At 54.0% G+C, this 113,750-nt stretch carries 107 protein-coding genes, 1 tRNA gene and 2 pseudogenes; 39 read left to right on the forward strand and 71 right to left on the reverse strand.

What is annotated here, in order from left to right:
- Nucleotides 1-358 precede the first annotated feature (358 nt).
- From JO226_RS21770 to ruvX, 6 genes are all read left to right on the forward strand, one after another.
- Nucleotides 359-859, forward strand: coding sequence for a SprT family zinc-dependent metalloprotease (locus JO226_RS21770; RefSeq protein ID WP_296407368.1), 501 nt, complete (start codon nucleotides 359-361; stop codon nucleotides 857-859).
- A gap of 94 nt (nucleotides 860-953) precedes the next feature.
- The gene (endA, locus tag JO226_RS21775; RefSeq protein ID WP_296407370.1) at nucleotides 954-1,661 is read left to right on the forward strand and encodes a deoxyribonuclease I; all 708 of its coding nucleotides are present in this window, start codon (nucleotides 954-956) and stop codon (nucleotides 1,659-1,661) included.
- 44 nt (nucleotides 1,662-1,705) lie between these two features.
- Nucleotides 1,706-2,437 carry a 16S rRNA (uracil(1498)-N(3))-methyltransferase gene (gene rsmE / locus JO226_RS21780; RefSeq protein WP_296407372.1) on the forward strand — a complete coding sequence of 244 codons (732 nt, stop codon included), beginning with the start codon at nucleotides 1,706-1,708 and terminating at the stop codon, nucleotides 2,435-2,437.
- 12 nt (nucleotides 2,438-2,449) lie between these two features.
- Nucleotides 2,450-3,397 carry a glutathione synthase gene (gshB, locus tag JO226_RS21785; RefSeq protein WP_296407374.1) on the forward strand — a complete coding sequence of 316 codons (948 nt, stop codon included), beginning with the start codon at nucleotides 2,450-2,452 and terminating at the stop codon, nucleotides 3,395-3,397.
- A gap of 85 nt (nucleotides 3,398-3,482) precedes the next feature.
- Nucleotides 3,483-4,046, forward strand: coding sequence for a YqgE/AlgH family protein (locus JO226_RS21790; protein ID WP_296407375.1), 564 nt, complete (start codon nucleotides 3,483-3,485; stop codon nucleotides 4,044-4,046).
- Nucleotides 4,046-4,462, forward strand: a complete 417-nt coding sequence (gene ruvX / locus JO226_RS21795; RefSeq protein ID WP_296407377.1) for a Holliday junction resolvase RuvX — start codon at nucleotides 4,046-4,048, stop codon at nucleotides 4,460-4,462. Before JO226_RS21790 ends, ruvX begins: the two co-directional genes overlap by 1 nt.
- Before the next feature lie 42 nt (nucleotides 4,463-4,504).
- On the opposite strand, the gene JO226_RS21800 is transcribed toward ruvX, so the two are convergent.
- Together JO226_RS21800 and JO226_RS21805 are read right to left on the reverse strand one after the other, a co-directional pair.
- On the reverse strand, nucleotides 4,505-5,158 hold the full coding sequence (locus tag JO226_RS21800) for a LuxR C-terminal-related transcriptional regulator (RefSeq protein ID WP_296407379.1): 654 nt from the start codon (nucleotides 5,156-5,158) through the stop codon (nucleotides 4,505-4,507).
- A 409-nt stretch (nucleotides 5,159-5,567) separates the two neighbouring features.
- Nucleotides 5,568-6,548, reverse strand: coding sequence for a type IV pilus twitching motility protein PilT (locus tag JO226_RS21805; protein WP_296407381.1), 981 nt, complete (start codon nucleotides 6,546-6,548; stop codon nucleotides 5,568-5,570).
- Nucleotides 6,549-6,563: 15 nt separating this feature from the next.
- Here JO226_RS21805 and JO226_RS21810 point away from each other — a divergent pair, with 15 nt between their 5' ends.
- From JO226_RS21810 to hemW, 5 genes are all read left to right on the forward strand, one after another.
- Nucleotides 6,564-7,268 (forward strand): YggS family pyridoxal phosphate-dependent enzyme, encoded by a 705-nt coding sequence (locus JO226_RS21810; protein WP_296407570.1) that lies wholly within the window; start codon nucleotides 6,564-6,566, stop codon nucleotides 7,266-7,268.
- A gap of 18 nt (nucleotides 7,269-7,286) precedes the next feature.
- Nucleotides 7,287-7,853, forward strand: coding sequence for a YggT family protein (locus tag JO226_RS21815; RefSeq protein WP_296407384.1), 567 nt, complete (start codon nucleotides 7,287-7,289; stop codon nucleotides 7,851-7,853).
- Nucleotides 7,850-8,140, forward strand: a complete 291-nt coding sequence (gene yggU / locus JO226_RS21820) for a DUF167 family protein YggU (protein ID WP_296407387.1) — start codon at nucleotides 7,850-7,852, stop codon at nucleotides 8,138-8,140. The genes JO226_RS21815 and yggU overlap by 4 nt, the downstream gene beginning before the upstream one ends.
- Before the next feature lie 8 nt (nucleotides 8,141-8,148).
- A complete protein-coding gene (locus tag JO226_RS21825) occupies nucleotides 8,149-8,742 on the forward strand; it encodes an XTP/dITP diphosphatase (protein WP_296407388.1) in 594 nt (197 codons plus the stop codon).
- Between the two features lie 117 nt (nucleotides 8,743-8,859).
- Entirely contained in the window at nucleotides 8,860-9,996 is a 1,137-nt protein-coding gene (gene hemW, locus JO226_RS21830) for a radical SAM family heme chaperone HemW (protein WP_296407393.1), read from the forward strand.
- A 47-nt stretch (nucleotides 9,997-10,043) separates the two neighbouring features.
- On the opposite strand, the gene ansB is transcribed toward hemW, so the two are convergent.
- Nucleotides 10,044-11,090, reverse strand: a complete 1,047-nt coding sequence (ansB, locus tag JO226_RS21835; protein WP_296407396.1) for an L-asparaginase 2 — start codon at nucleotides 11,088-11,090, stop codon at nucleotides 10,044-10,046.
- Between the two features lie 471 nt (nucleotides 11,091-11,561).
- On the opposite strand from ansB, the gene JO226_RS21840 reads away from it, so the two are divergent.
- Genes JO226_RS21840 through JO226_RS21850 form a run of 3 tightly spaced genes read left to right on the forward strand, consistent with a single transcriptional unit; the run spans nucleotide 11,562 to nucleotide 14,402 of the window.
- Entirely contained in the window at nucleotides 11,562-12,548 is a 987-nt protein-coding gene (locus JO226_RS21840) for a TRAP transporter substrate-binding protein (RefSeq protein ID WP_296407399.1), read from the forward strand.
- A 49-nt stretch (nucleotides 12,549-12,597) separates the two neighbouring features.
- Nucleotides 12,598-13,101, forward strand: a complete 504-nt coding sequence (locus JO226_RS21845) for a TRAP transporter small permease (protein WP_296407572.1) — start codon at nucleotides 12,598-12,600, stop codon at nucleotides 13,099-13,101.
- Complete coding sequence (locus tag JO226_RS21850) at nucleotides 13,101-14,402, forward strand: TRAP transporter large permease (RefSeq protein ID WP_296407401.1); 1,302 nt, start codon at nucleotides 13,101-13,103, stop codon at nucleotides 14,400-14,402. The genes JO226_RS21845 and JO226_RS21850 overlap by 1 nt, the downstream gene beginning before the upstream one ends.
- 41 nt (nucleotides 14,403-14,443) lie before the next feature.
- On the opposite strand, the gene JO226_RS21855 is transcribed toward JO226_RS21850, so the two are convergent.
- The 3 genes from JO226_RS21855 to trmB are packed head-to-tail and all read right to left on the reverse strand — an operon-like array spanning nucleotide 14,444 to nucleotide 16,263.
- Complete coding sequence (locus JO226_RS21855) at nucleotides 14,444-15,163, reverse strand: DUF2884 domain-containing protein (RefSeq protein WP_296407404.1); 720 nt, start codon at nucleotides 15,161-15,163, stop codon at nucleotides 14,444-14,446.
- Between the two features lie 54 nt (nucleotides 15,164-15,217).
- Nucleotides 15,218-15,544 (reverse strand): YggL family protein, encoded by a 327-nt coding sequence (locus JO226_RS21860; RefSeq protein ID WP_296407405.1) that lies wholly within the window; start codon nucleotides 15,542-15,544, stop codon nucleotides 15,218-15,220.
- Nucleotides 15,544-16,263: a tRNA (guanosine(46)-N7)-methyltransferase TrmB gene (gene trmB / locus JO226_RS21865; protein ID WP_296407407.1), complete on the reverse strand. Its 720-nt coding sequence runs from the start codon at nucleotides 16,261-16,263 to the stop codon at nucleotides 15,544-15,546. Before trmB ends, JO226_RS21860 begins: the two co-directional genes overlap by 1 nt.
- A gap of 145 nt (nucleotides 16,264-16,408) precedes the next feature.
- Here trmB and mutY point away from each other — a divergent pair, with 145 nt between their 5' ends.
- The 4 genes from mutY to JO226_RS21885 all read left to right on the forward strand — a co-directional run bounded on the left by mutY (nucleotide 16,409) and on the right by JO226_RS21885 (nucleotide 20,386).
- Complete coding sequence (gene mutY, locus JO226_RS21870) at nucleotides 16,409-17,461, forward strand: A/G-specific adenine glycosylase (RefSeq protein ID WP_296407409.1); 1,053 nt, start codon at nucleotides 16,409-16,411, stop codon at nucleotides 17,459-17,461.
- Nucleotides 17,462-17,489: 28 nt separating this feature from the next.
- Nucleotides 17,490-17,765, forward strand: coding sequence for an oxidative damage protection protein (locus JO226_RS21875; protein WP_296407411.1), 276 nt, complete (start codon nucleotides 17,490-17,492; stop codon nucleotides 17,763-17,765).
- 46 nt (nucleotides 17,766-17,811) lie between these two features.
- A complete protein-coding gene (gene mltC / locus JO226_RS21880; protein ID WP_296407413.1) occupies nucleotides 17,812-18,894 on the forward strand; it encodes a membrane-bound lytic murein transglycosylase MltC in 1,083 nt (360 codons plus the stop codon).
- 235 nt (nucleotides 18,895-19,129) lie between these two features.
- Complete coding sequence (locus JO226_RS21885; RefSeq protein ID WP_296407415.1) at nucleotides 19,130-20,386, forward strand: nucleoside permease; 1,257 nt, start codon at nucleotides 19,130-19,132, stop codon at nucleotides 20,384-20,386.
- 40 nt (nucleotides 20,387-20,426) lie between these two features.
- Here JO226_RS21885 and citG read toward each other — a convergent pair whose 3' ends face one another.
- From citG to JO226_RS21915, 6 genes are all read right to left on the reverse strand, one after another.
- Nucleotides 20,427-21,227: a triphosphoribosyl-dephospho-CoA synthase CitG gene (gene citG / locus JO226_RS21890; RefSeq protein WP_296407417.1), complete on the reverse strand. Its 801-nt coding sequence runs from the start codon at nucleotides 21,225-21,227 to the stop codon at nucleotides 20,427-20,429.
- Nucleotides 21,205-21,744: a citrate lyase holo-[acyl-carrier protein] synthase gene (gene citX, locus JO226_RS21895; RefSeq protein ID WP_296407418.1), complete on the reverse strand. Its 540-nt coding sequence runs from the start codon at nucleotides 21,742-21,744 to the stop codon at nucleotides 21,205-21,207. Before citX ends, citG begins: the two co-directional genes overlap by 23 nt.
- A 5-nt stretch (nucleotides 21,745-21,749) precedes the next feature.
- Nucleotides 21,750-23,267: a citrate lyase subunit alpha gene (gene citF, locus JO226_RS21900; RefSeq protein ID WP_296407419.1), complete on the reverse strand. Its 1,518-nt coding sequence runs from the start codon at nucleotides 23,265-23,267 to the stop codon at nucleotides 21,750-21,752.
- Between the two features lie 10 nt (nucleotides 23,268-23,277).
- Nucleotides 23,278-24,153, reverse strand: a complete 876-nt coding sequence (gene citE / locus JO226_RS21905) for a citrate (pro-3S)-lyase subunit beta (RefSeq protein WP_296407420.1) — start codon at nucleotides 24,151-24,153, stop codon at nucleotides 23,278-23,280.
- The gene (gene citD / locus JO226_RS21910) at nucleotides 24,150-24,443 is read right to left on the reverse strand and encodes a citrate lyase acyl carrier protein (RefSeq protein ID WP_296407422.1); all 294 of its coding nucleotides are present in this window, start codon (nucleotides 24,441-24,443) and stop codon (nucleotides 24,150-24,152) included. Before citD ends, citE begins: the two co-directional genes overlap by 4 nt.
- An 84-nt stretch (nucleotides 24,444-24,527) precedes the next feature.
- Nucleotides 24,528-25,892, reverse strand: coding sequence for a 2-hydroxycarboxylate transporter family protein (locus tag JO226_RS21915; RefSeq protein ID WP_296407424.1), 1,365 nt, complete (start codon nucleotides 25,890-25,892; stop codon nucleotides 24,528-24,530).
- A gap of 292 nt (nucleotides 25,893-26,184) precedes the next feature.
- Here JO226_RS21915 and JO226_RS21920 point away from each other — a divergent pair, with 292 nt between their 5' ends.
- Entirely contained in the window at nucleotides 26,185-27,804 is a 1,620-nt protein-coding gene (locus JO226_RS21920) for a sensor histidine kinase (RefSeq protein WP_296407574.1), read from the forward strand.
- Nucleotides 27,789-28,475, forward strand: a complete 687-nt coding sequence (locus JO226_RS21925) for a response regulator (protein ID WP_296407425.1) — start codon at nucleotides 27,789-27,791, stop codon at nucleotides 28,473-28,475. The genes JO226_RS21920 and JO226_RS21925 overlap by 16 nt, the downstream gene beginning before the upstream one ends.
- Before the next feature lie 35 nt (nucleotides 28,476-28,510).
- Here the strand turns inward: JO226_RS21925 and JO226_RS21930 are convergent, their stop codons facing one another.
- Nucleotides 28,511-30,646 carry an ornithine decarboxylase gene (locus JO226_RS21930; RefSeq protein ID WP_296407426.1) on the reverse strand — a complete coding sequence of 712 codons (2,136 nt, stop codon included), beginning with the start codon at nucleotides 30,644-30,646 and terminating at the stop codon, nucleotides 28,511-28,513.
- Nucleotides 30,647-31,227: 581 nt separating this feature from the next.
- Here JO226_RS21930 and JO226_RS21935 point away from each other — a divergent pair.
- Together JO226_RS21935 and JO226_RS21940 are read left to right on the forward strand one after the other, a co-directional pair.
- Nucleotides 31,228-31,303, forward strand: a tRNA-Phe gene (locus JO226_RS21935).
- Between the two features lie 117 nt (nucleotides 31,304-31,420).
- On the forward strand, nucleotides 31,421-32,110 hold the full coding sequence (locus tag JO226_RS21940; protein WP_296407427.1) for a DUF6538 domain-containing protein: 690 nt from the start codon (nucleotides 31,421-31,423) through the stop codon (nucleotides 32,108-32,110).
- A 15-nt stretch (nucleotides 32,111-32,125) separates the two neighbouring features.
- On the opposite strand, the gene JO226_RS21945 is transcribed toward JO226_RS21940, so the two are convergent.
- From JO226_RS21945 to tssB, 25 genes are all read right to left on the reverse strand, one after another.
- Nucleotides 32,126-33,508: a VasL domain-containing protein gene (locus tag JO226_RS21945; protein ID WP_296407428.1), complete on the reverse strand. Its 1,383-nt coding sequence runs from the start codon at nucleotides 33,506-33,508 to the stop codon at nucleotides 32,126-32,128.
- Between the two features lie 46 nt (nucleotides 33,509-33,554).
- Nucleotides 33,555-34,799 carry a GIY-YIG nuclease family protein gene (locus tag JO226_RS21950; RefSeq protein WP_296407432.1) on the reverse strand — a complete coding sequence of 415 codons (1,245 nt, stop codon included), beginning with the start codon at nucleotides 34,797-34,799 and terminating at the stop codon, nucleotides 33,555-33,557.
- Nucleotides 34,800-34,877: 78 nt separating this feature from the next.
- Nucleotides 34,878-35,276 (reverse strand): hypothetical protein, encoded by a 399-nt coding sequence (locus tag JO226_RS21955; protein ID WP_296407434.1) that lies wholly within the window; start codon nucleotides 35,274-35,276, stop codon nucleotides 34,878-34,880.
- Between the two features lie 49 nt (nucleotides 35,277-35,325).
- A complete protein-coding gene (tssE, locus tag JO226_RS21960) occupies nucleotides 35,326-35,778 on the reverse strand; it encodes a type VI secretion system baseplate subunit TssE (protein ID WP_296407436.1) in 453 nt (150 codons plus the stop codon).
- On the reverse strand, nucleotides 35,771-36,307 hold the full coding sequence (gene tssJ, locus JO226_RS21965; RefSeq protein ID WP_296407576.1) for a type VI secretion system lipoprotein TssJ: 537 nt from the start codon (nucleotides 36,305-36,307) through the stop codon (nucleotides 35,771-35,773). The genes tssE and tssJ overlap by 8 nt, the downstream gene beginning before the upstream one ends.
- Complete coding sequence (gene tssG, locus JO226_RS21970) at nucleotides 36,288-37,391, reverse strand: type VI secretion system baseplate subunit TssG (protein ID WP_296407438.1); 1,104 nt, start codon at nucleotides 37,389-37,391, stop codon at nucleotides 36,288-36,290. Before tssG ends, tssJ begins: the two co-directional genes overlap by 20 nt.
- A complete protein-coding gene (gene tssF / locus JO226_RS21975) occupies nucleotides 37,346-39,109 on the reverse strand; it encodes a type VI secretion system baseplate subunit TssF (protein WP_296407441.1) in 1,764 nt (587 codons plus the stop codon). The genes tssG and tssF overlap by 46 nt, the downstream gene beginning before the upstream one ends.
- 20 nt (nucleotides 39,110-39,129) lie before the next feature.
- Nucleotides 39,130-40,725, reverse strand: a complete 1,596-nt coding sequence (gene tssA / locus JO226_RS21980) for a type VI secretion system protein TssA (protein WP_296407443.1) — start codon at nucleotides 40,723-40,725, stop codon at nucleotides 39,130-39,132.
- Nucleotides 40,725-44,138 carry an ImcF-related family protein gene (locus JO226_RS21985; RefSeq protein WP_296407445.1) on the reverse strand — a complete coding sequence of 1,138 codons (3,414 nt, stop codon included), beginning with the start codon at nucleotides 44,136-44,138 and terminating at the stop codon, nucleotides 40,725-40,727. Before JO226_RS21985 ends, tssA begins: the two co-directional genes overlap by 1 nt.
- Nucleotides 44,125-45,285: a hypothetical protein gene (locus tag JO226_RS21990; protein ID WP_296407447.1), complete on the reverse strand. Its 1,161-nt coding sequence runs from the start codon at nucleotides 45,283-45,285 to the stop codon at nucleotides 44,125-44,127. Before JO226_RS21990 ends, JO226_RS21985 begins: the two co-directional genes overlap by 14 nt.
- A gap of 3 nt (nucleotides 45,286-45,288) precedes the next feature.
- Nucleotides 45,289-45,555, reverse strand: a complete 267-nt coding sequence (locus JO226_RS21995; protein ID WP_296407448.1) for a PAAR domain-containing protein — start codon at nucleotides 45,553-45,555, stop codon at nucleotides 45,289-45,291.
- Between the two features lie 160 nt (nucleotides 45,556-45,715).
- A complete protein-coding gene (locus JO226_RS22000) occupies nucleotides 45,716-46,483 on the reverse strand; it encodes a hypothetical protein (protein WP_296407450.1) in 768 nt (255 codons plus the stop codon).
- A gap of 129 nt (nucleotides 46,484-46,612) precedes the next feature.
- Nucleotides 46,613-47,371 (reverse strand): hypothetical protein, encoded by a 759-nt coding sequence (locus JO226_RS22005; protein WP_296407452.1) that lies wholly within the window; start codon nucleotides 47,369-47,371, stop codon nucleotides 46,613-46,615.
- The gene (locus JO226_RS22010; protein WP_296407454.1) at nucleotides 47,364-49,301 is read right to left on the reverse strand and encodes a lipase family protein; all 1,938 of its coding nucleotides are present in this window, start codon (nucleotides 49,299-49,301) and stop codon (nucleotides 47,364-47,366) included. The genes JO226_RS22005 and JO226_RS22010 overlap by 8 nt, the downstream gene beginning before the upstream one ends.
- The gene (locus JO226_RS22015) at nucleotides 49,302-51,842 is read right to left on the reverse strand and encodes a type VI secretion system Vgr family protein (RefSeq protein ID WP_296407457.1); all 2,541 of its coding nucleotides are present in this window, start codon (nucleotides 51,840-51,842) and stop codon (nucleotides 49,302-49,304) included. It lies immediately after the preceding gene.
- 78 nt (nucleotides 51,843-51,920) lie between these two features.
- Nucleotides 51,921-52,130: a hypothetical protein gene (locus JO226_RS22020; RefSeq protein ID WP_296407458.1), complete on the reverse strand. Its 210-nt coding sequence runs from the start codon at nucleotides 52,128-52,130 to the stop codon at nucleotides 51,921-51,923.
- A 16-nt stretch (nucleotides 52,131-52,146) separates the two neighbouring features.
- Nucleotides 52,147-52,611 carry a putative T6SS immunity periplasmic lipoprotein gene (locus JO226_RS22025; protein ID WP_296407461.1) on the reverse strand — a complete coding sequence of 155 codons (465 nt, stop codon included), beginning with the start codon at nucleotides 52,609-52,611 and terminating at the stop codon, nucleotides 52,147-52,149.
- Nucleotides 52,605-53,159 carry a type IV secretion protein Rhs gene (locus JO226_RS22030; RefSeq protein ID WP_296407464.1) on the reverse strand — a complete coding sequence of 185 codons (555 nt, stop codon included), beginning with the start codon at nucleotides 53,157-53,159 and terminating at the stop codon, nucleotides 52,605-52,607. The genes JO226_RS22025 and JO226_RS22030 overlap by 7 nt, the downstream gene beginning before the upstream one ends.
- On the reverse strand, nucleotides 53,152-55,791 hold the full coding sequence (gene tssH / locus JO226_RS22035) for a type VI secretion system ATPase TssH (protein ID WP_296407466.1): 2,640 nt from the start codon (nucleotides 55,789-55,791) through the stop codon (nucleotides 53,152-53,154). Before tssH ends, JO226_RS22030 begins: the two co-directional genes overlap by 8 nt.
- Nucleotides 55,792-55,952: 161 nt before the next feature.
- Entirely contained in the window at nucleotides 55,953-56,444 is a 492-nt protein-coding gene (gene hcp, locus JO226_RS22040; protein ID WP_126356469.1) for a type VI secretion system effector Hcp, read from the reverse strand.
- 4 nt (nucleotides 56,445-56,448) lie between these two features.
- The gene (locus JO226_RS22045) at nucleotides 56,449-58,173 is read right to left on the reverse strand and encodes an OmpA family protein (protein ID WP_296407474.1); all 1,725 of its coding nucleotides are present in this window, start codon (nucleotides 58,171-58,173) and stop codon (nucleotides 56,449-56,451) included.
- A gap of 3 nt (nucleotides 58,174-58,176) precedes the next feature.
- Nucleotides 58,177-58,830, reverse strand: a complete 654-nt coding sequence (gene tssL, locus JO226_RS22050) for a type VI secretion system protein TssL, short form (protein WP_296407476.1) — start codon at nucleotides 58,828-58,830, stop codon at nucleotides 58,177-58,179.
- Nucleotides 58,827-60,164: a type VI secretion system baseplate subunit TssK gene (gene tssK, locus JO226_RS22055; protein ID WP_296407477.1), complete on the reverse strand. Its 1,338-nt coding sequence runs from the start codon at nucleotides 60,162-60,164 to the stop codon at nucleotides 58,827-58,829. Before tssK ends, tssL begins: the two co-directional genes overlap by 4 nt.
- An 18-nt stretch (nucleotides 60,165-60,182) precedes the next feature.
- Entirely contained in the window at nucleotides 60,183-61,730 is a 1,548-nt protein-coding gene (gene tssC, locus JO226_RS22060) for a type VI secretion system contractile sheath large subunit (protein WP_296407479.1), read from the reverse strand.
- A gap of 33 nt (nucleotides 61,731-61,763) precedes the next feature.
- On the reverse strand, nucleotides 61,764-62,264 hold the full coding sequence (tssB, locus tag JO226_RS22065; RefSeq protein ID WP_296407481.1) for a type VI secretion system contractile sheath small subunit: 501 nt from the start codon (nucleotides 62,262-62,264) through the stop codon (nucleotides 61,764-61,766).
- Nucleotides 62,265-62,922: 658 nt separating this feature from the next.
- On the opposite strand from tssB, the gene JO226_RS22070 reads away from it, so the two are divergent.
- Complete coding sequence (locus JO226_RS22070) at nucleotides 62,923-63,600, forward strand: isoprenylcysteine carboxylmethyltransferase family protein (RefSeq protein WP_296407484.1); 678 nt, start codon at nucleotides 62,923-62,925, stop codon at nucleotides 63,598-63,600.
- Between the two features lie 224 nt (nucleotides 63,601-63,824).
- On the opposite strand, the gene JO226_RS22075 is transcribed toward JO226_RS22070, so the two are convergent.
- The 4 genes and pseudogenes from JO226_RS22075 to JO226_RS22090 form a co-directional block, all read right to left on the reverse strand.
- Nucleotides 63,825-64,784: a hypothetical protein gene (locus JO226_RS22075; protein ID WP_296407486.1), complete on the reverse strand. Its 960-nt coding sequence runs from the start codon at nucleotides 64,782-64,784 to the stop codon at nucleotides 63,825-63,827.
- Between the two features lie 86 nt (nucleotides 64,785-64,870).
- Nucleotides 64,871-65,251, reverse strand: coding sequence for a hypothetical protein (locus JO226_RS22080; RefSeq protein ID WP_296407488.1), 381 nt, complete (start codon nucleotides 65,249-65,251; stop codon nucleotides 64,871-64,873).
- Nucleotides 65,252-65,475: 224 nt separating this feature from the next.
- Nucleotides 65,476-65,930 (reverse strand): annotated as a pseudogene (locus JO226_RS22085) (IS1 family transposase); the annotation flags it as partial.
- 493 nt (nucleotides 65,931-66,423) lie between these two features.
- Nucleotides 66,424-67,080 (reverse strand): hypothetical protein, encoded by a 657-nt coding sequence (locus tag JO226_RS22090; RefSeq protein ID WP_296407490.1) that lies wholly within the window; start codon nucleotides 67,078-67,080, stop codon nucleotides 66,424-66,426.
- 1,305 nt (nucleotides 67,081-68,385) lie between these two features.
- On the opposite strand from JO226_RS22090, the gene JO226_RS22095 reads away from it, so the two are divergent.
- Entirely contained in the window at nucleotides 68,386-70,080 is a 1,695-nt protein-coding gene (locus tag JO226_RS22095) for a HilA/EilA family virulence transcriptional regulator (RefSeq protein WP_296407578.1), read from the forward strand.
- A complete protein-coding gene (gene iagB / locus JO226_RS22100) occupies nucleotides 70,077-70,523 on the forward strand; it encodes a type III secretion system invasion protein IagB (RefSeq protein WP_296407492.1) in 447 nt (148 codons plus the stop codon). Before JO226_RS22095 ends, iagB begins: the two co-directional genes overlap by 4 nt.
- A gap of 81 nt (nucleotides 70,524-70,604) precedes the next feature.
- Here the strand turns inward: iagB and ispG are convergent, their stop codons facing one another.
- The 3 genes from ispG to JO226_RS22115 form a co-directional block, all read right to left on the reverse strand.
- Complete coding sequence (gene ispG, locus JO226_RS22105) at nucleotides 70,605-71,702, reverse strand: flavodoxin-dependent (E)-4-hydroxy-3-methylbut-2-enyl-diphosphate synthase (RefSeq protein WP_296407580.1); 1,098 nt, start codon at nucleotides 71,700-71,702, stop codon at nucleotides 70,605-70,607.
- Between the two features lie 195 nt (nucleotides 71,703-71,897).
- Nucleotides 71,898-72,248, reverse strand: a complete 351-nt coding sequence (locus JO226_RS22110; protein WP_296407493.1) for a CesT family type III secretion system chaperone — start codon at nucleotides 72,246-72,248, stop codon at nucleotides 71,898-71,900.
- Nucleotides 72,249-72,260: 12 nt separating this feature from the next.
- Nucleotides 72,261-72,563 (reverse strand): hypothetical protein, encoded by a 303-nt coding sequence (locus JO226_RS22115; protein WP_296407495.1) that lies wholly within the window; start codon nucleotides 72,561-72,563, stop codon nucleotides 72,261-72,263.
- 269 nt (nucleotides 72,564-72,832) lie between these two features.
- Here JO226_RS22115 and JO226_RS22120 point away from each other — a divergent pair, with 269 nt between their 5' ends.
- The 8 genes from JO226_RS22120 (at nucleotide 72,833) to JO226_RS22155 (ending at nucleotide 77,689) form a co-directional block, all read left to right on the forward strand.
- On the forward strand, nucleotides 72,833-73,195 hold the full coding sequence (locus tag JO226_RS22120; protein ID WP_296407497.1) for a hypothetical protein: 363 nt from the start codon (nucleotides 72,833-72,835) through the stop codon (nucleotides 73,193-73,195).
- 271 nt (nucleotides 73,196-73,466) lie between these two features.
- Nucleotides 73,467-74,648 carry a PrgH/EprH family type III secretion inner membrane ring protein gene (locus JO226_RS22125; RefSeq protein ID WP_296407498.1) on the forward strand — a complete coding sequence of 394 codons (1,182 nt, stop codon included), beginning with the start codon at nucleotides 73,467-73,469 and terminating at the stop codon, nucleotides 74,646-74,648.
- 14 nt (nucleotides 74,649-74,662) lie between these two features.
- Nucleotides 74,663-74,905, forward strand: a complete 243-nt coding sequence (locus JO226_RS22130) for a type III secretion system needle complex protein (protein ID WP_296407583.1) — start codon at nucleotides 74,663-74,665, stop codon at nucleotides 74,903-74,905.
- Between the two features lie 47 nt (nucleotides 74,906-74,952).
- Nucleotides 74,953-75,258 (forward strand): type III secretion system inner rod subunit SctI, encoded by a 306-nt coding sequence (sctI, locus tag JO226_RS22135; RefSeq protein ID WP_296407500.1) that lies wholly within the window; start codon nucleotides 74,953-74,955, stop codon nucleotides 75,256-75,258.
- Nucleotides 75,255-76,004, forward strand: a complete 750-nt coding sequence (locus JO226_RS22140) for an EscJ/YscJ/HrcJ family type III secretion inner membrane ring protein (RefSeq protein ID WP_296407502.1) — start codon at nucleotides 75,255-75,257, stop codon at nucleotides 76,002-76,004. The genes sctI and JO226_RS22140 overlap by 4 nt, the downstream gene beginning before the upstream one ends.
- Nucleotides 75,997-76,569 carry a type III secretion apparatus protein OrgA/MxiK gene (locus JO226_RS22145; RefSeq protein ID WP_296407504.1) on the forward strand — a complete coding sequence of 191 codons (573 nt, stop codon included), beginning with the start codon at nucleotides 75,997-75,999 and terminating at the stop codon, nucleotides 76,567-76,569. Before JO226_RS22140 ends, JO226_RS22145 begins: the two co-directional genes overlap by 8 nt.
- A complete protein-coding gene (locus JO226_RS22150; RefSeq protein ID WP_296407506.1) occupies nucleotides 76,526-77,203 on the forward strand; it encodes an oxygen-regulated invasion protein OrgB in 678 nt (225 codons plus the stop codon). The genes JO226_RS22145 and JO226_RS22150 overlap by 44 nt, the downstream gene beginning before the upstream one ends.
- A gap of 12 nt (nucleotides 77,204-77,215) precedes the next feature.
- Nucleotides 77,216-77,689, forward strand: a complete 474-nt coding sequence (locus JO226_RS22155; protein WP_296407508.1) for a type III secretion system effector protein OrgC — start codon at nucleotides 77,216-77,218, stop codon at nucleotides 77,687-77,689.
- A 72-nt stretch (nucleotides 77,690-77,761) separates the two neighbouring features.
- Here the strand turns inward: JO226_RS22155 and JO226_RS22160 are convergent, their stop codons facing one another.
- The 21 genes from JO226_RS22160 to invF form a co-directional block, all read right to left on the reverse strand.
- Nucleotides 77,762-79,447, reverse strand: coding sequence for a protein-tyrosine phosphatase family protein (locus JO226_RS22160; RefSeq protein WP_296407509.1), 1,686 nt, complete (start codon nucleotides 79,445-79,447; stop codon nucleotides 77,762-77,764).
- 9 nt (nucleotides 79,448-79,456) lie between these two features.
- Nucleotides 79,457-79,846 carry a chaperone SicP gene (gene sicP / locus JO226_RS22165; protein ID WP_296407512.1) on the reverse strand — a complete coding sequence of 130 codons (390 nt, stop codon included), beginning with the start codon at nucleotides 79,844-79,846 and terminating at the stop codon, nucleotides 79,457-79,459.
- Nucleotides 79,847-80,483: 637 nt separating this feature from the next.
- Complete coding sequence (locus JO226_RS22170) at nucleotides 80,484-80,747, reverse strand: acyl carrier protein (protein ID WP_296407514.1); 264 nt, start codon at nucleotides 80,745-80,747, stop codon at nucleotides 80,484-80,486.
- Entirely contained in the window at nucleotides 80,737-82,941 is a 2,205-nt protein-coding gene (locus JO226_RS22175) for a hypothetical protein (RefSeq protein WP_296407516.1), read from the reverse strand. Before JO226_RS22175 ends, JO226_RS22170 begins: the two co-directional genes overlap by 11 nt.
- Nucleotides 82,942-82,958: 17 nt before the next feature.
- Complete coding sequence (sctA, locus tag JO226_RS22180) at nucleotides 82,959-83,987, reverse strand: type III secretion system needle tip protein SctA (protein ID WP_296407518.1); 1,029 nt, start codon at nucleotides 83,985-83,987, stop codon at nucleotides 82,959-82,961.
- Nucleotides 83,988-84,119: 132 nt separating this feature from the next.
- Nucleotides 84,120-85,349, reverse strand: a complete 1,230-nt coding sequence (locus tag JO226_RS22185; RefSeq protein WP_296407520.1) for an IpaC/SipC family type III secretion system effector — start codon at nucleotides 85,347-85,349, stop codon at nucleotides 84,120-84,122.
- A gap of 15 nt (nucleotides 85,350-85,364) precedes the next feature.
- Entirely contained in the window at nucleotides 85,365-87,107 is a 1,743-nt protein-coding gene (sctE, locus tag JO226_RS22190; RefSeq protein WP_296407522.1) for a type III secretion system translocon subunit SctE, read from the reverse strand.
- Nucleotides 87,104-87,607 (reverse strand): type III secretion system translocator chaperone SicA, encoded by a 504-nt coding sequence (sicA, locus tag JO226_RS22195; RefSeq protein WP_296407524.1) that lies wholly within the window; start codon nucleotides 87,605-87,607, stop codon nucleotides 87,104-87,106. Before sicA ends, sctE begins: the two co-directional genes overlap by 4 nt.
- 147 nt (nucleotides 87,608-87,754) lie before the next feature.
- Nucleotides 87,755-88,831 (reverse strand): EscU/YscU/HrcU family type III secretion system export apparatus switch protein, encoded by a 1,077-nt coding sequence (locus JO226_RS22200; RefSeq protein ID WP_296407525.1) that lies wholly within the window; start codon nucleotides 88,829-88,831, stop codon nucleotides 87,755-87,757.
- Nucleotides 88,821-89,609 (reverse strand): type III secretion system export apparatus subunit SctT, encoded by a 789-nt coding sequence (gene sctT, locus JO226_RS22205; RefSeq protein ID WP_296407527.1) that lies wholly within the window; start codon nucleotides 89,607-89,609, stop codon nucleotides 88,821-88,823. Before sctT ends, JO226_RS22200 begins: the two co-directional genes overlap by 11 nt.
- Nucleotides 89,610-89,612: 3 nt before the next feature.
- On the reverse strand, nucleotides 89,613-89,873 hold the full coding sequence (locus JO226_RS22210; RefSeq protein WP_296407529.1) for an EscS/YscS/HrcS family type III secretion system export apparatus protein: 261 nt from the start codon (nucleotides 89,871-89,873) through the stop codon (nucleotides 89,613-89,615).
- Between the two features lie 25 nt (nucleotides 89,874-89,898).
- Nucleotides 89,899-90,564 carry an EscR/YscR/HrcR family type III secretion system export apparatus protein gene (locus tag JO226_RS22215; protein ID WP_296407531.1) on the reverse strand — a complete coding sequence of 222 codons (666 nt, stop codon included), beginning with the start codon at nucleotides 90,562-90,564 and terminating at the stop codon, nucleotides 89,899-89,901.
- Complete coding sequence (locus tag JO226_RS22220; RefSeq protein WP_296407533.1) at nucleotides 90,554-91,450, reverse strand: YscQ/HrcQ family type III secretion apparatus protein; 897 nt, start codon at nucleotides 91,448-91,450, stop codon at nucleotides 90,554-90,556. Before JO226_RS22220 ends, JO226_RS22215 begins: the two co-directional genes overlap by 11 nt.
- Nucleotides 91,450-92,373, reverse strand: a complete 924-nt coding sequence (locus JO226_RS22225) for a type III secretion system needle length determinant, SpaN/EivJ family (RefSeq protein ID WP_296407535.1) — start codon at nucleotides 92,371-92,373, stop codon at nucleotides 91,450-91,452. The genes JO226_RS22220 and JO226_RS22225 overlap by 1 nt, the downstream gene beginning before the upstream one ends.
- Nucleotides 92,361-92,816, reverse strand: a complete 456-nt coding sequence (locus JO226_RS22230) for a hypothetical protein (RefSeq protein ID WP_296407537.1) — start codon at nucleotides 92,814-92,816, stop codon at nucleotides 92,361-92,363. The genes JO226_RS22225 and JO226_RS22230 overlap by 13 nt, the downstream gene beginning before the upstream one ends.
- The gene (gene sctN, locus JO226_RS22235) at nucleotides 92,800-94,089 is read right to left on the reverse strand and encodes a type III secretion system ATPase SctN (RefSeq protein ID WP_296407539.1); all 1,290 of its coding nucleotides are present in this window, start codon (nucleotides 94,087-94,089) and stop codon (nucleotides 92,800-92,802) included. The genes JO226_RS22230 and sctN overlap by 17 nt, the downstream gene beginning before the upstream one ends.
- Nucleotides 94,086-94,496, reverse strand: a complete 411-nt coding sequence (gene spaK / locus JO226_RS22240) for an SPI-1 type III secretion system chaperone SpaK (RefSeq protein WP_296407541.1) — start codon at nucleotides 94,494-94,496, stop codon at nucleotides 94,086-94,088. Before spaK ends, sctN begins: the two co-directional genes overlap by 4 nt.
- A 25-nt stretch (nucleotides 94,497-94,521) precedes the next feature.
- On the reverse strand, nucleotides 94,522-96,591 hold the full coding sequence (locus JO226_RS22245; protein ID WP_296407543.1) for an EscV/YscV/HrcV family type III secretion system export apparatus protein: 2,070 nt from the start codon (nucleotides 96,589-96,591) through the stop codon (nucleotides 94,522-94,524).
- Nucleotides 96,592-96,593: 2 nt separating this feature from the next.
- Nucleotides 96,594-97,745, reverse strand: a complete 1,152-nt coding sequence (locus JO226_RS22250) for a YopN/LcrE/InvE/MxiC type III secretion system gatekeeper (RefSeq protein WP_296407544.1) — start codon at nucleotides 97,743-97,745, stop codon at nucleotides 96,594-96,596.
- Nucleotides 97,735-99,465, reverse strand: a complete 1,731-nt coding sequence (gene sctC, locus JO226_RS22255; protein WP_296407546.1) for a type III secretion system outer membrane ring subunit SctC — start codon at nucleotides 99,463-99,465, stop codon at nucleotides 97,735-97,737. The genes JO226_RS22250 and sctC overlap by 11 nt, the downstream gene beginning before the upstream one ends.
- Nucleotides 99,462-100,226, reverse strand: coding sequence for an AraC family transcriptional regulator InvF (gene invF / locus JO226_RS22260; RefSeq protein WP_296407548.1), 765 nt, complete (start codon nucleotides 100,224-100,226; stop codon nucleotides 99,462-99,464). Before invF ends, sctC begins: the two co-directional genes overlap by 4 nt.
- A 220-nt stretch (nucleotides 100,227-100,446) precedes the next feature.
- On the opposite strand from invF, the gene JO226_RS22265 reads away from it, so the two are divergent.
- The gene (locus tag JO226_RS22265) at nucleotides 100,447-100,896 is read left to right on the forward strand and encodes a hypothetical protein (protein WP_296407550.1); all 450 of its coding nucleotides are present in this window, start codon (nucleotides 100,447-100,449) and stop codon (nucleotides 100,894-100,896) included.
- Nucleotides 100,897-101,234: 338 nt separating this feature from the next.
- Complete coding sequence (locus JO226_RS22270) at nucleotides 101,235-102,689, forward strand: DASS family sodium-coupled anion symporter (protein WP_296407552.1); 1,455 nt, start codon at nucleotides 101,235-101,237, stop codon at nucleotides 102,687-102,689.
- A 12-nt stretch (nucleotides 102,690-102,701) separates the two neighbouring features.
- Here the strand turns inward: JO226_RS22270 and prpR are convergent, their stop codons facing one another.
- Nucleotides 102,702-104,321, reverse strand: coding sequence for a propionate catabolism operon regulatory protein PrpR (gene prpR, locus JO226_RS22275; protein ID WP_296407554.1), 1,620 nt, complete (start codon nucleotides 104,319-104,321; stop codon nucleotides 102,702-102,704).
- 264 nt (nucleotides 104,322-104,585) lie between these two features.
- Here prpR and prpB point away from each other — a divergent pair, with 264 nt between their 5' ends.
- The 4 genes from prpB to prpE are packed head-to-tail and all read left to right on the forward strand — an operon-like array spanning nucleotide 104,586 to nucleotide 110,098.
- Nucleotides 104,586-105,470 carry a methylisocitrate lyase gene (prpB, locus tag JO226_RS22280; protein ID WP_296407556.1) on the forward strand — a complete coding sequence of 295 codons (885 nt, stop codon included), beginning with the start codon at nucleotides 104,586-104,588 and terminating at the stop codon, nucleotides 105,468-105,470.
- A gap of 56 nt (nucleotides 105,471-105,526) precedes the next feature.
- On the forward strand, nucleotides 105,527-106,696 hold the full coding sequence (gene prpC, locus JO226_RS22285) for a 2-methylcitrate synthase (protein WP_296407558.1): 1,170 nt from the start codon (nucleotides 105,527-105,529) through the stop codon (nucleotides 106,694-106,696).
- A gap of 17 nt (nucleotides 106,697-106,713) precedes the next feature.
- Nucleotides 106,714-108,165, forward strand: coding sequence for a bifunctional 2-methylcitrate dehydratase/aconitate hydratase (locus tag JO226_RS22290; protein WP_296407560.1), 1,452 nt, complete (start codon nucleotides 106,714-106,716; stop codon nucleotides 108,163-108,165).
- Between the two features lie 40 nt (nucleotides 108,166-108,205).
- Nucleotides 108,206-110,098 carry a propionate--CoA ligase gene (gene prpE / locus JO226_RS22295; protein ID WP_296407562.1) on the forward strand — a complete coding sequence of 631 codons (1,893 nt, stop codon included), beginning with the start codon at nucleotides 108,206-108,208 and terminating at the stop codon, nucleotides 110,096-110,098.
- Nucleotides 110,099-110,197: 99 nt separating this feature from the next.
- On the opposite strand, the gene JO226_RS22300 is transcribed toward prpE, so the two are convergent.
- The 4 genes and pseudogenes from JO226_RS22300 to JO226_RS22315 form a co-directional block, all read right to left on the reverse strand.
- The gene (locus JO226_RS22300) at nucleotides 110,198-110,758 is read right to left on the reverse strand and encodes a DJ-1/PfpI family protein (RefSeq protein WP_296407564.1); all 561 of its coding nucleotides are present in this window, start codon (nucleotides 110,756-110,758) and stop codon (nucleotides 110,198-110,200) included.
- 11 nt (nucleotides 110,759-110,769) lie between these two features.
- The gene (locus JO226_RS22305; RefSeq protein ID WP_296407566.1) at nucleotides 110,770-111,960 is read right to left on the reverse strand and encodes a glycoside hydrolase family 88 protein; all 1,191 of its coding nucleotides are present in this window, start codon (nucleotides 111,958-111,960) and stop codon (nucleotides 110,770-110,772) included.
- Nucleotides 111,961-111,973: 13 nt separating this feature from the next.
- Nucleotides 111,974-113,245: an oligosaccharide MFS transporter gene (locus JO226_RS22310; protein WP_296407568.1), complete on the reverse strand. Its 1,272-nt coding sequence runs from the start codon at nucleotides 113,243-113,245 to the stop codon at nucleotides 111,974-111,976.
- 16 nt (nucleotides 113,246-113,261) lie between these two features.
- Nucleotides 113,262-113,750 (reverse strand): annotated as a pseudogene (locus JO226_RS22315) (hypothetical protein); the annotation flags it as partial.

Raw genomic sequence — 113,750 nt, forward strand, 5'->3', positions numbered from 1 at the left:
CAGGACAAAATTGCCTGGAGCAATTTTGAACAGCGCTTGCGCTGGCCCCGAAGGGGCGAGTCCCATGGATGGGACGAGTAATCACGAATGGAGCCGACCGCAGGCAGACGGTCGGGAGGTGAGCGCAGTGCGAAGCACCGATTTCGCTGCGGGGCCACGGGGATCGATAAGGGGGCCGTGGCGGCCCCCTTATCCCGTTCACAGGATGTGAAGTGACAGAATCAGCAGGTCATACAGTGAACGGAATTACCCGCAGTGCTTAACTGACAAGCATTACAGCATTCGCTGGCCTTCTTTATTTTCGCACCCGATAGCTTCCCCTTGCGCTCCCCTGTCTGCCGCTCTATGCTCTGCCCCTATGAAAACCCCCCGTGTTCCTATCGCTATTCAACAGGCCGTTATGCGCAGCCTGCGGGAAAAGCTTGCCCAGGCGAACCTCAAACTTGGCCGCAGCTATCCGGAACCTGCGCTGAGCTGGAAACAGCGCGGTACTTCCGCCGGGACGGCGTGGCTGCAGGAGTATGAAATTCGCCTTAATCCGGTGCTGCTGCTGGAAAATCAGCAGGCGTTTATTGAAGAAGTCGTTCCCCACGAACTGGCGCATCTGCTGGTGTGGAAACACTTTGGCCGCGTCGCACCCCACGGCAGGGAGTGGAAATGGATGATGGAGAGCGTGCTCGGCGTCCCCGCCCAACGCACTCACCAGTTTGAGCTGGACTCCGTGCGCAAAAATACCTTTCCCTACCGCTGTCGCTGCCAGCAGCATCAGTTGACCGTCCGCCGCCATAACCGCGTTGTCCGCGGCGAAGCCGTATACCGCTGCGTTCGCTGCGGCGATCCGCTGGTGGCGGAAAAGTAACCTTCGGAAATAACTGGAAGTTTTCTGATCTGACTGATTGCATCTGACAACGGCATTCGTTACGTTGCGAACTCGTTTTGACACGGAGTTCGTGATGTCCCGTTTACCCATTTTCGCGATAGCATTTGTCGCTACCGCCCTCTCCGGCCAAGCCCTGGCCGATGGAATCAACAGCTTCTCCCAGGCAAAAGCCGCGGGAGTGAAAGTGAATGCCGACGTCCCCGGCGATTTCTACTGCGGCTGCAAAATCAACTGGCAGGGTAAGAAAGGCGTTATCGACCTGGAATCCTGTGGCTATAAAGTGCGTAAAAATGAGGATCGCGCCAGCCGGGTAGAATGGGAGCACGTGGTGCCCGCCTGGCAGTTTGGCCACCAGCGCCAGTGCTGGCAGGACGGCGGGCGTAAGAACTGCGCGCAAGACCCGGTTTATCGCCAGATGGAAAGCGATATGCACAATCTGCAGCCTGCCGTCGGCGAAGTGAACGGCGATCGCGGCAACTTCATGTACGGTCAGTGGAACGGCGGCGAAGGCCAGTACGGCCAGTGCACCATGAAGGTCGATTTTAAAGACAAGGTCGCCGAGCCGCCCGAGCGCGCCCGCGGCGCTATCGCCCGCACCTACTTCTATATGCGCGACCGCTATGACCTGACGCTCTCCCGCCAGCAGACGCAGCTCTTCAACGCCTGGGATAAACAATACCCGGTCACTGACTGGGAGTGCCAGCGTGACGTGCGCATAGCCGCAGTCCAGGGCAACCACAATCCATATGTCCAGCGCGCTTGCCAGGCGCAAAAGAGCTAACCTACACTAGCGGCAATTGTTAATTACACCGGATACGACGAGCTATGCGCATTCCCCGCATCTATCACCCTGAACCTGTCACCGTGGGCCAGCAGATGGCCCTTTCCGACGATGCCGCCAACCATGTAGGCCGCGTGTTGCGCATGGGCGTCGGTCAGGCTATTCAGCTATTCGACGGCAGCAATCAGCTGTTTGACGCTGAAATTGTCCATGCCGATAAAAAAAGCGTGCGGGTTGCGGTGCTGGCAGGGGAAACCGACGATCGCGAATCGCCGCTGCATATCCACCTGGGCCAGGTGATGTCCCGCGGCGAAAAAATGGAATTCACTATCCAGAAATCGATCGAACTGGGTGTAAGCCTCATTACGCCACTTTTTTCCGAGCGCTGCGGCGTTAAACTGGATGCCGAACGTCTGAACAAAAAGATCCAACAGTGGCAAAAGATCGCCATTGCCGCGTGCGAGCAGTGCGGCCGCAACCGGATCCCGGAGATCCGCCCGGCCATGGATCTGGAGCAATGGTGCGCCGAGCAGGATGATGCCTTAAAGCTCAATCTGCATCCCCGCGCCAGCGCCAGTATCAACACGCTGCCGCAGCCAGTCGAGCGCGTACGTCTGCTGATCGGCCCGGAAGGCGGACTGTCGGCGGATGAAATCGCCATGACCACGCGCTACCAGTTTACTGATATCCTGTTAGGACCCCGCGTTCTGCGTACTGAGACCACTGCGCTCACCGCCATTACCGCACTTCAGGTGCGCTTCGGCGACCTGGGCTAAAGGAGAAGAACAATGATTAAGCTCGGCATCGTGATGGACCCCATCGCGAAGATCAACATCAAGAAAGATTCCAGCTTCGCGATGCTGCTGGAAGCGCAGCGTCGCGGCTATGAGCTCCACTATATGGAGATGAACTCCCTCTACCTCATCAACGGTGAGGCACGCGCCCATACCCGCACCCTGAGCGTCGAGCAAAATTACGATAGCTGGTACAGCTTTACCGGCGAGCAGGATCTGGCGCTGGCCGATCTCGACGTTATCCTGATGCGTAAAGATCCGCCGTTCGACACCGAGTATATCTACGCCACCTATATCCTTGAGCGCGCCGAAGAGAAAGGCACGCTTATCGTCAACAAACCTCAGAGCCTGCGCGACTGCAACGAAAAGCTGTTTACCGCCTGGTTTGCCGACCTGACGCCGGAAACGCTGGTGACCCGCAATAAGGCGCAGCTGAAAGCGTTCTGGGAAAAACACGGCGATATCATCCTGAAACCGCTGGACGGCATGGGCGGCGCGTCAATTTTCCGCGTGAAACAGGGCGACCCGAACCTGTCGGTGATTGCCGAGACGCTGACGGAGCTCGGCAGCCGCTACTGCATGGCGCAGAACTACCTGCCTGCCATCAAAGACGGCGACAAACGCGTATTAGTGGTCGACGGCGAGCCAGTGCCATACTGCCTGGCGCGTATTCCGCAGGGCGGCGAAACCCGCGGCAACCTGGCCGCTGGCGGTCGCGGCGAACCTCGTCCGCTTTCCGAAAGCGACTGGGAGATAGCCCGTAAAGTGGCGCCGACGCTGAAAGAAAAGGGTCTGATTTTCGTCGGCCTCGACATCATTGGCGATCGCCTGACGGAAATTAACGTCACCAGCCCAACCTGCATCCGCGAAATCGAAGCAGAATTCCCAATTTCCATCACCGGTATGCTGATGGACGCTATCGAGCAGCGTCTGCAAAAGTAACCGTCAGCCCTCTGAACTCGACAGCACCCAGGTTTCCCCGCATACTGGGTGCTGCTTTTTAAACCAGGAAACAGAACCTCTGACAATGAATTTACAGCACCACTTTCTTATTGCCATGCCTGCTCTCCAGGATCCGATGTTCCGCCGCTCCGTCGTCTACATTTGTGAATACAACGACGATGGCGCCATGGGGATCATCATCAATAAACCAATGGAAAATCTGAAGGTTGAAGGGATTCTGGAAAAATTGAAAATCGCGCCCGAGTCGCGCGATCCGGCAATTAAACTGGATAAACCGGTGATGCTTGGCGGCCCACTGGCGGAGGATCGCGGCTTTATTTTGCATACGCCTCCGGCGATGTTTTCCTCCAGCATCCGTATTTCCGATAACACCGTTATCACCACCTCCCGCGACGTGCTGGAAACGCTCGGTACCGCTGAGCAGCCATCTGAAGTGCTGGTCGCCCTCGGCTATGCCTCCTGGGAAAAGGGCCAGTTGGAGCAGGAAATCCTCGACAACGCCTGGCTCACCGCGCCTGCGGACATGAATATTCTGTTTAAAACACCGATCGCCGACCGCTGGCGGGATGCGGCAAGGCTTATTGGTATTGATATCCAGACGATGCCCGGCGTCGCGGGGCACGCCTGATGAGCGGTACGCTGATAGCCTTCGATTTTGGCACCAAAAGCATTGGCGTTGCCGTCGGGCAGCGCATTACCGGTACCGCGCGCCCGCTCAGCGCGCTGAAAGCCCAGGACGGCACACCCGACTGGAACGCCGTTGAGAAACTACTAAAAGAGTGGCAACCGGACGCAGTTATCGTAGGCCTGCCGCTGAATATGGACGGCACCGAACAGCCGCTGACGGCGCGCGCACGGAAATTCGCCAATAAGCTGCACGGCCGCTTTGGCGTCAAAATTGAGCTGCACGACGAACGACTAAGTACGGTCGAGGCCCGTGCCGGACTGTTTGAACACGGCGGCTACCGGGCGCTGAATAAAGGCCGCGTGGATTCAGCGTCGGCGGTGATTATTCTCGAAAGCTACTTCGAGCAGGGTCACTAAAGATTCCCTCTCAGCCACAGGGCTGAGAGGGAAAAACACGGATCAGTGACGCAAGTGTTCGTTGGCCCAGCTGACCGCCTGAGTACGGTTTTTAACGCTTAACTTACGAAAAACATTATAAAGATGCGTACGCACTGTATTCTCGCTAATGAACAACGCGCGCGCTATATCCATATTTGTTGCACCACAGCGTAATTCGTTCAGGATCTCGCATTCTCGCTCCGTCAGCGGGACATTCTCAGACTCGCCTGATGATTGTTCCACGGCATACATCGCCGGGTGCATCACGCTCAATTCAGCGGTCTGTTCGCCGTTCAGCACAGCTTTGACCCCCTCAATTAAGCGCGATCCATCATCGTCATGACGGAATACGCCATACAGCGCAGGCCATTTCGCCATTTCGTATAGCTCATACTTTTGCTCACTATTAATAATAAGCAAACGTGGGTTTTCTACTTGCGATTGAATAATATCTCGCCAGATCCCGTTCAGCTTTTTATTCGACACCGCAATATCAAACAAGATCACCGCCCCACGGACGACGCCCTGCGCCAGGGGCTTATTGATATTGTGAACATCAACAGAAACTGAAAGGAGATCAGACAGATAGCCAGCAAATGCATTCGCCTGAACGGAAGGGTGAGTGATAAGAATTAGCTGCCGCGACTCGCCTACACTCTCTAAAGCATCAAACATTTAAAAACTCTCCGTAGTTGAATTTCACCATCATGGCAATTAAATGATTCAAAAAATTAAAAGCAATTCACATTAATATTTTAAAATGCAATTTACAAAATGAAACGTTATTTCATGAGAAACATCCTATTTCCACAAACAGGATAGAACGAATGCCCGAGGGGTGTCAAAAGAGAATCAACCTTTTTTCTACCCTTCAGCAAGATTATCTCATGTGTAACACAAACATTCATGACAGTTGTACCATGGAGGTTATTTATTCGACAACTATTATAGAACTGAGTAATTCGTCGTAAATATCCAATTGCATTAGCCCACCTTAATATCAACATCGATATAACACTAACGTTAATTAAGTATAAAGCTTACCGATAGCATCTCTTATTTTTCACACCTCAGAAAATTGACGTTACACTTTCCCCTCTGCAAGCCGCTGCTGGTGGCTTTGGGCCCAGGTTTGCATCCCCGCCTGCTGCCCCGTTTGCATTACGCCTGCTAACTGGTGCGTTTTTCCTTCCCGAATCAAACTGCCGGTCGCTGCGGTGTTGATCAGCAGCTCATACAGCGCCACCCTGCCACCTTGCCTGCCGGGCAGCAACTTTTGCGCCAGCACTGCGCACAGGCTACCGGCAAGCTGGCTGCGAACAGTCTCCTTCTCCCCAGTCGGGAAACTGTCGATGAGCCGTTCTACGGCCTGCGCCGCGCCACGGGTATGCAACGTCGCCAGCACCAGATGACCGGTTTCCGCCGCCGTCAGCGCCAGACGGATAGTTTCGGCATCGCGCAGCTCGCCCAGCAGCAGGACATCCGGATCCTGACGCAGCGCGCTTCGCAGCGCGGCGACATAGGACGCGCAGTGCTGCCCTACCTCTCTTTGCTCAATCAGACAACGCGCGCTGTGGTGGATAAACTCCACCGGATCCTCAAGCGTAAGGATATGCCCGTCGCGCTGCTGGTTGAGGTGATCCACCATCGCCGCGAGCGTAGTGGATTTACCGCTGCCAGTCGCGCCGGTCACCAGGATAATCCCGCTCTCGGCGTCAAGCAGCGAGGGGATCGCCGCGGGCGCCCCAAGCGTCGAAAGCTGCGGGCAAGAGACCGGCAGCAGACGCAGCACCACCGAGACACCCCGGCAGTGCATAAACGCATTGCCGCGAAGGCGCTGCCCGCCGCCTGCCTCTACGGCAAAATCAATCTGTTGCTCCTCCCGCCACTGCCGCTGCTGCGCCGCATTCAGCCAGCCGCCGAGCAGAGCATGAATATCCGGCGCGGGAAAAGGCGCGGGTTCAAGGCGCCCTTCGCGTCGCCAGCGAGCCTCCCTGCAACTGCACAGGTGTAGATCCGAAACGTTATGCTTTACACTAAGGGACACGATTTCCTGCATATCCATATGATCATCCTGAAAATGAACGACATTGCGCATAACCTGGCACAGGTCCGGGATAAAATCTCAGCCGCCGCAGCACAATGCGGCCGTGCTCCAGAAGAAGTGACGTTGCTTGCAGTCAGTAAAACGAAACCTGTAAGCGCCGTCGAAGAAGCCATCGCCGCCGGTCAGCGCGCGTTCGGCGAAAACTATGTTCAGGAAGGGGTGGAGAAAATCCGCCATTTCCAGCAGGTCGGCGCGACAGACCTGCAGTGGCACTTTATCGGCCCGTTGCAGTCCAACAAGAGCCGTCTGGTCGCCGAGCACTTTGACTGGTGCCACACCGTCGACAGGCTGCGTATCGCCAGTCGCCTGAGTGAACAGCGTCCGGCAGGAATGCCGCCGCTTAACGTGCTGATTCAGGTCAATATCAGCGATGAGGACAGCAAGTCCGGCATTTCCCCTGACGCCGTCGATGAACTGGCCGCTGCAGTCGCGGCGCTGCCCGGCCTTGTGCTTCGCGGATTAATGGCTATCCCGGCGCCAGAGTCAGAATATGTAAGGCAGTTTGCGGTCGCCCAACAAATGGCTGTAGCATTCGGGCGGCTAAAAGCGCAATACACCACGGTAGATACGCTCTCTCTGGGCATGTCTGACGATATGGAAGCCGCCATTGCGGCGGGTAGCACGATGGTTCGCATTGGCACCGCCATTTTCGGTGCCCGCGATTACACAAAACAATAAGGAAAACTGAGGAACGCCATGAAGACGTTGACTTTCCTGCTCTCAACGGTCATTGAGCTGTACACAATGGTGATGCTGCTGCGCGTCTGGCTGCAGTGGGCACGCTGTGATTTTTACAACCCCTTCTCCCAGTTTGTGGTGAAGGCGACCCAGCCCGTTGTCGGGCCGCTGCGCCGCATTATTCCCTCTATGGGGCCGATTGACAGCTCCTCGCTGCTGGTCGCGTTCGTCCTCTGCGTGCTCAAGGCTATCGTGCTGTTTATGGTCATCACCTTCCAGCCTATTATCTGGATTGCCGCGATTCTGATCCTGCTGAAAACCATCGGCCTGCTGATTTTCTGGGTGCTGCTGGTGATGGCGGTGATGAGCTGGGTAAGCCAGGGCCGCAGCCCGGTAGAGTTTGTGCTGATGCAGCTTGCCGATCCGCTGCTGCGCCCCATTCGCAACCTGCTGCCGTCCATGGGCGGTATCGATTTCTCGCCGATGATCCTTGTTCTGCTGCTGTACGTGATTAACATGGGTATCGCCGAACTGTTGCAGGCCACGGGCAATATGCTGCTGCCGGGGCTGTGGATGGCGCTATGAGTGCCGTTGAAACCTGTAGCGACGGGCTTATCTTACGGCTGTACATCCAGCCGAAAGCCAGCCGCGACAGCCTGGTGGGGCTGCATGGCGATGAACTGAAAGTCGCCATTACCGCCCCGCCGGTAGACGGGCAGGCCAATGCGCATCTGGTCAAATTCCTCGCTAAACAGTTTCGCGTGGCGAAAAGCCAGGTGATAATCGAGAAAGGCGAGCTCGGTCGCCATAAGCAGGTCAGAATTATTCATCCGCAACAGATCCCGACGAACGTCGCGGCGCTAACGAATTAGGGTATCCCATGCAAAAAGTTGTCCTCGCCACCGGTAACGCCGGTAAAGTGCGTGAGCTCGCCTCGCTGCTGAGCGATTTTGGTCTGGACGTCGTTGCCCAGACCGAGCTTAACGTTGAATCCGCTGAAGAAACCGGCCTGACATTTATCGAAAACGCCATTCTGAAAGCACGTCATGCCGCGCAGATTACCGGCTTGCCCGCTATTGCCGACGACTCGGGACTGGCGGTCGATGCGCTGGGCGGCGCGCCGGGGATCTACTCCGCGCGTTACTCCGGCGTTGACGCCACCGACCAGCAGAACCTTGAGAAGCTGCTGGTCGCGCTGAAAGACGTTCCTGACGCGCAGCGCCAGGCGCAGTTCCACTGTGCGCTGGTCTACCTGCGTCACGCGGAAGATCCGACGCCGATCGTCTGCCTCGGACGCTGGCCGGGCGTTATCACCCACGCGCCTTCCGGCAGCGGCGGCTTTGGTTACGACCCCATTTTCTACGTACCGGGCGAAGGTAAAACCGCCGCCGAGTTAACCCGTGAAGAAAAGGTCGCTATCTCCCATCGCGGGCAGGCGCTGAAACAGTTACTGGAAGCATTACGTAATGGCTGATTTAGACACAAAATCATTCAAGTTGCATCAAGGCGGCAAGGGAGTGAATCCCCGGGAGCTTACTCAAGTAAGTGACTGGGGTGAGCGAGTGCGGCCAACGCAGAGGCAGATTGAAGGATGACGTGTATACCGCCTCTGAGTCTCTACATTCATATACCCTGGTGCGTGCAGAAATGCCCGTACTGCGACTTCAACTCGCACGCGCTGAAAGGCGAAGTGCCGCACGACGACTACGTCCAGCATCTGCTTGCCGATCTGGATGGCGAGACGGCGTACGCGCAGGGACGTGACGTGAAGAGCATTTTCATCGGCGGAGGAACGCCAAGCCTGCTGTCGGGCGCTGCTATGCAGTCGCTGCTCGACGGCGTGCGTGCGCGCCTGAACCTGGCGGCGGATGCTGAAATCACCATGGAGGCCAACCCGGGCACTGTGGAGGCCGATCGCTTTGTCGACTACCAGCGCGCTGGCGTGAACCGTATTTCGATTGGCGTGCAAAGCTTCAGCGAACTTAAGCTACAGCGCCTGGGGCGCATTCACGGGCCGCAGGAAGCCGAACGTGCGGCGAATCTGGCAAGCGGTCTTGGGCTTCGCAGTTTTAACCTGGATTTAATGCACGGTCTGCCGGACCAGTCGCTGGAAGAGGCGCTGGATGATTTACGTCAGGCCATTGCGCTTAACCCGCCGCACCTGTCGTGGTATCAGTTGACCATCGAACCGAACACGCTGTTTGGCTCGCGTCCGCCCGCGCTACCGGATGACGACGCGCTTTGGGACATCTTCGAGCAGGGCCACCAGTTGCTGACGGCGGCAGGCTACCAGCAGTATGAAACCTCGGCCTATGCGAAACCGGGTTTTCAGTGCCAGCATAACCTGAACTACTGGCGCTTCGGCGACTACCTCGGCATTGGCTGCGGCGCGCATGGCAAAATCACCTTCCCAGACGGGCGAATCCTGCGCACCACCAAAACGCGCCATCCGCGCGGCTATATGCAGGGGCGGTATCTGGAAAATCAGCGCGACGTCGACGATGCCGACAAGCCTTTCGAATTCTTTATGAACCGCTTTCGTTTGCTGGAACCCGCGCCGCGCGCCGAATTTGCGCACTATACCGGGCTTTCAGAAAGCGTGATTCGCGGGCAGCTTGATGAAGCCATTGCACAGGGCTATCTGACGGAGAACGCGCAGTACTGGCAAATTACCGAGCACGGTAAGCTGTTCCTGAATTCCCTCCTGGAACTGTTCCTTGCGGAGTAACCCTTTCCCGTGATGCCCTGGCCGGACGGCCAGGGCGAGCGTACGTATTAGTACTGATTAAACATTTCCTGAATTTGCTGCGGATCTTTGGTTTTGGTCAGCGCCAGCTGCAGCAGCACGCGCGCTTTTTGCGGGTTCAGCGAACCGGAGGCGACAAAGCCATACTTCGCATCATCCACTTCCGCATCGCGGGTGGTGTAACCGGTCGGCACGCGTGAGGAGCGAACGACGACGGTGCCCTTATGCGCAGCGGTCGCGAGGGTATCGAACACGGTCTTATACAGGTTGCCGTTGCCAACACCTGCGCTCACGATACCTGCATAACCGGCATCCACCAGCGCTTTTGCCGGCAGGTCGGAAGCATTGGCATAGTTATAAATGATCCCCACCTTCGGCAGCTCGCTAAGCTTAGATACGTCAAACGGCGTAGAGGTTGTGTGCTTACGCGCCGGGGTGCGCTGATAGTCAATTTTGCCGTTATGGATATACCCCAGCGGGCCAAAGTTGACGGCTTTGAACGTCGCCACGTCGGTAGTATTGGTTTTGGTGACGTCACGTCCGTCCAGCACGGTATCGTTCATCACGACCATCACCCCACGGTTGGCCGACTGCGGGTCAACCGCAGTGACCACCGCGTTATAGAGGTTAAACGGACCATCGGCGCTCATCGACGTTGACGGGCGCATGGCGCCGACCAGCACCACCGGCTTATTACATTTTACCGTCAGGTCGAGGAAATAAGCGGTTTCCTCCATGGTGTCCGTACCGTGGGTAATCACAAACCCATCGGTCTTATCGCAGTCGGCATTAATTTTCTTCGCCAGGGTCAGCCAGACCTGGTCATTCATATCCTGCGAGCCAATATTGACGACCTGTTCGCCTTTCACCACCGCCAGATCTTTTAGCTGCGGCACCGCATTGACCAAATTCTCTACGCCGACTTTACCGGCGGTATAGTTGGATTTCGTTGCCGAATCGCCTCCCCCGGCAATGGTTCCGCCAGTGGCCAGAATGGTAACGTGAGGCAAAGCGAGGGCCGCACCGCTGAACCCCATAACTACCGTGAGAAGCGCCATTTTCCCAAAAAACTCCATGTTATTTCTCCAGTTATGTGAATTCCTCGCATTATCCCAGCGTCGAAGATGAATAACGTGACGGCGACCAATTAACCAGACAAATATCTTTTTAGATTTATTATTTTTAGAGATGGATACCAAAATGACCGTCCACCGCAAAATATTCCTGAAATCATTCCTGGAACATTTTATTCGCCATTGCATATTATCCGTATAATATGGAAATAATTCGAAAAACCCGATCATAATCATCGAAATAAATGACCCATTGACTCCCCTTTATTTTCAGCACCCGCAACTCGCGCTATTTTCACCCGCATAAATTTAACCTGGCGCACAAAACAAACCGACGTTTTACCGATAGCGGTAAAAGTGTGACATAGATAATGCATAGTTGTCTGACAACCAGGATAAGATGTCATACAGAATTATGTTACTCGCAATCAGATATAAACCAATTTTTTACATTCAGCAGCATGGAGCTATTCAATGACTAAGACCTCTTTTACCCGCACATTGCTGGGCGTATCGCTGTTAGCGTTGTTTTCCACTGGCGCCTGCGCCGCTGAAAAAGTGACGTTAAAACTGGCACATAACCTTGAGCGCAGTCATGTGGTTCATCAGGCCTTTGAAGAAATGGCCAAAGAAGTCAAACAACTTTCTGACGGCAAAATGACGATTCGTATTTATCCCAGCAGCCAGATGGGCAGCGCACGCGAAACCATGGAGTTATTGCAAAATGGCGCGCTGGATATGACCAAAGGCTCCGCCAGCGACCTCGAGTCATTTGATAATACTTATGCCATTTATAATTTGCCGTATTTATTTAAAGACCAGGCGCACTTTAATAAAGTCGTCTTTGGCGATGTGGGTAAAGATATTATGGCGGCGAGCAAAGACAAAGGTTTCTTTGCTCTTTCCGCCTATGTTGCTGGCACCCGTAGTTTTTATGCCAAAAAACCCATTACCAGGCCTGAAGATTTAAAAGGATTGAAAATTCGCGTTCAGGCAAGTCCAACCACACTGAAAATGATTGAGCTGATGGGCGGGTCCCCAACACCGATTTCCTTTGGCGAAGTCTACACCGCCATGCAGCAGGGCGTGGTTGACGGCGCCGAAAATAATGTCCCGTCCTGGGTTCAGACCCGGCATATTGAAATCGCGAAAGTTTTCTCTGAGGACGAGCATGCTTCTATTCCTGACTTCCTCGTTATCTCGACCAAAACCTGGAACAAGCTGACACCTGAGCAACAACAGATTCTGGCTAAAGCGGCAAAAGATTCCGAAACCTGGCAACAAAAGGCGTGGGATAAGGTTGAAGCGGAAACGCGTGCGCAGGCGAAAGCCATGGGCGGGCAGTTTGTTGCCGTCGATAAAGCGCCATTCCGTGAAGCCGTACAACCGCTGTACGACGACTTCAAAAAAGATCCCAAGCAAGCCGCACTGCTGTCCAGGTTCGAAGAAGCTGCGCAATAACATGGTTCCCGGGCCTGCTCGCAGGCCCTTTTCACCGGGGTAATTAATGATGATTCTTAACCGCATGAAGCAGGTGGTGGATCGCACCATCGCGGCATTTTCCGTTGCGGTCATGGTGGCGCTGGTGGTCTGCGTCGTCTGGCAGGTTTTCAGCCGGTATGTTCTCAACACGCCCAGTACAATGACCGATGAGCTGGCCCGCTTCCTGATGATCTGGGTCGGACTGCTCGGCGCAGCCTATACCGTCGGCGCGCAGCGCCATCTGGCCATCGACCTGCTCGCGATGGCGCTCAACGCCCGTAAACAAGCCGCGTTGAGCATTGCTATCAACCTGTTGATTTTCCTGTTCGCCGGGCTGGTTATCGTCACCGGCGGGATGAAACTTATCGAGAAAACGCTGGCGACCAGCCAGGTTTCCGCCGCGATGCAAATTCCGATGGGCTATGTCTACCTCATTCTGCCGTTGTGCGGCGTGATCATGATGTTCTACGCGCTCTTTTTTGTTAATGCCGGAATTCAACGCCTGAAACACCCACAGGAGGCATCACGCTGATGGACGCATATATTGCTTTAACGCTGTTCGGTTGTTTCTTTGTGCTGGTGTTTATCGGTGTGCCTATCTCATTTTCCATCGGCATCGCGACATTCGCCTCAATGCTGCTGATGTTCCCCTGGGACATCGCCGTTATCACCGTCTCACAACGTCTGGCGAACGGCCTCGATAGCTTCGCGCTTCTGGCGATCCCCTTCTTTATTTTCGCGGGGACATTAATGAACAGCGGCGGCATCGCCATCCGCCTCATTAACCTGGCGCAGGTTATGGTAGGTCGCGTTCCGGGTTCGCTGGGTCACGTCAACGTGCTGGCGAACATGATGTTCGGCTCGATTTCCGGTTCTGCCGTTGCCGCCGCCGCCGCCGTTGGCGGTACTCTGAACCCTATTCAGACCAGACAAGGCTACGATCCGGCATTTTCCACAGCGGTCAACGTTTCCTCATGCATCACCGGGTTGCTGATACCGCCGTCGAATGTGCTGATTGTCTTTTCGCTCACCGCGGGCGGCGTCTCCGTTGCCTCGCTGTTTATGGCGGGGTACCTGCCGGGCATCCTGATGGGGCTTGCCATTATGGTGGTGTGCGCCATCATCGCCAAACGCCGTAACTACCCGCTGTCCGAACGCCCGACCTGCGCCCAGGCCGCCAAAGCGTTTTTCGATGCGCTGCCCAGCCTGCTGCTGGTGGTGATTGTGATGGGGGGGATTCTTGGCGGCGTGTTTACCGCGACGGAAGCCTCTGCCATTGCGGTGGTCTATACCTTCATTCTGTCGGTGCTCATTTACCGCGAAGTGAAATGGCGCGACCTACCGAAACTTATCCTCGAGTCTGTCGTAACCACCTCGATTGTCCTGCTGCTGATTGGCTTCTCCGTCGGCATGTCGTGGGCGATGACCAATGCGGACATCCCTTACATGATTAGCGATACGCTGATGGGGATTTCGGAAAACCCGCTCGTGATCCTGCTGCTTATCAACATTGTGCTGTTGATTGTCGGGATCTTCATGGATATGACGCCCGCGGTGCTTATCTTCACGCCTATCTTCCTGCCTATTGCACAGGATTTGGGCATGGACCCGGTTCACTTCGGCATCATGATGGTCGCCAACCTGTGTATTGGCCTGCTGACGCCGCCGGTGGGAAGCGCGCTGTTTGTGGGATGTTCTATCTCGGGGGTGAAAATCCAGCAACTGATTAAACCGCTGTTGCCGTTCTACGCCGCTCTGCTGGTTGCGCTGATGCTGATTACCTATGTCCCGCAGATTTCGCTGTTTATCCCGCAGGCGCTGGGTCTGATGTAATGACTCACCTTTACCCGCCCCACGGGGCGGGTAATTGCCGCTTATTTCAACCCGCTCACCAGCGCCTTGCGGCTTGCTTCGAGGGTTGTCACGCGCCCGCACACGTCTTTACCAAACTTCTGGAAATCCGCTTGCTGGTTTTTCCACTCGTCCTGAATGGCCGTCTGCAGGCCGCCGAGGCTGCCTAAAATTCCCTGCAACGGGTTACCGCCGCCTTTCAGCACGGTTTTCGCCCCCATCTCGTTGATGCTGTCCTGCAGGATGCCGCCCATCGCCTGGTTCACCAGCTGTTGCCCGTCTGCGCGGACCTGGTCGACGCCCTTGTAGTGGAACGTCAGGCCGTCGGAACGGTGTTCAATAATGCGGTTCATCTGCTCTTTAAGCTGAGCGTCGAGCTTAGTCAGGCGGCCGTGCATATTGCTGCTGGCGCCCACCTGTTCGGTGATTATCTTATCCAGCGCCACGCGCCCTTTTTCGACGCGGGAACGTGCGCCTTCGTCAATCCACGGCAGCGCGCTTCGCAGCTCGGTCTGATAATCTTTCGCCTGCTCGCGCTGGGCCGCGCTGAGTGTGTACGGTTTACCGTTATAGGTCACGTTGCCATCCGGCGTGATAACCAGGTCGCCGTTCTCCCCTTTGACCTGCACGGTTTGCGGCTTGAGGATCACATCGTCACGCGGGGTGACGCTGCACTGATAGTCCGCCTGTGCCGCGAATGCCGTTACGGAAAGAGCCGCCGCCAGCAGCGTTTTGCGCATCATAGTTACTCCTGTAAAGACAAAACGGGCCAGCAATTGCTGGCCCCTTGTGCGTACTTAGTCCCACCAGACGTCAAAAAGTTCGCTCAGGCGAACATCGTCGAATTGGCGGTCTTCGAGCCACTTGCGCACGACGGCCTGATGCTCTTCGGTGCATTTGCCGATTTCCTGCATGCAGATAAGACCTTCCCATGCCAGATAGCCGCTGCCGTCAAACGCCAACTTGTTCGGCTCAATCACCTCATTGATAAACTCATCAACGATTTTATCGATTTGCTCTTCGTTGCTACCTTCCGGGAAACGCCACGCGACCGAAAATCCTAATTCCTGGAATTCGTCGATATGCATTTTCTTACGCAGACGACGGCTACGGTTCTTCGCCATTATTTTACCCTCTCGAACATTAAGTCCCATACGCCGTGGCCAAGACGATGGCCACGCTGTTCAAATTTGGTGACCGGGCGTGAGTCCGGACGCGGTACATAGTCGTTGCTCTCAGAGCGGTTTTTATAACCGTCCAGAGTGGACATCACGTCCAGCATATGCTCCGCATACGCTTCCCAGTCAGTCGCCATGTGGAATACGCCACCCAGCTTGAGCTTGCTTCTTACCAGTTCGGCAAACGGCGCCTGAACGATACGGCGTTTATTATGACGCGCTTTGTGCCAGGGGTCAGGGAAAAAGAGTTGCACCATGTTAAGGGAATTCTCCGGGATCATCGTGTGCAGCACTTCTACCGCGTCATGGCACATCACGCGCAGGTTTTCCACGCCCTCTTCATGAGCGGAAGAAAGGCATGCGCCGACACCCGGCGAATGCACTTCAATACCGAGGAAATTCTGTTCCGGGTTCGCTTTCGCCATCGTGACCAGCGAAGCGCCCATCCCAAACCCGATCTCCAGGGTGACAGGCGCATCACGGCCGAACAGCGCCGCGAAATCCACCGGCTGCTCGCTGAACTCAACGCCCATCACCGGCCAGTAATGGTCCAGCGCGTGCTGCTGCCCTTTGGTCAGGCGGCCCTGGCGGCGGACGAAGCTACGAATACGGCGCAGCGGGCGGCCGTTTTCATCAAATTCCGGTGAGATGACGTCGTTAATCATAAAAATTCAGTCTGCTTGTGTGATTGTTCGGGAAACGGGCATTATCCAAAGTTAAGGATACTATGCAAGCATGGGAAAGATCCTGTTTACACGATGGGGTCGCTGTGCTGCAATCTGCGTCCTTAGTCAATGCGAAGCGGTGACCATGCAAGCCTCAGAATTTTCAGCCCAGGTGCTGGACTGGTACGACAAATATGGGCGTAAGACCCTCCCCTGGCAAATAGAGAAGACACCTTACAAAGTATGGCTCTCTGAGGTGATGTTGCAACAGACACAGGTCGCCACAGTTATCCCCTATTTTGAACGCTTTATGGCGCGATTCCCGACAGTGACCGACCTCGCCAACGCGCCCCTTGACGAGGTGTTGCACCTGTGGACCGGCCTTGGCTACTACGCGCGGGCGCGGAATCTGCATAAGGCGGCGCAACAGGTCGCCACGCAGCACCACGGTCAGTTCCCGGAAACGTTTGATGAAGTCGCCGCGCTGCCGGGCGTCGGACGCTCGACCGCGGGCGCCATTCTTTCGTTATCGCTCGGTAAACATTTCCCCATTCTCGACGGCAACGTGAAACGCGTACTGGCACGCTGCTATGCCGTCGACGGTTGGCCGGGAAAAAAAGAGGTGGAAAACCGCCTGTGGCAGATAAGCGAAGCGGTCACCCCGGCGAAAGGCGTTGAACGCTTTAACCAGGCGATGATGGATCTCGGCGCGATAGTCTGCACCCGTTCAAAACCCAAGTGCGAGCTCTGCCCGCTCGGCAAGGGCTGCGAAGCCAAAGCCAACAACAGCTGGGCGCAGTATCCCGGGAAAAAACCGAAGCAGACCCTGCCGGAACGCAGCGGCTATTTCCTGATCATGCAGCAGGAAAACGAGGTGCTGCTCCTCCAGCGTCCGCCCAGCGGTCTGTGGGGCGGGCTCTTTTGCTTCCCGCAGTTTGCCGATGAAGCGGCGCTGCGCGAGTGGTTGGCGCAGCGTCAGATAAAGGCCGATAATCTGACCCAGCTCACCGCCTTTCGCCATACATTCAGCCACTTCCATCTGGATATCGTGCCAATGTGGCTTACCGTGCATTCCAGCGCCACATGCATGGATGAAGGCAGCGCTCTCTGGTATAACTTAGCCCAGCCGCCGTCTGTCGGGTTGGCGGCACCCGTGGAGCGCCTGTTGCAGCAGTTACGCGCCGGAGCGCTGGCGTAAACGTTCCGGCCAAAGAAGAGGATTTATCATGAGCAGAACTATTTTTTGTACTTTCCTGCAGCGCGACGCTGAGGGCCAGGATTTCCAGCTTTACCCGGGCGAGCTCGGTAAACGCATCTTTAACGAAATCTCCAAAGAAGCCTGGGCGCAGTGGCAGCATAAGCAAACCATGCTGATCAACGAGAAAAAACTCAACATGATGAACGTTGAGCACCGTAAGCTGCTGGAGCAGGAGATGGTCAGCTTCCTGTTTGAAGGTAAAGACGTTCACATCGAAGGCTATACGCCGCCAGAAAAACAGTAAGGGTCCACGGACCCTTTATAACAACACAACACGCACTCCCGGAATGATGAAAAAATTATTAGCGCTCGCTCTGATTGCGCCGTTGCTCATTTCGTGTTCCAGCTCGAATAAAAAAGGCGCTGCCTACAACGAAGAGTGGGACAAGGACACCAACGGTTTTGATATTTTGATGGGGCAATTTGCCCATAACATTGAAAACATTTGGGGGTACAAGGAAGTTCTGGTCGCCGGACCGAAAGACTATGTGAAATATACCGACCAGTACCAGACGCGCAGCCACATCAACTTTGATGAGGGCACCATCACCGTTGAAACCATCGCCGGGACGGACCCGACGGGCCGCCTGCGTCAGACCATCATCAAAACGCTGCTGATGGGCGACGACCCGGGCTCTGTCGACCTCTACTCCGACGCCGACGACATTCAGATATCCAAAGAGCCTTTCCTGTATGGGCAGGTGGTGGATAACACCGGACAGCCCATCCGCTGGCAGGGCCGGGCGTCAAATTTTGCCGACTGGCTGCTGAAAAACCGCCTGCAAAGCCGTAACAACGGCCTGCATATCATCTATAGCGTCACCATTAATCTGGTGCCGAACCACCTCGATAAGCGTGCGCATAAATACATCGGCATGGTGCGTCAGGCATCGCACAAGTACGGCGTCGACGAGTCGCTGATCCTGGCGATTATGCAGACCGAATCGTCGTTCAACCCGTATGCGGTCAGTAACGCTGATGCGCTCGGCCTGATGCAGGTGGTCCAGCACAGCGCCGGTCGCGACGTATACCGTTCACAGGGTAAATCCGGGACGCCAAGCCGTAGCTTCCTGTTTGATCCTGCGAGCAACATCGACACCGGCACCGCTTACCTGGCGATGCTCAACAACGTCTATCTGTCCGGTATTGATAACCCGACTTCACGCCGCTATGCGGTGATCACCGCCTATAACGGCGGCGCAGGCAGCGTGCTACGCGTCTTTGCCGATGATAAAGTCCAGGCGGCGAACATCATCAACAACATGGCGCCAGGCGATGTCTACCAGACGCTGACCACCCGCCACCCGTCGTCGGAATCCCGGCGTTATCTGTACAAGGTCAACACCGCGCAGAAAGGCTATCGCCGTAAGTAGCCCTTCGCTTTCCCCTTGCTCTGCCGTCCGGGAGTGAGGGGAAAGACGCAATCCCGCCTTACCTCACAAGAAAACGTTAAGTGCGTCACTAATTAGCTCTGCAAAAAAACATAGATTGCATTTTTTTGCGGAAGGTAACAAAACGTCACGCGACTCGCCGATAGAATCGCATCAAATAACAACCATAAATGTGCTTATAGCAACATACCACCCCATCCTTTGTGAGGAAAATAACATGAACCTTAAACTGCAGCTTAAAATATTGTCGTTCCTGCAGTTCTGCTTGTGGGGGAGCTGGCTGACCACGCTGGGCTCCTATATGTTTGTGACGCTCAAATTCGACGGCGCCTCGATTGGCGCCGTGTACAGCTCTCTGGGTATCGCCGCCGTTTTCATGCCGACGCTGCTCGGGATTGTCGCCGATAAATGGATCAGCGCGAAATGGGTGTACGCTTTCTGTCACCTGGTGGGTGCCGGTACGTTGTTTATGGCGGCGGAAGTCACCACGCCCGGGGCGATGTTCATGATAATCCTGCTGAACTCGCTGGCCTATATGCCAACGCTCGGCCTGGTGAACACCATCTCCTACTATCGCCTGAAATCCGCCGGAATGGATATCGTGACGGACTTCCCGCCCATCCGTATCTGGGGCACCATCGGTTTTATCATCGCGATGTGGACCGTCAGCTTTGCCGGTTTCGAACTGAGCCACATGCAACTCTACATCGGCGCAGTGCTCTCCCTGGTGCTGGCGCTGTTCACATTGACGCTGCCGCACGTGCCGGTCTCTAACCAAAGAGAAAAACAGAGCTGGAGCGAGATGCTTGGTCTGGACGCCTTCGCGCTGTTCAAAAACAAGCGCATGGCTATCTTCTTCATTTTCTCCATGATGCTGGGCGCCGAGCTGCAAATCACCAACATGTTCGGCAACACCTTCCTGCACAGTTTCGATAAAGACCCGCTGTTCGCCAGCAGCTTTATCGTGCAGCACGCCTCGGTGATGATGTCGATTTCGCAGATTTCCGAAACCCTGTTCATCCTCACCATCCCGTTCTTCTTAAGCCGCTACGGCATCAAGAACGTGATGCTGATTAGTATCTTCGCGTGGATGCTGCGCTTCGGCCTGTTCGCCTTTGGCGACCCGACGCCGTTCGGCACCGTGCTGCTGGTTCTGTCGATGATCGTCTACGGCTGCGCCTTCGACTTCTTCAACATTTCCGGTTCGGTGTTTGTGGAAAAAGAGGTGAAACCTGAAATCCGCGCCAGCGCCCAGGGGATGTTCCTGATGATGACCAACGGCTTCGGCTGTATCCTCGGCGGTATCGTGAGCGGTAAAGTGGTTGAGATCTACACCACTAACGGCATCACCGACTGGCACTCTGTGTGGCTGATTTTTGCAGGCTACTCGCTGGCGCTGGCCGTCGCCTTCATCCCGCTGTTCAAGTACAAACATGTCCCAACGGCGACCGGCGCGCAAACCGTCGCGCACTAAGGTTTTCTCCCCACTCTCTTCCGCCCGGGAGAGAGTGCTGTCAGCACTCTCCCAACACCCACGCGACCGACAGTAAATCCGCGCTGCCGCCGGGGCTCAAATTACGTGCGATAAGCGCGCGGTCCATCACCTCCAGCGCCGCGTTGTCCCAGCCGGTAGCCAGCAGTTGATGTGCATACCGCTGCACATAGCGCAACCCGTCCATTCCGCCGCGTGAAACCAGATTGCTGTCCGGATTCGCCGCCATCAGCCGCAGCAGCGTCTCATGCAGTTGACGACGGTTCCAGTACGGCAGTACGTGCCGCACCGTGGCAAACCCGCTCTCGGCTTCGCCGCGGGCGCCGGTCAGGCCGAACTGCCGGAACTGACGTTCCCCCGCTGTTGCCGCACCGGCACGCGCCGCAAGCTCGCGCGTCACCAGCCCCTGACACATCGCGCTCACCGCCTGGCAGAGGTTATGCGCGGTCACGTCGCGCACGCGCCCGGCGGCAAAGCAGAGCAGCCCCAGCGCGAATATCCCGCCTTTGTGGGTATTCACCCCGCCCGTTGCGGCATACATCGCCTGTTCGCAGGCAATCCCCATTGGGCGCAGCAGCCGCAGCTGTTCGCTGGCGTCTTTTGCCGCATGTTCAGCGCCCAGTTCAGCGAAGCGTGAGAACCACGGCGTAATCGCCGCAATGCTGCGGGCAAAGAGCGCGTGGTCCATATCGCGATGGGCACCGTTATTCAGCTTATCCACAAGCCCCGGTTTCGGCGTCAGTTCCAGCTCCTGCCATAGCGCCTCCTGCGCCAGCGCGGAAATATCAACCCGGCGCGGTTTAGTCGCGAGCAAACCAGTCATCGACCAGCTTCTCCACGCGGGCGATCACCTGCGCCTGCGGATGGCGGCGCGAGCGGGAACAGGCGTGCGCGGGTTCATCGCACAGCAGGCAGCGGCGCTGCCGGTTGCCAAGCGACTGGCGGCCGACGGGGCCGTCCTGCGGACAAATCACATCGATATCCCACAGCCGCCCGAGCGGATGGGTCTGCTCCAGCGCCGCGCTATGGGCTTTAATTTCCGCCGCCGGGTGCGCCACGCACCACATCGCCTCCGGGCCGGTCGGCAGCCAGAGCACCTGACGGTCCAGCACCTGCCAGCGGTGTTGCCACAGCAGCTGATCGCAGGCCTGCAGCGCCACGCCCATGGTATTGCGATAGCGGATGCTGTCTTTCATTTCGCCGGGGGTGACCAGCGTCAGCGAAATCACCGGTTGCTGGTAATGTTTGAGCCAGTCAGCCTGACGCTGCGCGCGACGGTCTTTCGCCGCCAGCAGCGCGTCAAGACTGACACCCGGCCGGGCGGGTGTCTGTGTTGCCATGATGTCTATTCCTTTACCTGATGAACAACATCGATAACGCTACCGTCGCGATAGCGGATCACGCCGACGATTTTGTCAGTAAACTCAATGGGCTTAGGCACGCCGGTGAGAGAAATGGCGCGCTCGTACAGCGCGTTGATGTCCACCACGTTCAGCCCGGCGTTTTCCAGGCGCTCACGAATTTCGGGGCGCGCAGGATTAACGGCGATGCCGTGGTCGGTGACCAGCACGTCGATACTTTCCCCCGGCGTCAGACGGGTAGTGACCCGTTTGACCACCGTTGGGATACGGCTGCGCAGCAGCGGTGCCACCACGATAGTCAGGTTAGCGGCAGCGGCGACGTCGCAGTGCCCGCCGGACGCGCCGCGCATCACGCCGTCGGAGCCGGTGATGACGTTAACGTTGAAATCCACGTCTATCTCCAGCGCGCTGAGAATAACCACATCGAGGCGGTCGCAGCAGGCCGCCTTACTGCCGGGGTTAGCGTACACGTTGGTGGAGATCTCAACGTGATTCGGGTTGCGCGCCAGCGATGCCGCCGCCTCGCCGTCAAAGCACTGGGTATCGAGCAACTTTTCAATCAACCCTTTCTCATGGAGGGAGACGAGGCTTCCGGTGATGCCGCCGAGCGCAAAGCCCGCCTTCACGCCGTTGCGTTCCATTTTCTCTTCCATAAAGCGCGTACAGGCGGTGGCCGCCGCGCCGGAACCAGTCTGCATCGAAAAACCGTTGCGGAAATAGCCGGAATGCTCAATGACCTCAGCGGCGTCGCGGGCAATCATCAGCTCGCGCGGGTTGCTGGTGACGCGCGCGGCGCCGACGCTGATTTTCGCCGGGTCGCCGACGCTCTCCACCTGCACCACATAATCTACCTGATCCTGCACCAGGCTTGCGGGCATATTGGGATAAGGCACCAGCGTTTCAGTAAGCAGCACCACTTTGCGGGCAAACTGGGCATCGACCATCGCGTAGCCAAGCGAACCGCAGCTGGCGTGGCCGCCGGTGCCATTGGCGTTGCCGAACTCATCGCTGCACGGCACGCCGAGGAACGCCACATCGATGTTCAGCTCGCCGTCCTGCAGCAGCCTGACGCGCCCCCCGTGGGAGTGAATTTGCACCGGCTCGTCCATCAGCCCGTGGGAAATGGCATCCGCGAGTTTGCCACGCATGCCGGAGGTATAAATACGGCGGATCACGCCGTTGCGGATATGCTCAATCAGCGCATCGTTACAGGTCATCAGCGAGCTGGAGGCCAGCGTCAGGTTTTTAAAGCCCATCCCGGCCAGTTGCGCCACCACGCGGTTGATCACCCGGTCGCCTTCGCGAAACGCATGATGAAACGAGATGGTCATGCCGTCCTGCAACCCGCAGCGCTCAATGGCCTCCTGCAACGACGGGCACATTTTACGGTGCAGCTTGCTGTCCGGTTCGCTCAGCCACGGGGTGGCGCTGTGCGCGGTCTCAAACGGTTTGAGGTCGCGCAAATGGGAAAACTGGCGGTGAAGACGTTCTGTCTGGTTCATTGTTCTGTCCTTATCGACGTACGCCGGACGCGGCCGCACGTTCCAGCACCATCTGCGCGTGATTAATGATCGGCGCATCGACCATCTTGCCGTTGAGCGACACCACGCCCAACCCGTTACGCTCGCCCTCTTCGGCGGCTTCAATCACCCGGCGCGCGTGATCCACCTCCTGCTGCGTCGGCGCATAGGCGTTGTGCAGCAGATCGATCTGCCTTGGGTTGATAAGCGACTTGCCGTTGAAGCCCATTTTGCGGATCAGCGCGACCTCTTTGAGAAACCCGGCTTCGTCGTTGACGTCCGACCACACCACGTCAAAAGCGTCGATTCCGGCGGCGCGGGCGGCGTGTAATACGGCGCAGCGGGCGTAGAACAGCTCGGTGCCGTCGCCGCGCTCGGTTTGCATGTCCATCACGTAGTCAAAAGCCGCCAGCGCGATGCCGATCAACCGCGGCGAACTGCGGGCAATCGCCACCGCATTGATAACGCCAATCGCGGACTCAATCGCCGCCATCACTTTGGTGGAGCCTGGCTCACGTCCACACTCGGCCTCAATTCTCGCCAGATGGCTTTCCAGCTCGTAAATATCGTCCGGGGTATCGGTTTTCGGCAGACGCACGACGTCCACTCCGGCGCGCACCACCGCCTCAAGATCGGCCAGGCCAAACGGTGTATTCAGCGGGTTAATACGTACGACGGTTTCGATATCCTGGTACATCGGATGCTGAAGGGCATGGAAGACCAGCAGGCGCGCGGTGTCTTTCTCGCGCAGCGCCACGGCGTCTTCGAGGTCAAACATGATGGAGTCAGGACGGTAGATAAACGCGGTAGAGAGCATGGCGGCATTGGCGCCTGGCAGGAACAGCATACTGCGACGGAGTTTTTTCATTGCAGTTTCCCCCAGTCGATGTCGCGGACGTCGGCGGCGCGCAAAATCGCGCTCTGTAATCGGGCGCGAATAACGCAGTCCAGCGCCCCTTTGTCCTCAATCAGGATGAATCCTTCATGTACGTCCATGGCGCGTAACGTCTCCTCTACCACCCGGCGAATTTGGTCGCCAAACTGCTTAATCACTTCACTGTGGAGGGTTATTTCAAGCTCGCCGTCGGCGGGGGCAATCTTAACCATCAAGTCGCTGGACTCCATGGTGCCCGCCAGCGCTTCCTTTACAATCTTCATAAACGTGTCCTGGTGTTAAGCCGTCGTCTCACGCCTGATGTGAAAATCGATGGCCGGTTGCATAATCGTTCCTGAATACATCAATCAAACAAGGAAATTGCCAAGAAACAGCAGCGCGAGCGACACGTTAATGGCCCCGCCGATACGGGTCGCAATTTGCGCGAACGGCATCAGGCTCATACGGTTGCCCGCGGTCAAAATCGCCACATCGCCAGTCCCGCCCTGCCCGCTCTGACAGCAGGAGACGATGGCGACATCAATCGGGTGCATACCAATCTTTTTACCGACGAAAAAGCCGGTCGCGACCAGCGCAGAGACCGTGCTGACGATCACCAGCAGGTTGCTCACCGTGAAGGCGGCGACCAGCTCATTCCACGGCGTGATAGCCACGCCAACGGCGAAGAGGATCGGATAGGTCACTGACGTCTGGAAGAATTTGTACACCACCTGAGAGCCTTCCAGCAGGCGCGGAGAAACGCCGTGCGCCAGCTTGATAAACACCGCGATAAACAGCATGCCTACCGGCGCTGGCAGACCAATCAGCTTGTAGCCGAGCATACCGAGCATATACAGCAGCACCGCCAGCAGTGCCCCGGAGGCGATGGTGGTAACGTCCGCTTTGCCGGAGGCTGGCGCGTTCAGCGTGGCACTTTCGGCACCGTTGCCGCGATCCGGCATCAGTTGCCCTTCGCCGGTCAGGTGCGGGTAACGCTTGCCGAGTTGGTTCAGACAGCCGGAGATGACGATCGCCGTCAGGCTACCCAACATCACCATCGGCAGCACGCGGCCCAGCGCTACGCCCTGGTCCATATGCAGCAGCGCGGCGTAGCCAATGGACAACGGAATAGCGCCTTCGCCGACGCCCCCCGCCATGATCGGCAGAATGATAAAGAAGAAGATCTGGAACGGTTCCAGCCCCAGCGCTATGCCGACGCCCATCCCCACCAGCATGCCGACGATTTCGCCGCACAGCATCGGGAAGAAAATGCGCAAAAAGCCCTGAATCAGCGTGGCGCGGTTCATACTCATGATGCTGCCGACGATGATGCAGCAGATGTAGAGATAAAGAATGTTGGTGGATTTATAGAACGTTGTGGTGGACTTCACCACCACGTCCGGCAGCAGTCCGTAGTACACCAGCGCCGACGGGATAAAGGTGGCGCAAATCGCCGCCGCGCCAAACTTGCCAACCACCGGCAGACGCTTACCGAATTCGCCGCAGGCAAAGCCAAAAAACGCCAGCGTCGCGACCATCACCACGATATCGCTCGGCAGTTTGCCGCCCAGACAATCAATCGCAATGAGCGCCCCAGCCAGTAAGAACAACGGCAGAGGAATAATCCCGACTTTCCAGGTATCCATAATGTGCCACCACTTTTCCTTTAGCGATGTTTTCTGGATATTTATCGGATCGTGGGTAACAGAGAAAGAATCATCAGTCGTGCTCATTGAGTAAGCCCCTTCGTTATTTTGCATGGTAAGCGTAAAGGACCACCGGTGTACGTTATGTGAGGAAATCCATATTAGAACCGAAGTTTTAATGGTCCCTATGGTTTTTATGGTTTGTATTATTAATTGTGATAAACGCCTTATTTATTAGCGTGGTTTTTATGGTTTTTATTCCGTGCGACACCACACCGCAAGCGGGTGTGCAAAAGATCACAAGTTTTTGTCAAAACCCGCGTCAGGGCTGGAAACGATGGTACAGTGCGCGTTGGTCCTGGCTACGCGCGTGCTGATGATGAAGCTCTCTTTTCAGATAAAACTGTTTATATCGCTGGTTGCTTTTTTCTCGATCCTGTTTGCGTTGCTGGGAAGCTATTATTATGTCGACGTCGGCCGCCAGCTTTACCAGGAAATGAGCGCCCGGGCAAAAATACAGTCGGAACAGATTGCGCTTATTCCGACGTTACGCCAGGACGTTCAGGATAAAGATATTAATGCGATCAATACATTTATGCAAAAACTGGTAAAGCACAGCGACGCCAGTTTTATTGTCATTGGCGATGATCACGCCATGCACCTGTACCATTCAGCCTTTGCCAACCGCGTCGGCACCCGGCTTGTCGGCGGCGATAACGCCGAAGTGCTGGCGGGAAAAAGCATCATCACCATCCGCAAAGGCGGGCTCGGTATTTCGCTGCGCAGCAAAGTTCCTATTTTCAGCGATGATGGAAAGGTCATCGGCATCGTGTCAGTGGGCTACCTGACCAGTTACCTGGACACCATCACCGTCAACAAGATGGTCAATATTTTGATCGCCGCCGTACTGCTGCTGATCGCTCTGTTCGTGTTCTCGTGGTTTTTTACCCGCAGCATTAAAAAACAGATCTTCTCGCTGGAGCCGCGCGAAATCGGCCTGCTGGTGCGTCAGCAAAAGGCGATGATGGAGTCGATTTACGAAGGGGTTATCGCCATCGATAAAAACCTGAATATCGAGGTTATAAACCAGGCGGCGCGCAAGCTGTTAGGGGTAAGCCAGTCGACACGGCGGCTGCGCGGGCTGCCCATCAATGAGCTTATCGCCCCGGTGCCGTTCTTCGACCCGCAACTGATGCTGGCCAAAGACACCCACGATGAAGTGTGCCACTTCAACCAGCGTACGGTGCTCGCCAGCCGGGTGCGGATCATGCTCGAGGCGTCGCTGCAGGGATGGGTGATCACCTTCCGCGATCGCAACGAAATTGATTCGCTGAGCGCCCAGTTAAGCCAGGTTAAACGCTATGTCGATAATCTGCGCATCATGCGCCACGAGCAGCTAAACCGCATGGCCACCCTCTCCGGCCTGCTGCATATGGGGCGCTATGATGAGGCCATTCGCTACATTCAGGCGCAGTCCGAACACGCGCAGGAGCTGCTCGATTTCCTCTCCGCGCGCTTTAACTCGCCGACGCTGTGCGGCCTGCTGCTCGGCAAAACAGCGCGGGCGCGGGAAAAAGGCGTTGAGCTGGTGTTCGACCCGGCCTGCGGCATCGATAAACCGGTGCCGAACCTGACGGAGTCCGACGTCATCTCCATTATCGGCAACCTGCTGGATAACGCCATTGAGGCGACCCAGCGCGCACCGCTGCCGCACGAACCGGTCGAGGTGCTGATCCTGCTTAACGATCGCGAGCTGATTATTGAAGTGGCCGACCACGGCATCGGCATCTCGCCCGAGCTTCGCGAGCATATCTTTGAACGCGGCCTCACGACAAAAACCGATGGCGATCACGGCATTGGGCTGTATCTTATCGACAGTTATGTCACGCGGGTGGGCGGCACCATCGAGGTGGCCGATAATCCCCCGCGCGGCGCTATTTTTTCCGTATTTATACCGGTAAATGCTCCGGCGAGAGACGAACTATGCAACCAGCATTAATTGATGTCGCCATCGTTGAAGATGAGAGCGAGCTGGCGGCGCTCCATGCGGAACTTATCCAGAAACACCCGCGCCTGCGGCTGGTTGGCATTGCCTCCTCGCTTGCCCAGGCCCAGACGCTGCTCAACGACAAGCAGCCGCAGCTGGTGTTGCTGGATAACTATCTGCCCGACGGCAAAGGCATCACCATGCTCAGCACCCCGCTACTGAGCCGCGCCAACTGCTCAGTGATTTTTATCACTGCGGCAAGCGATATGGATACCTGCAGCCAGGCTATCCGCAACGGCGCGTTCGACTATATCCTCAAACCCGTCTCCTGGAAGCGGTTGAGTCAGTCGCTGGAGCGCTTCGTGCAGTTTCACGACCAGCAGCGGGTCTGGAAGATTGTTGACCAGCAAAACGTGGATTCGCTCTACCAGCTACAGGCCAAAAATTACCGTCAGGACAACGGCAGCAAAGGGATTGAGGAAAAAACCCTGACGCGGGTACAGACGCTATTTCAGGAACGCGGCGACTACTGCTTTTCGGTCGATGAGGTGGTCAGCGAAACGGGTCTGAGTAAAACCACCGCCCGCCGCTATCTGGAGCACTGCGTGGAGAGCGGTTTTTTACAGGTGGAGATGCTGTACGGCAAGATTGGCCATCCGCGACGGCTGTATAAGCGAGCCTGACCCTCTCTGACAAGAGAGGGTCGCAGAGAAAGCGATTACTTCAGCACGTAGCCGTACAGCCGCTTGATGCCGTCGGTATCCTTCTCGCTGTAGACGCCCTGTAGCTCCGGAGAGAAGCCAGGCAGCAGGTTGACGCCCTCTTCCAGCGCCAGAAAATAACGCTGCACCGCGCCGCCCCAGACCTCGCCCGGCACCACGCACAGCACGCCAGGTGGATACGGCAGCGCGCCTTCCGCGGCGATACGGCCTTCAGCATCGCTCAGGCGCACCAGCTCGACATTGCCGCGAATAAACGCCGTATTGGCATCCTGTGGGTTCATCACCACCGGCGGCAAGCTGGCCTTGCGGAACATCGCCTTTTGCAGGCTCTTCACGTCAAAGCTGACGTAGAGATCGTGCATTTCCTGGCACAGCTGACGCAGCGTGTAGTCACGATAGCGCACCGGATACTTGTGGTAGACCGTCGGCAGCACGTCGGCAAGCGGCGTGTCGTCTTCGATATGCTGTTCGAACTGTCCGAGCATCGCCACCAGTTGCGCCATCTTCTCCGCGCTTTCAGCCGGAGTCAGCAGAAAGAGAATGGAGTTCAGGTCGCACTTTTCCGGGACGATGCCGTTCTCACGCAGGTAGTGCGCGAGAATGGTCGCCGGAATACCGAAGTCGGTATACTCCCCCGTTTGCCCGTCGATCCCAGGCGTGGTGAGCAGCAGCTTGCACGGATCGACAAAATACTGATCCTGCGCGTATCCCTCAAAGCCGTGCCAACGCTCGCCCGGGCCAAAGCTGAAGAAACGGCGCTCGCGGGCGATGGTTTCCGTTGGATGCTCCTGCCACGGCCGCCCGTCAACCATTGGCGGGATAAACGGTGTGATCATCTTACAGTTAGCGACGATCGCCTTACGCGCCTCAATGCCCAGCGCCACGCACTCGGCCCACAGGCGGCGTCCGCTCTCCCCTTCGTGGATCCTGGCGTTGACGTCCAGCGCGGCAAACAGCGGATAGAACGGGCTGGTCGAGGCGTGCAGCATGTAGGCGTTGTTCAGCCGCTTATAGGGACAAAATCGCGCCTGGCCGCGGATGTGGTTATCTTTTTTGTGGATCTGCGAAGTCTGTGAGAAACCCGCCTGCTGCTTATGCACCGACTGGGTGACGAAGATCCCCGGATCGTTTTCGTTAAGATCGAGCAGCAACGGCGAGCAGTCCGCCATCATCGGAATAAACTGCTCGTAGCCCACCCACGCCGAGTCAAACAGGATGTAATCGCACAGGTGGCCGATTTTATCGACGACCTGACGCGCGTTGTACACCGTGCCGTCATAGGTGCCAAGCTGGATCACCGCCAGGCGAAATGGTCGGGGTTCATTCGCCCGCTGCGGCGCCACCTCGAGAATAAGCTCCCGCAGGTATTTTTCGTCGAAGCAGTGCTCGTCAATCCCGCCAATAAAGCCAAACGGGTTACGCGCCGCCTCCAGATACACCGGTGTCGCCCCGGCCTGAATCAGCGCCCCGTGGTGGTTGGATTTATGGTTGTTGCGATCGAACAGCACCAGGTCGCCGCGCGTCAGCAGCGCGTTGGTCACCACCTTATTCGCCGCCGAGGTGCCGTTCAGCACAAACCAGGTTTTATCGGCATTGAATACTTTGGCGGCATATTTCTGCGCATCCCTGGCTGCGCCCTCGTGGATCAGCAGATCGCCGAGCTTGACGTCGGCGTTACACATATCGGCGCGAAAAATATTCTCACCGAAAAAATCAAAAAACTGGCGCCCCGCCGGATGCTTTTTAAAGAATGCGCCATGCTGATGACCCGGACAGGCAAACGTGCTGTTACCCATCTCGACGTACCGGGTCAACGTGTCGAAAAACGGCGGCAGCAGGTGTTCTTCATAACGACATGCCGCCGCTTCTACCTCCAGCCACTGCTGGACGCTGCCGCTGATAACCGCTTCGACACCGTCCGGCGTTTCGATTTCCTCTTGCGACATGACGAAAACCGGCAGATTAAAACCGGTACGTTTCAGTAAAGCAAGAATGCCGCTGCGGCTGTCCGCTACGGTAATGACGACTGCCGCGATGTCGGTAAAATCGGTACCGTCCAGCGCCACAATCTGGCGGTGTGTGGACAGACGGGAAACCAGCTCAAGACTGGCGGCAATGTGCATTGATTTCATAAGCGCGAATACCCGATTCGGGAGAGTAAAAGGCCCGGGCCAGGTAGCTACCTTGCCCACAAACTGTCAGGGTCCGACTGGTGACCAGCTCCGACCGCGAGACATCAGTAAAAACAGAGTGCGTCTGGTTTTAGTGCTGTCCGGCAGTGAGCGTACGCGCCCCTCACCGAACGATACGCATCGCGGACGAGGGTGTGGTGATACAGGGGAACCTTCGCAAGGTTGCGAAAGCGTGCAGCGGATGTTTTGTTGAATCAAACATACTGACGGCCCCGGGTATGGATGGAAAGGAGAAAATTCGCGCAATCATGGCACCTTTCCCCACAGGGCGCAAGGTGAAATACATATGCACATTCCACACGAAAACTCCGCTAAAGATGGCAACTCACAGCAATAGTAATGCAATAAAACCGGGTAGATAGCAGAATGGCGTCATTCTCACTGACGCGATGCCGATGATGCCCCTCGCCCCCACCTGAACGCGTTTTTTTGCCTGAAATGGCGAGAGTTTGTGCAGTCCGCGACGAAAATGACAAATTTCGTTGACGGGGGGCGCTGAATCGGGTTTAATGCGCCCCGTTGCCCGGATAGCTCAGTCGGTAGAGCAGGGGATTGAAAATCCCCGTGTCCTTGGTTCGATTCCGAGTCCGGGCACCACTCATTTATAACCCTCGCTTCGGCGGGGGTTTTTGCTTTCTGAGTCAACAACTTGTTGGTTTATTGGTAGTTTACCGCCCTTATCTCTCCTCCGGCTCCGCTTCCCGGTGGTACAAAATGGGCATTATGACAAAACCTACCAAAGACCGAAACGGCACCTACTACATCCGCAAAGCGGTTCCTCAGGAACTATGTCCAGCTATCGGCAAAGGTGAACTAAAACGTTCTCTTGCAACGAAAGATCTTGAACAAGCCACACTCAAAGCCCCTGCCGCTCTGGTTGAAATTAACGCAATCATCCAGAACGCCCGAGCTGAACGCTCAGTAACACCGGATGACACAGAGGTGATCGCTTCGGTATGGATGACCAGAATTCTCCAACAACCGGAAATCATCAAAGCACGTTATGTACGGCAATACGATTACGGCTATGGCCTGACCGCTGATAACGAGCAGTTAAGTGAATGTCTGCGTAAAGGTGGACAGGCAGACGAGGCAGATTTCCAGCTTGTCACTCAACTTATGCAGTCAGAACTCGAAGCAGCCCTTCGGTGGACGCCAGCAGTACTGACTGCAGCATGGCGGCAAAAGCTCGCATGGCGTCTGGCAGAGCACAGGCTCAGTGCGGCGGAAATGTACATCATCGATGAACTTCCTGTGTACACCGCCATCACTGCTACACAGAAAAAGCATAGCCTGACCTTCGCGGGTCTGTTCGAGCATTACAAAGCACACATCAGCCGCACCGAGCCTGACAGGGAGGCATCGCGAATCCGTGATTACGATAACGAACTGAATCACTCATAGTTTTTAGCACCATTTCTACTCTGATGCATTCTGTTGTATTTCAGCATAGCGAGCTGTCAATTGTTTCAGATGCATCTCCAGTTGAGCCCGGGCAACGGCAGGTAAAGGTTCTCTCTCAGGATTTTGTGACAATGCCCGCAGTTGCTCTTCAGCCGGTATCGATTTGTTAAATGACTGCATGGTGGAAAATACCACAGATTTCAGCTCACTGACCGTCATGTATTTGCCCTTCTGCTCATCAAGCCCGTTCAGGCGGTCACTCAGTTTTTGTAACGTTGTCATTCCCTGATACCAGCCATTCAGTTGTTCTGTTGGTAATGCCGCAGCATTAAGTTGTTGCTGCCACTGTTGTACCAGGGGCTTAGCCTGTTCCGGCCACAGCACCTGAGCCTGTTCTGTAAGTTTTCTGGCGTATGTGATATTCCAGTCAGGTGGTAATTTATCCAGCCGGGCAAGCTGCTGCTGTGTCTGGGTGATAAGGTCCTTCGGTAACGGAGTCTGCTGGCGCAACATCTCCAGTTGTTCAGGTGTAAGAGGTGCAGGTAATGGTGCCATTGAGGCTGCAAGCCGGGTCTGTAGTGGATCAGGACGGTAAAGATGCTGCCAGCCCCACACAGCGACAGTGCTTATCACCAGCATGGTGCACATCCCGGCAGCGAAGGGTTTCCACTTTACCGGAGCGGGCATTGCCGCCAGTACTTCAACATTTGCCTGGTGTTCGGGCTGCGCAACGTACACCCACTTCACTGCACTGTCTGGCGTATCTTCAGCAGGACCACCAGCAAGGTCTCTCGTGGATGCTGTCGCACCATTCATCACGGTGGCAGGTAACACAATACCTGGCTGAATGTTCGGCCCTGTGCTGGTTATGCCATCGCTGTTTTCCAGCCGGACAGCACTGTTGTGCATCAGGGTACGCAACGTATCGAACTGGCTGAGATGTTTAAGTTCCAGACGCTGCAAAACCTCCCCCAGACTGGTAAGCAGTTGCTCTGCCCGATACAGCTGGCTGAGATCACTATAATTCAGCGGAAGCATACGCATCAGTTGCTGCAGACGCTGACTCAGACTGCTGAGGATTTCCATGCGGGCATGGACAGGCTGCGGCCAGAGCACGCCCCACTGATGGCTTATCAGCGCCTCCAGTATCGCCAGACCTTCATTGAGGCCGAATAAGCCGGCCAATTGCGTACGTGCCAGCGTGTACCAGGCGGCAGTCTGTAGCTCCACACCGTTCTGCTCAAACAGTGAGAGACAGAGTTTTTCGACATATCGCCAGTTCACATCCGGACGAGCCGGATGTGTCAGCTTACTCAGTTCATCGCGCAGAGCGGTATAATCTGGTAGCGTGCGCGGGTCGCCGCCAGTTTTAATTTTACATGAGGTGATGTCATTCATGACCAGTCGTCCATTTGGCGTACCAGGAGCTATTGAAAGTTATCGTTTATGCAGCTTCGCTTTCTGCACATTCGAGACTCTGTAGGTACTGTAGCGCCACCGGGTCAGCAATATATTCAACCTGCCCGTGGTGACGTTCCACTTCATCGATAATTCTGCTGAGCTCGACCCGGAAAAATTCCTTACGCAGGTTAATCCTGTTAATCCGGTAGCTTTCCAGATGGTCGTGAAGCGTCTTTTCAAGCGCAGGGGCGTCATCGCAGGAAATCATGGCGTGGACGTCAAAATCGAAAGGCACGGCTGCCCCACTTAGCTCTTTCACACGCTCCATGGGCTCCAGTCGTCGGGTCATACCAATTTTGAAAACATTTTCACCGAAAGAGCCAATATTCGAAATCACATACACATGTCCCTGTTTCGTGAGCTGTGCCATAGATTTGGCGCGTTCATACTGTTGATGTACGTCCTGAATTTTTTGCTCCAGCTCCAGACGCTGTCGTTCCAGCTCTTCCCTGTGAACACCTTCAGCAGCGAGCAGGGCCTCTTCCAGCAAACGCTGCTGCTCAGCAAGGCGTTGCTCCTCTTCTTCCGCTTCGCGCTGCTGCTGCTCCAGCTCATCCTGACGCTGTTTTTCTTCCCGCATCTGACGCTTGAGCTCAGCCTGGTATTCTTTTTCTTCCTGCGCTTTTTCCAGTAGGGCGACCTTATCCAGAAACTGCTGTTTTACGCCTTCCCAGTCGGCATTATCTTCCAGTTCCAGAAAGGTGATTTTCTCGCTTATAGCAGCATAAGCGTCTCTCTCTTTTCTGAGCTGGTCGTACTTACTTTGCCAGTTATTTACCGTGGTACCGGAAAGCAGTGTTTTAATTTTGAATTTATACGCAGAGTCCACAATACGCTGCAGTGCCCTGGAGGCTTTATTTCTGGCATTGTGAAATTCATCCCACTGACCAGAAAGCTGTTTCTTTTCCTTGTGCAGCCCACGGGACACTTCAGTACTGACCGTCTCTTCAAAAGCTTTCTCTTTCTGAACGAGGTCCGACACAGCCTGTTCATGCTCCGCTGTTTTCTTCCTGAAGCCCCGATAAATGAAAACCCGTATTATCAGCGCAACGACAATCAATAAACCAAAGAACAGAGCAATGACGCCTGCCGGATTCGATACGGATTCAATAAATCGCTCATTAAGGTTAATTAATGCTCTTACCGCAACATAAACACCCCAAGCAATTACGCCAAGAATAACCAGGATAATACCTGCAGCATTGTCATCTTTCTTTCTTCGTGCCATGTTTTATTTCATTCCTTTCTTCTTACAATCCTGATTATTTAATCTGAATAACGGTCATGGGACCTTCGCCACACCGGATTAATACTGATTTCCCGAACAAATCGGTAAATGGGTGAACCCGGGTTTGTTGGCCATATAGAGGGGAGCACATGTGGGTTGTCGGGGTTGTGTATTGACCGGTTCATTGTTTTCTGTAACGCGTTGCTGCATCGGTTTTCTCGAGGTATTCACCTTTTTTGTCTGCGCGTTGCGGACGAGGGCGGAAGACTTTTCCTGCTGGCGAGTTTCGGTGTCACCATACCCGGAACAGAATCGCTTCGACTGACTCAGGCTCCCGTCGTTACAAACAAAACGGCCATCCGATGTGCAGTGTGCAATGCCACCTTTTGAGCCTGAACAGGGCTGCCTTCCACGTGCAGCCTCAGCCTGCAGGGTGATAAATACACCAAACACCAGAAAGAGATTTATTATTTTCATCGTTGCATCCGTAAGTTATTGCGTTATTTCGAGGCTAAGCTATCTGCCCTTACAGACGGGTTGTCGTGTCGAGATACTGTTGTTGCTTAAGATGTCGCAGGAGAACCCGCCCTTCGGGCATAAACTCCGTGCCATAGCGTACGAGGCCAATGCCCCTGAGTTCAGCATCAATGGCGTAACGCAGTTCACCTGGAACGTTCTGCTCCCGCAGGACAACCGTTATTTTTTTCAGGCGTGGCTCATATTTGAGCAGGACGGCAGACAATGTGCCCATCAGCTCATGGGCCGTTCCCGGCATGCCCTGGAGGATTTTGGTCATATCCGGCAGGCCGTAGTCAGGCAGATGCGCCAGCGTACCGGCACGGCAGTTGAGGATACGCTGCATATTGTCAAGCACTGACAATATGACCTGGTTCTGCTCACTGACCTGATGCAGGTCGAGGCCACCAGTGACGTTGCCGTAAAGCATTTCATATAGTGAAGGACGGGATAACTCACTCATCTTTCAGCGCCTGGAGATTCAGGCGGTTGTTGCCTGCTTCGATGACGCGTGCCTTATCCGGATCAAGGTCATCACGGCTCAGTACCACACGCCAGGTGTTGTTCACCTGGTCCGGTGACATAAACATCCCGGCCACTGCCACATATTGGGCGCTCTCCTCCATCGGCATATTGACCATCACCGCGCCACCTGGCTGCAGGCGGATATCTTTCTCTGCCACCAGGTCTGCTTTAATGGCCTGGCTGTCGGCTTTAAACAGGGACGGGTAGTCCGTGCTGTCGAAGGTCTTGCGGTCCTTTAGCTGATAAATACGCACCACCGTCGACAGCGGCACACCACCGGCATTGCTGTTCACGGCCTCGCGGGCCCGAATATCCAGATGCAGGGTCTTTATCTGCTTATAAAATATCGATTTGGTCACAGCAACGGTGCCGTCCGTCACTTTTTGAGTCAGCCCGCACCCCGCCAGCATCAAGGTGATACCAGCGGCCAGTGCAGCCAGAGAAAATTTACCAGCGGTAATCGCCATCTTCATCGGTCTCCCTGCGGTGAATATTTTCCTGTACCCGCTCATAGCGGCCCAGATTAATGGTGATTGTTTTTGGGTGTGATGCGGTCTTGGCCGCATTCAGCGGCCGCATCACGGCGGTACGGCCCAGTTGCACTGCGCCCACTTCAGGTTTCGTGCTCATTCTCGCGTCCGGTAGTAGACTGCGGTCGACGCACAACTGCAGACGGACATCCAGCCGTGCCCCAAGATACACATGCAGCAGCGCCATCAGGTCGGCGTGAAGGTCGCCGCCCAGCAACCAGCCCTGTACTTCAGCCGGGTCTGTGGTCGTCAGGCGCATCAGCACCTGGCTGTTTACGTCGGTGGCATAGTTGCCCATCACCGGACGGTTTGTCAGGGTGACAGGCTGGCGCACACTCATGGTCAGGGGCTTCTTCAGCGGCACACGGCGTTTGTCGTGGTGCCAGATTTTCGCCTTCGTGTTGGGTGCCAGCAGGCGCACCAGCGAAGCCATTCCCTCTGAAGTCCGACCTGGCAGCAACATGACCGGCAGCAGCGCCAGAAAGCGTGAGGCCGGGGTGGCAATGTTTTGTGCACAGCCGTCAATGCCGAGCCCCGCCAGTCCCAGCAGGTACTGCGAGGTTTTGTCCTTCCCTCCTTCTTCAAAGGCCGCCGGGTACGAGTATTTACGCCAGATGCGGTAGTACTGGGCAATCAGCCGGTGGTTGAAGATATCGAGGAAATCCGCAGTGGCCTCATACCCTTCCCGCCGCTGGGTAATGTCATCGATATAGTGCGTCGGCAGCGGGGACTCCACGCCGTAGAGTCCCATAAAGGTGATGCGCACCGTCGGCGGCAGATGCGAATGCTCAGACTGCTCAATCCCTTTGATTTCAGATGCCGGGAAGCCCATGCCCGGATGGGGCCGGAAGCGTACCGGCTCTTGACGAACCTGCCAGCTGCTGCCAATGACCGGTTTATCCGGCTGGCTCTGTTCCAGTATCCGGCAGAAGCGATAAAAGTTCATGTACGGCAGGTACTGCCGCAGCTGTTCCATCAGCCGGGCAGGCGTGGACTGTGATTCTCTTTCCACCGAATGCATTTTCCTTCTGGCTGTACGATGAGGGTGAGCTGGTTGAACTGGTTCATATCGGCATACAGCGCAAAGAACCGGTTGAGCATTTCACCGAACAGGTGAATATCGCCCTCACCGGTGAAGCCGTTGCTGTCGAGGGTCACTTCGATATCCAGCCCCCGCAGCAGGTAGCCCTGTTCAAAACGTTGAAGACGGTGGTGCTCCACATGCTGAATCGACTCCAGACGCCGGGTGTTCAGTTCATCTTCCTGCCAGTTATAGAGCTCCAGCGTGCCGCGCAGCACTTCGGCGGTGCTCATCATGTTCAGGAACCCGGAGCCCAGGTGGCTCAGCACCCGCCAGTGGAAACGGTCCTCGGCAGGCGGATAGACTGGCAGCGTGGGTTTACAGAGGTTTGTCACCGACAGCGGCGTCTGTACCACCTGCTCACAGCGGTCCAGCAGCGTGCTCTGTAATGCCCGGCGTGGTAGCTGACCGTTGGTGCCTGTGATTTGCAGCGAGACAGCTTCGCGCTCAAACAGGCGGTCATCTTCCCACTGGTGCCCGCCAAGGATAAGCCATGTGTCATAGAGCCCGGTGACGCCGCGCTTTACACGGGTGTGGTAGTACCGGGACGGCGCATGACGGCGCATCATCCCGCCCTTGTGACGAAAGCTGCTGAACGGTACGTACTCTGCATCACTGGTCCGGTTTGAGCCGGTAACCGAATCCACCGAATAAATTTCAGTATGCCCGTCCTGCAGACGCTTAGGGCGTAGCAGGTACTCACTTTCAAGTCCCGTAATGATGAGCGGGTCCGCCTCCAGGGTGAACAGATTAATCACAGGTACACAGTGGAGGCGAACGGCATCATCGGTGACCGGCAGGTCAGATGGCCACTGCGTGCTGAACACAACTTCAATGTCGAAGTACTCTGCCCCGGCAGGCGGTGTAATGCCGTCCAGGCCGTTGAGGTGGACAAACATAAACTTGTCGCGGAAGGTGAAGTACTCCAGCAGCAGTTGGTAACCACTGAAGGCAGTATCACCTTTCGGCCACAGTCCGTCTTCCTCCGCAAATCCTCCCGGCGAGAAGTACCCGTCAAGGCGAATACGATCGGTCTGTCCGGGCAGCCGCATATATAGGGCGGCCTGCCGCTTAGTCAGCATCAGGTGCAACTGGCTGCTGACGGGCGCATCTGCGCCGAGATAGAGACTCAGGTGGCTGAGATCAGCATGGGACCAGTCCGCCTGGGTGCTGCAGGCAAAACGCATTCGCAGCAGCGAGCGACCGTCAGGCTCGGTGGTCATGGTCACCCCTGAGATGTTCAGCGGGTTGAGCATCACATCGCGGGTAGTGCGGTAGCGACAGACTGTATTTTTAGGTCCCACCGGACGGGAGTACACCTCCAGACCTGCGGGCATCACTTCCGCCATCTTCACGGCCTGAAGTGCAGGTGTGAACGCCACCACAGAGAGTGACGGAATGGTACGCAGGTAGTGTGGCCAGAGCATACTGACCAGCCCTTCGGTCAGCTCCGGCAGGTCGTCGTCAATCTTCTCCCGCAGTCGCCCCATCGAAAAAGCAAAGCCTTCAAACAGACGTTCAACATACGGATCGGGCGTGCCGGCCTTATCCAGATCCAGCATCGCGGCCCGGTCCGGGTGGGTCTGGGCAAATTCTTTAGCCGCCTCACGGAGGTAGCGCATTTCCGCGTCGTAATAACGCAGGGTCAAATCTTCCATTTATTTCTGTTCCTGTGGATTTAACCGCAAAGCACGGCGGCACGAGCTGGATCGACGGCGATCAACCCGGCAAGTAACTGGTCCATTACCGGTGTAAGGCGGGTCCTATCAGCCTCACTGCGGCCGGCTTTCAGGCGCAGGAGTTTCAGATGGCGGGCCTGTACCTCGAACAACAGCTCAGGCTCCCAGTCACTGAGGGTCACCTCACGAGCACGCTCACCCAGCTCTGCAAACAGGTGCACCGCCAGGTCATTTTTACCGTACTGCTCAGCAATGCGGCCCATCAACAGGCGCAAGAGCCACTTCTGACGATCGGTGGTCATACCCGGTCGGGTCTGTAACCAGCCCAGCGCGGCATCCGGGCCTTCACTGTCGGCAAACGCCACGGCTTCCGACTCCAGCGCCAGAATGTCATCGTTACCGACGGTTACCGGAGCGGATGGCGTGTCGTTGCCCCACCCGCCAACCGTATCCAGTACGCTCTGCTGGATCCAGTTCAGCGTCACTTCATCCGCAAAGGGGGTGCCATCACTGAACGCCAGCGTTTCAAGGCCGGACAGACGGGTCAGCAGTCCTTTCAGGTCGGCAGCAATGATGCCAGCCAGGGTGTCCTGGCCTGATTTCGTCAGGGCCTGGTGGATATACCACTGCAAATCCAGCCACAAATGATTAGCGCCACGGGAGAAGGTGCTGTCCGCTGTTTCCAGCATCTCAGCCCAGTTCTGCTGCAGGTACAGGCGTTTGAGTAACGCGCGTTGATCCGCCCTCGGCGGCTCGATGCGTGTACGCCCCTGCGCATCCGGTGCCGGAATGGCCCGCAGGGTGTCATGACGCAGGCTTTTCATCAGATGGTGGGCTGACAGCCAGCCATCTGGCTGCTCACGCAGGTATTCACTGAGCGTACGGGCCTGTGACAGCAAATCCTGGCCAGAGGTGATACGCCCGATTGAGGGAGCATCACTGTGGCCAGCTGTGGAACGTGCTTCGCTGGTGCTGGCATTCTGCGGTACGACCGCATCCACGCCACCCGCTTTCTGCAGACGGCTTTCCAGCGCACCATACAGCGCATTCAGCTCAGGACGGGTTTCATCCGGCTCATATTCGATAAGCTGCGCTATCAGCAACAACGCCCCGGTGGTTCGCATCGCATCGATCCTGACCACCTCAGGGTACAGGGAAAGGGAGTCAGTCATACGCGAACCGGCCAGCCATTCCAGCGCCGCCTTGCGGCTGCGGTCTCGTTGTGGGTGTAGCTGTGTACCAAAGCGCTCCAGCAGACCGGCCAGCAGTTCCAGACCTTCAGCCAGCCCCTGCTCACCTTCGCGATGCAGTTTGGCCCAGCAGTACCAGGTTGCCACACGGATATCTTTGGCAACGGTGGTTAAAATCTTTTCTGCATGCTGGCAAATAAGCTCTGTGTTTGCACCAGAGAGCTTATTAATTTCCTCGCGTATCTGCTGGAAATCATCGTCATAGCCCGGGTCTTCGCCAGCGGGCGAGGGGCCGGACAGCGGCTGCAGCCAGTTATCCCACTGCGCCACGCGCTCACGGGTAGCCGCAAGCAGTGGCACCGGCTCAGTCTGACAGGTACTCAGTAACGTGTTCAGCGTGCTCATCAGTAGACCTCCTCTGCATCACTGGTCGCGCTGGTGACCTGACCTGATGCTGTAACACCGGTCGTGCTGAAGATGGTCTCCGGCAGGCGGAAATTGCGCAACTTCAGCAGCGCCAGCGGCCCCTCACCCGCTTCGGTACGCAGGGTATAATTGAGCATGCGGCCATCCGGGGCCTTCCAGCTCAGGCTGTAACTGCTTCCCACGCCCGGATACGCTTTCACGCTGGCTTTATCGAGCAGGCGTATCAGACCCCAGCTACCAGGAATATCCGCGTACTGACGGGTGCCCGCCTGCGTGCTAATCCAGCTCAGGTTCGCGCCGGGTGCTTCGGTATCTGCAGGCCAGGTGAAGCGCTTCCACACCGGCAGCTGGTTCATATAAGTCAGCTTCTGGCTGTCGATAATCATATCGGTCTGCATCACACCATCGGCGGTGCCCGGTCGCAGCTCGAAGTTCATCCCGGCATTGCCTTCCGTGAAGGCCACATCCGAGATATGGCTCAGGGTGTTGATGGCATTGAGGAATGCCGGGTTAAACGCCAGCCCCTGCGAGTTGATGCTGTCCGGCACCCAGTGGTTGCCTTCTTTGTGCAGCACGCCTTTGAGGCGGTTTTGCAGGAACTGCGCAATACGCCCGGAGTCTGCGTTAAGGTACTTCGCCAGCAGAGGCAGAGAAACATCACTGCTGGCATTGTTAAACGGATAGCGCCCCCCAAAGGCACTGTTCCACTCGGCAACGACTGCCTGCTGCCACTGGGCATTGAGGCTGTCGGCCGCCGGGGTCAGCACCTGCTGCCAGGCCTGCTCCATCGGATTCACAAACACCGTCCGCCCAAAGCCGCTCCACTCCTGGCCCAGACCGGCGGCAATCAGGCTGCCGTAGTCACGGGTTTCGGTCAGGTCCACGGCTTTGCCCTGGAATACGGTCTGAGCGATGGTCTGGGTCATGGCCTGCGGGTCGGCAGCATTGGTCACCTGCTGCAGGCGCAAACGCACCTGCGTCACACGGGTCAGGAACGACTGCAGACTTTGCTCCTGTGCTCCCGTGCGGTTTTTGTCCATCAGCGCCAGCACCGGACCAAAGGTCGCATCCAGCGGGCCGTGAACACCGGCGCTCTGGTCAATGGCATCCTTGTTGTCACCACCGAGCAGGTTTTTGGCCGATTTCACCAGGGAGTCGGAAATCGCTTCACCAGTCTGTCCAGTGCGCCCCTGCACATTCAGGGTATTCATCAGCGCCACCAGAGGTGACTGACGCACGTCGGCCATCAGGGTCAACTGGTCAATGGAATCCGACAGCGTCGCGGCCCGGCGAAGCCGCAGGCTGTTCAAAAACTCCAGCCAGGCCCCGCCAAAGTCAGCAAAGTAACGCTCCGTCAGGCGCTTTTCCAGGGCCTCAGGGGAGGTTTCATCCTGTTTATTCACCTGACGCTTACTGTCCGTGAGCACCCAGTCGAGTTCGTCCCGGCGCGCTTTCACCACTTTCTCAATCGCGGGCTGGACCGCCTGCTCCCAGGCCTGTCGGGTAAACATCCCCGGTACGATTTCGGTGGTACTGAACAGGCGGGAAGCGTCGGTATCGCCGGTCATGTCTTCCAGACGCATATCCGCATACAGATGGGCCACCTGAGAAAGTATTTTCTGGTAGAGGGTCGATTCACTGTTGCGCACGCCCATCAGGCGGACCAGCAAAGAGCGCGCCTGGCTGACCATGCTCTCATCGGCACGTAACTTCCACTCAGGGTGCACAACCAGCTGAGCGCCATAGAACGACAGCAGTGACGGAGCAATCCCTTGCCAGACGCCGTCTTTCACGCCATCACGCTTTGGCCAGTCGTGCAGCAGCGCAGAACTGAACCAGGCCGCGTCCATGTGTTCCGGGCGGGCCAGCATCAGGTAGACTTTGAGTTGGTCATAAGTGTTTTTTGCCATCTGTTCACGCAGCGGGCTACCCGGTGGCAGCGCGTTAAAGGCGCTGACCTGCTTCTGCAGATGGTCTGCGGCGGCATCCCGCAACAACGGCTGTGCACTGTCCTGATAGCGAGGCCAGAGCGCGGCCAGCAGGGCGTTGTTCTGACTCAGCCCGGCCTGCTCATACCATGGCACACCATGCTCAGCGCGGTACTGCAGACGGGCCAGCGTTTTCTGAAGTTCAGACAGCGCATGCAGACGCTGCTCCAGCGGCTGATTCTGTCGGGCGGCAAGAGATGCCTGCGTATTCGCGCCAGCAATCTGGCTGCGGTTGGTGACATACGCGATGCTCATCCACACCGCCCAGCCCACCATCGCCAGGGCGACAACAGACGCTGTCACCTTACGCCATGGAATGCCCGGTTTGCGCGGACGCAGTCCGGCAGGAAGCGCGCGCACTGATTCAGGCAAGACATCCCAGCGCTTGTCCATGCCCCAGTGATGCGCTACGGCACGTTCAGCACCAGCAGAAGGCTGGCTGAACACCACACCCGCCAGCGGCAGCGGGCGGTACGGATTGAGCATCACCGACAATGGCACGGTCACGCTCTCCGGTTCTCGGATGAGCTGGTCGGCAAGCGTCAGCAGGAAGTTATGTTTTACTTCACCGCAGGTCTGCTGCAGGCCCTGTGAGGTCAAATCTGGTGCCAGGGCGGTGAGTTGTTCTGCCAGCCCTTCGGTACGACAACCGGCAGGCAGCAGACAGCCGGTCGCCTGCGTAATGCGACCTTCCGGCTTACCGGCGCGCGGGTGCAGGGACCAGACATACAGCGGGAGCTGCCAGCCAAGCGTTTCCATACGCGCGCTGATGGCATGAGACAGGGAATCCATAGTGCTTTCAGACGGTACCGGCATCGCCGGCTCCAGCCCAGGTGCTGAGAGCTGATCAAAGGCCGAGGTAACCCACACCAGCCCATCCACCGGACGGCGGCGCAGTTTGCGCAGCGCGGTCAGCCAGGCACTGTCGGCTGGGGTATTGAGATCACCGCCCCACAACAACAGTGTGCCACGGTCTTCCTGCCAGAGCTGGCCCGTCAGACCCGGGGTCAGTTGCTCCACTTCAGCAGCGGTGCCAGTTATCAGCAAAATGCGCGTTTTACGGCCCCAGCGCCGACCGTAGAGGTTGCACATGGCGAGGCGGATGGTATCAACGGTGACGTTGCGTGGCGGAGTCCGGGCAACTCTTGATTCATCAGAAGGCAACGCATTGTTCTTCTGTTCTCGCCAGCGGTGATACTTTTCCCGCATAAATCGGGACATAAACGGGGTATAGAAAACAATCAGCAAGACTATCCATACGGAAGCAAATGCAAGCACTTGCTTCAGTCGGGTATCAAGGCCATACGAGGGACCAAAATGAAGGATCAAGGCCACTATAATCGCTGAGATGCAGGCTATTATGCCGGCAAGCCCCCCTCTGCTCCATGTACTACCCGGCATCATTATTTCCACTCCCTGAGGTAACAGTACTGACAAAACGATCAGTACCTGAGGTAAACAGCCCTAAAACAGGTTTGCTGCTGACGTACACGATGTCAGACAGTAATGTGGCTAAAAGCCACGCACTCCCGGCTCCAGGAATACCGTTATATTTTTCCAGTACATCAATTTCCTGGGGCACCCACGGTGTCAGATGTGATTGAGACGCTGTCATTAGATCAGCAAACCAGTCATTCCAGTGCCCGTAATCACAAAACACGTTTGACGTCTGACAGGCGATCGTTTGTGTTTCGAGGAACAAACCCATATCAGCCTTGAAATTTGGCATGTCCAGCGGCATCGGTCGCAGAATACGGGCAGAATGGGGAAGTTGATATTTTTCAGCAACATCATCGCTGGTAAGTATCATGGTCGCGAGTGCATCGGAATACTGTTCAGCACCCTGATTCTGCAATATCAGGATCAAATCAATATCGAAAACGGGATTTGTAAGGCGCTCTTCGAACCAGGCAAAAGAAAGGGTTTTACAAAACGAAACCGAACCTGTTAGCGCACGACCAGGGTAAATTCTTCCCCATGATTCACGAAACTGAGTTTCGAAGTCCGGCGAAGTTAAGTCGCTCACAATGGTAACGTTGAACGGCACTGTCGCAGGCAACATCGCGATCGCGTTTTGTACACCAGCCAGACCCAGTTCGAGCAAGGAAGTGGAAGCCGCCGATTGAGCATCAAAATGGCTGGTCAGTGAAAGAAATTGCGGTGCATCTGCAGCATCTGATTTAGCAATGGCATCAGAGGTCACCCCAGAAGGTAGCAGTATGCTGCTTCCAAGTACGGCCAGATAGCGTCCAGCCCAGGCTTCCCACTGTTGCTGTCCGTATTCAGCTTCCTTCTGCAAAAACTGATGTTCATTGACTGTTCTGCCCCACAGCCACCCCCGTAGACAAAACAGGAAAAACCAACCAAGAACCGGGCTGGATGCCAGCCACCAGATATTGAATGCAGCTAGTGCCTTAACCATGTCTGACGCATGCAGAATAAACAGCAAAATACCCACAACCGCGGCAACACCGCCTGCCAACAGCCATCCCGTAAAAGATGGCTCACGAGGCAACTCCATTGTTGTTGCTTTCGTCCTTTCCCAGCCCATTGATTATCCTACTGTGCTGTTCTGAGCACTTGAAATTACAGTACAACCACACTGACATTTGCAGCCATCGACGACAACAGCGCGACCATTAAATGTCCGGTGCGGTGATCCTTCCACGATAGGATTAGTTCCATGCCCTTCTACCGGGCAACTAACCATATCACCAACTAATGCGGCTTTTTTTCCGTCGACAGTAATACTGGAAGAGGCGGAGATCACCTTTCCGCCGTGAGAAGTTTTATCACCGAGCAAAACGATGCCATTGGACATAATAAACACCTATATTTATTAGTAGTTACTTTGCATTGATTTTATTAAAACCAGGAATCTCGGATGATGGCGATAATATTCGTTCATCTGCACTGACACAACTAACAATAAAGAATATTAAAGTATAGAGGGATAATTGATTTAGTCCCTTACACATAAATTAATCCTTTAACTTATTTACATCAGGGTGAGTTGTTCCGTCGGACACAACCGAGCCATCCGGATAGATAATTTTATAAAACGCTCCAACTTTATGCTCTTTTGGAGCAATCATTTTAACAAGCTTAGATTCATCAAGAGTTGGTTTAAATATCACCTGAATAGTTTGGGCAGGAGAAACCATCTTTATTTGCATGAAATCATCCTGTCCAAATAAATTCAAAGTATCATTCACATTTATATCTTTATTACTATCAATTAAAGGATAGTATGCAGGAGATAAAGTAAGCTCAGATCCGTCAAATATCTTAAATCGACCATTTTTTGTTGCATTGTCATCAAATGCAATTGTAGCACCAACGGCTGTTCCTGGAACTAAACCCTTCCCGAGGTGGGTAGCATCAACATATTCAATACCCAAATTGAACTCACTCAGTTTCCAGTTGCACTTACCGCCGCCATCTTTTGCTATTTTTGCAATCCATACACCGGATGAGTTCTTTTCCTGAAGAGGTATTTTTATTGGATTAAGTCCCACTTTCTCATAATGCTGGCCATCTCGCATGCTCATCAATTCACGCTTGCACGTCGTTGATACGTACAACACCTCAAGAGGAAAAGGCTTTGTATACGGTGAAGGGTTTTTTATCTGCACATCTACCCATTCAGTATCCGATGGCGGTGATAATGTTCTGTCAGTTGCCTGAGCACATCCATTTAGCAAAAAAGCGATCTGAAGTAATATAAATAAATTAAAGCTCTTATACATTTTCTATGTCCTCTTCACAAAAAGAACTAACTTATTAAGAGCATCAACTCCGAGTGGAACAAAAACGATACACCCCGCGAATAGAGTGATATACCCTTAACCTGCGTCACGTTCAAAAAAAGCCAATAATCACTTCGCATTAATTTTATTAAAGTCAGGTATAATCGTGCCTTCTGATGCCACACTTCCGTCTGGATAAATTATCTTAGCATGCGCGCCTGGTTCCTTTTTTTCCACACCGATATATCGAGTTACTTTCGTTTCATCTAGAGAGGGAATAAAACTCACTTTAGTGGTTGCATCTCCTCGTAAGGAAATAAAATTCTGTTCTCCCAATAAAGATAGGCTAGTTTCAGTGGAGTTTAATTTTCGCACTCTTATATATGGATAATATTTTGGAGACAAAGTAATATCGCCATGTACTGTCTTAAAAAGACCATTTTTCGTTGCATTGTCATCAAACGCAATTGTTGCACCAACCGCAGTTCCTGGAACTAAACCCTTCCCAAGGTGGGTAGCATCAACATATTCAATACCCAAATTGAACTCACTCAATTTCCAGTTACACTTACCGCCGCCATCTTTTGCTATTTTTGCGACCCAAATATCTGAATCATTGTGCTTCTGAAGTGGGATTTTTACTGGGTTATATCCCATCTTCTCATAATGTTGACCATCGCGCATACTCATCAATTCACGCTTGCACGTTGCTGATACGTACAACACTTCAAGAGGAAAAGGCTTTGTATACGGCGAAGGGTTTTTTATCTGTACATCTACCCATTCAGTATCCGATGGCGGTGATAATGTTCTGTCAGTTGCCTGAGCACATCCATTTAGCAAAAAAACAGCCTGAAGTAAGATGAATAAATTAAATCTCTTATACATTTTCTATGTCCTCTTCTCCATAATGGCCAAATCTTCTTACAGCATCAGGTCCGGATGCGGCTGAGACGGTTGAGTTAAGCGAGTTTTTTAGTAACCCCTCGAGTGAAAGAAATTTTTTATTCCTGTCAAACTCATTCTTAGGAATCTCACCTGAATAGTGATCCATTTGTAATTCAAAGGAGGCTACTTTATCCGTATGTTCAGTGAAGGTCTTTCCATCGCTCAACCCTTTTTCATAAGCTAACCCTAGTAATTTATTATTTATATAGGGCATATATGATGTCAGGAGATGATTTCCAACATTAGCAGGCAGACCTCTATTTGGGTTCATACCTTCAGGGAAAAACTCTTTAAGATCTTCCTTGGTAAGCGTAGCTTTAAAAGCTTTTTGATCTTGCCCGGATTGTTTAGCTTCCTGAAGTGCCAAGGAAGGTACAAGATAGAGTTTAACTTTTTCAGGAAGTCTTGCCTGAATGGTCATGCAATTTCTTGGGTAAGGAAGCTCTATGCTACATTGTTGCCACTTTCTGCTTTGAGTAGTGGTTAAAAATGCGACCGTGTTTCCATGATGCCAAAAGCAGTCGCCCCACTCAACGATTTGCCAGGCGGTAAGCTCAACGACAGACCATAAAAAACCAAGTGTTGTCCCCAACGGCCCCCATAATTTATATAACTGATTATCCAGATCGGCCTCAGGTGGAACTGATGGTACTGGATCTTGATCGTTTACATGCCGGTAATGAATAATACTTGATAATGCATCTACAGCATTTTTAGTGAACGTTCTTGGCATACCATATGTATAAAGCAGTGGATTACTATTCTTTAGTTTTGCCGAATGAATTAGAGCCAAAGAGCCACCTAGGCTATGTCCACAAATATACAAATCTAAATTTTCAGCCAAGTCATTAAGTAATTCCAGTTTTTCATGGAAAAGTTTATCCATGACACGATACCCCTCCCAAAAACCTGTGTGAACTTTGCCTGCTGGAACCAGTGAGGTGCATTCAACTTTTTCATTACAACTCTCTGCATCAACTGGTCTAAATGAAGCATCAGTTATACCATCGGTCATACTAGCTGTTCCACGCCAAGCCACTATGACCTTAGTTTTATTGTACACATAGTAAAACTGTGTATCACCTTCAGGTTGTTCTGCTTTGGCTGAATCAAAACCGACAGGAAAAACATATCTATCGCTATAAGGAACATCGACAACTAAAGCATTAATAGCCGATTTGCCTATTTTCCGGGATGGTATCGTCGATAGGTCCTGGCATTTATTAATAAAATACTTCGTGATGATATCTATATCATCATAGGCTAAATCTGAGGCCAATCCTAAATTAATGGCATTTGCCATAGAGTAATTATTTTGGTGATGGAGCACTAACTCCCAGGCTCTAAATGGGCAAATTTCGATCACATGGCGTTTTTCAAGCTCATTTGTTCTGACCTTAACACCCTGAAATGAACTACTGATTGGAAAATGAAATAAGGGCAACTCCTCCCCATCTCTTAACTGCAAATCAGGTTTTCCATGGCATAACTCACCTACGACAGCGTAGTGCCATACATAACCATTTCCCTCTGCTTTTGGGCGAACAATCGAATCTTTTATAGCATCCCTACCAACGCGAAGAGAGCGCTTTTCCATTTCCTTTGTCAGTTGATTACCATCTAACGTCAACCTCAGTTCAAGTCCATGCGGCATATCAATACGAATAAGCCCATTCGCATCGCTTTGGCCAGAATGCGTAAAGTTATCAACAGGGCCGGAGTCAGGATGAGCACTTTCCACAGTCCATGGCATATTTGCCACCGGATCGCCCTGCTCATCAACCAATTGAAACTCGACCCAGTAAGGCATTTGTTCGTCACATGGAGCATGGGGATTTTTACGGCAGAGTGAGGATACAGCTGTAGTCATTTATTCGCCCTCCTGGCTATCGGCAATGTTTCGCGGATATTCAATTTTTAACTGCGATGGCATAGACGTAAATATTGGAGATGTCTTTCCATCTGCACCAGAAATGCCCTCATAAACGTCCCCTTCAGCAGTCGTAATTTTATATGTGGTGAAGGGCTTGACTGCCCCACTGGCTGATGACGTTGTGGTAAACCCTTCGCTGTACCCTTTAGGAAAAGTCACAGGTGGTGTATCTAAACTGGCAGGTCCGGTCTGATTGACATTCGCGGCTTTCAGTAAAATATTCCCCGGGCATCCCAGTTCAATATTCCCGCCGCTAAGCTTTATATAAGCGCCCCCGCAACTTAAAACCAGCTCCTGGCTGGCATTCACCTTTACACTTCCCTGACCACTGGTGATGGTGATGTCCTGTAGCGCCGAGACATTCATGGCATCCGCCTGCGCCTGAATATCAACCTTCCCTGCCCCGGCATACATTTTCATTCCTGCAGCCTGAGCAAACAAACTTACAGCCTCGCTTGCCGCTACAGTGAACGATTGCCCGGTGCTGATATCCGTGTTTTTCCCGGACATCAGACCAATGCTCGATCCGCCTGAAGCCATACGAACAGTTTCAGGACTGAGAATGCCTATACCGGCAGGTGCACTGGCCAGCATTCCTGGCATGTTCAGATACTTCAGTGAGTCGTTAAGTGTTTTTTGGCTATCGATATCGGATACCGTAGCCTTCGCGCCTTTCACCGCCGCCTGCAGGCTTCTTGCCAGTGTCAGTGCTTGCGTGAGTTGCTCCACTGCCCTGTCCATTTCAAGCATTTTACTGCCAACGTCAGGCTGGGCATCCGCAGTAAGCAGAACGCCTTTTCCACCGCGAACACTTATCCAGTCATTCGTTCGCAGTTCTGCCCCTTCCCCACGTAACATTCTGGATGCATTGACATTATGTCCAAGATTAAGCTGCGTCTTGCCCCCGTACTCTGTACTGAGCTTAATGTGCTCTTCGCCGCGCTTGTCCTCCATCCGCAGCTTGTTCAGGCCAGCTGTGCGAATGACGTTGCGCGTGCTGTTGGCTTCAGTGACGTGATCAACGTGACGAGAGTCGTGGAGGGCGTGAGCTATATACGGACGATCAGGATCGCCTTCATGGAACGCAATGGCAACTTCAGTACCCTGTATCAGCGGGAAGTGGAAGCCGTATTTGTCACCACCGTAAGGCTTGGCGAAGCGCACCGGCATACTTTCCATGCCCTGACGTTTGTCGTCGCGGTCGGCATCAAATTTAACCCGGTACATGCCGGACGCATCCTGCCAGGCGTAGATGTCGTTATCCTTGGCGCTGGTGACGCGGGCCATCAGGGTACCGCTGACCACCGGGCGCTTTTTAGCGGCAGGACGCCAGCAACGGTTCTCGTAGTACGGCATCCCCTCCCACATCACTATCAGGGCATCTTTACGACTGGCCATATAGCCCGTGCGGGTAATGATGATGCCGTTGTCCGTTTCTGATGGCAGTGTCGGTGGTACGACACGTTCACTGATGGTCAGCACCTGGGCCGGAGAAAGCAGGGCATCATTGCTGCACCCGCTGATAGTCGTCTGTCCGGACAGAAAACGCTCGTGTTCAAGGCGCGCCCAGAAGTTACCGGTTTCCGCCGTCGGCGTTATTTTGTCACCACGTTCAAGATGACGCGGCAGGTAGTGATATACCTCACCGTAGGTAACACCATCACCGTCACCACGGGTCATATCTGCCGGTACAGACGTCAGGATGTTCTGTGCTTCACGGTGATTGTAATCACTGGCGATGACAGAGCGCTCAACCACGTTCTGCCTGACGTTAACACCCCACACCGAATCCGCAGCATTATCATTCATCCCTGACGGGCTGCTGAGTGGCAGAGACTTACCGAACGTCCATGCGCTCTGCTTGTCTGCGAAATGCACCACTTCAGTCTGGGTGTCGGGTTGCAGGGTAAAGAAGTAGAAAATCCCCACCTCAGCCAGCAGACGCTCAATGAAGGCGAGGTCATTTTCCTTGTACTGGTTAATCTGTTCGCGCTTCGGATAGTCAGCTTTGAGAGTGAACTCATACTCCCAGCCTTTCAGACCATGCTCCTGCAGCACCTCGGCGACAACTTCCGGTACCGATTTATTGACAAAAAAGCGGTGGGTACGGAATTGTTTTCGCAGCAGAGACAGGAAAGGCTCAATAATAATCTGGTACGTCGCCTGGTCACGTGAGCCACTGATACGCTTAAAATGCGTCACCACACCATGCACCACTTTCTGCCCGGTCAGCCCCATCAGTGGCCCTGTTCCCATGGTCAGCGTGGCAGGCTTTGTCAACAGTTGTGCTGAACTGATATTCTGATCGCCGCTGGTAAAGATAACCTGGTAGTAATAAAGCTCACTCATGAACTCCTTACCGCTGAAATTCTCCACATCGATATCTGCCGTGCAGGACGGAATATCCAGGCGGTAGCGGTTTAGCCCGCCTTCAGTTAGTGCAGACAGGGTGTTCTTAAGCGTATCTGTCAGACTCATGATTATTGACTCCATGGGATAACCTGCTGTCCATGACTTTCTTGCCGGCGGGCAAGTAACAGGTTTAATCAGGGGTACTCAGCGAGTACGTAAAAGCGTGATTACAGCTCCAGCCCCGAGGGCGCAGAGAAGAGCTTTAATTAGCAGCATGGTCATTTCAAAATTGTTCATGCCGTATTCGCCTTCGCCAGTGATGGGGATAAAGCGCTTAACGATTGTGTAAAAATACGTATCCGGAAGAAACAGCACTCCCGCCACCACTAAAGCTAAAAAGATAAAAATCTTCATGACGTTATATCGTGCACTATTTAGAAACTTTAATTGAACCATACGGTCTTGCAATTTCACGATCGGTCAATGGAACATTGTAAACCACCCCATGATTTATCCCCACGCCGACAACAAACTTCCGTGGCTCATCATGTTTCTTTGAAATTAATATATATTCAACAATAAACACCCCATTATCAGGGAAGTAATAAAAAGAAGGAGGAATACATAATTTCCCATCAACGATCGTAAGTTCAGGGGAAAAATCAAAGTCCTTTTCCTTCGAGGGAGTTCCGCGCGGATTTATTCCTATATCAGCAGGTTGATAATCCTGAGCATCTGTAATGTTAAAACATACGTTTTTTCCCTGTTTACTAACAGAAGTGCTTTCATGGGGGATAAACCTATCTCCCTGGCCTGGGCATCCGGTTAAAATCACCAGACACAAACCAGAAAAAACAACAGGGAAAAACATACCAAAACCAAACACTTTCACCATGGGAACCCCCGTAACGCAATTTTGTATTGTTCACGTATTACTGATTCAGTAGTATCACCATCCAGAGTAATAGTTGGATATTTACCGCCCCATAATCGATGCCATATCTTATATCCCTGCGCTTGCAACGTAAAATTATCTGCAATAATCTGTGCCTGTTGCTCCATCGAATATTCACTTAAGAGACGACCATCAAGTATATAGTGATAGCTCACCATCCAGCTCACCAATCCTCTGAAGATTACATTCATCCCTTTTTCACGTTGCCAAACATGCCCCATTTCATGGATGAACATATGTTGAAGATCGTCTGTCGTCTGGGAAAAATCATCGCAGTATTGATCGCGAAAATAGATCTCCCCGTTCGGGGTCATCGCCGTATTGTTATCCTGTAAATTGAAAGGGAGATAACTTTCTCTGTGGATCCATACTTTCGAATAATCAATAGTGGATAAAAAAACGGATTGCGCCAGCTGTATTTCCCCCGCTGTGAGTAGTCTGACACCACCCTCTTTGATTCTGAACCCATCCTGCGTTTCATCATCCATGTGTAAACTCCAGCCCAATTCCCTTTCCTTCATTCCAGCCAAGCGTCAGGGAGTGTGGTTTCTGCTTCTCCGCCATATGGGCGAGCAGCTGCTGGCTCAGCACCGGCAGGATTTGCTGATTGAGAAGACTGTCAACATTACGCGCACCGGTATCCGGAAGCAGGCAGGCAGCAGTGAGTGCATCGTAGAGACTCTCTCCAATATTCGTGGACAAGCCGTAATGACGATGCAGGCGCTTGCTCACCTGAGCGAGCTTCATTTCCACGATAGTGCGCATCGCGGCTTCCGCCAGCGGGCGATAAATCACCGTCTGGAAGCGCGCCAGCAGCGCCGGCTGGAAATGGTCACGCAGGATCGGGCGCAGCAGTTCGTGCAGGTCGGCTTCAGTGGCTTCCGGCTGCTCATCGAGCAGCTGCATCAGGTGGTCGCTGCCGAGGTTGGAGGTCATCAGAATAACGGTGTTACGGAAGTCGATTTCACGTCCTTCGCCGTCGCGCATGAAGCCGCGGTCGAACACCTGATAGAACAGATTCATCACGTCGCGGTGCGCTTTCTCCACTTCATCGAGCAGCACCACGCTGTACGGACGCTTGCGTACCGCTTCGGTGAGAATGCCGCCCTGGCCATAACCAACGTAACCCGGCGGTGAACCTTTCAGCTGCGACACCGTGTGCGGCTCCTGGTATTCCGAGAGGTTAATCGTGATAAGGGATTTTTCACCACCGTACATTACATCGGCCAGCGCCAGCGCGGTCTCGGTTTTACCCACGCCGCTCGGGCCGACCAGCAGGAACACGCCCTGCGGACCGTTCTCGGAAGTGAGGCCGGTTTTCGCCGCACGCAGACGCTGAGCAATGGCTGCAAGCGCCACTTCCTGACCCACAACCCGTTTGCCGATTTCGTTTTCCAGAATCAGCAGTTCGGTCTGTTCATCTTTCATCAGGGAAGACAGCGGCACACCCGTCCAGTCGGCAATGACAGTGGCGACGGTGCGTACATCCACATCAACGGAGAGCAATGGGTTGCCGTCCTGCATGCCGTTCAGCTCCTGTTGCAGCGCGTGAGTCTCACTCTGCCGAGAGATGTTCTGGCGGCATTCCAGTAACTGTTCAGTGAGTTTCAGCTCCTGACCATACCGGGATTCCAGTTCATCGAGTTCGACTATCAGGCGTACCTCCTCCTGTTCAATCCCGCTCAGGCGTTCGCCGTGGCTCTGATTGCTAACGGCAATATCTTCCAGCAGCGCCTGCTTCTCCATTTCAAGGGAGGTAATCTGCGAGCGGATGCGGGTCAACTGTTCGGGTACGGTATCGAGGCTCATACGCACGCGGGCAGCGGCGGTGTCGAGCAAATCGACCGCTTTGTCCGGCAACTGACGCCCGGTCAGATAACGGCGCGACAGCGTGACGGCAGCACGTACCGCATCGTCAGTGATATGCACGCCATGATGTTCGGCGTAGCGGGATTTCAGGCCCCTGAGCATCAGGCAGGCGGTCTCATCGTCCGGCTCGTCCACTAACACCCGCTGGAAGCGGCGCTCAAGAGCCGCATCACGTTCGAAATATTGTTTGTATTCGGACCAGGTGGTGGCGGCGATGGTGCGCAGTTCGCCACGCGCCAGCGCCGGTTTCAGCAGGTTAGCCGCATCCGCGCCCCCGGCTGAATTACCCGCACCGATAATGGTGTGCACTTCGTCGATAAACAGCAGAATGGGGACAGGAGACTGCTGCACGGCATCAATCACGTTTTTAAGGCGCTGTTCGAATTCCCCTTTCACGCCCGCCCCCGCCTGCAGCAGACCGAGGTCGAGGGTGCGCAAAACAACAGGCCTGAGGGATTCCGGCACGTTGCCCTCAGCGATACGTAATGCAAGACCTTCCACCAGTGCAGTTTTCCCTACGCCCGGCTCACCGACAAGAATCGGGTTGTTCTTGCGGCGGCGGGAGAGAATATCCACCATCTGACGGATTTCAGTGTCGCGACCAAACACCGGGTCGATTTTACCTTCCTTCGCTTTGGCGGTGACGTCGAGAGTGAACTTATCCAGCGCGTTCTGCAGCGCCGGGCTGAGTTCGCCCTCTTTTATCTCCGCGCCGTTCGGACGCCCGACAAACTCCACTTCCCCGCCATGGCTCTGTGCCAGTTCAGCTTCCTGCTGCACTTCCGGACGTTCGTCTGACTGAGCATCCAGCAACGGACGCAGACGCTCCAGCTGGCTTTGTGCCAAGGTCAGCATCGGCCACAGACCGTCACAACGCAGCAGTTTTGGTTTATCGACCAGCGCCATCAGCAGATGTACGCCGCGGATGTGTTCTTCACCATTGAGAGAAGCCAGCAGCCAGGCTTCCTGCAGCAGGCTCTGAATGTTGTCAGAGAGCTGCGGACGGCTGCGCACCGAGCGTGGCAGATTGTCGAGCCACGCCAGCAAGTCCTGCCAGAGCGCATCCATATCCCATTCATAGCGGCGAGCCAGCACCGTCAGGTCACCTTCTCCCTGTTCCAGCAGTTTCAGCAGCCAGTGCTCAGGCTGGATTTCCGCATGGGCGCGGGTCTGACACAGGGAGGCCGCGCCTTCCAGTGCGCGGGCGCAGTAAGGATTCAGGCGACGTAACAGAACAGCTGGATTTTCCATGAATTTCATTCCCTCTCTTTTTGACACGCTACCGCCCCTGGCCGTTAACCGATGCCCATAAGGTCAGTACTGATAAAAATGTGATTGCTTTGCAGAACGTCCGCGAGGCAGGCGCTGTGAAAAGCAAAAAAGCGGGCAGGATGAGCTGCCCGCTGTCGGTCTTACGCGGTGGCGCGTTCGTTCCAGGAATCGGAATGAATGATGTTGCCGTCTTTGTAGGTCCAGGTGATTTTTTCGTAGCGCAGTTCGATCTGCTCAAGGTGGTTATGCTTCTCGAAAGAAGGATCCTTGATGTCGTGCATCACAGGATTCACTTTCACCACTTTCACGTTCTCAAGCTTCGTGTTGAAGTACTCCACTTCCTGACCCGCGTCGTTGATTTTGTACCACTTGAATTCCGCAGACTTCAGGGTCTGACCGGTGGTCACCGCCTTGTACAGGTACGGGCTGGACGAGTCGATTTCCTTGGTGAACAGGAACGGTGTGTGGATACGGGTACCGGTCAGCTTGCCGGTGTTGTTATCGGTCGGGATATACAGGTTATGCTCCTGCGCCACCACCTCAATGCTGCCGTCACGATCCTGAACGTCCACAGACCCTTTGATGTCCGCGCCGCCGTCGTCTTTCAGCCAAAGATAAACAGGAATTGCCATGGAATTACTCTCCATTGTGTTGTGATGCGCCATCATCCTGCGATGACGCCTGGGTGTTGCCCGGTATCTGACAGGCATCGGCCTGCGGTACCAGACTGATTTCGACACGGCGGTTAAGCACACGGCCATCCGCCGTATCATTGGTTGCGATTGGGCGGCTTTCGCCATAGCCCTGCACCGCAAAACAGCTCTCCGGCACATCGCCGGTATCACGCATCCAGTTACGTACCGATTCGGCACGCTTCAGGGACAGCGTCTGATTCAGTTTCGGGTTACCGGTGTTATCGGTATGGCCGGACACGACAATCAGCCAGCCCGGTTTCGCTTTAACGCCGACCAGCGAGTTCACCAGCATTTTGGTGGACCCGGCTTTCAGCGCCGATTTACCCGAATCGAACAGCGACATGCTGTCGAGGCGAATGGTTTTCGGACCCTGAATGATTTTCTTAATGATCGGCGGAGGCGGTGACGGAGGTGCCCAGTCACTGACTGCGGCCTCAACGGGCGGAACCAGGCGCAGTCCCTGATACAGACCCAGGCGATAACGCAGTGGCTCCCCGCGACGCTGCCAGTCGTCAAGTAATGCGCCATCGGCCCGCAGACGCTGCTGCGCACGCAGTTTCGGTGCCACAGGCTTACCCGTCAGTTGGTGATATAACGCAAGGTGATCGCCAACATTACGGATAAGGCGCTGGTTGTTCATCCAGGAGGCCAGCATGGCGAGTGCCAGGAAAATCCCGCCCAATAATCCGGCGTAACGCCAGAACACCATTCTGCGGCTCACGCCACGTCTGCGCGGTAACGCCGGCAGCAGCAGTTCAGGCAGCGGCAGTGTACCTGTGGTCAAAACGGCATCCGGTGGCAGCGCCGTCACGGAGGTGATGTGTTGTTGCCAGAGATTGCCTGCGATACCGCTTACCGGCACCATGCACATACCCTGTACACAGGGCTTCATCACCGGCAGTTCGCCTTGCCGTACCGACAGCAGGTCATTCACCGCGCTGTTCTGCCAGGCAAGCAGACTGTCCAGCCACAGGCCCTGACTCAGACGCGAAAGACGATCATCTGATCCGGTCTCCCGGGTCCACTCCGTCAGTGACACATTGCCCTGGCCGGGCTGATACACCTGAATACCGCTCCGCTGGCTTACCGTGGTAAACCAGACGGGCTCTTCCTCCGCGCAGGCCACTGGTGGCGATACCCAGGTCACAGTCCACAGCGGAGGGATCGTGCCGAATGCCGCACGGCACTGAACGACAGCACGCTGCCAGCCCCGCAGGGACTGGGTAAAATCATCACCGGATGTGTGTAGCTCAGGCACCACCGCCAGCATGACCGAGATTTGCGACACCAGCGCCGGGCGCACCAGGCTCAGGTGCTGCGCAAAGAGGGGCAGCTGTTCCGCATCCTTCACCCACAGATACCAGCCCTGCCGGGTTTCCCGGTGACGGGAACCGGACACGAACAGCGGAGTGTTGTCGCCACAGACGAGGATAACCGCCCCCTGAAAATCTTCCGGCGGCAGGTTTTCATCCACAATGTCCCGGACAGCGGTCGCCCGCGCCTGCGAAGCCCGACGCTGACACCAGAACATCACCCCGGACACCAGAACAACCAGCAGACTGAGAGCCACACGGCTGCCTGTGGACAATGGCCAGAATCCCAGGATGAGCCACAGCGCCAGTACGGCACCCAGGACAGTTAACAGACTTCGGTACGCATCCCGCATCGCTTACCCCGGCCTGACGGTCTGGCTTACCAGCTCGGTAAGCGAAGACGAAAGGAAGAACCAGAGAGCCGCCAGGGCGACAGCGGCCACAACCCAAGTCAGCCAGTACCAGCGACTGCCGCTGCGCAGGCGTGAAGCCCGGGCAACAATGGGGGCATCTTGTGCCAGCGTGAAAGCCGGCACCCGTTCCGCGAGCGCGCGAATGATATCTTCCCGACGCTCATCATCCTGGGCGCGATACTGACCAACGAACCCCAGTTGCAGGGTCCGGTACATACAGGTCAGGACGGCGGCGTCAGGGGCGGTGTCTTTCAGCAGGTTTCGGATCCTTTCCCACAACTCCTCACCGGCATTGAGAGTGCCAAAGAAGTGTGCCTGCAGCGGGTCACGACGCCAGGTCAGGTAACCATCATCGGTGGTTCCCCGGTTCATCACGCTCTCATCAAGCAGTGCACACAGGGCATACACCATATGGTCACGGCTGATGTCGCTGTAACCTGCTTCCGTGAGCGCAGCTTTCGCCTCCTGCACCAGACGGCAGGCCCGACGATAGAGCCCTTCCCCGTCACGGACTTCCTGACCGCCCCGCAGCTGGCTGGCCATCAGCCAGCCCGGGTAGAAGAGTCGTTCTATCTGGCTGAGTTCGGATTTATTCATGAGCGCAGCACCGCAAAGAGTTCAAGATTCACATCCCCCAGTGAGCGCGGGGTATAGAATGTGCAACTGCCCATCTCAAGCATCGCCCGTGCTGCCTCAGTACTCAGATCCAGCGAGAAATACTGGTTCTCAAGACGTAACGGGATAGCGGCCGGAACATGGGTCAGCGGCTTGATAACCATCCCGCTCAGGGCCACATTCACCACATCGGACACATCATCAAAGCTGCCCGCTTTACACAACTGCGGGAATTTCGTCTGAAGTTCATGGTTCGGCATGGAGGAGCGTACGGAGAGGTAGAAGTCTGCCCCTTCGCGCAGGCGCGCATCATGCAGAGCACCTTTCCAGATCTGATCCTGATGCTCCAGGTGGATACTCACCACCCGTGACGGCAGGCTCGCTTCCAGCAGCTTATCAAGCAGTGCCAGCAACGGCGGGAATACCCGCTCCGGTACATCGTGCTGATAAGCAGGAATATCCCCGGCGTCGTGTTCCAGTGAGAAGGTCAGCAGGCTGCCGGCCAGACGGGTCAGTTCGCGGTACAGCAGTTCCGGGTGACGCTCAGGCGTCTGAAGCAATTCCGTCAGCACCGGCTCGGCGCTGTTCAGGGCATTGAGCAGCCAGAACAGGGACACATCCGCGACCGCAAAGTCTGCCATCCGCTCATTGCTTTCACGGCGCATGGCCATCAGGCGACGGCGGCGGGCCTGCAGACGAATCAGCAGGTCACCCAGTTCGGTGGTCAGCAACGGGCTTGCAGAAACGGAAAGCATTGGCGGGATAAAGGCCGGGTCGCGGCTCCACTGTCCCTGCGCATTACGCACCAGGCGTGCCACCGGACAGGTCAGGTATGCCGTGTTTTCCTGGCTGGACAGACGCAGGGTCAGCGCATTACGCAGAATCGCGAGTTCCCCGCTTTCATGCCCGGCCAGTTCCTGCACCACCACACGCTCACCTTTCCAGCGACGCGGGCGCTCACTGTCCTGGCCGTTATCGAGGTTGCCACCGCTGGCGCTCAGCAGTGGCAGCGCGACAACCACGTCAACAGCCTCACTGCCAGCTGCAACAGACAAATCACAGACCGGAGGAAGCGTGTCTGCCAGGTCGGTATCAACAAGGGTACCGTCCTGAAAGCGCACCACCAGACGGTTGGCGTTCAGGCGCGAGAGCGCCAGTGCAGCATCATCAAATTCTGCCACAACCACGCCCCAGGGATGAGAAATACCCATCCGGGCGACCATGTCGGCAACGTGTTCATTCCAGCGGGCCTGCTGCTGGAACTGTTGCGGGGCCAGAGCGGCCCCATCCTCCCAAAGTGGGCGGTAAATTTTCATCCCTGATTTCCCCTCGCCTTACGATTTGGCTTTCGGCATCTGAGAAACCAGTGACAGGTTGACGTCCATCCCTTCCACCTGGAAGTGCGGTACGGCATAGAGTTTCACGCGGAAGAAACCCGGGTTGTCTTCGATATCTTCTACGACAACTTTGGCATCACGCAGCGGGTGAGACGCCTGCAGCTCGTCGCCCGGATCGGTCATTTCAGTCACCAGACCGCGAACCCAGGTATTCAGTTCCAGCTCGAGCAAACGCCTGTCCTTGGTGGTGCCGATGTTTTCACGCTGGATGAGTTTCAGGTAGTGCGCGATACGCGACAGCAGGAAGATATACGGCAGACGCGCGTTGATGCGACTGTTGGCCGTCGCATCGGCGGTGTCATACAGTGCCGGTTTCTGGGTGGAGTTAGCCGAGAAGAAGCAGCTGTAGTCGCGGTTCTTGTAGTAAGACAGGGGAATGAAGCCGAGATTCGCGAACTCGAATTCGCGTGTTTCCGGGATCATCACTTCTGACGGGATCTTCACCTGATTGCCGGTGCCCAGATCGTACAGATGGATAGGCAGGTCCTGAACAGCACCACCGGCCTGCGGGCCACGGATTTGTACGCACCAGCCGTTGTTGATAAAACTGCGCACCATGTTGGCGGCAAAGGCGAAGGAGGCATTGGTCCACAGGTATTTATCGTGATCCGGGCCTTTCACTTCTTCCACATAGTTGAAGCTGCGCACTGGCACGGTGTCCGGACCATACGGCAGACGACCGAGTACGCGCGGCATCACCAGACCGATATAGCGGGAATCATCCGTCTCGCGGAAGGATTTCCACTTGATGTACTCGGCACGGTCAAAGTAGTTACCGATATCTTTGATGGCCGCCACGTCCTCCATTGAGTCCTTGAGGAAGAATTTCGGGCCGGCAGAGCCGATAAACGGCATATGAGCTGCAGCAGACACTTTCGAAATATTGCGCAACAGGGCAACATCTTGCGCAGAGGCATCAAACTCGTAAGCAGAAATCAGTGCAGCAATCGGCTCGCCACCCGGGCTGTCGTACTCTGCCGTGTACGTGTGCTGGTATAATCCGCTCTGAATAATCTCCGGCGCGTCTTCAAAGTCCTGACGCAGATCGTCTTTCGACAGGTCCAGCAGTTCGATTTTGACGTTCTGACGGAAATCGGTTTTATCGACCAGCGACTTCAGCCCACACCACAGACTCTCTACCGCCTGAAACTCCTCGTGATGCATAACCGCATCCAGTTGGCGGCTAATCTGGTGATCCAGTTCAGCGATATGGTGGTCAATCAGCGTCTTATCGAGTTTTTCAACTTTTGAGCCGGCTTTGGTCAGGCACTCCAGAAAAACCTGCATCCCGGCCGTTAAACGTTCATCAGCGGTCGCATCCGACATCGCCTGGGCGTCCTGCCAGATATCCAGCGCGCTCAGCTCAGACACCGGGTTCAGGTTGATTTTTTCAAACAGGGATGCGTAAACCCCACCCGTTGCAGGACGTTCAAGCACTACGTTTTCGCCACCAGCGGCATTCTCTTTTTTTACAGACATCAACATCTTCCTTATTAATCCGTTAAAACATCGTGACCGTTATGCTTCTTTCGGAGCCAGTGCCGACAGTTCACTGCGCAGTTCGGCGCTCAGCGCCGGGTCGAGCAGGATTTTTTCCAGTTCCTTACGGAAGGCCTGGTTGTCTAAAAGGTTGGCTTTGAGGTCACGGAGCAGGTTACGCATGGCGAGCATCGCTTTCAGTTGCGGTATGCTGGCCGCCACCTGTTCTGGCGCAAAATCCTTCATGCTGTGGAACGTCAGTCTGATATTGTCTTCACTGCCGTCACCGGCCAGGGTGTTTTCTACGGACAGATTTACGGAAGGGGAAAACTCGGATAACACGTTGTCGAAGTTGTTTTTGTTAATGCTGACCGGCTCACGCTCCGATACAGGTCGCTGCTCGCTACCATTGCTGTAATTCCCCACCACCATCAGTTTCAGGGGCAATTCGACTTTCTTTTGACTCCCTCCGGTGTGCAAATCCAGCTTTATGTTAACGCGCGCCTTGGGTATTTCGGACTGATAGGAAGAGTTAGACATGGCTGTCCCTGTTCTATTGAGTGATAGAAACGGTCAATGCCAGTGAGAAATTAATAAGAAAGGCTTACCCTGCCAGAACAACCTCCCGGTTCACGTCATCCTACGTGAATAAAAACACCGGAGTCAAAAGCGAGCACATTCCATTCACTAGCATGTTGACACTGTATTTTGGGGTGTTTATCTGAAATGAAAAAATTCAGATAAGACCCCATAGGCAAGAGTGTAGGAACGTTCCCTAATCAGCGGAAATAAAAATATGTAACATAAATTTACAAATGACATATTTAACAAATAATAATAACCCTTCTGTTTTATAAGGGTTTTCTCCACAACACCCTTTCAGACCTTATGAAATAAGGATGTACGGCAAATGATCACTTTGCCTGAGGGTTTAAAACCGTACAAAATTACAACAATCACGCGAAGAATCTGATTTTTAATTTTTATCGAAATATGAGGGCCCGTTCACTACCGGGTAAGTGGAATGGCCATGATCGGATTCAACGTCAGATTTTTGCTTTTTCACTTAAATGAGGCTTATCTATTTTCGCCAAAAGATAGCCTATAGTTGTAATGATGAGTGGCCGTTCACGAGGCAATGCAGCGTGGCGGCAGAGGTACCATGGGGTAACTTACGCGTATAGAGAGACAGACTATCATGTCAAATTTTTATGTCCGCGGAGTGCTGGCCAACCTGATAACGCTGTTAATTTTTCTTGCATGCATATTCATTCCTGCGGGGACCCTGGATTACTGGCAGGCATGGGTCTTTGTGATTGTGTTTGAGATAAGCTCGCAGGCGTTGGGTATTTATTTTCTGATGCATGACCGAAAGCTGCTCGAGCGTCGTATACATTTTGGTCCTCGGGCGGAACAGCGTCCGGCGCAGAAATTTATCTCATCGCTGTTCATTCTTGGCTTTGTCGGGTTCGTCGTACTTCCTGCGCTCGACCATCGTTTTAGCTGGTCACCAGTGGCACCCATTGTCTCCATTCTCGCAGAGATATTTATCATCATATCCTTCCTGTTGTTCTTCTCGGTGATGAAATCGAATACCTTTGCGGCTTCTACCATTCAGGTGGAGGAAGGGCAGACCGTTGTGTCAAACGGCCTGTATGCGTACATCCGACACCCGATGTATTCAGGTGCATTGCTACTTCTTGCGGCGATGCCGCTTGCACTCGGTTCCTGGTGGAGTATTTTCCTGCTCGTGCCATTCTTCCCGGTACTCGCCTGGCGCATCTTTGATGAGGAAGACTTTCTCAAAGAGAAGTTGCCTGGTTATAGCGACTATATGCAGAAGGTGAAATATCGCCTTGTTCCCCACGTCTGGTAAGGCATTCTTGCGCTCTGAGTACATCTGCCACTACAGATAGTCTACAACCTGATAAGACTGGAAATGAGCCCGATAGCACGGAAACCTGGGTAGCGCCGCTGCGGATAAGTTCGCCCACAAGGCGTTTTTTTGCTTTTTAAACGCAGGTGCCTCCACTACTCCAGCAGCTTAAACTGACTTAATAAGCATTGAACAGAGTGCAGCATTAAGTGCTGCACTTGAGGTTACAACTTGGTCTGACTGAATTTTTCACGTGGAATATGATTCACGGAAGGCGGCGGCGGCGGCGGTGGCGGCGGCAATGGAATACCGTTTGCGTCCAGTTTCAAGGTAACAGGTACTCTGTTCGCCTTCTCCGCTTCTGCCGCCTTTTGTTTCTCTTTCTCCGCAGCTTCTGCATTAAGCGCAGCAGCTACCCTTGCGTCTTCTTTAGCTTCATTCGCTTTTCGCGCAGGCGCGGAGTTAGCGAATTCTGCTTTAACCTTGGCCAGCTCCACCTGCCACGGCTTCAGCACCTGGCCTGTCGGGTTCATGTCCACCACACTGGCATTACCCGCTCGTTTCGCCAGTTTGCGGGCAAGTTCATCTAATACTGCATCCTGAACCGATCTATCGGGTGACTTCTTCCCTTGTTCACCAGCAGCCACTTTATTCATGCCGCGGGTTGGATTAACTAATTTTTGCGGAACAGGATTCATGGGGGGCGGTGGCGGCGGCAATGGAATGCCATTTGCGTCCAGTTTGAGGGTAACGGGTGCTTTGCTCGCTTTCTCAGCCTCTGCAGCCTTTTGTTTCGCTTTCTCCGCAGCCTCCGCATTAAGTGCGGCAGCTACCCTCGCCTCTTCTTTGGCTTCAGCCGTTTTCCGCTCAGGTGCGGAGCTAGCGAATTCTGCTTTAGCCTTGGCCAACTCCACCTGCCACGGCTTCAGCGCCTGGCTGGTATGGTCCCCCTCCGCCATGCCTGCGCCACTGGCCCGCTCAGCCAGTCTTTCTTTAAGTGCAGTTAAAAAGTCGGCCTTTTCTGGGTTTTGTTTCAATAACTGTCGATGACTGTTTTGTACCAGTCTGACACAACGTGCTAAGGGACTGACGTTTTGATCGCTGATTAACTCAGAGTGTTTCGATGTTACCGGGGGCGAGGTTTGTACCGCGACGCGCCCCGCTATAGCACCTGAAGAAATCATAGTTATCCACCTGGGAATTTACGTTTTTTTGCATTCGATATGCACAGCTGACACAGCATGATATCCAGAAGAAAAAATAAATGACATCACGAACGCTGTGAACGTAGCGCTACAGCCTGTGCCACCAACACTGTTAATTTCTGATTTACCGCTCTCGCGTTATGAATATCTTCTCTGGTAAACGGACTGCCAGCACAGTTGAAAAACTTCTCCGAATGCTTATCGAGCTTCAGGACATTTTTCAGTGTAGCGTTAAGATTTCCCTTGTTAGCACTTTTTGCTAACTGACGTGCATATGATTCCGCTTTATCGTGCATCCCCATGATCTTACTCCCCTTCGGCTCAACAACATTCCCAATACGGTTGAGTGACTGGATTAGTTTACTTGTTGATTTTTCAATATTGTCTTTCGTTTCTTGGGAAATATTGCCCACTTGCGCTGGACGAAAAAAATTCGGGATCTTCATACGGTATAACTCCTGTTAGTAAGAAACATATATAGCATGCAACCAGCACGCATCTCTTTCAAAAAACGCCCGTAGCTATCATATTTCTGGAAACGGACAGACAAGACACAGCTTCGCTATTTTTCAGTAAAAAGCCGGACAGAAAAAACACATTGTTTTCCTGTCTCAGAATGGCTATCAATGGGATTACACATACACCTGGCGTCTCCAGGATGAAGAAACGGTCATGCTTCCAAAGGGTTGTAATGATGCCTTTCAATATACGTGCCGATAACTTTTTCATGCAGCTCTACCGAACGCGAATAACAGTGATCTTGCCCACAAGATGTATTTCTGACGGAACTTCACGTTCGTAACGCCCCAGTCATCGGTAGTAATAAAACCCAGACTGAATGGCTGAAGTAATGCCAGCTGGCGACGACAGGTTTCATCCGTTCGTGGGCCAAAGACATGGGCAATGACCTGTTTCCTTTTTGTATCAAATGCATACCATAACCAGTGCCGGTTTTTCTTGTTTCCGACGTAAGACCACTGCTCATCAATTTCACAGATGAGAGCAACATCCTCATACGCCACAGTTCGGCAGTCACTTGTTTTGGCGAGAGTTTTTTAAGGTTCGGATAACGGTATTGATGCCGACTTTCAGAGTACGCACCGTATCCCTGACACCGGAGCCATTGAGGCAGAATAGACGCTGTAATGTCTGAAGCAGGAAAACAGCCCTCAGGAATATTTGAGGCTCGCTGTAAATCTCCACCAACGCTGTGTCTACTCACACAAACGGGTTGCATGGCAGGGCCTTTACGAAATACACCACGGCAAGAATCAACACCTTGTGTAGAAAAAGGCATACTCCCTCCTGAGGATAATATTATAACTGAATACCCAGGGTCACATAAATGATGTTACATGTTTTCTACTGTGCTCAATAATCCGGCATATACTCCACCACCGCTTCAGCCAAATCCTTAGCGAAAGATTCAGTATCTGGCATATGATATTCCAACGCTAAATCCCGTAGCGTATGTGCGATTAAGGTCTCAGCATATTGGGTAATACTTTCATGCTAGCCACTCGAATGTCTTAAACGGTGTTTAACAAGCAACAAGACAAATAAGTACATTGCGTTGACACAAGAAAGCCGGAGGCAAAAAAGGTCCTCAATCACACTCTCAAACACCACTTAAAAAGGCGCTTCTGACTGGCGTTAAGTCTTCCCCTGGCGCTTTTTGCAACTTTGCGGCCGCGTTAAGCGGGTCTGGTTCAAATTCCGGGTGGATTGTCAGCGGTATCTCCATGGATTTTGCTTCTTGTAACTCACTCAACGTCACGACCCCACCACCATAGGCCAGAAATTCTCCCGTTCGCGAAAGTCCATTCTGCTTTGTGGCGACATAGACCATATAAGAGGCCCCAGTCTCATCAAGTACTTTCCATGAGGCACCAGGATCGTTAACGAAGATCACCCTATCGCAATCTTGAGCAACTCCCCCTCTTGCATGTTCAGACACTATCCCGAGCGTTCCAACTCCCTTATTTTTCGCAAGTTCATAAACGGCGCCGATCCCTTCTGGGGTTGCACCAGCTACAACGCAAAGATGATGTGCGCCATAGCGGTTTATCGCCTCATCCAACGCCGATGAAAGCTGAGCCTTGAGGCTCGCACTGTCGCTATAGCCAAGACCCGAAAAACCACTGAAAACCATCACATGTTTATCCCTGGTGTAATTATCGATCTCAGACTTCACACTATCGCGCCGCACGGAGGGTATATCCCCTATTACTGCTGGTGATAAAACAGAAACGCGATTCGTGACACTGGAAAACATACTTACTCCTTTCGACACCATTACTGATATTCAAGTTTTTAGCGCTGGACATGCTCTGCGATGTATCATTCCCTCCATAAACCAAAACAGAGTTAATCACATCCCTTTACTCAACAAACGCTCACTCTGTTTGTACCGCATAACCTCATCGCGTTATATCAAAAAACGCTCTTTGCTGTTACCTGGCTGAGCTTTACAGGAGACGCCAGAGAACCCACCATCCCGAGGAATCCTTCCGCTTTCGCCAATACTCCCCCTAACAATTATTTGGACGCTAACATTTTTAAATAACATAAAGAATCCAACAAATAACACAAAAATCCACATCAATAACATTATTATTTATTTTTAAATTTTCATTAATTTTTTCATAATGCTGCGCACAAACCACGCAATACGGTACAAGATCCATCCCCCACCACCACTTTATTTAATAAAGTTACAATACGTCATAGATCAGTGAAAATTATTTAAGTTTTAATATTGTTTAATGAAAAAAATTTTCATTACGTTGTTTTTCGTCAAACAATAGAACTTAAGGGAATCAATAAAATCATTTAAAAACAATAGGTTGAATGGATGAAAAACAAAAAACCACTCAATAACAGCACAAAAACCATTCCAAGAGAATCCCGGATCATGTAATTACATACATCAAGAAAAGCCCCCGCCCCCCCCTGATTCTGCTGCATCAATCAAAGTTCAACACACCGCCAAAAATCAAGAAACACCATTCCAAAAAAATCAATAAAAAACTTAGTTTGAGTTAAATAATTTATTTAACCAGGGAAAGCTGTTGCCACCTAAAACAATACATAAGCATTATTTATAAGTTTGCGATTTTTAATGCTTTTCAACTTTTAACATATTGCCCCATCGACTAGCATGATTAAAAATTGAAATGAAATATTACTTAAAAATATTAGAACAATGAAAAAAGCCAAGGAACAGGCGTATTAAAAGCATTAGATCTCACAATAAAAACACACAAAACTCATTTATAGCAACACCTATAACCCTCGCACGACGTTGTTGTTAATTAGTTAAATCCAATATCTCCATTTAAATAATTATGGGGTCAGATGAATTACGCCCCTCTTATGGACATTTTTTGAAAGTAATAGATAAAAAATAAAATCATTATCGCCACTACACAGGCGGATAGCCTATCTTCAGGGCATTGCTCTGGTACCGTATCCATCCCCTACTCCTGAAGTCAGGAGACACGTTCTAATACCGAGTGATGCATACCCACGAAGGCATCCTCTCCAGCAGCAAAATTATACAAGGAGTAAGGCTTTGGAAATGACATCCTACACTGATGCCCGCATGGATAAACAATATGTCTTTGGTGATTTCGTCTTATACACTGGCGGAACACTGGTTCATCGAGAGCGGCAGCTTCATGTTCCACCTAAAGAGTTAGCGGTCCTCACCATGTTGCTGGAAGCCGCCGGAGAGCTGGTGAGCAAAGATACACTCCTGAACCATATATGGGCCGATAACGATGTAAACGAAGAATCGTTGACCCGCTGTATCTATGCGTTACGGCGCATACTGTTAGAAAGTAAAAGTTGCCGTTATATCGACACCGTATACGGCAAAGGTTATCGTTTCAGCCACCCCGTCGTAGTGGTATCCCCACAGGTAGCTGAAACATCGCGGAGCTCAATTGCCGTTTTGCCTTTTCGCACGCACCCACAGCTGAATGCGGTGAACCTGCACCACTCCCTGATACAGGCATTATCACAATATTCACCTTTTGGGCTGATTGTTCTCCCCGCAACCATTACCCAGTATTGTCACGATCTGTCTGACATAATGACATTGATCGAACAGTTGAATCCTGATTACTACCTGGCAGGCCAAACCGTGCCCTGTAGCAATGGTTGGAAAGTGCGCGTGGAGCTGGTTCGCACCAATGGCCACCAATTAATACACAGCGAAAGTATCGAACTCTGTCCAGACCAGCCAATCTCGGCTTTGCAGAATCGACTGACCACGCTGTTGCCACAATGTATCCCAGAACTACGCTGGAATCCGGGACAAACCAGCGATCTGGGGTCCCTTGATACAGCCATTCTCTATCTGAATGCGCGCCATGAAATGAAGCGTCATACACCTTCCAGTCTTCGCCAGGCGCTCACCATGCTTCGACAGTGTATAGGTTTAAGCCCTGATCACGCCCAACTGTACGCCAGCCTGGCCGAATGCTACCTGACGATGTCTCAATTAGGCCTTTTTGATCAGCAGCAAGCCCTTGCCAACGCCAGGCAAGCAGCAAACAAAGCCGTTGAGTTGGCGCCTGGTCATCCCCAGGCTCTGGGGTTACTGGCACTACTGAGCTGTATGCATTCTGAACACGCCGTCGCAAAGGCTCTTTTCAAGCAGGCCCGCTTGCTGGCACCCGACTCTCCCGACCTTTACTATTATCACGCCTGGGCTATGTTCCTGTCCGGCGAGTTTCTACAGGCACAGAGTTCATTGAATGAGTGCCTTAAACGCGATCCTGCCCATATTCCAGCCAGTACGCTCTATATATGGCTGATGTATTACACGTCGCGTCTGGATGAGGGTATTGCTCTGGGTAAACGCCAGCTCGCTCAATACGGACAGGATAACCCGGTTTTACAAAGCATCCTGGCACTATTACTCGCATTGCAACAGCAGCACGATCAAGCAGAAGCGTTAATACAGGTCATACGAACCTCAGGCGCTGACGCCGGCCTAATCGCGGTAAATCTTCGGTACGCGGATTACTGTCTCCAGGGTAAAAGCGCGTTACCCGGATTAAAGGCCTTTTTGAGTAATATTGACTGCCGGCACGTTAGAGCAAGCCTGCTGCCTTTAATTCTGGTGACACACGGACAAAGCACTGCGCTGGAGTTTTGGCGACAACTGCAAAATGACGATTATCCTTGGATTAAAGTATTCCGCCATGACCCTCGTCTTAATCTGCTGGCAAAAGAAATCGAACGCCACCATTCGGAGGCGGCGTGAAATATATCATCGCGATACTATTTCTATTCTCAGGGATAAGCGCAGCACGAGCCGATTGCTGGGATCGCGCTGCCAGCATGTTTAATATTTCGCCGCAGCTGTTGTACGCCATCGCCCAACAAGAGTCGTCATTAAACCCCGCAGCCGTTGGGCGAAACCGCGATGGCAGCAAGGATCTGGGGCTGATGCAGATCAACAGCAAACATTTACCCCGCCTACGTAAATTGGGTATTGATGAACAACAACTCAAAGACCCGTGTTTGTCGATTATCGTCGGTGCCTCTATTTTATCGGACATGATGAAGCGCTACGGATACACCTGGGAGGCCGTTGGCGCTTATAACGCTGGGACCGCACCAGGCAACCATGCCAGGCGTATGCACTATGCCGAACAAGTATGGCAACGTTATCAAAAGATAAAGACAGTACATCTACTCCAGTAATACTGACCACCGCGATCTCGCCTACCTGAGTAAAATGAGGGAAGCCCCCTCCCGGCAGCCATTCGTGTTATAACGTGAAGCTTAATCTTTGATGGGTTTATTCAGATTCAGGGCAGCCACTTTGGCCCGAATACGTTGTTCCAGAATCGCAATCAGCGCCTGGTTATCCAGCCGATCGACCCTCTGGCCGTCTTCATAGAAGGCACTTTTATTTACCGCTCCGGCAAGCCCCAGGTCTGCAGTCAGCGCCTCGCCGGGGCCATTAACCACACAGCCGATAATTGAGACGTCCATAGGCGTCACAACATCCTCAAGGCGTCGCTCCAGCTCATTCACCGTGCCGATGACATCGAACTCCTGACGTGAACAAGAAGGGCACGCAATGAAATTGATACCTCGGGAGCGAATCCGCAACGATTTCAGAATGTCAAAACCGACCTTCACCTCTTCTACCGGATCGGCTGCCAGCGATACTCGCAACGTATCACCGATCCCTTCTGCAAGCAGCATACCGAGGCCGATGGCTGATTTAACTGCTCCAGCCCGAAGGCCACCAGCTTCGGTAATCCCCAAATGCAGCGGCTGTTCGATTTGTTGGGCCAGCAGACGGTAAGCCCCAACGGCCAGCGCAACATCAGACGCTTTGACACTCACCTTAAAGTTCTGAAAATCAAATTTATCCAGATATTCCACATGGCGTAATGCAGACTCCACGAGCGCTTCAGGGGTAGGTTCACCATATTTTTCTTGTAAATCTCGTTCAAGCGATCCCCCGTTTACACCAATGCGGATCGGAATATTGCGATCGCGAGCACAATCAACCACCGAGCGAACACGCTGTTCATTGCCAATATTTCCCGGGTTAATACGCAAGCAATCAGCCCCGAACTCCGCTACCTTCAGCGCGATACGATAATCAAAGTGGATATCAGCCACGACCGGTATGGTTGACTGTACTTTAATCAGGCGAAATGCCTCCGCCGCCTCCATTGTCGGTACTGAAACCCGCACAATATCAGCACCTGCACGCTCGATTTGTTTAATTTGGGCAACGGTAGCAGCAACATCCGTTGTTTTTGTGTTCGTCATGGTTTGCACGGTGACCGGAGCACTCCCGCCAACCGGCACGTTACCCACCATAACGGTCCTGGTGTTTCGACGAATGATAGTCGAATGCAAAGAAGACATCTTTTCATTACCTCTTTACTATTTGCATGTATTTTAAAAAAGAAGACCTACTAAAAAACTGGCGGCTCAAAGAATTATGCCGCCAGGGGGGAATACGGGGCTGCGGCAGCTACACAGATCGCACTATCCCCAAAAAAAGTATTTATTCATCCAACGTATTACAGACAAACGCTCGTCTTTAGCAACTCACCGGGTAAGCCCTAATTCTCGCTTAGCGGCTGAAGCCGCCTGAATTAAATCTTCGAGAGCTTTCAGGAGTTCTGCGGCTGAACTCCCTTCCGGCATACGCGCCAGAGCAAGTAAAGTTGTCCCTTCAGCATCTGCTGCTAACCCACAAGGCCCGAAGTAGTTCATCTGCCGTGCATACTGTAAGCGCGCAGTATCCGAAGGAAGCTCTCCTAACGGGCAAATCATTTCCAGCCCCTGGGAGGATTCATCAAAGTGCACCAGTAGATCGTCGCCAATCAATAACGTTGCATCCTCACCATCCAGCTCCAGATCCAGAGCGTCATACAGGCTATATAATAAAGTCTCCATTTCACGCTTCCCTTATGATTTAACCAGCCCTGACAACCCCTGCGTTTGCAGCCAGATATCTTCATTACCCACACGTTGGTGGTATGACAGATTCAACAACGTGTGAATTGATCGCGTAGATGCTGAAGATGGCGTCGATAATTCAGACAATAACGCGGGTTCTTCGCCACGCAAACACTCAATCTTTGGTGGCGCTTTTGCCTGTGTCGCCACAACCTCTCTCTCGCCCAGGCGACCGGTGTTCATTACACGAGATGATTTTGCACCTGATAGTATTTGCAGCAAAGACACGCCAGCAACGTTGTGTAAAAACATAAAAGCCCTCCAGGTAATATGGCTCAAGCCGAATGCCTGGCAATATGTAAAAGCGCTGCCTGGCTCCTCTTTATGCTGCTCAGATTCCTATAATCAGAACCGGGTAAATATCAGAAAATGCTCATGCGCAGAGGATCTCCATTCCCGGCATTGACCAATTTATGCAAGTCCCCGCACAAGGTTCTCGCTATCTTATACTCCGTCAATGCGCTATCGTGATGGTGCGACCATGCCCCTTGCGTCTTTGTAGCTATCCAGGAGTATTTGAAATGAAAGTTTCGTCAAGTCAACCGACCCTGATGGCGAATCAGGCTATACAGTCAGAAAAAACCGGAGCTGTCACTACAGGAAAATCCTCTCCTCTCGCGATGATGATGTTCCATTGCAGTAACGTCATGTCGCCGCTCGCAACGACGCAAGACAGAAAAACCAGTGATGCTCATGAACTCGCTTATTTTCGTCAACAGGGGTGCGAGGAACTGCTAATACTTCTGGAGGGATTACCTACCACACCGGCATCGGCGGCGCTGAAAAGGAGCCTGGAAGCGTTAAAGGACAGGACTGCACGCCCCCATTGTTTAAATATTGCCGGTAATCTGAAAGAGGCAAGAAATATAACTCCGGGAAAATAATAGCCTCGTATTTTTACCCGCCAGACTCCCCTCACGAATTAAACTATTTTTGAACGATACTGAGGTGGTCGTGTGATTATGTTCATATGACCGCCTGTTCATACGCCCCCCCTAATCTCACTATCATTATGTTAATGAGCCCTCATGCGATCTTTTTCCAACAATCTCGCCTTCATCCCAATAATTCATCGGCTTTTCATCAGGATGTCTAAAGGATAACCAATATATAGTGCACGCTATCATCATAATCCTGTATTTACAGACTCTCACTATGGCAACCGATACTTTAAATTCTACTTCGCACAACGTCGTCATCCGGCTACTCAATAGCTCGCTGTGCGGCTGCGAATTTTTGTTATCCCCCGGGCGCACGCTATTTGTCGTTGGAGAACGCTCAAGCCTTGTCACTCATGACAACATTCCGGAACTACCCGGAGATACGCTCTTTGTTCCGCTGGAGCAAGGAGGGGTCAATTTCGAAGTCGTATTCAACGCATCCAGTCCAGAAGATATTGTCCTGCGGGAATTACCCGGGGATGAGAATAACGCTCGTGAACACAAGGTTATCTTCAACCACGTTATGCACGTCGGCGCACTAGCACTGGCGCTTCGTCCTGAACATCTGTCCTGGTCGCCGGAAATCTTAGCGTACCCAAAAACCAAACGACCTGAAGAATCAAAACCACGCCCGCGCTACGCGCCAACCCTGATCGCGCTGGCGATCGCGGCGTTACTGCTCCTGGCTGGCGGGTATTGGTTATGGAACAGCCCACAGCAGCAGGCCAATGAACTCGGCATGTTGTTGGGAAACGAGAATCAGCGTTTCCAGGTTCTCCCCGGACGTAACAAGACCCTCTATGTGGTCGCCGCTAACGAGCGGGATGCGTCCTGGGCCCAGCAGGTGATCGCGCGAGGGGAGAATAGTGACCCGGCTAAAGTGATCAGTCCTGAACGAGAGAATGAACGGGTGGCCCGCTGGCTCGCCGACAATTATCCGACCCTCGCCTACTATCGGTTACAGCTGGATGATCCTCGCCAGCCTCAGCTCTGGATCAGCCGCCAACGCTCAACGATGGCGACCGACGGTCTCCAGACGTTGAATAGCAGATTGATGTCCCTCTTACCCTATACGAACCGTATAGACATTGTCTCCATCGACGACGCCACTGCAGTTCGCCAGGCGGAAGCCGAACTCAAGAGGCAAGCATTACCCTATTCCCGAAGCGACCAAACCGACGGGGTGACCTTTGTTATCCAGGGCGCTCTGGATGATGGAGAGCTGCTACGGGCACGGCAACTCGTCGACAGTTACTACCGTCAATGGGGCGGACGCTATGTGCAGTTTGCAATTGAATTGAAGGATGACTGGCTTAAGGGCCGCTCCTTCCAGTACGGTGACCAGGGCTATGTCAAAATGAGCCCTGGCCACTGGTATTTCCCTAAACCCCTGTAACGTTAAAAAAGGAAATTATCATGGCATGGTCAGGTTATCTTGATGATATATCGACAAATTTTAATACTGGCGTAGAAAACCTGCAGCAGCAAGTCGACGACGCACTGGATGCTCTTACCAAAAAACCGTCCGATCCACAACTGCTGGCGGCATATCAGAGCAAACTGTCTGAATACAACTTATATCGCAACGCACAATCCAACACGGTCAAAGTGTTCAAGGATATTGACGCTGCCATCATACAAAACTTCCGTTAATCCACTGGCGCCTTGCAGATCTTCTGCGGCGCTTCAAGGAGTTTGTCATGCCAACGCACGCCATCCAGTCGCTGGATGCTCTGACCGACCGTTCACGCGATATCACCCGCCAGGAGACCGACGTTGTCTCGCTGGATGATCGGCTTATTCAGGCTTTCTCCAAATCCGCCGTCAACCTCGGTATGGAGAAAGACGCTATTCTGGCGCGTCTGGAACAGCCCAATGCCGTGACCGACCCGGCGGAACTATTTTCCCTGCAATTACGCTCCTCAAATTATAATCTGGAGGTTTCCCTCATCAGTACCCTCACACGTAAAGCGGTAGGTGCCGTTGAAGGGCTGTTGCGCTCATGAAAAGTCTTTATGCTGTTCTGCTCGTTTTTCTGTTGACGGCGTGTCAGCAAAAAGACCTGCTTGAGGGGTTGAATCAACAACAGGCCAACGAAGTGATTGCTGTTTTGCAACGGCATAACATCGAAGCGGATAAGGTTGACCGGGGGAAAGCGGGTTTTAGCATTCTGGTTGCTCAGTCGAACTTTGCCGCCGCCGTTGACTGGTTGAAAATTTATGATCTCCCCTCACGCCCCAGAATGGAAGTTGCACAGATGTTCCCTGCCGACTCACTGGTCTCATCGCCGAGAGCCGAAAAGGCAAGATTGTACTCCGCTATTGAACAGCGGCTGGAACAGTCGCTGCAGAGCATGGAGGGGATATTGTCTGCGCGCGTCCATGTGAGCTACGACGTTGATTCAGGGGAAGGGGGGCGTCAGGCTAAACCGGTCCATCTGTCAGCGTTAGCCGTATATGATCGCGACATTGACCCTGAGCAAAAAGTTAACGATATTAAACGCTTTCTGAAAAACAGCTTCTCTGATGTCGAATACGACAACATTTCTGTGGTGCTCTCAAAGCGGAGCGAAGCGCAACAGCAGGCCCCAACGATACCGGTGAGTAAACGTGGGATCGGCCTGGCTGGCTGGCTGGTCTTTTTACCCTTTCTGTTAGCGTTGGGCGCCGGAGCCTGGTTATGGCAACGTCGTCGCGCGACACCGGATCGCTCTCCCTCGCCAGAGGACGCAATGAGGCGCGACGATGCGTAAATTGTCGTTGTCTGACGCGCTACAACGCGTGCTGTTTGATCCACTCTCTTATCTGCACCCACAGCGGGTGCGGATCCCAGCGAGCCTGACAGTACGCCCGGCCGCACGGGCGGCCGCCAATGAACTCCTGCTTCACGCCTATCGGCTGGAGGTACGTTGCGCCGCGCTCTCGCCCCTGGCAAGGCAGTGGGTACGCCACTGGAACCATCTACCACAAGCAGCCTATCTGATAGGCTGCCACGCCCTGCGAGCGGAACTGGCCTGGGGAGGGGCGTCACTCAGCCTCCCCGCATGGACTCACCCTTTTACGACCATCGATCTCCCCGTCACGCAACCTGCTGGTCAGACTGTGACGGGGCACGACATACTGCTGAAAACAGGGTATTCCCAGCTGCTGGCGTGGGCGTCGAAGCTCCCGAAACCGCTGGCACAACGATTTCCCCTGCTGTTCCCTTTCGATATTGACACGGTGGCCATTCAACCGGCCGCAGACCCTTTGATTCTGACATTGGCCCTACAACATGCCCAGAGATATCCCAACATCCCCCCTGTGTTCGCCTGTTGACGGCGTATTGCTCGGCCGTAAGCAGCTTCAGCGTCGTATGCGCACCATACGCCTGGAGCAGCAGGCGCAGCAACATGCCCGGCGGATTGTACGCGATGCTCAACAGGAGGCTGAACTCATTCGCCAACACGCTTATCAGGAAGGATACCAGCAAGGAATGCTGGATACCCTGCAACAGACGGCATCCTATATGGCCGACAGCCAAACGCTGGATGGGCGCTGCCGTGAACAGCTCAGCCAGCACGCCAGAACAATGCTGTCTTCTGCTGTCGACCACCCCGAGACCTTGCTGCTGGTGCTGGATGAATGGTTGCGCAACCTTCCGGCGTCCGATGAAACACTCTATCTGACGCTACCCACCACCGCGCAAGTCCTGCAACCGCGACTCATGGATGTACTGTCTGACGGCTGGACAGGAAAAATTCATCTCGATTATCACGCCAGGCCAGACTTTGTGATGCGTCATGCCGATCAGTTCGCCGAATTCTCACCGTCGCAGTATGTGGAATCAGCTACTCGCGAGCTATTGCAAACTCTGGATACGCTGCCGCAAGACTGCCGCCAGGTCTCAGATTTTGCGCTACAGGAATTCATTGAACAGTGGCAACGTCGCAGCAACGACGCTCCCTCATAACGGAAAGCTATTATGATCTCATCCCTTACCGGTATTCCCCAACCTTTACCCTCCTCGGCGGACGCTGAGGCCCTTGTCTCACTACAGGATCGCCTGCAAAGCGCAAACATACCCTCGGCGCCCGCAGTCAATAACACCCCGGATATAACGCCGCCGGTTACCGACAGCGATCCGTTGGCCAGCGCTTTTCTGGATAGTCTGTTGCAATTACCGCCAACAGATGATCCTCAGGCCTATGCCGCGGCTGTCAGTGACGCCATGCGCGCCTTCGTGGATCCAAAGACAGGAGAACTGGCGTTCACCACGCTGGAGCAGCAAACCGACATACTGCAGCGTACACTGGACAAAGTAGGGGAGGATGCCCCACTTAGCGAACCACTCGCCGCCACACTACTTGGCACGACTAACCTGCAGTTCCAGATGACAAAATGGATGCAGGATGTGGTGTTATCGGGTGGTGAAGTGAAAGAGTTTGAAGAGTGGTGATCCGGGGACATAGATATTGCTATGTGCAAAAAAATGGGCCGTATATACGGCCCATTTTGCTACTCATCCAGATTACGCGTTAGCATAGATCGGCTCATTGGCGTAAATGCTTTCATCCTCAACAGATTGCGCGTTATATCTGGCTGACAGCGCGTCCACGTGCTCGCGTTGTACCTTATCTTCGAGCATCCGTGGGTTACGGGTAGCACGCATATCATTTACGATACTCACCACATCAGCCGCAGGGTTCTTTAGCAGCTCATGTGTTGCAATCAATGTCCCCGTACGCCCTACGCCACCTAAGCAGTGGACCATCGGTAGCGCTGGCTTAGGCTCAGCATTGGCATATTCCGACTCAGGAGTGCTCACCTTCTGAAACAGTCTTGCCAATGCTTCAAGCTGTTCAGCACTCTGGAGTGCGCCACGATCCGGCCAGTTGAGCGCGTGCAGTACAGGTAGTGTAACCGTTTTATTTTCTGTGCTTATTGTCAATTGATATTGCGCCACCTTTAATGACTTAGGATCGTTTGCATTACCAAAGTTATGTGTTTCCTGCAGTTCGCTGGTTACTTTCACCGCGCCATAATCACCAGTTTGCTGGAAATACGGTGGTAAACTTTTCGCACTGATCTCCTCAGCCCCAGCTAGTACCGTTAACGACGTACACTTCTGTTCCACCAGCATACGCATGTGTGCTTCTATATCTTTCGGATAAGAGCCCGCCAGCGCAACAGTTTCTCCATCGACAACAATGTTATTCACCGGCATAGGGCGCCCATCGTTCAGCCAAACCTGAGTCTCAGGGTTGACCGGAACATCGCTGTTCTTAAACCGGGAAGGTGTGAGTCTCAAACCTTCTACTTTCTCACCCTTTTCGACGGCGACCTTCAGCTTTGTAATTTCTGTCGCAATCGCATTGAGTTGTCGTGCTGCGTGCGCTACCTGTGCGTCGCTTGCCTGGTTTAGCCATTCTGAAACTGGCCCGTTATTTGTTCCCCACTGAGAGAACTTGATCCCCGCCACATGAAGATTGAGCAGTTCGTTTGTAAACGCTGTCGCCTTCAGCGTTTTAAGCTCTCCAAGCCCTGACAGCCCGGTAATCACCGAACGAAGCGCCCCGCCCGCTGAAGCAAGTACACCATGGTTTTCCCGTAAACTTTCGCCATTCAGGATTGCAAGATCTTGCGCCTTTGCCAACCCTCCCAGAGCCCCAGCAGACTGCTGTTCCGTCAAGGTTTCCAACGTGGTATTAAGCGTTACAGTATCGGGTGAAGCCTTTGTTGCCATACTGTCATCCTCCGCTTTCGCCTGGATGCCAAGCAGAAAAAAGGCAGTCTTCGCTACCGGTTCCCCCCAACGAGCAGATGTCTCCTTAAGAAGGGCCACATTAGCTTCATACCTATCAGCGCGTGCCTTTAATTGCTGGATCAGACGTTGTGTCAGCGGAACAGGACTCGCGCTGAGAGTCAGATAGTCACCAATTGCCTTTGCCTTTGCCTCACTACCGTCTGATATCGTCTTAAGGAATGTTTGCACCGCCTCTTTATTTTGGATATTAACCTGCTCGAAGTACGTTTTGACCGCATCGATATTACGAAAAACCGGCAACCCCCCAAGCCAGGTCAGCACACGGCCTTTAAATCCTTCCCTGGCGACCTGAACCGAAGGTGAATCGGTGGCATGGTCGATTCGCAGACGCTGATTCTGGTTTGCTACCTGCACATTTGTAAATGCACTCATTGTTAACGCTGTCATCATTCTCTCCTGTTAATGATTAGTGGTACGCAGTAAATCTTGTAATTTTTCCTGGTGCGCAATGAAATGTTCCAGCCTGTCAACGAGGTCATTGGTATCACCTGGGTACGGAACAGAATCCATGTAAAGCAGCGCCTGCGACTCTTCAACGTAAGCCAGAGTTCCCCGAGTCTGTTCTGCTAATTCCTTGTTGATAACTAATATTTCTCGCCAAAATGTACTGCTGATATCTGGCGATACTTCCATCAATAGCCCACGCAGTAACCAGCCATCACCACTAATGCTTAAAGAAACCAGTAAATTTTCGTCGAGTAACAGTAAACATTGTTGGTTCTCATCAAAACAAAGGGGGAGCCCCAGACGCTCACCCAAAAGGTTTAAATAATTCTGATGCATATTCATGTTTTTATTTCCGTAAACACTATCTCTTCCCCTCAAATAAAACCGGAAAAAATCTGTATGATTCAATGACCTATAGAAGCTCTTCCTTCTGTGTTTCTGCAATATGTGCACGACGGCGTCGCCGCCGCCTGGTGGGTTTATGAGCCAAAAAAGCCTGCACCCCACTCCAGCAGACCAACCATTCCCCCCACAGAAGGATCCGCGGTACGGCAGGCCTCACGGGAAGCGCAACAACCCGGTCAACGTCGTCGATATCCCAGGAACTGCCACTTTCTTCATCCTGAACACCTTCATCTATCAACCGCTGGTGCCACCCTTTCCATTCCCCCCAGGGAAGATAAATGGTGGGGGATTCCCGCAAACGCAGAGTGACTTTTCGTCTACGAAGCAATGCTGTGTTCAACTGTGGGTAATGACGGGTTACACCAGGCACCTCAATGAACCGAGCGTTCTCTACCGTGCGTAGCTGTTCCAGCATTGCTGAAGCCGACTCATCCGTGCCGGTTTCTGTTACCTGAAGCGCACCATACGGTGCAGATAGCATGAACCCTATCTTCGGTGGCACTTTCTCTCCTGCATCCCTGTTGCTGTTGTAAAGCAGGCACTGACTCGGTCGCCCTCCTCAGCGCCACGCTGGCTATCCTGTGGTCTTCACTCCGTTCACAGCCAGTTGCCGTTCAACTTCCCGACACACATCCGAAACCGTGATAAAACCGACAACCTCATCACCGCCAATATCAATGCCAAACTGTTCATTCAGGCCCATCACAAGATCCATAAGCTCCAGTGAATCGAAGTACAGTTCATTCACCAGTTGCGTGTCCGCATCGAACTGGAGATCATTCACTGCCAGACAGTTCGCAACGATCGCTTTCACCTGATGTTCCAGTTCACTTTGCATGATGGTTCTTCCGCATGTGTAAGGGGTCAAGATGGAGACCATCCGTCGTGAGTACGACCCCTGACGCGGCACTCTGCGGCAGCTTGCGCTGCGCTTCGTCACGCCAGTCCCATTTGTTGTCCCCCGTACCGGCAACGCCATCCAGTAACGCCACGACCAGCGGATTAGGCTGCTGCCCCGGCTTTATCAAACCGCATTCCCGGATCAACGTCCGCGCAAAATTGGCGACCGCAGGGCGGCGGCGATCCAGACCAGGATGCTCAGCAAGGAGGTCGCGCAAGGTGTCGACATCATTCTTCAACGTCCCGTCGATTGATCCATTACGGAACTGTCTCAGCAGTTGGGTACGATCGGCGTCATAACCTGGCAGCAGTCTGTTGCGCAGGCCGTCAAAGTCACGGCGAATGGCGAATGGCTGGTTGCTATCAGCCTCCAGCATGCTACGAACTGCTTTGAGTAGCTCATGCTCTGGTTTGGCCTGTCCCCCGGTACTGCGCAGATAGGCCAGAGTTGGCAGGGTATACAGATTACCTTCACGGAATTTCAGCTTAGCGTGACTGCTGACAACGGTGGGTTTCTCCGTCTCTGATGCGTCCGGTTTCACCGCTCTCTGTGGTTCAGTCTTCACTGCTTGCTGCAAAGTGGGTCCTGAAGGAAAAGCGGTAAGTCGGGATGTCGCCTGCGCGTCTGTCGGGATCGTCAGCGGCTCAGCAGCAGCCGTTTTGAGTTCATTCTCATGCCGCTCCTGAGCTGGCATCGCTGTCAATGCATTGCGCTGAGAAAGAGTAACGTCGGACTGATACGCTGCTCGGGTGTCCACCCTGTCCAGCAGTTGGGACAGACTATTCGCCACGCCCCGGGCAGCATTAAATAACCCGTTAGCCGAGGAGTTCGAGGTTTGGGTTTCCGCGTGTTGCATTGGACGTAGCGTCTTTAGCTCTCCTGCAGGAATCGAGGCAGACGAGGTCTCTTGTGAGACATACCCACCGTCCGCCTTCAACGACTCAACGGTCTGAACATGCGCTTCCTGTACCCGATACCTGCTGGAAAGTGATTCACCTGCGTACGGCTTGTCGCCGCCGCTCCTGGACGTTGCCTCCGACGTGGTGTCGCTATTCACCTTCAGGTTCACCCGCAAATTCAGGTTCTGCGCCAACGGCGTTGGCGTTGGGCGCTCACCACGAGCCCCGGCGTGGCGAGTGTTATCAATGTGCTGGCTCTTGTCGATATGAATATCGCCAATATTGATGGTAATCCCTCCCTGACCCTGACCTCGACCCAGCGCGGGCCCAGGACCAAGATCAGGATCGACTGCGTCAGGAACCTCGGAGGAGCCCGGGGCGGGTGTTGGTTGCGTCGTCTGCGATAAATCCTTAGGCTGATTGGCCAAAATATCGCGCAGCAGCCGCGGCAGGGTGGCGACGGTATCCAGATCGCGCGCGAGTTTACCCACGCCCACCCCACGCTGTTCAACCAACCCGACACTACTTTGACGCAAAGCGGCAAACGTCTGCATGGCGGCTTTATCAACTAACTCGTGCAGGCGCTGGCTTGTAGCTTCATTCAGCGCCGCCCCGAGTTTTTGTTCAAGGCAGGTCTGAATAAATGGCATGACTTCGCGCGCCATAAACCCGTGGCCTAATTGCAAAAAGTCCCCCGCAGAATGCGTATTTGCAAACATAGCCAGCGTATGTTCCAGCTTACTGCGTTTCTGATACGGCTTGTCAGTCTTCACGGTCCATGGACCGAATGCAGATTTTTCGCCCAAACCATCGTTGAGGATCTCATCTGTGTACTGCTGCGCCAGTGTATTCAGCGTAGTACGGGCCTCCTCACTCAAATCAGGCTGGTGAATCAACTGGCTATACACCTTGGCAAACGCTGTAATTTCCCGGCATGCAGAAGCATTAGATGATTGCAGGAAAATCGTCATGAGTTGCTGATGTTTCTCAGACCCGGCGGCGCCAAATAAATCCTGAACTGCCTGAGCCTTGTGCATTCCGCCAAAACTTGCCAGCCCGGCGGAGGAAGACCGGGCATCATTCTGAACAGCAGACGTTGAGCGAGACAACACCGCACTGCTCGCACGGACGTCGCTCAGATTTTCCCCAATCCCACTCATCTTCTGAGCGCGAAGATGTTGTGCTGACATGTCCGGGCAGGACCAGGAGCGAAATAATCCCGTGATTGGCATAATAGGGTTCTCCGTCGTTAACCTTGCAGGAATGACTTGGCGGTCTCCAGACAGCTACTGATGGTGCTGCTGAGGACTTTGACCAGGTTGTCATACAATGAGTTGGCGTTGCTGTACTTCTGCGTCAGGGTCTGTAGCGTGTTTTTCAGGTTTTCTTCCTGAGCTTTAAACCCCGACTGCCAGGCCTGAAATTTCGCGTTATCCATTTCCACAATGCCGCTACCTAGTGCGCCTGCATCACGGATCATGGTGTCTACAGGGGTTAAATCCACGACAACCACATAATTACCGTTAAAGGGTTTTACGCAGGACTCAGGCAGTCCAAGCTCTTTCGCCCACTGTTTCGCGGTGTCAATGTCCGACCCCGTGATACCACCGCTGTCGCTTTGCGTCGGGAATAGCACCGCGGCTTTATTCGGCAGTGAATAATCCGTTTTCAACTTATTAAGCGCAGTCAGCAGCTTCCCCACGTCGAGCTTGACCTTATTGCCATCTGCGCCAGGGGTGATCCAACTGCCCATCTGGGACAAAATGTCGCTGTACGCCGTATAGAAATCGGTGTAATTACTGACTACGTTCTCATAAACCCCCAGGTACTCCTCGTTTATCTGCCCAATGGCATTAGCAATTTTTTCCCAAAGGACTTTGTCCTCAACCGTCTTTTTTTGATCGGCCATAAGCTGGGGGGCGGGCATACGAACCTGAGGAGACACCTGTTCGAAGGTCTGCTGAAGGGCAGTTTTTTGCTCCGGCGTCAGCGGAACCCCACTGTTCGCCACACCATTCAGGCTATTTTGAAACTGCTGTGCGGCAACCACACGATCGTCTTTTTGCTCGCCTTTGAACGTCGGGGTTTGTAGCGTTTTCGCTAATACATCCGCCTTAATCAGCGCATTATTCAGCGTTGACACTTCAGCACCAGGCGCCGCTGTTTTTGGCACAATAGAGGGTTCCACTCCCACACTGCCTGAGCCCTTCTCCTGTGGCGTCTGCGAAGAAAGGGGTGGCATGAGAGGTAGAGTGATGCTGTTTTGAATGCTGGCCATAGAGATCCCTTCCCCCCTCAGCCTGGCATATTGCCGGCTGATGAAGGAGTAAAAACAAGATATGCGGGAAATGTCCGCCCCGCGGCGGACATCCAGGGCGGGTCCGCTGACCCGCCGCTGTTACGTTGAGGGTCAGACGCGAATGTTACCCGTGATAAACCCATTGGTGGCGTTCTTGTCCTGAAGAACAGTCATCAACAAGTTGTGAAGCTCCTGATTCGCGCTGCGCTTATCCCTGGCGCTCTCACGCGTATCTTCCGAGGCCGTTTTCGCCATTTGATTACTTGCCTGGCTGATTTGCTGCTCGGAGCGCTCCAGCGCGGCCGCATACTGACCGGAGGCACCAGCAATGCCTCCCACCGCCTGGGCGCCACTCGTAATAGCGCGGCCCGTCGCTTGTGAAGCTCTTGCCTTCACCTGGTTATCCTCAAGGGCGTTACTCTGGATTGCGATCTCGTTATCAAGCTCATCAAGTTTGCTTCCCAGCACAGCCCGGTGTTCCGGACTCAGACGCTGGTTACTTGCCTGCAGATTGACGCTATCACCGGCCATATCATCGATAGCAGGGCGCTGTGCTGCCTCATTGATATTCTGGTTGATTTTCCCTTTACCCGACTTTGTTTCCAGCGTCGCCAGACCATCAGCATCGGCACCGAGCTTGGTCGAGTTATGAGTATTCAGCGTTCTCTTAATGTCGGCGCGTTCCGCATTCAGCGCTTCCAGTTTTTTACCGTTGTTCTTCAATGCCCCGCGTTCATTGCTGAGACCCTTATGTTCGGTCTTTGCACCAACTGCGGTGACACCCAGTTGCAATGCGCTTTGAGCGAAGGCACCGGACATCGCATTCATGCCTTCACGTTCAATCGACGATGCCGTACTCTTCGCGGCGTCAAAGCTCACCAGAGAGAGCGTGCCACTGAGCTTACTGTCGGCGGTATTCAGTGACAGCATCAGCACGTTAGCCGCCACAATAAGTGCAATTGCGGAGGATGAAAACCCGCTAATATCTAACGGTTTCCCTTGCTCCGCCTGCTCTTTAACCTTGTTATCAACCAGCTTGTTGACACCTGACTCAATTTTCTCATGCAGCTCGCCGAAGCTGCGCAGAAAGTCAGGGTCATTCTGTTTACCCTGCAGATAGGTTTTCAGGGTATTAATAGTGTCCTGGCTGAGGCCGCTCAACGGTGCATTGAGCTCCGGGCCACCTGATGTGATTCCCAGCGCCTTACCCACTTCTTTATCCAGGAGTGGCTGGATATCGCCAATATTGATCCCGACCGTTTTCGATAACGACTTCGGCTCGATATCCTGAACGGATGAAAATCGATTAATATTTGCTGCTACGGTATTAATGGCTGTCATGATTATTCTCCTGACTTACGCGCGGCTCTGGCGCAGTACGAAACGACCGGCTTCGGCATTCTGTTGCAAGGCAGTTGACATTGCCTTGTGCAATTCCTGAGTGACTTTTTGGCTATCCGCGAAGGTTTCCACTGCCTGCTCCAGCCATCGGGAGATCTGTTCCATCGAGGTGCGTGCCAGATAAAAATCCGCCATCGCGTCGCTAGCGTTCTTCATAAATACGCCCGCCGCAATACCGCCCCCCGCCTGAGTCCCCGCATTTAGCACTTCACCGCCAAGTGCGAACGTTTTAAGGCGGTTAGCCATCAACTCCTTGCCCACTTTGTCGGTGGGTAACCCTACTTCTCGCGCAATCTGACCTGCCACAGAACCCGCTTTCTTAGCCAATGTCTTCAACACATCGGGTACGATTTTTTTAATCGCATTGCCGATGAGTTTGCTCAAAGCCTTACCGAGATTACTCGCTGCGGCTTTCCCCCCCAACAACATCAGGACGGCAATAGCCACGACTACCACCACAGCAGCAAGGACAGCGCCTACAATAGAGCCCACCATATCCGCTGTTTTTTTATCCACCCCAAACGATTCAAGCGCTTTACTGATCGCTTTACCAATCTTCTCCATTAAGGGTTTGAGTACGTTTTCCATCAGGGGCTTGAGCGCCTCCTGGATAAAAGAGAAGCCGGCAAATGCCTGGCACATTTCATCTGCCACCATCAGTGCGAGCCCCACTGCGGCCAACGCTAAGCTGGCACCGCCGGTGAACGCTGCGGCTACGACGCTGACAATAGTCAGCAGCGCGCCAAGAATCTTGCCAACGCATCCCATGACGCGGTTGAGCTCTTCCGACTTGCGTACTTCTTCTTGATATTCAGAGGATTTCTTTTCCATTTCGGCCTGACGGCCTTCCTGCAGAGCCTGAAACAGCGCGAGGTCGTTTTGCAGACTCTCTTCGCTGTTTTTCCCTACCAGCTCAACAAACATCGCCATCAGCATGGTCAGTTTGGCGACGTTAGAGAGATTGTCCTTTTCACTTTTCTGGACCGTTTCGTTTTTGAGGCCTAACCCCTGCGCTTGCGTCAGAAGCGTGTCGGCGTTTTGCGCCTTCTCTACTGCGAGAGTGTGTGCCGACTTAGCATTCTGATCCGCCTGGTCGACCTTTTGTTTGGCGAGCATGCTTTCACTGGCGGCCTGGTCGCGCGCGGCTAATGCCTGCGTGTACCCGGCATCTTCCGGCGATAAACCATCCAGTTTGGCTTGCGCTTGCGCCAGCTTCTTGTTCGCCGCATCAAGAATCGACTGGTTAGCTTTGAGGGTGTTCAGCGCAGACTGATAAGCGTCTGTCGCCTGCTCCGCGCCTTCCAGAGCCCCCTGCAGTTCCTGCGACAACTGCTCACCCATGGCTTTTTGCGACTCCATCATCGCCTTCCAGGTCGCCAGGCGACCTTCCAGCTGTGATAGAGACACATCGCCCATCAGAACCATCAGTTGTCCTAACAACAGCGCTAACTTACCCGCACTGTTCAGCTCCTCCTTCGCTTTCGGAGTAGGTTGGGTCAACGGCGGGGTCGTCAGTTCCCGCTCTGTCACCTTCACCTTGCCATTGTCTTCACCAGCCTTAACGGCCAGTACCGATTTCAGCGCTTTATCGGCTGCATCAAGAAAGTTGCCATCTTTGCGCACACTTTCAAACGCAGCCTCGGCCAGGCGGGGGTTTTGTAAATACCCGCTACGGCCGATTGAACTTGCGTCGCTCATGCCTGTTCCTCTTTCTGCTGACGGGATGACCCGGCCTCTGCTTCTTGCAAACTGTCCAGATACACCTGTGACTTAGCTATCAACGACTCATCACTGCTTTGCTCACAGACCAGTTCAAAACACTGTCTGGCTTTCGCCGCCTTGCGCATGAACAACTGACACTGTCCGGTGAAAAATACGGGACGGTAGTCATCCTTGCTCAACGCGAAAGCAACTGCATATAAATCGCATGCCTTCTGGAACTGCTTCTTTAACTGGCAAACGGCGGCCAGCCCCATGATGTAATCCGGGTTGTAGAAGTCGTAGATAGCGAGAAAACGGAAAAACGTTTCCGCTTCATCGAGCCTTCCCTTGTTGTAAAAATCGTAAGCGTGGGCGTACAGACCTTCCATCATATCTTGCGGAATGCCATGCACATCCTTCAGGGTCGCCCCTTCACTCACTGCTTCCCAGACCATTTCGGCAATACGTTCTTCACTGATATTCGTTTCAGAGTTCATCAAAATATCTCCTTATCACTGTCACCAACCCTGCCGAGTTGGCCTGGTACGACGTTCCAAACGTGTTGGGATAGCCGTTAGGGCAATGTAAGCGTGGGTGGTGAATTAAACATTCAGGAATCGCTCACGCGTCGTGAGTTCATCCCCTTATTCACGTTCGGGTGCCGTGCGACCTTCATGCTGATCGGCCTCAGCAACCCCGGCGTTTTCTACTTGCTCTAACCACACAAGAAGGCGCAACACATCGTCTACTTCTTCCAGGCTGACAAAGTCATAACGACGGTGGGTAGCAAAAATTCGGCGCGCTAACTTCACATCGGTCACGACAGGTACGCCCATTTTTTCAGCATAAGCACGCACCGCCAGCGCACGCTGGTTCGTTTCCCGCACGGAGATCAGCGGAATAGGGAGTAATTCAGGTTTAAAATAAATACCAATGGCAATATGCGTTGGGTTGGCAATAATCAGGCGGGAGTTTTCAACATCCGATTTAACCTGTTCTGACAGAATTTCAATATGCATTTCGCGTCGCCGCGACTTTATTTCTGGATTACCATCCTGCTCCTTCATTTCGCGTTTAACTTCTTCTTTGTCCATTTTCATGTCTTTCATGAACAAAAAGTATTCAGCGATGGCATCCAGCAGCAACACGATCACAATGCAAGCAAGGCAGATTAATACCAAAGACAACAGTAACTCGCGCCAGACCAGAGCAATGACGATCGGCTCACCATTGAGTTGGGCAAACAGCAGCCCCTTATGTTTGTGCCATAGCACCAGAACCGCCACGATAAAACTCGCCAGATAGAGCAGCGCTTTGATCGCATCTTTTACCGTGCGCAGGCTAAAGAGTTTTTTAAAGCCCGTTACCGGATTCAATGCCGAGAAATTCAATTTCAGCGCTTCACTGGCCATCACAAAGCCGCTTTGTAACAGCGCAGGTAATGCCGATGCGACTACACACAACAGGAAGATCGGCAGAAACAGCTTGAGACCCAGCCACAGGACAGCCAGCGCATACCCTTGCATATCCTGTTGCGCCCCTCCGGCCAGTACCTGTCGAAAAGCCCCCATCAACTCCACCAGCGAGCCAAAGGAGACCAGGTAGGCAATACCGCACAGGATCAGGCAAGCGATAATTAAATCGCGGCTCTTAAAAGATTGTCCTTTTTTTGCGGAATCCCGCAGACGCTTTTGTGTCGGTTTCTCCGTTTTATTCGCCATTACGCTGCGGGACCTCTTTTAACCAACCTGGAAGTGCTGATGCCGGGAAGGCCAATTGCATGACGCGTTCAGGCAATACGGGACTGAAATAGATCAGCATAATGAATAAGGCGATACCGCTTTTCACGGTCAGCGACACGGCAAAGGCGTTCATCTGCGGTGCAAAACGCGATAGCAACCCCAGTACCACTTCGGACAGCAGCAACGCTGCGACCACCGGGCTGGATACCACAAGGGCCTGGCCAATGATTTTATTAATCAATCCCAACAGCATCGGCAACGCTGGCATACAGGTACCAAGGGGATCGCATAACAGATAGCTTTGCCGGAATGTATCCAGTAGCAACACCATCCCCCCGCCCTGCAAATAGACGACAGCAGCAAATAAATTAAAGAGATTCGCCATTTCGGAGGTATCAATGCCGTTAGCCGGATCAATACTGCTGCTCAGCGTGGCGCCACGCTGGTTATCTACAATGCTGCCCAGCGCATGAAAAACCCAAAATGGCCAGGCCAGCAGGCAACCTAATAGCAAACCAATCGTGACTTCACGAACGATCAACACCATAAACGGTAACGTCTGGAAATCAGGTAACGCGTCCGCGGGATGCGGCCATAACCCTACGGCCACCAGCATAGTGACGGATGTACGAACCATACCGCTGAGTATGCTGCTGTTTAAAAATGGCAGGATAAAAAAAACCGGCGCCACTCTGGCAAACCCAATCGCGGCTGATGCCACCCACCCGTGGACGTCGAAGTACAGCCCAAACAACATTTGTCACCCCTTGCTCATCGCCAGGCGCATCACTTCTCGTCCAAAACCGACCAATGTTTCACCGTACCAGCCGGACAGCAAAAAAAGGCACAAACTAACGCCCAGCAGTTTGATGCCAAAGGGCAGCGTCTGCTCCTGTAACTGCGTGACCGTCTGGAACAATCCCACCAGCAAACCGATACAGGTAGCAACAATGATCGGCCAGGCTGACATCAACAGCACCAAATACAGCGCCTTGTTACCAGCGAACATCAAATCATTCATAACCAGTCCCCCCTCTGTACGGCGATCACTGAACCAGGTCCAGGTACTGCAACACCAATCCTTTTGATAACAGCGTCCAACCATCGAGTGCCACAAACAGCACCAGTTTGATAGGCGTCGATATCGTTACCGGGCTCATCATCATCATCCCCAGCGCCAGCAGAATGCTGGAGATGACCAGATCCACGACGACGAAAGGAAGGTAGAGGTAGAAGCCAATCTTGAACGCACTTTTAATCTCGCTAAGGGCATACGCAGGTAGTAACGCCAAAATAGATGGTCGTTCAATGTCATCGAGCTTAGGAATTTCGGCGTCCTTCTCGCTACGAGCGGCCTGCGCCTTTTCGAAAAAGATCACCAGCTCTGGGTCTGAATACTTACTCAGGTAATCGCGGTAACTGTCCAGGCCGTTATCCACAAAACTGCTCAGTGCCGAGACGCTGGTGAAGCTGATCTGCTCCTCCTGGGCGTAGTCGTACCCCTGCTTTACAACAGGCATCATCACGAAAATCGACAACAGGAGCGCAATACCGTTCAGCGTCATATTCGATGGCACCTGCTGTAGCCCCAGCGCATTTCGCACCATGACAAAGACGATGGAAAACTTGATAAAACAGGTGCCTGAGGCGATTAAAAAGGGCAGCAGTGTGGAAAACGCCAGCACTGCAATCAACGAAATATCATTCGTCATCGCCGCTCTCACCTAACCATTCGTGGACTTCAACACCTAATTGCCCATCCAGTTGCACCAGCTCCCCGTGGCCCACCCGCGCGCCGTTCGCCCTGATTTCCACTCGGCGCTCTGCGTCTACTGGCAGCGTCAACAACTGTCCCTGGTACAGGTTTTGTAAACCCGCCAGCGTTACTCGGTGATTGTGCAGCACAAACTCCAGTTGAACAGGCAACTGCCCCATGTTGTGGACAATGTCAGCGTTATCCTGTACGTCTTGCTGTTCCTGGTATTCCATGGCGATTCCTTCTTCATACTGTTGATAACAACCCAGCGTTTTCTCATAACAGCGCACCTCAGACAGTGGAGCGCTAATCAGCAACACATCTCCGGGAGCGACGCGGCCAAATAACGATAAACTGACCCGGCTATCGCCGATGACAAAACGTAGCGGCCAGCTCAGTCCTGCCAGCGTTTTCGCGTCGCTGACACCGGATTCAGGTACCTGTACTAACCACAAGGGTCCCTGTTCTGCCATCACCCGTAGCATCGGTCCCTGCGGTAAATCCGCGCCAGGTACCGGTTCACCCAGCCATAGCCGTTGATAGTCAAGTTCTGGCATCGGTAATACCAACGGCTGATGGACCGCCGCCAACCATGGCACGACCAGACGCTCGACGCCCGCTGACGCCGCAAGCCCGGCGAGTTCCGGCGCGGCGTTTTCCAGCCAGTCCTGCAACCGTAACCACCCCTGCCAACGACGTTCGCTATCGGCCAGCGGTAACCACAGACCGTCACGCGGTGGCGTTTCCAGCACCGCCTCCCACCCCTGATGTCGCCAGGACATAGCCGCGCAATCCAGGGCGCGGGCCGACAAATCAATCTGTTTGAGTGTTAACCCCAGCATCAGGCTTCATCTTCCTCATTTTGTTGCTGATGACGCTGCTCCCGACCTTCGCTACCATCACGCGCCAGCTGCCATCTCTGCGGCTCACCGGATTGCCATTGCGCGCTCAACTGCTGCGTTACCAGCGAGTCCGAGGGTTGTAGCAGCAACGCGCCGCTGGTCGGTCCCTGTACGGTGACCGCATGTTCCGCGCCCCAACGCGTGAAACGGTAGGTCAATCCACTCGGCTGCATCATCGGCGCGTCGGCAATTGGAACTGTCACCGGCGCGTGGGACGACATGGCAACCGGGGCCTCAGTACGTGGCCGTAGTGGCGAAAACGAGACCGGTTGCGATACCGACGGGAGAGATACCGTCCCCTCACCGCGTGTGCGCTTCTCATGGACTTCCATCCGGCCAGGGGCTGGCACGGCAGTGTCCGCTACAGCCAGGTTTGCTACCGGCTGCCGTTTCTGGAAAGTGGCCCCTCCCGCATCGGCCGTATCGCCTTTCGTCAGCGAAATAGCGCCAGGAGAGGCATCCTGCGCCGCTCTGCTCGCCAATGATATGGGTTGCATCGCGTCGGATTTATCGGTGGCGGCCGTCTGCACCGCCAACGTCATTTTTGATTTACGCGAAGGTGCGCTAGCCTCTTCCCCCTTCGCCAGCACGTTTCCTGATGTCGGCGCGTTACCGGACAACGACACGTTCTTAAGAAGATGTCCTTTCTGGCGCAATGCAGCCAGCGCAGGCGGTAGTGGGGGCGGTTGCATCGGGAATAACGGCAGGGAGCCGCTGCTATCATGTTGTCGCTCATCGTCACGGCGTTGGCGCGGTTTGTTACGCGCAAGCTCACGGGCACGATTATCCAGCGAGCTATCCGTCTCATCCTGAGAAGGGGTTGGTACTCTGCCGGGCAGAGCTGTTGCAATCACGGGTTCCATAATGTCCTCTCCTCTTGTTCAACCTCATCCTGGCGTAATCGCAGCAGGCGCTTTTGATAACGAACTCGCGAGGTCCAGCGTTGATACTTATCATCTTTGCGTAGCCAGACACGACGCTCGTCCTGCTGTGCAAGCCGGCGTTGCGCAAGGGTTTTGCGCTGCGCCTCGAGCTGCGCCGATTGCAGACCCAGGTTTTGCAACTGGTGTTGCAAGACTGCCTGCTTTCTCAGTTGCGCAAACAGCTGATCACGATCCAATACCGAGCCCGTCAGACGTATGCTTTCCAGCAACTGGCGCAACCCCTCGGCTTGCGCCATGAGCGCATCCTCATCGCGACGAATGTCATCATCTTCCCGGGCCAGTTGAGCCAACAGGGACTCACAACGGCGCTGTGACACCTCACTGCGACGCTGAAGGGCCTGGAGTTTAGGTAGTAAACGCATACATACCTCGTAACGTGTGATCAAACGAAGAATGCTCATGCAAGGGCTGACGTAACCACTGTTGCAGTGGTTGACGTGCCTGCATTGCACGATCGTTGTCGGCGTTCTCGCCTGGACGATATTCCCCCAGGTCAACAAAGACCTGTAGCTCGTCCAGCCGCCCCATTAGCGTGCGCATCCCTGTGGCTTGATTCTGGTGCGCCGCATCGGTCACCTGGCCCGCGACACGACTGGCGCTCTTGAGCACGTCGATGGCGGGATAGTGTCCCTGACCGGCTAATTTGCGGCTCAGGTAGATATGGCCGTCCAGAATCGAACGAATCTCATCTGCCATAGGATCAGGTTCATCATCGCCCTCCAGCAACACGGTATAGAATGCAGTGATACTGCCGCCGCCAATCGCCCCGGGGCGCTCAAGCAGACGGGGTAAACTATCAAACACCGATGCAGGATAACCGCGTCGCGCGGGGGCTTCCCCGGAGGCCAGCGCCACATCGCGCAAGGCGCGAGCGTAGCGGGTCATTGAATCAACAAACAGGACAACCCGCTGGCCCTGATCGCGAAAATACTCTGCCACCGTCGTGGCTAACAACGCCGCATTGCAGCGGTCTACAGACGAAAAGTCGGAGGTGGCAAATACCAATACACAACGTTCACGCTTCGGTGAAGTCCGCAAGGCTTCAGCGAACTCCGTCACTTCACGCCCACGCTCGCCAATCAGTCCAATGACGAAAACATCCGCTTCCGTCTGCTCAATCAACATATGCATCAGCATCGTCTTACCGCATCCGGCGGAGGCAAAGATACCGACACGTTGCCCCACGCCGCAGGTGAGAAGACCGTCTATCACGCGAACCCCGGTGATTAGCGGTTCATGCACCCCGACACGCTGAGAATAGGGTGGAGGCGAGGCATCCACACCACGCTCCTCCCCCACGGGGCTCAGTGCGGGGGCAAATCGCTCAACGACAACGCCAGTCGGATCCAGCACGGCCCCCAGCACCGAGGCTCCAATCCAGGCAGACAATGTTCGCCCTGTTGGTTGTAGTACTGCTTCTCGCGTCAAGCCACGCGCACTTCCAATCAGACTCAATACGGCATGTCCACGTTGCAAGCCAACTACCTGAGCACGAGCTACCACCTCACGATCACGCCAGCTTCGACGGATGTCACAGAGTTCGCCGATCGCAACCCCAGGTAACGCGGCCTCGATAATGGGCCCCGACACACGCTGCGGATGTGCCAGATGAGAAAGCAAACGTAGCGCGCTCATCGCAGTAATGACCCACAGAAACGATCCAGTTCATCGAAAAAACCGTTTAGTGCTTCAGAAAACTCGCGTCCATCCTTGAGATAATTCGGATGCACCAGTGCCTTGAGAACTAACTCACCATCCTGAACAGCCAGCTGTAACTGCCCACTACGCGTAAAAGGACACCCTTGCAATAACGCCTTTAATAACTCGCTGCCGCGCTGATCCAGTAGTACCTCACTGTGTTCACCAAGCAGTGACCAGAGCCAAACATCGTTATCATCCTGAACACTGACATGGATACTGGGCAGGTCATGCAAATCAAGAGCTATCGTCGAATGACTATCCAGTTTGTCTATATGGGATTGTTCGCAACCGCTTTCTTCCAGTGCCGCACAAACCAGTTGAGCAATATCTACTGAGTACATAGTCAGGATCCTTTATATAAGTGGCTTAAATGGTTTTGATCACATTTACCGACACACTGTCAGCAATTTCGCCGAATGACAGAACTTCCAAATCCCGGAAGCGCGTTTCAACCAGCTTTTTGATAAAACGGCGTACATCCACTGAGGTCAGCAGCACGAGATCTTTGTGCGAGGTCCCCAATCCATCCAGACCCAATGCAAAAAGATCCATCAACTCATCGGACGCAGCAGGCTCCAGATTGAGAAAAGCGCCTCCCGATGTCTGCCGTATGCCCTTACGCACAATGTCCTCAACTTCAGCAGACGTCATAACGGCACGCAGCTCACCGCTATGCGCAAATTTGTGGCAGATATAGCGGGCCATTGCGCCACGAACGTGTTCAACCAGGTTGATGACGTCCTTTTCGCGGGGCGCCCAAAGCGCAAGCGCCTCCATGAGCAGTTTCATGTTGCGTACAGAGATACGCTCCGATAGCAAGCGTTGTAGAACTTCGGCAATTCGCTGCACGGTAGCGTGTCGTAACACCTCTTTAAGCAGATCCGGATACTTGTTCTCCAGTTGATCCAACATATGTTTGGTCTCCTGAACACCGAAGTATTCATTCACGTTACGCGCCAGAAGCGCGGCTAAGCAGTGATAGAGCTCATCCAACGCCGGGCGTAATTGGTAGCCAAGCTTAGCGAGCTTGTCGCTATCCACGGGGTGAACCCAGGCGCACTGGCAGGCTCCATGCTGGGAAAACAGGGGCTGAATCCCCAGAGAGATGATTTCATCGGAGTAATTGATCACGCGTACCATGTCGAAATAGATCTCAAATTGTTCGGCACGCACTTCATTGATAAGAAAAGCCACATCATTGTCTGCCAGACCATCACCCTCATGCAGCAGCATGTCTGGCAGACGAACGCCATAGTCGATAAAAAACTGGCTACGCAAACGCTCAACCAACTGAGCCTGTTCCAGTCCTGCGCGGCGGCTCTTGGGTACAAGGAGAATGAGGGGGACGGTTTCCGACGTCACATTGTCCAGGTTACTGATAAGCCCCAGGGAATTCTCTTTGTTACCCTCAGCGCCTGCGACTGTACTGGCCATACTCAGCCCACTGGTTGTTCCGGTTTGTGCTGATCCCTTTTTCGCCTTGCGATGCTTGAAATAGAACAGCACACCTAACGCCAGCGCCAGAATAAAGAAGACCAGTGCGGGAAAACCAGGTAGTAAGCCCACAGCCAACGCAAGTACCGCAGTCACCAGCAGAACAAATGGGTTACCCAGCAACTGCCCCATGATATTACGGCCCATATTATCCCCGTCACCATTCACGCGCGTGACGATGAAGCCAGCACTGATGGCAATAAGTAACGCAGGGATTTGTGCCACTAAACCGTCGCCGATAGTGAGCATGGTGTAGGTCGATAACGCCGAAGACAGATCCATGCCATGCTGGGTCATACCGACGGCAATACCGCCAATGAAGTTGACGAAAATAACGATAATGCCCGCGATAGCATCACCCTTAATAAACTTCATCGCACCATCAAAAGACCCGTACAACTGGCTCTCACGTTCCAGGACACTACGCCTGTCGCGTGCGCCATCAGCATCAATGATCCCCGCCTTGAGGTCGGCATCGATACTCATCTGTTTACCTGGCATGCCGTCAAGAGAGAAACGCGCGGCAACCTCAGCCACACGCTCTGAGCCTTTGGTAATGACAATAAACTGGACTACAGTCACAATGGAAAAAACGACAAAACCCACCGCCAGGCTATCACCGATAACAAACTGACCAAATGTCGCGATGATTTCACCCGCATCGGCTTCTATCAGGATCAACCGACTGGTACTGATCGAAAGCGCCAGGCGAAATAGCGTCGTAATCAATAGCACAGCAGGAAAAGTAGAAAAGCTGAGAATGCGATCGATATAAAACGATCCCATAAATACCAGCACCGCCAACACAATGTTGATAGCAATTAAGAAATCAACCAAATAGGTCGGCAAAGGGATGATCAACATCGCGATGATCATCACCATTAATAGCAGAATCAATAATTCCGGGCGTGAGCGGACGCCATTGAGCGTAGAAATAAACACAGTCAGTTATCCTGATCTATTCGGTCAAGGGAGCTGTTTTCGGTCTCCCGACGACGTTCAATCTGTTCGTGTCGATAGGCAATGGCAGACATCTGACGCAAAGCGTCTAACGTCACCTCCTGTCCATCGTCGCCAGAAAATAGCGACGGTGGTAACGCTTTACAGGCTAAATACAGCACCTGTAACAGCGATGAATGCTCATAATGGCGACTTAAAAGTGCGTGGTTGCCCACGGTGTCGGCCAGGAGTGCATCCAGGCTCTGTGGCTGTTGCAGCAACGACAGCATAAGTAACAGCCAGTCCTCCTCACGGGGATTGAAGGCACTGGTGACAGGATTCGCCAGTAGTCGATGCACAAACAATGCATCAGAAGAGCGTAATAACTTGAGTTGGCTGAGCCTTCCCAGGAGATACCCAAACTCCAGACGTGAACAACTGGCATCCAGAGAATTGATATCTGTCAGCATGGCGCTTTCAATAAAATCCAGTACCAACACACGACGCTGGTAGCCGTAACTCCCTATCCAGTCGGCATAGACGTCAATTTCCGGGGCTTCGCTTTGCAAAAACTGACGATAGCTTGCCCGTAGCAGGTTGGGTCGCAGATCCAGCGCCTTACCAAATAACCGTGACTTGAGAGCGCAGTTGATACCCGCCTTTAGCGTCTTGGGGTCAGCCTGTTCCTCCACCTGCTGAACCAACGCCTGCAGGCGTTTAGCCACGACTTCATCCATCTTGCGACGACGTAGCAATTCGCGCAGAACTAACACCAAATCACTGTCATCCGGGAATAATGCCCGAGCCTGTTTTAACAACTCCTCGGCACTCACGTTACGCGCCCTGGCAATCTGCAAAATCTGTTTGGCCTTGGGTAACGCTTCTTCTTCCAGAACTCGCTCAAAACTTTCGGTTAAATGTTCAGATTTCTTTTCCAGATCACGACGATTGCGGAACTGCGCCATGGCCGCCGACATCTCGTCGGTAGACTGAACGAAGCGTTGTATCTCGGCGGCTGGCGTTGCATCACTGGCGCGTTGAGCTTCCGCCTGGTTTGCATCCCCCTGACGAACGACGTCCCGTTGCGCATCCTGTTTCGCCAGTTGTTTAGTTGAAAGCACCCCCGGAGTGGGCATTGGGCGATGTCTAATTTCCATTGCTAAACTCACGCATATCACGGGCCAGGTAACTACGAACCCATTTCTGCAATGGAACGCTGTCGAGGTCGATACCCCCTTTTTTAGCCAATGCCTGTGTGAAATCATTCGCATCCTGCGCCAACGGCTCAGTAATCTCTCTCGGCTGGATGAGAAAAACGCGCACAGTATTGCTTTTACTTTCGCTGGTGTAGCGGAACAGGCCGCCAATCAAGGGAAGATCGCCGAGGAAAGGGACTTTCATTTTCTCTTCGGTGCTCGCATCGCGAGTATATCCGCCAATCAGCAGGCTCTTATCTTGCGGTACCCGAGCCACAGTACTGATATGCGTTCGTCCAACTTCCGGCAATGATTCAGGCGTTTCAGTTTCAGAATCAGGTGTTTTGGTTTCGCGACCATCTTCAATATTCAGCGACATTTCTATCTGCCCATCGGCAGAAAAACGCGGCAACACGCTGACTAACGTGCCGTAAGTGACGTGTTCCAGACTGGAATTACGTTCACCGATAAGTTTGGCGTAAAACGTACGGTTGTTATCGAATATGGCCGGGACGTTTTCCTGTGTCAGGACTACAGGACGAGACACCACGGTGGCCTTATTTTTTTGTTCCAGAGCTTTGATGGACGCAATAAATCGACGACCATCCAGGGTACTTATCGAACCGGCCTGATTCAGCGTTACGCCGAAAGCGCTGCCGACAGCCGCGCCTCCGCTCCACGTCACCCCGAGTTGTTCAAGATCTTCCCGATTAAGATCGATTATCCACAACGACAACTCAACGTGACGCTTTGCCACATCCAGGGCCACGGCAAGCTGCTCGATAAAGCGAACCTGATCGGCGGTACCTTTGATCAGTAAACTGTTGGTGTCTGGATAAGCGATAACTTTGATATCGCTCGCAGAGGCATGCTGTTGCAACGCATCAGCCAAGCCAACACCTCTCGTATACGTCGGCGCAGCGGCACCCGCCGCCGCAAAATCCGGCATCGTCGGGATATCAGGACGGCCCGCAGGAGGACGCGAGGAAACCGAAACGCCCCCCGTCGAACTTTGCAGTGGATTGCTTTCCTCGTCTAACAACTGCTCAATGACCGTCGCCATACCGGGAATAACGATCTTCTGATCGCGTAATGCATAAACGCGATCGCTGACAAAGGTATTATTGAGTCGCACAACACCGATTTTCTGTAACCCGAGTTCAATCCCATCATTTTGTTTATCAATGAGATTGGCAGTATTCACGACCAGGTCGACAAATACCGGCGGACCAGAAACATAAAACGTGCCATTACGTCCATCACCACGTAGCGGGTAACGTTTGTCATACAGACCAGAACGTCGCAGAAATTCATTAAAAGCCGGTAACGACATTGAACGCAGCGAGATCACTGCATTGCGGATTTCACTGACATCATAGACATAGATGGCCTGGCCATCGTGATACCAGATGAGCCCTAGCTGCTGGGAAAGGTTTTCCAGCAATACGGACGGATTAGAAAAATCAAAGTTGCCGGTAATCTGTTTGCGCGCGGCAAGTTTACTGACGACGACAGGCTTTTTTAGTTGGGCTGCCATTGCGTCAAAAAAGCTACGCAGGCTCTCATTTTTCGCTACATAGCCGTTAGCCGGAGTACGGACGGGTTCTGCAGCAGTGACAGGAGTCATTGCGAGTAGCAGAGTATGCGCCAACAGCCAGGCACGCAGGATATTCCTTTTCATTTAGTAGCCAGTTGAATAATGTTTGACAATCCGCGCGGTGACACCCCGAGCAGCTCTCTGATTTCATTAGAAAAATGTGATGATGATGCATAACCATGCTTAATCGCCACTTGGGTCAGGTTCTCCTGCCCCTCCACCACGTCCAGCAAGGATCTGGCCATCCGCCAGTCGCGTAACTCCGATTTCGCGGCACTGCCCAACGCATGGCGACATAAGCGGCGGAAGTGAGAATATGAGACGCCGTAACGCTGACCCAACTCCTGCAACGTGCTGTTGCACGTCGATTGCGCCAACAGAAAACGCACCAACCAATAGCTTTCACTACGACGCAGCAACGCCAGCAAATGGCTAAACGTTGGTGAAGGATCCAGCATTTGCTGCAAAAACCAGTATTCGCAACGCTTACGGTCTTGCCACATCGTCACATCCTCTAACTGCAGTGGAGCCCAATGGGTATTGTCAGTATCAAAATCAGCAACATTTCTGGCCTCATCAATAAAGACAAGTAACTTGCTCAACACTTCCAGTCGGAGAGGACGTAAAGACAACGTCCCCTTCAGGACACGAACATCGACGCGATCAAGCAGCAACAACGCATTACCCGTAGCTTCCCAGGAGGTGCTTTGCCCTTCCCAGGACAGTTCCAACTGAACTGCATTACTTCCACTTATCTGTAATAACCAGGCTTCCTGCGTTGGCACACCACGCTTATCGCCTTCCCCCAGGATTTCCTGCTGATTCAACACATCGTGATCTGTCATCTGCCAACACCCTGCCAGGCCCGTGGTTGAACTATTAAAATGATCTGGGCACAGAAAATCCTGATGCAAATCTAACGAGGAATGAAATATTTCCTCACATTGAAATGTATATTGAAATAATTTTGCTGATTACCGCGTTTTGGAGCAGAGTTCATCAGGATCTTGATGTGATTATCAGGGAGACTTTACGGTTCTATTCATGGAGAAAAGCGGAGCGGTAATGAAACAACTTCCCCTACTACTTGCTGCCATCGTACTCAGCGGCTGCATGTATAAAGCGCCAGTCAATACGACAGCGATACCAAAACAGAATTTCGAACGGGATAATGCCGATTGCAGAAAATCGACACCATCGTCTCCTCAGAAAAATGCTGACAAACAGTCGAATACAAGTGAGAAGAGTCCTGATACAGAAGGGTACAACGCCTGTATGCGCCAACGTGGATGGACCCACACCGATATCGTGACACATAATGACGCCTACAAAAAGGAAGTAGAAAATCAGGCTCGTACGTTTTTTGAAAAGTATCCAGAGTATGTTGATGGCGGGGAAAAAGAGGAACGGTTGTCGACCGCATTTCAGAATGTGCTAAACGATCCTCAAAACCAAGGATTAAGCCTCTATCAAATGCTTCTTATCGCGCATACGCAACTTCAGGCTGATAAATAGGGTGTGTCAGGAACGCTGTGTCATTCCAGTAATATGCAATCAAAAGGAATGACACAGAATCTCTGGCATTATTCTACTCTGCCCCCTCCTGGCAAAACTTATTTTTAGAAAGCAACAAACATTTAAATTTAAATTTGGTTATCTATTTCTTAACAATACATAATTTGTGTGTAAATGTGATGGAGGATGACATAACCCGGTAAACTGCCGATGGCGTCATTATCTACAGGACATACCGATATTTTATGATGGACTTATTTATCGGAACACCGTACCAAAAAAAATGGCAGGGTAAGTTACACGGCTCAACATTATTTTTCATTTAAGGACAAATTATTATGGCGGGAAAAAGTGCAAGCGGCGTCAGATGGCTACCACTCATTATCATCGTAGCGATTACCATGTTGCTCTGGCGGTTTCCAGGCCCCAGCGGACTTAGCCAACCAGCCTGGCATTCAGCCATTATTTTCGTCGCGACAATCGCCTGTATTGTCGCAAAAGTGCTGCCGATTGGCGCGGTGGGATTAATTGGCATCACGGTGTTTGCGCTCACCTATGCCGCAGGGGATACCAGCGCCTCCGGCGCCATTACCACCGCGCTCAGCGATCTGAACAGCTCGCTGATTTGGCTCATTGTGGTCGCCTTTATGATTGCGCGTGGATTTATCAAAACCGGTCTGGGTCGACGCATCGCGTTGCACATGATCCGCCTCCTCGGCAAGCGCACGCTGGGGCTAGCCTATGGTTTAGCCTTTGCCGATTTAATTCTTTCCCCTGCGATGCCAAGCAACACAGCACGCTGCGGCGGCGTGATCTACCCCATCGCCGACTCGCTGGCGCGGAGTTTTAACTCTCATCCGGAAGACGAATCGCGCAGTAAAATCGGCACCTTTCTCGTCACCTGTATTGGCAACGTCAATGACGTCACTGCCGCGATGTTCATGACCGCGTATACAGGCAACCTGCTGGCAGTGAAACTCGCAGCCAACGCGGGAGTAACGCTCACCTGGGGAGGATGGTTCGTGGCGGCCGTCGTGCCGGGCTTAGTCTCGCTCATATTAGTCCCGCTGGCGGTTTACGGGATAACCCGCCCAGAAATAAAACACACCCCTGACGCCCCGAAACTGGCAATGGCCGAACTGGCGAAAATGAGCAGTATGTCGCGTGGCGAATGGACGATGCTTGGTACCGTTATCTTATTGTTAGTGTTGTGGATTTTTGGCGACACGTTGGGTGTCGACCCGACCACGGCCTCTTTCGTCGGCCTTTCTGTGTTGCTGCTTTCTGGCGTCCTGACCTGGGATGATGTGAAAAGCGAAAAAGGCGCGTGGGATACATTAATCTGGTTTGCCGCGCTGTTGATGATGGCGAACCAGCTTAAAAAACTGGGGTTCACCTCCTGGTTTGGGAATGTGATTGGCGACTCCATCGGTCATGTCATGCAGGACACCCACTGGGTTCTGGTGCTGTTAATGCTGAATGCCGCTTACTTTTACACCCACTATTTCTTTGCCAGCGGTAACGCGCAAATTGCCGCACTCTACGCCGTATTCCTTGGCGTCGGCATAAACCTTGGTATTCCTGCGGCACCGATGGCGCTGATGCTCGCCTTTACCAGCAGCCTGTACTGTTCTCTCACTCAATACACCCACGCGCGCGGCCCCATTTTGTTTGGCGCGGGCTATGTCCCGACCGGAGTATGGTGGAAAACCGGATTTATTATCAGCCTGCTGAACCAGGCCGTGTTCTTTGGTATCGGGCTGATATGGTGGAAAATGGTCGGACTGTATTGATAACGGTTCGGATCACGCTTGCTTTAACCGCCGCCAGAGAGTGGTGCGACTGATCCCCAGATACCGCGCGGCGGCCATTTTATCGCCGTTAAACCGGGCGAGAATTTGCTGCGCCGAGGCTGGGGGTTGCTGCGGAATAACAGAAGGTGATTCCGCAGCCGTTATCGTCAGTTCCGGCGACAGGTGTTGCAATAAATGCGTGTTCAAACCGGGCATCGGTTCGACGCTTAAAAACAACGCCAGGCGCTCCATCATATTGCGCAGCTCGCGAATGTTTCCCGGCCAGCCATAGTTGAGCAGCAAAGAGTGATTTTGCGCTAATCCCTCACGCACCCGCTCGGAAAACGGCGCGCCTAACGCCGTCAGCGATTGTTGTAAAAACGCTTCCGCCAGCGACAGAATATCGTCCTGTCGCTCACGAAGCGGTGGGAGATGGAGACGCAGGATACTGAGACGGTAAAACAGATCGGTACGAAACTGCCCCCGGCTCATCGCCTGCTCCAGATTGCAGTGGGTGGCGCTGATCACCCGCACATCGACCGGAATCGGCTGATGGCCGCCCACACGCGTCACCGCTTTTTCTTCCAGTACGCGCAGCAGTCGGGTCTGTAACGGTAGCGGCATTTCGCCTATCTCATCAAGAAACAGCGTCCCGCCGTGGGCGATTTCAAACAATCCGGCGCGCCCTCCCCGTCGCGAGCCGGTAAACGCGCCCTCTTCGTAACCGAACAGCTCAGCTTCCAGCAGCGACTCGACGATGGCTCCGCAGTTGACGGCGACGAACGGCGGCGGACGCTTGTCGCCACGGCTACCCTGACGGGTAAAATATTCACGATGGATGGCCTGCGCCGCCAGTTCTTTGCCAGTACCCGTTTCGCCCTGAATCAACACCGCCGCGCCAGAGCGGGCGTACAGCATAATGGCGTGACGGACCTGTTCCATTGACGCGGAGTGACCGTGCATATCGCTAAGTTCATAACGGGAGCGCAACGTGTTGGCGGAAGGATGCTGGCGGTTACGCTGCAGAGTGACCTGCGTCAGCCGGGTCATGTCGAGGGCATCATTAAACGCCTGACGTATGGTCGCCGCGGAATAGATAAAGATCCCCGTCAGCCCGGCCTCTTCCGTCAGGTCGGTAATCAACCCGGCGCCGACCACCGCTTCAATGCCGTTGGCCTTTAACTCGTTGATCTGTCCACGCGCATCCTCTTCGGTGATATAGCTGCGCTGTTCCAGACGCAGATTGAAGGTTTTCTGGAAAGCGATCAGCGCAGGGATCGTTTCCTGATAGGTCACCACGCCAATGGAGGACGTCAACTTACCGGCCTTCGCCAGCGCCTGCAAAACATCGAAGCCGCTGGGTTTAATCAGAATAACCGGCACGGATAAACGGCTTTTTAAATACGCGCCGTTGGAGCCTGCCGCGATGATCGCATCGCAACGCTCAGTCGTCAGTTTCTTGCGGATATAGGTCACCGCTTTTTCAAAACCAAGCTGGATGGGCGTGATGGTCGCGAGGTGATCAAACTCCAGACTGATATCACGAAACAGCTCGAAAAGACGGGTGACCGAGACTGTCCAGATAACCGGTTTGTCGTGATTGTCGCGCTGAATGTCATGCGTATTCGCCATAAGTCCCGGAGTCGATTTAAAGGGCCGAGCTTTTGGTTTAGCCGTGTTTCATCAATGTTGCAATGAAACAACGAGTTTGTTTCATGAAACGTTAGCTGACACGCTTTTGTCCGGATGAAAAACGATGCGATATTTTTATAACCGAATAACAAATTGAATTATAAGGATTAATAACAAAATAGTTTAACGATACGCGTCTCTGGCATAGCCCTTGCTTTATGTGAATCAACCTAAAGTAACAAGTTAATAACAAAAGGACGAACTATGTCGCAACTCTCTCCGGGCCAGGCGTTTCGCGCGGCGCTCACCAAAGAAAACCCGTTACAAATCGTCGGCACCATCAATGCAAACCATGCGCTGCTGGCGCAGCGCGCCGGATATCAGGCGATTTATCTCTCCGGCGGCGGCGTGGCGGCAGGATCGCTGGGGCTTCCGGACCTGGGGATCTCCACCCTGGACGACGTATTGACCGACATTCGCCGTATCACCGACGTTTGCCCGCTGCCGCTGCTGGTGGATGCCGATATCGGTTTTGGCTCCTCCGCGTTTAACGTCGCGCGTACCGTGAAATCGATGATCAAAGCCGGGGCGGCCGGGCTGCATATCGAAGATCAGGTTGGCGCCAAGCGCTGCGGGCATCGCCCGAATAAAGCGATCGTCTCCAAAGAGGAGATGGTCGATCGCATTCACGCGGCGGTGGATGCCCGTACCGATCCTGATTTTGTGATCATGGCGCGTACCGATGCGCTGGCGGTGGAAGGGCTGGATGCGGCGATAGCGCGCGCGCAGGCCTATGTGGAAGCAGGCGCTGACATGTTATTTCCGGAAGCGATCACCGCGCTACCGATGTACCGCCAGTTTGCTGAGGCCGTGCGGGTGCCCATCCTCGCCAACATTACCGAATTCGGCGCCACCCCGCTATTCACGACCGACGAACTTCGCAGCGCAGGCGTAGCGATGGCGCTTTACCCGCTCTCCGCGTTTCGCGCCATGAACCGCGCTGCGGAGAGAGTGTACAACGTGCTGCGCGAGGAAGGGACGCAAAAGAGCGTTATCGACATCATGCAGACGCGCAGCGAACTGTACGAAAGTATCAATTACTACCAGTTCGAAGAGAAGCTCGACGCGTTGTTTTCCCGCAAGCAATAGCCTAGCGAAGGCGAAGCTGTCTGTACCCTTAAAATGAGAAAAATAACGAGGACAATATGAACGACACAACAACCCTGCAAAACACTATCCCGGTCATGAAACCCAAGAAATCCGTCGCGCTGTCCGGCGTACCGGCGGGAAATACGGCGCTGTGCACCGTGGGCAAAAGCGGGAATGACCTGCACTACCGCGGCTACGATATTCTCGACCTGGCGCGACATTGCGAATTTGAAGAAGTCGCGCATTTACTGATTCACGGCAAGCTGCCAAACCGCGATGAACTTCAGGCTTACAAAATTAAACTGAAAGCGCTGCGCGGCTTGCCGGCGAATGTGCGTACGGTGCTGGAAGCGCTGCCTGCGGCGTCGCACCCAATGGACGTGATGCGTACAGGCGTCTCGGCGCTGGGCTGTACGTTGCCCGAAAAAGAGGGTCATACCGTCTCCGGCGCCCGTGATATTGCCGATAAGCTGCTGGCCTCGCTCAGTTCCATCCTCCTCTACTGGTATCACTACAGCCACAACGGCGAGCGCATCCAGCCGGAAACCGACGATGACTCTATCGGCGGCCACTTCCTGCACCTGCTGCACGGTGAAAAACCCTCGTCCAGTTGGGAAAAGGCCATGCACATTTCGCTGGTGCTGTATGCCGAGCATGAGTTCAACGCCTCTACCTTCACCAGCCGGGTGATTGCGGGTACCGGGTCTGATATGTATTCAGCGATTATCGGTGCGATTGGCGCGCTGCGCGGGCCGAAACACGGCGGCGCCAACGAAGTGTCGCTGGAGATCCAGCAGCGTTATGAAACACCGGAAGAGGCTGAAGCGGATATCCGCAAACGTATTGAAAATAAAGAAGTCGTAATTGGTTTTGGCCACCCGGTCTACACCATTGCCGACCCGCGCCATCAGGTTATCAAGCGTGTGGCTAAGCAGCTTTCCCAGGAAGGCGGTTCGCTGAAGATGTACAACATCGCCGACCGTCTGGAAACGGTTATGTGGGATTCGAAAAAAATGTTCCCCAACCTCGACTGGTTCTCTGCGGTCTCCTACAACATGATGGGCGTCCCGACCGAAATGTTCACCCCGCTTTTCGTTATCGCCCGGGTCACTGGCTGGGCGGCGCACATCATCGAACAGCGTCAGGACAATAAAATTATCCGCCCTTCCGCGAATTACACTGGCCCGGAAGATCGCGCTTTCATCCCTCTGGATCAACGTAAATAAAAAAGGAAATCGACCCTATGTCCGCTCAAATTATGAATACGCGTCCGGAATTCGACCGCGAAATCGTTGATATTGTTGATTATGTCATGAACTACACTATCACGTCGAAAGTGGCGTACGACACCGCCCACTATTGTCTGCTCGACACCCTGGGCTGCGGCCTGGAAGCGCTGGAATATCCGGCCTGTAAAAAACTGATGGGGCCGATTGTGCCGGGAACCGTGGTGCCAAACGGCGTACGCGTGCCGGGAACACAGTTCCAGCTCGATCCCGTGCAGGCGGCGTTTAACATTGGCGCGATGATTCGCTGGCTCGATTTCAACGACACCTGGCTTGCGGCGGAGTGGGGTCATCCGTCCGATAACCTCGGGGGTATTCTGGCGACAGCGGACTGGCTGTCACGTAATGCCGTCGCCGCCGGAAAAGCGCCGTTGACCATGAAGCAGGTGCTGACCGGCATGATTAAAGCCCATGAAATTCAGGGCTGTATTGCGCTGGAAAATGCCTTCAACCGCGTAGGGCTCGACCATGTGTTGCTGGTCAAGGTGGCCTCAACGGCGGTGGTGGCCGAGATGCTGGGGCTGACCCGCGACGAAATCCTGAATGCGGTTTCACTGGCATGGGTCGACGGGCAATCGCTGCGCACCTATCGCCACGCGCCGAACACCGGGACGCGTAAGTCCTGGGCGGCGGGCGATGCCACCTCCCGCGCAGTACGTCTGGCGCTGATGGCGAAAACCGGCGAAATGGGGTATCCGTCGGCACTGACGGCGAAAACCTGGGGCTTCTATGATGTCTCCTTCAAAGGAGAGTCATTCCGCTTCCAGCGTCCATACGGCTCTTACGTCATGGAAAACGTGCTGTTCAAAATTTCCTTCCCGGCGGAGTTTCACTCGCAGACGGCGGTTGAAGCCGCAATGACGCTTTATCAGAAGATGCAGGCAGCGGGTAAAACCGCAGCCGATATTGAGAAGGTGACGATTCGCACTCACGAAGCCTGTATTCGTATCATCGACAAAAAAGGCCCGCTGAATAACCCGGCTGACCGCGACCACTGCATCCAGTACATGGTGGCGATCCCGTTACTGTTCGGACGCTTAACGGCGGCGGATTATGAAGACGGCGTAGCGCAGGACAAACGTATCGATGCCCTGCGCGAGAAAATGAGCTGCTGCGAAGATCCGGCCTTTACCGCCGACTATCACGATCCCGAAAAACGCGCCATCGCCAACGCCATCACCCTGACGTTTACCGATGGAACGCGCTTTGACGAAGTGGTCGTGGAATATCCGATTGGCCACGCGCGCCGCCGTAAAGACGGTATTCCAAAGCTTGTCGAGAAATTCAAAATCAACCTGGCGCGCCAGTTCCCGTCCCGCCAGCAGCAGCGCATTCTGGACGTCTCTCTGGACAGGGCTCGCCTGGAGCAGATGCCGGTCAATGAGTATATGGACCTCTATGTCATCTAAACCGGCGTGCGCTAAGGCGTAGGTTCATCAGGAGAGCATAATGTCTTTTAGCGAATTTTATCAGCGTTCCATTACGCAGCCCGCGTCGTTCTGGGCCGAACAGGCCCAGCGTATTGACTGGCAACAGCCGTTTACGCAGGCACTCGATTACCGTCATCCGCCGTTTGCCCGCTGGTTTTGCGGCGGTACGACCAATCTGTGTCACAACGCCATCGACCGCTGGCTGGATACACAGCCGGATGCGCTGGCGTTGATTGCCGTCTCTTCAGAAACCGAAGAGGAGCGGACGTTCACCTTTCGTCAGTTGCATGATGAAGTGAATGTGGTGGCGTCGATGCTGCAGTCGCTGGGCGTACAGCGCGGCGACCGGGTGTTGGTGTATATGCCGATGATTGCTGAGGCGCACATTACGCTGTTGGCCTGCGCACGCATTGGCGCTATCCACTCGGTGGTCTTCGGCGGTTTTGCCTCGCATAGCGTGGCAGCGCGGATTGACGATGCCAGACCGGTGCTGATTGTCTCGGCGGATGCCGGGGCGCGCGGCGGCAAAATTCTGCCGTACAAGACATTACTTGATGATGCCATCGCCCAGGCGCAGTATCCGCCACGCCATGTGTTGCTGGTGGATCGCGGGCTGGCGAAAATGCCGCGGGTTGCCGGGCGCGATATCGATTTCGCCGCCCTGTACCCGCAGCACCTCGGCGCGCAGGTACCGGTGACCTGGCTTGAGTCTAATGAAACCTCCTGCATTCTCTACACCTCCGGCACTACCGGAAAACCCAAAGGGGTACAGCGCGACGTCGGCGGTTATGCGGTGGCGCTGGCAACCTCGATGGACACCATTTTTGGCGGCAAAGCGGGCGGGGTGTTCTTTTGCGCCTCGGATATCGGCTGGGTCGTCGGGCACTCCTACATTGTCTACGCCCCGCTGCTGGCGGGGATGGCAACCGTTGTTTATGAAGGCCTGCCGACCTACCCGGACTGCAGCGTGTGGTGGAAAATCGTGGAGAAATATCAGGTCAACCGGATGTTCTCCGCGCCGACCGCCATCCGGATACTGAAGAAGTTTCCGACGGCGCAGATCCGCAATTACGATCTCTCCTCGCTGGAGGCGCTGTATCTGGCGGGAGAACCGCTGGATGAACCCACCGCAGCGTGGGTCACGCGGACGCTGGACGTTCCGGTTATCGACAACTACTGGCAGACCGAATCCGGCTGGCCCATTATGGCGCTCGCTCGCGGACTGGATGACAGGCCGTCGCGTCTCGGTAGCCCCGGCGTACCGATGTACGGCTACAACGTGCAGTTGCTCAATGAGGTGACCGGTGCTCCCTGCGGCGTCAACGAGAAAGGCATGTTGGCTATCGAAGGGCCGCTCCCCCCCGGTTGTATTCAGACCATCTGGGGTGATGATTCACGTTTCATCAACACCTACTGGTCGCTGTTCTCACGCCAGGTGTATGCCACCTTTGACTGGGGTATTCGCGACGCCGACGGCTATTACTTTATCCTCGGACGCACAGATGATGTGATTAATGTCGCCGGACATCGACTGGGTACGCGGGAGATAGAGGAGAGTATCTCCAGCCATCCGAATGTGGCTGAAGTGGCGGTCGTTGGGGTGAAGGACGCGCTGAAAGGGCAAGTGGCAGTCGCGTTTGTCATCCCCAAACAGAGCGATACGCTGGTGGATTGCGATGTCGCGCACAGTGAAGCGCGCGAGATTATGGCGCTGGTGGACAGCCAGATAGGTCACTTTGGTCGTCCGGCTCACGTCTGGTTCGTCTCACAGTTGCCGAAAACGCGCTCCGGGAAAATGCTCCGGCGAACGATCCAGGCTATTTGCGAAGGCCGCGATCCTGGCGATCTGACCACCCTCGACGATCCCGCGTCGCTACAGCAAATTCGTCAGGTGATTACACCCGCCGAATAAACCTGAATGCAGATCATCCACGGTGCGCAGACTCTGATGAGATGATCAATAATCTTTCCGATGTTTTGCCCTGCCCACGCAGGGCTTTTTTTCATCGGATTACGGCCACGGATAATAAATATGATCCGCGTGCTCCCGCGCCGCGGCGTCATCACCGTTAAGCCGCGCCGCAATGGTCAGCGCAAAATCAAACACCCGCCCCAGCCCTTTGCCGCTGAGAAGATTGCCGTCTTCGACCACCGGCGCATCGACATAGACGCCATCGGTCACCGTCTGCCACAGGTCGCCGGAGCAGACATAGCGGCGTCCTTTTAGCAACCCGTTACCGCCCAGCACGCGCGCGGCGGCGGAACACAGCGGGCAGAGCCACTTTCCGGCGTCATCGTGGCGACGCACAAAGGCAATCACGCTGGCGCTTTGCGCCAGAAACTGGCTACCGGCCGGACCGCCGGGCAGCACCACCGCATCGTAGGTGGCGTCAACGCGTTCGTTCAGCGTGCTGTCCGCCACCATCGGGATGGCGTGATAACTGGCGACCGCCCGCGTCTCGGTGCAGGACAGCGTTTCCACCTGAATATTCAGGCGGCGCAGAATATCAATGGTGACAATGGCTTCCCCTTCTTCGAAGCCGGGCGCCAGCAGTACGGCGACTGTTTTCATCGTTTTCTCCTTTACCAGTAGAGGGTCCACACCTGACGCAGACGCGCCAGCGCTTCCAGGTAGAAATAATCCCCCCAGCTACAGCACTCATCCACCCCTTTGCCGCTTGCCATGTGGTACACCGAGTGCTTCAGCAGGCCTTCGCACGGCTCATCGTCGGCGGCCAGATAGTTTTCGGTCAGCGATTTCACCATCCGCAACGCCATCTCTTCGTAGTGCGCGCGATGGCGGTCCAGCGCCGGCAGCGCTTTTACCATTTCAAGCAGACCGCAGGCCGCGATCGCCGTCGCCGAGCTGTCGCGTACGGCATCGGTGCCGAGCAGCGCCAGATCCCAGTGGCAAACATCGTCCTCCGGCAGGCGGTTAATGAAGTAATGCGCCAGGCTGCGGGAGAGCTCGACCATGCTTTTATCGCCGGTATGCAGGTAGCTCAGCATGAAGCCGTAAATGCCCCACGCCTGCCCGCGCGACCAGCAGGAGTTGTCGCTATAGCCCTGATGCGTATTGCCAAAGCGCGGCTCGCCGGTCGTCACGTCCATATACCAGGTGTGATACGTCGAGGCATCCGGGCGCACAATGTACGCGGCGGCCTGCTGTACGTGCGCGGTGGCCGCATCGGCATAACGCGCATCGCCGGTCTGCTCGCTGGCCCAGTAGAGCAGCGGCAGGTTCATATTGCAGTCGATGATCATCCGCCCCTGCTGCTCAGGATCGTTAAGATCGCCCCACGCCTGGATTATCTTCGCCGTCGGGTTGTAGCGCTCCATCAGCGCGTCCGCCGCCTGTAGCGCGCTACGTTTTGCCGCCTCATTGCCGGTCAGACGCCAGGCGCTGACGCAGGAGAGCGAGTAGAGAAACCCCAGGTCGTGGGTGGCGGTATCGATCCGCTGTTCGATACGTTGAGCAAATGACGGCAGATAGCGCTCTGCCGCTTCGGCGTAGCGCGTATCGCCGGTCATCTCCCAGGCAAGCCACAGCTGGCCTGGCCAGAAGCTGGTTGTCCACTCCACGTTGTCGGTGCGCGGCCAGACGCCGTTTTCACAGGCCTCCCCCGGGAAGCGATCGCCGAACGCGATAATGTTCTTATCAAGCTTGCGCGTCACGCGCTGAAGCGCAGCATCAAGACTCTGGCGCAGCGCCAGGCGGTCAATCGCGTGCAGCTCAACGGGGCGCAGCGGCTCGGTAACGACAGAACGGGTCATAACATCTCCTCAGTTAGTGTTTCGCCGGCTCGGCGTCCAGCGTCGGCGTATAGTCATGGGCGCCGTCGCGTTCAGTTCTGCAGCGTGACAGCGTGAATGCGGATACCAGGGTGAAGAACAGCGCGCAACTGCCCATCATCAGGTAGGTATGTTCAAAGCCGATTTTGTCGTACAGATACCCGGCTGGCGGCGCGACCACCACCGAGCCGACGTAGATCATCGCCTGGTAGCCCAGCAGGTACATGGTGGCGTTAATTTTCTTATGGAAATGCTCGGCGATGTATTTGAACACCGAGATAAGCAACAGCGAAATCTCCAGACCGTACAGCGGTTTAATGATGGAGATCATCACCGGGTCGGTGGTCAGGCCGGAGGCGATAAGCCGCAGCCCCACCACCACGCCGCAGAACAACAGCCCCTTCTTCGCGCCATAGCGGTTCACCAGCAGCGGGATGACCATCATCATCAGGAACTCGGTGCCGGACTGGACGGTGCTCAGGTAGCCGTACCAGGCGTTGCCCTGCGCTTTGGTGTCAAAAAACGAAACGAAATAGCGCGGGAACTGCTGCTCGGCGATAAACATCATCCACGCCACCCCGGCTACGTACAGGCTGAACATCCAGAATTTGCGGTTTTTCAGCAGCATAACGACATCGCCAAAGACGATTTTGTTATCGGAAATCACGTTGTTATTGCGCAGTTGCTCATCGCCAATTTTCAGGCTGACCAGCACCAGCAGCATCAGGACGGACGTGCAGCTGCTGACCAGAAAGTTCGCCAGCGGGGTGAAGTTAAACAGCACGCCGGAAACCGAGGCCGCCAGCGCCCAGCCAAGCGAACCCCACATGCGAATACGGCCAAACTCCAGGCCATACAGGCGACTGAAACGGTCGGCGTAAGACTCCGAGGCCGCCACCCCGGCGTACCAACCGAGGCTTAAGTACAGCGCGCCGACCACAATCCCGACCAGGGTATGGCTCAACAGCAGAGGCTGGTAGACGACGACAAAGAATGGCGCCATCAACGCCGACACGGCGCAGACAAAGTAGAGCAGCCATTTGCTCATGCCGATTTTGTCCATGATGTAGCCGTACACCGGTTTGAGGATCACGGCAAACACGCCGTTTATCGCAAACACGCTGCCGATGGTAATGCTGTCCAGTCCCACCTTCTGGCTGAGCCACAGGGCGTACAAACCGAAGCTTGAGGACCAGGTAAAAAAGTAGAGAAAGATAAAACTGCTCATTTTGACTTGCGCGCTGCGCGTGGTGGATACGGTCGTCATGATGTTCTCCTCGGCTTCACGGCAGAGCTGCAAGGGTCAGCAGCGTTTCATGGGTGGCGGACGTCAGGTGGATTCTGTCGCCGCCGATGCTGACCTGCGGTAGCGTCTGTGATGCAACATCGGCGCTATTCCCGGCCCAGACGGCGCTGATAAGAAAGTGTTCTCCGGCGGCAAGCTCACCGCGCAACACCGGCACCGCCGCCCGGTCGGCAAACAGCAAGTTGCTGTTCGGCGGCGTCAGCACCACCTCGCCGCGGCGCGGCTGGGCGCTCAGGCAATAAATGGCGCTGGCGTCGGCGTCATTCTGTACGCGGCACAGACCCGGTTCGGTCTGCAGTTCCGGTTGCGGGCGCGCGGAAAGGCTGAACCCGCCTTCTGCGCAGGCGAGGTCGCGGGCGGTCATGAGGTGATGAATACGCACCTGCCAGTCGCCAAGCGCCACCAGCCAGGTATCGACCGTCACATCGGCCCACGGCAACCAGCGGCTGTAGATATGGTTTTCCCC

This window comes from Pluralibacter sp. (assembly GCF_019237635.1).
In the GTDB taxonomy this organism is placed as follows: domain Bacteria; phylum Pseudomonadota; class Gammaproteobacteria; order Enterobacterales; family Enterobacteriaceae; genus Enterobacter_B.

Coding starts and splice junctions, on each gene's coding strand:
- JO226_RS21770 (WP_296407368.1), top strand. CDS start 359: ATGAAAACCCCCCGTGTTCCTATCGCTATTCAACAGGCCGTTATGCGC.
- endA (WP_296407370.1), top strand. CDS start 954: ATGTCCCGTTTACCCATTTTCGCGATAGCATTTGTCGCTACCGCCCTC.
- rsmE (WP_296407372.1), top strand. CDS start 1,706: ATGCGCATTCCCCGCATCTATCACCCTGAACCTGTCACCGTGGGCCAG.
- gshB (WP_296407374.1), top strand. CDS start 2,450: ATGATTAAGCTCGGCATCGTGATGGACCCCATCGCGAAGATCAACATC.
- JO226_RS21790 (WP_296407375.1), top strand. CDS start 3,483: ATGAATTTACAGCACCACTTTCTTATTGCCATGCCTGCTCTCCAGGAT.
- ruvX (WP_296407377.1), top strand. CDS start 4,046: ATGAGCGGTACGCTGATAGCCTTCGATTTTGGCACCAAAAGCATTGGC.
- JO226_RS21800 (WP_296407379.1), bottom strand. CDS start 5,158: ATGTTTGATGCTTTAGAGAGTGTAGGCGAGTCGCGGCAGCTAATTCTT.
- JO226_RS21805 (WP_296407381.1), bottom strand. CDS start 6,548: ATGGATATGCAGGAAATCGTGTCCCTTAGTGTAAAGCATAACGTTTCG.
- JO226_RS21810 (WP_296407570.1), top strand. CDS start 6,564: ATGAACGACATTGCGCATAACCTGGCACAGGTCCGGGATAAAATCTCA.
- JO226_RS21815 (WP_296407384.1), top strand. CDS start 7,287: ATGAAGACGTTGACTTTCCTGCTCTCAACGGTCATTGAGCTGTACACA.
- yggU (WP_296407387.1), top strand. CDS start 7,850: ATGAGTGCCGTTGAAACCTGTAGCGACGGGCTTATCTTACGGCTGTAC.
- JO226_RS21825 (WP_296407388.1), top strand. CDS start 8,149: ATGCAAAAAGTTGTCCTCGCCACCGGTAACGCCGGTAAAGTGCGTGAG.
- hemW (WP_296407393.1), top strand. CDS start 8,860: ATGACGTGTATACCGCCTCTGAGTCTCTACATTCATATACCCTGGTGC.
- ansB (WP_296407396.1), bottom strand. CDS start 11,090: ATGGAGTTTTTTGGGAAAATGGCGCTTCTCACGGTAGTTATGGGGTTC.
- JO226_RS21840 (WP_296407399.1), top strand. CDS start 11,562: ATGACTAAGACCTCTTTTACCCGCACATTGCTGGGCGTATCGCTGTTA.
- JO226_RS21845 (WP_296407572.1), top strand. CDS start 12,598: ATGATTCTTAACCGCATGAAGCAGGTGGTGGATCGCACCATCGCGGCA.
- JO226_RS21850 (WP_296407401.1), top strand. CDS start 13,101: ATGGACGCATATATTGCTTTAACGCTGTTCGGTTGTTTCTTTGTGCTG.
- JO226_RS21855 (WP_296407404.1), bottom strand. CDS start 15,163: ATGATGCGCAAAACGCTGCTGGCGGCGGCTCTTTCCGTAACGGCATTC.
- JO226_RS21860 (WP_296407405.1), bottom strand. CDS start 15,544: ATGGCGAAGAACCGTAGCCGTCGTCTGCGTAAGAAAATGCATATCGAC.
- trmB (WP_296407407.1), bottom strand. CDS start 16,263: ATGATTAACGACGTCATCTCACCGGAATTTGATGAAAACGGCCGCCCG.
- mutY (WP_296407409.1), top strand. CDS start 16,409: ATGCAAGCCTCAGAATTTTCAGCCCAGGTGCTGGACTGGTACGACAAA.
- JO226_RS21875 (WP_296407411.1), top strand. CDS start 17,490: ATGAGCAGAACTATTTTTTGTACTTTCCTGCAGCGCGACGCTGAGGGC.
- mltC (WP_296407413.1), top strand. CDS start 17,812: ATGAAAAAATTATTAGCGCTCGCTCTGATTGCGCCGTTGCTCATTTCG.
- JO226_RS21885 (WP_296407415.1), top strand. CDS start 19,130: ATGAACCTTAAACTGCAGCTTAAAATATTGTCGTTCCTGCAGTTCTGC.
- citG (WP_296407417.1), bottom strand. CDS start 21,227: ATGACTGGTTTGCTCGCGACTAAACCGCGCCGGGTTGATATTTCCGCG.
- citX (WP_296407418.1), bottom strand. CDS start 21,744: ATGGCAACACAGACACCCGCCCGGCCGGGTGTCAGTCTTGACGCGCTG.
- citF (WP_296407419.1), bottom strand. CDS start 23,267: ATGAACCAGACAGAACGTCTTCACCGCCAGTTTTCCCATTTGCGCGAC.
- citE (WP_296407420.1), bottom strand. CDS start 24,153: ATGAAAAAACTCCGTCGCAGTATGCTGTTCCTGCCAGGCGCCAATGCC.
- citD (WP_296407422.1), bottom strand. CDS start 24,443: ATGAAGATTGTAAAGGAAGCGCTGGCGGGCACCATGGAGTCCAGCGAC.
- JO226_RS21915 (WP_296407424.1), bottom strand. CDS start 25,892: ATGAGCACGACTGATGATTCTTTCTCTGTTACCCACGATCCGATAAAT.
- JO226_RS21920 (WP_296407574.1), top strand. CDS start 26,185: ATGAAGCTCTCTTTTCAGATAAAACTGTTTATATCGCTGGTTGCTTTT.
- JO226_RS21925 (WP_296407425.1), top strand. CDS start 27,789: ATGCAACCAGCATTAATTGATGTCGCCATCGTTGAAGATGAGAGCGAG.
- JO226_RS21930 (WP_296407426.1), bottom strand. CDS start 30,646: ATGAAATCAATGCACATTGCCGCCAGTCTTGAGCTGGTTTCCCGTCTG.
- JO226_RS21940 (WP_296407427.1), top strand. CDS start 31,421: ATGGGCATTATGACAAAACCTACCAAAGACCGAAACGGCACCTACTAC.
- JO226_RS21945 (WP_296407428.1), bottom strand. CDS start 33,508: ATGAATGACATCACCTCATGTAAAATTAAAACTGGCGGCGACCCGCGC.
- JO226_RS21950 (WP_296407432.1), bottom strand. CDS start 34,799: ATGGCACGAAGAAAGAAAGATGACAATGCTGCAGGTATTATCCTGGTT.
- JO226_RS21955 (WP_296407434.1), bottom strand. CDS start 35,276: ATGAAAATAATAAATCTCTTTCTGGTGTTTGGTGTATTTATCACCCTG.
- tssE (WP_296407436.1), bottom strand. CDS start 35,778: ATGAGTGAGTTATCCCGTCCTTCACTATATGAAATGCTTTACGGCAAC.
- tssJ (WP_296407576.1), bottom strand. CDS start 36,307: ATGGCGATTACCGCTGGTAAATTTTCTCTGGCTGCACTGGCCGCTGGT.
- tssG (WP_296407438.1), bottom strand. CDS start 37,391: ATGCATTCGGTGGAAAGAGAATCACAGTCCACGCCTGCCCGGCTGATG.
- tssF (WP_296407441.1), bottom strand. CDS start 39,109: ATGGAAGATTTGACCCTGCGTTATTACGACGCGGAAATGCGCTACCTC.
- tssA (WP_296407443.1), bottom strand. CDS start 40,725: ATGAGCACGCTGAACACGTTACTGAGTACCTGTCAGACTGAGCCGGTG.
- JO226_RS21985 (WP_296407445.1), bottom strand. CDS start 44,138: ATGATGCCGGGTAGTACATGGAGCAGAGGGGGGCTTGCCGGCATAATA.
- JO226_RS21990 (WP_296407447.1), bottom strand. CDS start 45,285: ATGGGCTGGGAAAGGACGAAAGCAACAACAATGGAGTTGCCTCGTGAG.
- JO226_RS21995 (WP_296407448.1), bottom strand. CDS start 45,555: ATGTCCAATGGCATCGTTTTGCTCGGTGATAAAACTTCTCACGGCGGA.
- JO226_RS22000 (WP_296407450.1), bottom strand. CDS start 46,483: ATGTATAAGAGCTTTAATTTATTTATATTACTTCAGATCGCTTTTTTG.
- JO226_RS22005 (WP_296407452.1), bottom strand. CDS start 47,371: ATGTATAAGAGATTTAATTTATTCATCTTACTTCAGGCTGTTTTTTTG.
- JO226_RS22010 (WP_296407454.1), bottom strand. CDS start 49,301: ATGACTACAGCTGTATCCTCACTCTGCCGTAAAAATCCCCATGCTCCA.
- JO226_RS22015 (WP_296407457.1), bottom strand. CDS start 51,842: ATGAGTCTGACAGATACGCTTAAGAACACCCTGTCTGCACTAACTGAA.
- JO226_RS22020 (WP_296407458.1), bottom strand. CDS start 52,130: ATGAAGATTTTTATCTTTTTAGCTTTAGTGGTGGCGGGAGTGCTGTTT.
- JO226_RS22025 (WP_296407461.1), bottom strand. CDS start 52,611: ATGGTGAAAGTGTTTGGTTTTGGTATGTTTTTCCCTGTTGTTTTTTCT.
- JO226_RS22030 (WP_296407464.1), bottom strand. CDS start 53,159: ATGGATGATGAAACGCAGGATGGGTTCAGAATCAAAGAGGGTGGTGTC.
- tssH (WP_296407466.1), bottom strand. CDS start 55,791: ATGGAAAATCCAGCTGTTCTGTTACGTCGCCTGAATCCTTACTGCGCC.
- hcp (WP_126356469.1), bottom strand. CDS start 56,444: ATGGCAATTCCTGTTTATCTTTGGCTGAAAGACGACGGCGGCGCGGAC.
- JO226_RS22045 (WP_296407474.1), bottom strand. CDS start 58,173: ATGCGGGATGCGTACCGAAGTCTGTTAACTGTCCTGGGTGCCGTACTG.
- tssL (WP_296407476.1), bottom strand. CDS start 58,830: ATGAATAAATCCGAACTCAGCCAGATAGAACGACTCTTCTACCCGGGC.
- tssK (WP_296407477.1), bottom strand. CDS start 60,164: ATGAAAATTTACCGCCCACTTTGGGAGGATGGGGCCGCTCTGGCCCCG.
- tssC (WP_296407479.1), bottom strand. CDS start 61,730: ATGTTGATGTCTGTAAAAAAAGAGAATGCCGCTGGTGGCGAAAACGTA.
- tssB (WP_296407481.1), bottom strand. CDS start 62,264: ATGTCTAACTCTTCCTATCAGTCCGAAATACCCAAGGCGCGCGTTAAC.
- JO226_RS22070 (WP_296407484.1), top strand. CDS start 62,923: ATGTCAAATTTTTATGTCCGCGGAGTGCTGGCCAACCTGATAACGCTG.
- JO226_RS22075 (WP_296407486.1), bottom strand. CDS start 64,784: ATGATTTCTTCAGGTGCTATAGCGGGGCGCGTCGCGGTACAAACCTCG.
- JO226_RS22080 (WP_296407488.1), bottom strand. CDS start 65,251: ATGAAGATCCCGAATTTTTTTCGTCCAGCGCAAGTGGGCAATATTTCC.
- JO226_RS22090 (WP_296407490.1), bottom strand. CDS start 67,080: ATGTTTTCCAGTGTCACGAATCGCGTTTCTGTTTTATCACCAGCAGTA.
- JO226_RS22095 (WP_296407578.1), top strand. CDS start 68,386: ATGACATCCTACACTGATGCCCGCATGGATAAACAATATGTCTTTGGT.
- JO226_RS22110 (WP_296407493.1), bottom strand. CDS start 72,248: ATGGAGACTTTATTATATAGCCTGTATGACGCTCTGGATCTGGAGCTG.
- JO226_RS22115 (WP_296407495.1), bottom strand. CDS start 72,563: ATGTTTTTACACAACGTTGCTGGCGTGTCTTTGCTGCAAATACTATCA.
- JO226_RS22120 (WP_296407497.1), top strand. CDS start 72,833: ATGAAAGTTTCGTCAAGTCAACCGACCCTGATGGCGAATCAGGCTATA.
- JO226_RS22125 (WP_296407498.1), top strand. CDS start 73,467: ATGGCAACCGATACTTTAAATTCTACTTCGCACAACGTCGTCATCCGG.
- sctI (WP_296407500.1), top strand. CDS start 74,953: ATGCCAACGCACGCCATCCAGTCGCTGGATGCTCTGACCGACCGTTCA.
- JO226_RS22140 (WP_296407502.1), top strand. CDS start 75,255: ATGAAAAGTCTTTATGCTGTTCTGCTCGTTTTTCTGTTGACGGCGTGT.
- JO226_RS22145 (WP_296407504.1), top strand. CDS start 75,997: ATGCGTAAATTGTCGTTGTCTGACGCGCTACAACGCGTGCTGTTTGAT.
- JO226_RS22150 (WP_296407506.1), top strand. CDS start 76,526: ATGCCCAGAGATATCCCAACATCCCCCCTGTGTTCGCCTGTTGACGGC.
- JO226_RS22155 (WP_296407508.1), top strand. CDS start 77,216: ATGATCTCATCCCTTACCGGTATTCCCCAACCTTTACCCTCCTCGGCG.
- JO226_RS22160 (WP_296407509.1), bottom strand. CDS start 79,447: ATGATGACAGCGTTAACAATGAGTGCATTTACAAATGTGCAGGTAGCA.
- sicP (WP_296407512.1), bottom strand. CDS start 79,846: ATGAATATGCATCAGAATTATTTAAACCTTTTGGGTGAGCGTCTGGGG.
- JO226_RS22170 (WP_296407514.1), bottom strand. CDS start 80,747: ATGCAAAGTGAACTGGAACATCAGGTGAAAGCGATCGTTGCGAACTGT.
- JO226_RS22175 (WP_296407516.1), bottom strand. CDS start 82,941: ATGCCAATCACGGGATTATTTCGCTCCTGGTCCTGCCCGGACATGTCA.
- sctA (WP_296407518.1), bottom strand. CDS start 83,987: ATGGCCAGCATTCAAAACAGCATCACTCTACCTCTCATGCCACCCCTT.
- JO226_RS22185 (WP_296407520.1), bottom strand. CDS start 85,349: ATGACAGCCATTAATACCGTAGCAGCAAATATTAATCGATTTTCATCC.
- sctE (WP_296407522.1), bottom strand. CDS start 87,107: ATGAGCGACGCAAGTTCAATCGGCCGTAGCGGGTATTTACAAAACCCC.
- sicA (WP_296407524.1), bottom strand. CDS start 87,607: ATGAACTCTGAAACGAATATCAGTGAAGAACGTATTGCCGAAATGGTC.
- JO226_RS22200 (WP_296407525.1), bottom strand. CDS start 88,831: ATGGCGAATAAAACGGAGAAACCGACACAAAAGCGTCTGCGGGATTCC.
- sctT (WP_296407527.1), bottom strand. CDS start 89,609: ATGTTGTTTGGGCTGTACTTCGACGTCCACGGGTGGGTGGCATCAGCC.
- JO226_RS22210 (WP_296407529.1), bottom strand. CDS start 89,873: ATGAATGATTTGATGTTCGCTGGTAACAAGGCGCTGTATTTGGTGCTG.
- JO226_RS22215 (WP_296407531.1), bottom strand. CDS start 90,564: ATGACGAATGATATTTCGTTGATTGCAGTGCTGGCGTTTTCCACACTG.
- JO226_RS22220 (WP_296407533.1), bottom strand. CDS start 91,450: ATGCTGGGGTTAACACTCAAACAGATTGATTTGTCGGCCCGCGCCCTG.
- JO226_RS22225 (WP_296407535.1), bottom strand. CDS start 92,373: ATGGAACCCGTGATTGCAACAGCTCTGCCCGGCAGAGTACCAACCCCT.
- JO226_RS22230 (WP_296407537.1), bottom strand. CDS start 92,816: ATGCGTTTACTACCTAAACTCCAGGCCCTTCAGCGTCGCAGTGAGGTG.
- sctN (WP_296407539.1), bottom strand. CDS start 94,089: ATGAGCGCGCTACGTTTGCTTTCTCATCTGGCACATCCGCAGCGTGTG.
- spaK (WP_296407541.1), bottom strand. CDS start 94,496: ATGTACTCAGTAGATATTGCTCAACTGGTTTGTGCGGCACTGGAAGAA.
- JO226_RS22250 (WP_296407544.1), bottom strand. CDS start 97,745: ATGGAAATTAGACATCGCCCAATGCCCACTCCGGGGGTGCTTTCAACT.
- sctC (WP_296407546.1), bottom strand. CDS start 99,465: ATGAAAAGGAATATCCTGCGTGCCTGGCTGTTGGCGCATACTCTGCTA.
- invF (WP_296407548.1), bottom strand. CDS start 100,226: ATGACAGATCACGATGTGTTGAATCAGCAGGAAATCCTGGGGGAAGGC.
- JO226_RS22265 (WP_296407550.1), top strand. CDS start 100,447: ATGAAACAACTTCCCCTACTACTTGCTGCCATCGTACTCAGCGGCTGC.
- JO226_RS22270 (WP_296407552.1), top strand. CDS start 101,235: ATGGCGGGAAAAAGTGCAAGCGGCGTCAGATGGCTACCACTCATTATC.
- prpR (WP_296407554.1), bottom strand. CDS start 104,321: ATGGCGAATACGCATGACATTCAGCGCGACAATCACGACAAACCGGTT.
- prpB (WP_296407556.1), top strand. CDS start 104,586: ATGTCGCAACTCTCTCCGGGCCAGGCGTTTCGCGCGGCGCTCACCAAA.
- prpC (WP_296407558.1), top strand. CDS start 105,527: ATGAACGACACAACAACCCTGCAAAACACTATCCCGGTCATGAAACCC.
- JO226_RS22290 (WP_296407560.1), top strand. CDS start 106,714: ATGTCCGCTCAAATTATGAATACGCGTCCGGAATTCGACCGCGAAATC.
- prpE (WP_296407562.1), top strand. CDS start 108,206: ATGTCTTTTAGCGAATTTTATCAGCGTTCCATTACGCAGCCCGCGTCG.
- JO226_RS22300 (WP_296407564.1), bottom strand. CDS start 110,758: ATGAAAACAGTCGCCGTACTGCTGGCGCCCGGCTTCGAAGAAGGGGAA.
- JO226_RS22305 (WP_296407566.1), bottom strand. CDS start 111,960: ATGACCCGTTCTGTCGTTACCGAGCCGCTGCGCCCCGTTGAGCTGCAC.
- JO226_RS22310 (WP_296407568.1), bottom strand. CDS start 113,245: ATGACGACCGTATCCACCACGCGCAGCGCGCAAGTCAAAATGAGCAGT.